Origin of the sequence: Janthinobacterium lividum (genome assembly GCF_011601275.1) — a bacterium.
GTDB lineage: Bacteria > Pseudomonadota > Gammaproteobacteria > Burkholderiales > Burkholderiaceae_D > Janthinobacterium > Janthinobacterium lividum_E.
The window spans coordinates 1-113,321 of the sequence record NZ_JAAOLY010000013.1; the positions used below are offsets into that span (position 1 = coordinate 1).

Below are 113,321 nucleotides of genomic sequence, written 5' to 3' on the forward strand. Positions count from 1 at the left end.
CCCCTGCGCCAGCCACCGGCACGGCCGTTGCGTCTGCGCGCCAAACTCGACCATGACAATTGTCACGAAAAAAACAAGCAGTTCCTCCTTGCAATAAAAGGATGTTCTTCTGATGTAGATCAAGGTGCCAACTTCTATAGTGGATTTACCGGAGTGCAAATCACCGCACGGCCCACCACGACACGGAGCACAGCATGCGCCTTGACAAGTTTCTTCCGACCGCCCTGATCACCTATTTGCAGGGCAAGGAAAAGGCTGCGTTCTACCGCTATGCCCTGGTGGCGGCCCTCATGGCGGTGGTGTGCATCATCGGACTGCTGGCACTGGGCGAAAGCCCATGAGCACGCCAGGTCGTAGCAGCAGGAAGCAACACTGTCATGCCGTTTTACCCACCGCCGTACCTTAACCACACCAGGAGTTGTCATGAACCTCATCAAAAACTTTATCCGCGAAGAAGATGGCGTCACCGCAATCGAGTACGGCCTGATCGCTGCCCTGATTGCCGTCGTGATCATCGCCGCCATCACCATCGTCGGCACGCAGCTGAAAAAAACCTTCAGCACCATCGGCACCAAGCTGACCACCGCCAATGCCTGACGCGGTGCTGTCCGGGCCGGCCCAGCGCCAGCCCGGACTACGCTTCCCCCCATTCCCGGCACGCCCACCTTGACGAACGCATAGCGAGGCCCATCGTGAAATCTCTCTTCAGCCGTTTATCCGACGAGTCCGCCGTCACAGCGATCGAATACGCGCTGCTGGCGGGCCTGATCGCGGCAGTGCTGGTGGTCACGATCACCTTGCTTGGCGACCAGGTCAAGCTGCTGTTTGTCTACGTCAAGGACCAAGTGGTCCTGGCCCTGTCATGAACACCCTGCTCGCCTCGCTGCGCACCCACCGCGCCCTGCTGCTGATCGTGCTGGCGTACGCCGCCGTGGCGACCTTGCTGGCCGGCGGCCTGCCCAGCGCATCGGACACCCTCAACGTGCTGGCCGGCTTCCTCGTGGCCATCCTCACGGGTCCCGTCTTCATCCTGTGCGGCTACACCATCCACGTCATGGTGATGAAACGCCCGCACCGCCTGTGCCATTATCTGTACCACGATCTGCGCCGCTACCTGAGCAACGAGCGCCTGCTGCACGCGCTGCCGGCCATGCTGCTGATCCCCGTCTTCGCCTCCAGCTTCACCGTTATCAAGGGCGCCATCCCGCGCCTGCATCCCTACACTTGGGATGCCACCCTGTCCGCCTGGGATATCGCGCTGCATGGCGGCAAGGCCCCATGGGAAAGGCTGCAGCCGCTGCTGGGCCACCCGCTCGTCACGGGCTTGCTCAACTTCAGCTACCACTTCTGGTTCTTCCTGTTCTACGCCATCCTGTACTGGCTCATCCTCGACACGCGCCGCCCGCTGCTGCGCATGCAGTTCCTGCTCAGCTTTGCGCTGACCTGGATCGCCCTGGGCAGCATCCTGGCCGTGCTGTTTGCCTCGGTCGGTCCCTGCTACTACGGCCACCTGCATGCCAGCGACCCGTATGCGCCGCTGATGGCCTACCTGCATGAGGCCAACCAGCACGTTCCCGTCTGGGCCCTGCAGGTGCAGGAAATGCTGTGGCAAGGCTATCAAAGCAAGGGCGCGCACGGCGAACTGGGCATCTCCGCCATGCCCAGCATGCATGTGGCCACGGCCGTGCTGATGGCCATCGTGGGCTGGAACGTCAACCGCGCCGCCGGGATCGCCCTGTCCGCCTTCGCCGTACTGATACTGCTCGGCTCCATCCACCTGGGCTGGCACTATGCGCTCGACGGCTATGTGGGCGCGGCCGGCGCGGCGCTCGTATGGCGCCTGGTAGGACGGCTGCTGGGCAGCCAGGCCGCGGCACCGGCCATGCACGTGGCCACGGCGCCCTGCATGGGCAAGGAAGGATTGACGTCATGAACGCCCACCTGCCCATGCTGCTGTGCCTTGCCGTGCTGGCCGCCCTGCTCGCTGCCGCCCTTTGGCACGACCTGCGCACGCGCCGCATCCCGAACCGGCTGGTGCTGTGGGGCACCTTGGCAGGGCTGATCATCAACAGTTTCGTGGCATCCGGCGCCGGCCTGTTCGACGCTTCCTTCGGCGGCCTGGGACTACTGCAGGCGCTGGCCGGCGCCGCCACCGGACTGGCCCTGCTGCTGCCCATGTATCTGCTGCGCGCCCTGGGCGCCGGCGACGTCAAGCTGATGGCCATGTGCGGCGCCTTCCTGGGTCCCGACGCCGTGCTCGAAGCGGCCTTGCTGACCTTCCTGTGCGGCGGCGTGCTGGCCCTGGCCGCCGCGCTGGCCGGCCAGCGCCTGCGCCAGGTGCTCAAAAACACCTATCACATGATGCTGGGCGCGCTGCTGCACAGCCTGGCCGGCGGCGCCGCCACGATCGCCGAACCGCCGCCTGCCACCGGCAAGCTGGCCTACGCTTTCGCCATTGCCAGCGGCACCCTGCTGCAGGTCTTCCTGCACTACACCCACCTGTGGAGCCTGCGCTGAAACGCGCCGCGCCAACCACCAACCACGACAGGACCTGACCATGGATACCCTCGCCACCCTCTGCCACTCGCGCCACGCCAGCCTGTTCACCAGCATCGCCATGGCTTGCCTGTGGACGTTCTTCGCCAGCGCGCACGTGGTGGGCTATCTGCACAGCGGCGACTGGAGCTATCTGCTGTTCTGCGCCGCCGAAACCCTGGCCGCCCTGTTCTTCATCGTGCGCACGGCCCCCGTCAGCGTTTCCACCGATGCGGGCGACTGGCTGCTGGCCATCGGCGCCACCTTCGCGCCCTTCCTCCTCTCACCTGCCGACATGGCCATCTGGCCCGGCGCGCGCTACCTGCTGGCCGTCGGCAGCCTGCTGCAGATCGCCGGCCTGCTGTCGCTGAACCGCAGCTTCGGCCTGGTAGCGGCGCAGCGCGACATCAAGACGGGCGGCGTCTATCGCGTGATACGCCATCCGCTGTATGCCAGCTACCTGATTTCCCTGAGCGGCTACCTGCTGGCCAACACCTCGTTCGCCAACACCGTCATCTATGTTGCGACGATGACGATGATGGTGATGCGCCTGCTGCGCGAAGAGCGTTTCCTGTCCACCGACGTGCGCTATCGCGTCTACATGCGCCAGGTGAAGTACCGCCTGCTGCCCTTCATCTTCTGACATCCGGCCACCCGAGCAAGAGGAGCACCCATCATGCCTGACACCTATCCAGAACGCAGCGACGGCGGCGGCGTCGAACCGGCGGCCAAGCGCGCCCCCCGCACGGTCGAGGAAACGGGATTGCCCTTCCTGTTCCTGGTCGAACTGCTGGTCAAGATACTCTTCCTGCGCGGCCAGATCGGCCTGCCCGCCCTGTCGACGCACGTGAAACTGGGCGCTGGCGTGCTCGAACCGCTGCTCACCTTCATGCGCGCCGAAAAGCTGTGCGAAGCGCGCCGCAACGGCGGCAGCGGCACCGACGCCGACCTGTCTTACCTGCTGGGCGACCAGGGCCGCCTGCGCGCCGCCGAGTACATGCGCCGCAACGCCTACAGCGGCCCCGCCCCCGTCACCCTGTCCGACTACAGCAACCAGGTGCTGGCGCAAAGCGTGGCGGACATGCATGTCACCCGCGACGACGTGCAGCGCGAGTTCCGCGACGTGGTGGCCAGTTCGGCCGTGCTCGACCAGCTGGGCGCGGCCATGAATTCCGGACGCGCCCTGTTCTTCCACGGTCCCGCCGGCAGCGGCAAGAGCTACCTGGCCGAGCGCCTGAACGGCCTGCTCAGCGGCGCCATCGCCCTGCCCCATGCCGTGATGGTCGACGGCGAAGTGCTGCCCTTCCTCGACCCCATGCTGCACACCGTGTCAAGCAAAGGCCTCGTGCCGTCCGATCCCCGCTGGGTGCGCGCCGAGCGCCCCGCCGTGCTGACGGGCGGCGAGCTGACGCTCGACATGCTGGACCTGCAATTCGACCAGGGCACGCGTTTGTACCAGGCGCCGCCGCACCTGAAGGCCAACAACGGCATCTTCATCATCGACGACCTGGGCCGCCAGCGCTGCTCGCCCGTGGAACTGATGAACCGCTGGATCGTGCCGATGGCGCGCCACATCGATTACCTGTCGCTGCACACGGGCTACAAGTTCCCCGTGCCCTTCGACGTCATCGTCGTGTTCTCGTCGAACCTGGCGCCGCAGCACCTGGCCGACGACTCCTTCCTGCGCCGCATCGGCTACAAGATCCACGTCGGCCCCCTGAGCGCCTACCACTACCTGGCCGTGTTCCGCAGCACCTGCGCCCAGCTGGGCATCAATTTCGACGAAGCCTCCTACACCTACCTGCTGCACCTGCACAGCCAGTACGGACGGCCCCTGCTGGCCTGCTATCCGCGCGACATCCTGGCGCAGATCTGCGACCAGGCGCGCTATGAAGACCACGCGGCACAGCTGTCGCCGGAAGTGCTGTTCTGGGCATGGAAAAACTATTTCGGCAGCGATGACGACCTTGCAAGCACACATAACGGACCGGCAGCGGTCCAGCACAAAGGGGAAGCAAAATGAGAAACGCACGCGCTCTGACGATGATGGCCATTGCGGTCATCCTGGCGTTCGCCGCGGTCATCGTGGCCGCGCGCTGGATCAATGCCCAAGCCTCGGGCAACATCAACAAGGTGGCCGTGGCCCAGGTCGACATCAGCCTGGGGGCGCGCCTCACGCCCGACATGGTGCGCATGGTGGACTGGCCATCGAACGCGCTGCCGCCGGGCGCCATCAACGATCCGAAACTGCTGGAAACGCGCGTCACGCGCACCAGCATCCAGCACGGCGAACCGATCATGGAAGGCAAGCTGGCGCCTCCCGGCACGCAAGGCGGCCTGTCGGCCGTCGTCGCCGAAGGCAAGCGCGCCATGACCGTGCGCGTCAACGATGTGGTGGGCGTGGCCGGCTTCGCCCTGCCCGGCAACTTTGTCGACATCCTCGTCAACACCCAGGGCGAAGGGGCCCGCAAGACGCCGGACCGCGACCCGAACATTTCCAAGATCGTGCTCGAACGCATCCTCGTGCTGGCCATCGCCCAGGAATCGAGCCGCGACGACACCAAGCCCAAGGTGGTCAACGCCGTGACCCTGGAGCTGACGCCCGACCAGGCGGAAAAACTCGACCTGGCACGCAGCGTGGGCACCCTGTCGCTGGTGCTGCGCAACCAGATCGAGGACAAACCCGTCAACACGGAAGGCGCCACCAAGTCCAGCCTGCTCGATGAAAAGGTCGCCATGGCAGCCCCCGCCGCCATGGTGCAAGCCAAGCCGCTGCCACGCCGCCGTCCCGCCGCCGCACCCGCGCCACAGGCCGGCCCACGGGTCGATGTCATCAAGGGGCTGGAACGCAGCTCCCAACAATTCTAACCTGCACCAGAGGAGTCACGCCATGAGCACATATTGCACAGCAAGCGGAAGCCGGGTACTCAGCCTGGCGCTTGCCCTCGCCATGATCGGCGCCCTGGCGCCCCAGGCACGCAGCGAACCCGTTGCCGCCACCGCCACTGCCGCCGAAACGGGCGCCGCCAGGAGCAGCCGTGCCACGGCCCGCCCCAAGGCCACGCCGCCGCAAAGCGAATCGCGCGCCGGGCGCACCGAAATGGCGCCGCAAATGAGCCTGGCCGAAGGCAAGTCGACCCTGATGCGCCTGCCGTTCGCCGCCAGCCGCATGTCCGTCGGCGACCCGCGCATCGCCGACGTCATCCTGCTCAATCCCAACGAGGTCTACCTGCTGGGCCGCTCCGTCGGCACCACCAACCTGATCCTGTGGAACAAGAGCAATGACGCCACCATCATCGACCTGGCCGTCGGCATCGACAGCAGCAGCCTGCAGGCGCGCATGGCCGAACTGCTGCCGAACGAAAAGATCAACGTCACGGTGGCGGGCGACACCCTGATCCTGTCGGGCATGGTCAGCGATGTCGTCAAGGCCGACCAGGCCCTGTCGCTGGCCAACGCCTATGTGCAGCGCAGCAGCCGCAGCGGCAGCGCCGCCTCCGGTGCAGCGCCAGCAGCAGGCGCCGCCGCTGCCGCTCCCGCCGCCGCGCCCGATGCGAACATGCCGCGCGTGATCAACCTGCTGTCGATCGCCGCGCCGCAACAGGTGATGCTGGAAGTGAAGGTGGCCGAAGTGTCGAAGGTGCTGGTCGACCAGCTGGGCGCCAGCCTGGGCATCAACAAGACCATCGGCAGCTGGTCGTACTCACTGCTGTCCAGCCTGCTCAGCAACAATCCCAGCGGCTTGAGCGGCGCCAGCAAGAACAACTTCTTCAACCTCGACGCGCAAAAACGCGATGGTCTGATCAAGGTGCTGGCCGAACCGAACATCATGGCCATCAGCGGCCAGGAGGCCAGCTTCCTGGCCGGCGGCAAGATCTTCATCCCCGTCAGCCAGACCAACAATAACGGCGTGCCCACCATCACGCTGGAAGAGAAGGAGTTCGGCGTGGCCGTGAAATTCACGCCCACCGTGCTCGAAGGGGGGCGCATCAACCTGAAGGTGGCGCCGGAAGTGTCGGACCTGAACAAGGACGGCATCGGCATCACCGCCACCGGCATCTCGGCCACGGCCATCCTGCCTTCGTTTACGACGCGGCGCGCCACCACCACGGTGCAGCTGTTCGACGGCCAGAGCTTCGCCATCGGCGGCCTGATCAAGAACAATGTGACCAGCAATATCAAGGCCCTGCCGGGCCTGGGCGAAGTGCCCGTGCTGGGCGCCCTGTTCCGCAGCACGGACTTCCAGACGGACCGTTCGGAACTGGTCTTCATCATCACGCCGCACCTGGTCAAGCCGCTGCCGCCCGACTACAAGCTGCCCACCGACGGCTACATCCAGCCGACGCGCGGCGACATGTTCATGCAGGGAAAAATGGAAGGCAGCGCACCGGCGCCCACAGCGGCACCAGCGCCCATGCAGCCGCAAGCGGCCGCGCCACAGCCTGCCGCCGGCTTCGACCTCAAATAGGAGAACACCATGAAAACCGCACATAGCCTGCCTTGCGCCACCCTGCTGTCTCTGCTGGTCCTGCTGTCCGGTTGCGCCGCCACCACCACGCCCGTGCTCGATTCGCACTTCGGCGAATCGGTGGCCCTGCTCAAGGCGCAGCAGATCATGTATCCGGACGCCTACCGCAATGCCAACCCGGTCAGCGGCATCGACGGCAAGGCCGGCGTCAGCGCCTACCAGCGCTACCAGAAATCGTTTGCGGCGCCGGAACCGCAACCGAATGTCTTCACCATCGGCGTGGGCGGACGCCAGTAGGCGCCAATCCCGCGATGCCCCCACCCCAGGCCACCCAGGAGACAGCCATGAACACCGCATTTCGCAGGCACGACAAGCAGCAGGGCGCGATCGCCATCGTGCTGGGGCTGACCCTGGTGGTGCTGTTTGCCATGGGCGGCCTGGTGCTGGACCTGGGCCACCTGTACATCGCCAAGACGGAACTGCAGAACGGCGCCGACAGCGCCGCCCTGGCCGGCGCCGTGGAGCTCAATCAAAGCGCCACCGGCATCGACAATGCGCAGGCCAAGGCCATCGCCATCGCGCAAAAGAACCGCTACGATTTTTCCACCGCGCTGACCATCACTGCCGCCAACATCGAGTTCGGCCCCAGCCCGGACGGCCCCTGGTCGTCCGGCGCCAGCGCCCGCACCAGTCCCCAGGGCCAGACCTTCATCCGCGTCGACACGGGCAGCAAGACCTTCGCCACCTACCTGATGGGCATCGCCGGCATCGCCAGCACCAGCACCTCGGGCGTGGCCGTGGCGGGGCGCTTCGTCAACGACGTCACGCCGATCGGCGTGTGCGCCGTCGATCCGGCCAACAAGACGGCGCAATACACGTATCCGGCCGCGCCGGCCGGCACGGGCCTGACGGAACTGCTGGAATTCGGTTTCCGCCGCGGCGTCACCTACAACCTGTTCGGCCTCAATCCGCTGGGCGGCCCGTCCGATCCCTATCTGATCAACCCCGTCGACGCGCCGCCCGGCAGCTGCAGCGCCTCGCATTCGAGCGCCGCCTCGACCGCGCCATTCATGTGCACGGGCAGCAGCGCCGTCATCACCAGCGGCACGGGCCAGGTGTACACGAACACGGGGCTGACGGCGTCGCTGGCCGCCTCGCTCAATTCGCGCTTCGACGATTACGGCGGACCGTCCGTGTGCGACCCCGCGACGGCGCCGCCCGACACCAACATCAAGGAATATCCTTGCGTGGGCGCCGCGTCGCCCTGCGTCGCCGCTGCCGCCAACTCGCCGCCCACGGGCTGGATGCAGCCGGGCGCCAGCACCCTGCCCAGCCAGCAGCCGGTCAGCCTGGCCGGCAACAAGCCGAATTACCAGCTGCCGTCCGCCGGCAGCGTCCCGGCCCCCTCGGCCACATTCGCCCAATTCTCCGGCTATGGCGTGCTGTGGTCGTACGGCCCCGCCTATCAAAGCAATGGCGCCACCCCGGCCAAGGCCGGCACGGCATACAGCGTCGCGGACGGCAATGCCAACCCCATGTACAGCACGGCCAAGGCGAATTACTTCGACACGGCCAGCTACCCCGTCAGCCCCGGCGCAGGCTTTCCTGCCAGTACTCCGCCTTCGCCATACAACCAGACCAGCGGCCCCACGTTCCAGGCGCCATCGGCGGCCCATCCGGGCCAGCGCAACCGGCGCATCCTCAACGTGGTGCTGGTCGACTGCCGCACGGCGCCCGTGGGGCCGGCTTCGTGCGGCACCATGAACGCGGTCGGCATCGGCAAATTCTTCATGACGATGAAGGCCGATTTCAGCGGCGGCACCAAGCGCCTCGACGTCGAATTCGCGGGCCTGATCGAGCCCGTGCCGAATTCCGAAATCAAACTCTACAAGTGAGGCGGCCATGCGCATCCACCATTCCCCCCTCAGGCAGCGCGGCGGCGCCGCCGTCGAATTCGGCATCGTGCTGGCCCTGCTGATCACGCTGCTGGCCGGTATCTTCGGCTTCGGCCGCGCCTTCTGGTACTACGACGCGCTGACCAAGGCCACGCGCGACGCGGCGCGCAACATGTCCGTCAAGGCAAAAGCCGGCATCGCCTCGCAGGGCGTGCCGGCCGCCAAACAGACGGTGGTCGACGCGGCCATCAGCGCCGGCATCAGCGACTTTGCCACGGCCAACGTGACCGTGACCTGCCTGGACGCGGCGTTCAACGACAGCAACTGCACCGATGGCACGGCGCCGGGCGGCATCCGCGTCGAAGTCGTCAACTACACGCTGTCGGTGGGCCAGTACCTGCCGTTCGTGATCGGCGCGGCCAGCAGCTATGCCACGCCGCTCTCGCCGCGCACCACCATGCGCTACATGCTGTAAGGAGAACGCCATGCGCCACCGCCTTCCACTTGCCCTCCGAACCGACCGCCAGCGCGGCGCCGCCGCCGTCGAATTCGCCCTGGTGTCGCTGCTGTTTTTCACCCTGCTGTTCGGCATCCTCGAATTCGGCCGCATGCTGTACCTGTACAACACGGTGCAGGAAGTGAGCCGCCGCGCCGCGCGCGAAGCGGTGGTGCGCTGGATCGACCAGACCGACGCCATCAAGACCCTGGCCCTGTTCGGCGGCACGGCCCTGCCGGCCGCGCCGGAACTGACGGCCGCCAACATCACCATCCGCTACCTGAACAAGAGCGGCGCCGAAGTGACCTTGCCGCCTACGGACCCGGGCGACAACCTGTCGGCCTGCGGCGACATCACGCGCACGGCCAGCTGCATCGACAGCGTGCGCGTGTCGATCGACAACGTCAGCTACACGCCGATGGTCAGCCTGTTCGGTTTTCTCAATATTGCCGTGCCAGCCTCGGTGGTGGTCATGCACGCCGAAAGCCTGGGCTTCCAGATCAACTGAACGCCTTGCCGAACACCTTTACCGGGGAGTACCAAGTGAATATCGTCATCGTCTCGAAGAATGAAGTCCAGCTCAAGCGGCTTACCCGCTTGCTGCGCGAACGCAGCGCGACCGACCGCGTTACCCTGCTGGCGAGCATACCGGATGTATTCGACAACGGCGTCACGCCGGACTTGCTGCTGCTGGAGCAGGAGCTGACGGGCGAGGTGGAGCTGGAGCAGCTCGAGCTGCTGGGCGGGCGCCACCCGAACCTGGCCATCATCGTGCAATGTCCGCAGCAAAGTCCGCAATTCCTGCTGCGCTCGATGCGCGCCGGCGTGCGCGAAGTGCTGCAGCCGGACGACGACGCGGCCCTGTGCGCCGCCTTGCGCCGCATCGAGGAAAAACTGCAGAAGCAGGTCACGCGCAAGGGCCAGGTGCTGGCCTTCGTCTCGTGCAAGGGCGGCAGCGGCGCCACCTTCATCGCCGCCAACCTCGGCTACGCGCTGGCCGCCGGCGAGCAGCGCAAGGTGGCGCTGTTCGACCTGAACCTGCAGTTCGGCGACGCCGCGCTGTTCGTCTCGGACCACAAGCCGGCCACCACCCTGTCGCAGCTGTCGCAGCAGATCGTGCGCCTCGACGCTTCGCTGCTGGCCGCCAGCATGATCCAGATCACGCCCGCCTACAGCGTGCTGGCCGCCGCCGACGACCCGGCCCACGCGGCCGACGTCGAAGCCGACCATATCGACCGCCTGCTGACCCTGGCGCGCAGCCAGTACGACTACATCCTGCTCGACGTGGGGCGCGGACTCGACCCCGTCAGCGTGCGCGCGCTGGACCGGGCCGACCTGATCTTCCCCGTGCTGCAGGCAACCTTGCCGTATGTGCGCGACGGCAAGCGCCTGCTCGACGTGTTCCGCGGCCTCGGCTACCGCGAAGACAAGATCCGCCTGATCCTGAACCGCTATGCCAGCAGCGACAGCATCCGCGTGGCCGACCTGGAAGCGGCGTATGGCAAGCACGTCTACAAATCCATCCCCAACCACTACGAAGCGGTGGCGGCCTCCGTCAGCCAGGGCGTGCCCATCCTCAAGCTGACGCCGCACAACGCCGTCTCGCGCGCCCTGCAGGAACTGGCCGCCAGCCTGGCCGGCGAAACCCCGCCCGCCGCGCAAGGCTGGGTTTCGCGGCTGCTGGCGCGCGCTTGATTCCCTACAGCGCGCCTGATTCCCTACCTTTACCGGAGACCGACCATGACTGCCGAAAAACTCACCCTGCGGGACCGCCTGGGCTATGCCCAGGATGACGCCAGCCTGAATGACGATGCCGCGCACCAGGGCGCAGCCAGCCACAGCTACCAGCAGCTCAAGCACCGCACCCACCAGGCGCTGCTCGACCGCGTCGACCTGGAAGGCATGCAGCGCCTGTCGCGCGAACAGATCCGCGAAGAGCTGAAAATCCTCGTCAGCGACGTGCTCACGGAAGACAATGTGGTGATCAACGAGCTGGAACGGCGCTCGCTGATCCGCGACATCCAGGACGAGGTGCTCGGCTTCGGCCCGCTCGAACCGCTGCTGGCCGATCCCGGCGTATCCGATATCCTCGTCAACACCTACCGCCAGGTGTATGTCGAACGCCATGGCCGCCTGGAGCTGAGCGACGTCTGCTTCACCGACGATGCGCATTTGATGAAAATCATCGACAAGATCGTCTCGCGCGTGGGCCGGCGCATCGATGAGTCGAGCCCCATGGTCGATGCGCGCCTGCCCGACGGTTCGCGCGTGAACGCCATCATCCCGCCGCTGGCCATCGACGGCCCCGTGATGTCGATCCGCCGCTTCTCGGCCCAGCCCCTGCGCCTGGCCGACCTGCTGCTCAAGCACAGCCTGACGGAAGAAATGAGCACCACCCTGCAGGCGCTGGGCAAGGCCAAGGTCAACATCCTGATCTCGGGCGGTACGGGCAGCGGCAAGACCACCATGCTCAATGCGATTTCCGGTTTCATCAGCACGGCCGAGCGCATCGTCACCATTGAAGACGCGGCCGAACTGCAGATGCAGCAGCCGCACGTGGTACGCCTGGAAACGCGCCCGCCGAACATCGAGGGCAAGGGCGAAGTGACGCAGCGCGCGCTGGTGCGCAATGCGCTGCGCATGCGCCCCGACCGCATCATCCTGGGCGAGGTGCGCGGCGCCGAGGCGCTCGACATGCTGGGCGCCATGAACACGGGCCATGAAGGCTCGATGGCCACCATCCACGCGAATACCCCGCGCGACGCGCTGACGCGGCTGGAAAACATGATCAGCATGGCTTCCGCGGCCCTGCCCGTCAAAGCCATGCGCCAGCAGATCAGTTCGGCCATCAGCGTGGTGGTGCAGGTGTCGCGCCTGACGGACGGCAAGCGCAAGGTCACGTCGATCCAGGAAATCACGGGCATGGAAGGCGAGATGATCACCATGCAGGAAATCTTCACCTTCCGCCAGACGGGCATCGGCGAGGACGGCACGGTGCAGGGACATTTCCATGCCAGCGGCGTGCGGCCTCGTTTCCTGGAGCGCCTGCGCGCCTTCGGCATCAGCCTGCCGGAGACCCTGTTCGATCCCGCCCGCCAGTACCATTAAGGGGAGCATCATGGACTATCTCTATTACGTATTCGCCATCCTCACCTTCATCGCCGTGGTACTGCTGATCGAGGGCGTGTACCTGGCGTGGAACACCTCGCGCGGCCCGGAAGCGGAAAGGGTCGCGCGCCGCCTGCGCATCATGTCGGCCGGCGCGCATGGCGACACGGGCAGCTCGATGATCAAGAAACGCCTGCTGAGCGACACCCCGGCCCTGCAGCGCGTGCTGCTCAGCGTGCCCCGCGTGCATGCGCTCGACCGCCTGCTGGAGCAGTCGGGCCTGACCTGGAGCGTGGCCAGCTTCGCCGGCGTGATGCTGGCTTCGGCCGGCGCCGCGTTTTTGCTGCTCAGCTACTTCAGCGTGCCGTGGCTGCTGCTCCTGCCGCTGGTGGCTGGCGCGGCCCTGCTGCCGCTGCTGGTGGTCTTGCGCGCCAAGGCCAAGCGCCTGCAGCGCATCGAGCAGCAATTGCCCGATGCGCTGGACCTGATGGCGCGCGCCCTGCGTGCCGGCCACGCCTTCCCGACCGCCCTGAAAATGGTCGGCGATGAAATGAACGCGCCGCTGGCCGTGGAATTTCGCGCCACTTTCGACGAAGTCAATTTCGGCATCGCCATGCAGGACGCCCTGATGAACCTGGCCACGCGCGTGCCCAGCACGGACTTGCGCTACTTTGTCATCGCCGTGCTGATCCAGCGCGAAACGGGCGGCAACCTGGCCGAACTGCTCGACAGCATCAGCCGCATCATCCGCGAGCGCATCAAGCTGCTGGGACAGGTGCGCGTGCTGTCGGCCGAAGGCAAGCTGTCGGCCTGGATCCTGTCGCTGCTGCCTTTCGGCGCGGCGGCCATGATCCAGCTGACCAATCCGCAATTCCTGGAAATGCTGTTCGTCGATCCGGGCGGACGCAAGATGCTCGTCGGCGCCCTGGTGATGATGGTGTGCGGCATCCTGGTCATGCGCAATATCATCCGCATCCGTGTCTGAGCCCGCAAGGAGAATCCTCATGAATCCCGTCCATTTCGCCTTTCTCGCACTGCTCTTCATTGCCGTCTTCGGCACCGTGCTGGTGGCCATGCGCAGCTTTGCCCCCGATCCCTTGCGCCAGCGCATGGACAACGCCACCGGCAAGAGCGCGGCCGCGCCTGGCGCCTCCGCGCCCAGCCCCTGGCTGGCGCGCATGGTGCGCCTGAGCGGCCCGCTGGCCAAACTGTCGCTGCCCGACCAGGGCTGGGAAGGCTCCGTGATGCGCCGGCGCTTCATGAATGCCGGCCTGCGCCAGGCGTCGGCGCCCATCCTGTTCTTTTCCGCCAAGACCATGCTGGCTATCGGCCTGCCGCTGCTGCTGTTCCTGGGACTGAGCGCGTCGGGCAGCCAGATGGCAGGCAAAGCTCTCTTGTTCTGGCTGCTGATTGTGGCCGCCATCGGCTACTACCTGCCCAATATCGTGCTGGCGCAAATGATCAAGCGGCGCCAGCGCGACATCTTCGAAAGCTTTCCCGATGCGCTGGACTTGATGACGGTGTGCGTGGAAGCGGGCCTGGCCATGGATGCGGCGCTGGCCAGGGTGGCGGCCGAGATCGCCCTGAAAAGCGCCGTGCTGGCCGAGGAATTGCACCTGGTGATGCTGGAACTGCGCGCCGGCAATACCAAGGAGCGGGCGCTGCGCAACCTGGCCCTGCGCACGGGCGTCGAGGATGTCGACGCGCTGGTGGCCATGCTGATCCAGGCCGAACGCTTCGGCACCAGCATCGCTTCCTCGCTGCGCGTGCAGTCGGACCAGCTGCGCACCAAACGCCGCCAGCTTGCCGAGGAAGAAGCGGCGAAGATCGCCCTCAAGCTGCTGTTCCCGCTGATCTTTTTCATCTTCCCTTCGCTGCTGGTCGTCCTGATGGGACCAGCCTTCCTGCAAATCTACCGCGTGCTCCTGCCCAGCATGGGCAGCGGCAGCTGACCGGAGAACCGCCATGTCACAGCACACCACCCTGATGCTCATGCTCGCCTGCACCGGCCTACTGCCCGCCTGCGGCCATCTGCCCGGCCCGTCCAGCCAGGGCAACCATACTGCACCACCGCAGGCGCGCATCGATGACAGCCCCGCCACCCGCACGGCCGCTTTCTGCAAGCTGGGCAAGCGCATGCAGGAACTGGGCGACTCGCGCGCGGCGATGGCAGCGTACAGCGAAGCCCTGCTATTGACGCCCGACTCGGCCGATGCGCGCAATGGCGCCGCCGTGCTGCACGCGCAACTGGGCCAGCTGGAAACGGCGCGCGGCATGCTGCAGGCGCTGGCGCAAGAGGCGCCGACGGCGAGAACCTACAACAATCTCGGCTACGTGCTGTACCTGCAGGGCGATTACGCGCAGGCGGCCAGCGTGCTGCGCCAGTCGCTGCAGCTCGACAACGGCCAGCAGCCGGCGCGCGCCAACCTGGATCTCGCCATCGCGGCGCTGGCGCGCAGCGCAGGAACAGTCGATGCGGTCGGCACCGCGGCGGAAACCATCGCACCCGACCTGGCGCCGACGCCTGCGCCAGCGGCGCCTGCCAGCCGCCTGCAGCTGACGCAGTCGCAGCCGAATATCTTCACGCTGAGCTGGCGCGACGCTCCCGTAGTGGCGCAAGCCGCCTTGCCGGTCCCGGCAAAACCGGTGGCGCCAGCGAAGGCGGCAGCCCTGCCACGACTGGAAGTCATCAACGGCAATGGCGTAACGGGGATGGCGGCGCGCATGCGCGGCATGCTGGGCGGCATCGGCATCAGCGTGCTGCGGCTGGGCAACCAGCGGCCGTACGGCGTCCAGGCCAGCAGCATCGTCTACCGGCCCGGCCATGCGCAGGCGGCCGCCGCCCTGGCCCTGGCCTTGGGCGGCATGCCGCAGCTGCAGGCGGCGGACGACAGCGGCGTGGGCGCGGGCGCCGACCTGCGTTTATTGCTGGGCAAGGATGCGGCCGCCAGCCTGCGCGCGCCGGACGTGCGCCTGGCGTCGAACCTGGCGCGGTAACGGTGAAATCAGCGCGGCAGCAGGCGCCGGTCGGCGGGATTGATCAGGAAGCCTTGCAGGATATCCTGCAGCTGCGGCAGCTTGGCGACGTAGGCGGGAATGCCCAGCTGGCGCGCGCCGAAGTAGTGGGCGATGATGTCGCCCTGCTGCTCCATGTTGAAGTCGGACAGGACGCCGCCGCCCTGCGCATCGTAACGGTAGGCGCGCTGCCGGATATAGCCGCCGCGCAGCGCCAGCAGCACGCCATGCAGCAGCACGCTGTAGCCAAGCTGATACTGCCACACGTGCACCATCTCGTGGATGAAGAACAGCTTGCCGCTGTTGCCTTCGCGGGAAAAATCGTCGCGGTACTGGGTCGGCATGAAGTGCAGGCTGCCGCGCGGCGTCATCGCCGTGTTCTGATCCTGCAAGCCGAACGGTAGAAAGGAGCCGCGCACGACGCGCACGCGCGCGTAGTCGATGGCGCCCTGGAAGACGCTGCGGGCCATGGCGGTTTCGCCGATGGTGAGGGGGCGGCGCAAGACGCGCATAAAGAATCGGGAAGAAAGCGCGGCAAGCGGGAAGCCTGCCGCGCAAGTACCGCTTAAACCGAACGTAAACCGCTGGCAGCTTTCGCGATTTCCGTGATGCGGTCCCAGTTGCCGGCCGCGATCGCGTCTTTCGGCGTCAGCCACGAGCCGCCCACGCAGGCGACGTTTTTCAGCGCCAGGAACTGCGACGCCGTCTCTTGCGAGATGCCGCCTGTCGGGCAGAACGTCACGTCCGGCAGCGGGCCGTAGATCGCGTTGAGCATGCCGATGCCGCCCGCCGGCACGGCCGGGAACAATTTCAGCTGCTGGAAGCCGTTTTCACGCGCCGCCATCACTTCGCCTGGCGTCATCACGCCTGGCAGCAAGGGCAGGCCGCTGCTTTTCGCCGCCGCCACCAGGGCCGACGTCAAGCCTGGCGAGACGCCAAACACGGCGCCCGCATCGCGTGCCTGAGCAAACTCCTCGGGACGCGTCAAGGTACCCACGCCGACGATGGCGCCCGGTACTTCCGACATGGCGCGGATCGCTTCCAGGCCGTGCTTGGTGCGCAGGGTTACTTCCAGCACGCGGATGCCGCCCGCCACCAGCGCGCGCGCCAGCGGTACGGCGTGTTCAGGATCGTCGATTGCAATCACGGGGATCACGCTCGAGGTGCGCATAATTTCCAGTAGTGTCATGGTCATCTCTTATTTCCTAGCCAAAAAGTCTTCATCGGAACCCGGTACGGTATCACCGACATTGTCGGCGTCGTGCAAGGCGACGGTGGTGGGAATCGGCGACGGCAGGCCGAAGGTGGTGGCACCCTCTTCCGCCGCGCTGACGGTGGAACGGAACATGGAAAACAGCTCGCGGCCCATGCCGATGTGGTTCGGCGACAGGTCGGCCGTGACCAGCGAACGCGCATGCCAGACGTCGGCCGGCACCAGCGCTTCCAGCACGCCGGTGAAGGCGTCGAGACGGATGATGTCGCCGTCGCGCACGAGGCCCAGCGGGCCGCCGGCGAGAATTTCAGGCGATACGTGGATGGCGGCCGGCACCTTGCCCGACGCGCCCGACATGCGGCCATCGGTAACGAGCGCCACGTGGCGGCCCGCATCCTGCAGGTTGGCCAGCGCCGGCGTCAGCGCATGCAGTTCCGGCATGCCATTGGCGCGCGGGCCCTGGAAGCGCAGCACGGCAACGAAGTCGCGGTCCAGGGTGCCCGCCTTGTAGGCGGCCATGAATTCTTCCTGCGAATTGAACACCAGGGCCGGCGCTTCCACCGTGCGGTGCTGCGGCTTGACGGCCGAGACCTTCATCACGGCGCGGCCCAGGTTACCCGCGACCAGGACCATGCCGCCGTCCGGCGCGAACGGGTTCGAGGCGGGGCGCAGCACGCTGTCGTCGGCGCTGGCGGCCGGTGCATCTTTCCAGAAGACCTTGCCGTCTTCGCCGAGGAACGGTTCCATGCAGTGCGCGCGCAAGCCGTGGCCCAGGATGGTGTTGACGTCTTCGTGCAGCAAGCCCGCGTCCAGCAGTTCGCGGATCAGATAACCGGTGCCGCCGGCCGCGTGGAAATGGTTCACGTCGGCATCGCCGTTCGGGTAGATGCGCGTGAGCATCGGCACGATGGCCGACAGTTCATTGAAATCGTTCCAGTCGATGACGATGCCGGCCGCCTTGGCGATCGCCACCAGGTGCAGGGTGTGGTTGGTCGAACCGCCCGTGGCCAGCAAGCCCACGACGGCGTTGACGATACATTTCTCGTCGACGATATGGCCGACCGGCAAATAACTGCCGCTTTGCGCCGTGATCACGGCGGCGCGCTGGGCGGCGGCGGCGGTCAGGGCATCGCGCAGCGGCGTGTTCGGCGTGATGAAGGCGGCGCCCGGCAAGTGCAGGCCCATCACTTCCATCAGCATCTGGTTGCTGTTGGCGGTACCGTAGAAAGTACAGGTGCCGGCGCCGTGGTAGGCTTTCGATTCGCCTTCGAGCAAGTCTTCACGCGTGGCCTTGCCCTGCGCATACAGCTGGCGCACCTTGGCTTTTTCCTGGTTCGACAGGCCCGACGTCATCGGACCGGCCGGCACGAAGACGGCTGGCAAGTGGCCGAAGTGCAGCGCGCCGATCAACAGGCCCGGCACGATCTTGTCGCACACGCCCAGGTACAGGGCCGAGTCGAACATATTGTGCGACAGCGCCACGGCCGTCGACATGGCGATGGTGTCGCGCGAAAACAGCGACAGTTCCATGCCCGGCTGGCCTTGCGTCACGCCATCGCACATGGCTGGCACGCCGCCGGCGAACTGGGCGACTGCGCCCACTTCGCGCACGGCTTGCTTGATGATCTGCGGGAAGCCTTCGAAAGGCTGGTGCGCCGACAGCATGTCGTTGTACGAGGACACGATGGCCACTGACGGCTTCTTGTATTCCTTCAGCGACAGCTTGTCGTTGGCGGGAAAGGCGGCAAAGCCGTGCGCCAGGTTGGTGCACGACAGGGCGCCGCGCTGCACGCCCTGGATGCGGGCCGCATCCAGATGCGCCAGGTAGGCGCCGCGCGATGGCCGGCTGCGCGCGATGATGCGCGCTGTTACGGATTCGACTACTGGATGCAGCGCCATATGGATTTCCTTAAAAATGAGTATTTCGTGAAATTTTACTACAAAATGGTGAAGAAGAAGCACTCTTGCATGGGACAACAACACAAATAAGCGACGGATTGCGGCGCATCAAGGCAAATCCGGCCAATATCGCGTATCGACGCCTCCCAACATCGTCCTTATATGTCACTCGTGCAATCGCTAAAAAAAGCACGGAAAAATCAGCTTCGCGTCACAAACTGTAGTGAAATTACGTTTTTCTGATGTATTATTCTCATACCAATGCCGGAATTGCTGTTCGCCACGACGAACGCGCCGCGCTCCTTTCAACCGAGACAAGCACCCAAGCCGACCGCCATGCGCCAGCCAGCACCTACTCCCGCCATCACCGCCACCGCCAGTTTCCAGTCCCTGCAAGCGCATAGCGCCAGCCTGCGCGAAGTGCATCTGCGCCAGCTGTTCGCGGCCGACCCCGCCCGCTTTTCCAGCATGACCGTCGATGCGGCAGGCCTGCTGCTTGATTACTCGAAGAACCGTGTCGACGCCACCACCATGCGTCTGCTGATGGACCTGGCCCGCGAGCGCGGCGTGGAAGCGCAGCGCGAAGCCATGTTCACTGGCGAGAAAATCAATCTTACCGAACATCGGGCCGTTCTGCATACGGCTTTGCGCGCGCCACGCGGCACCAGGCTGGTCGTCGATGGCCAGGATATCGACGCCGACGTGCAAGACGTGCTGCAACGCGTCAAGGCGTTTACGGACAAGGTGCGCAATGGCAGCTGGCTCGGCTACACGGGCAAGCCGATTTGCGACATCGTCAACATCGGCATCGGCGGCTCGGACCTGGGCCCGAAAATGGCATGCCTGGCGCTGCGCTCGTACGCCAACCCGGGCCTGGAAATGCACTTTGTTTCCAACGTCGACGGCCACGACATGGAAGCGACCCTGTCCAAGGTCGATCCGGAAACGACCTTGTTCATCGTGGCATCGAAAACTTTCGTTACGGCGGAAACCATGCTCAACGCCAACACGGCGCGCGCCTGGTTCCTGCTCGAAGGCGAAGAAAAGGATCTGGCCCAGCATTTTGTGGCCGTTTCGACCAACACGCAAGCCATCGTCGACTTCGGCATTTCGCCGGACAATATGTTCCCGTTCTGGGACTGGGTCGGCGGCCGTTACTCCGTCTGGTCGTCGATCGGCCTGGCCGTGGCCCTGTCCGTCGGCTTTGAATACTTCAGCGATTTCCTCGCCGGCGCGCATGCGATGGACCAGCATTTCCGCCAGGCGCCGCTGGAACAGAACATGCCCGTCGTGCTGGCCATGGTCGGCTTCTGGAACCGCCAGTTCCTCGATTGCGGCTCCGTTTCCATCGCGCCGTATCACCAGGACTTGAGCCGCTTTGCCGCCTATTTGCAACAACTGGACATGGAAAGCAACGGCAAGCGCGTCACCAAGGATGGCGTGCCCGTCGACGTGCCCACCGGTCCCGTCATCTGGGGCGATTGCGGCACGAATGCGCAGCACGCGTATTTCCAGCTGCTGCACCAGGGCACGGATATCACGCCCATCGACTTCATCGCCGCCCTGCGCGCCACGCACGATTTGCCGGGCCACCACGACGCCCTGCTGGCCAACTGCTTCGCCCAGTCGGAAGCCTTCATGACGGGCAAGACGGGCGAGGAAGTGCGCGCAGACCTGCAGGCGCAAGGCTTGCCGGAAGGCGAGATCGAGGCGCTGGTGCCGCACAAGACTTTCCCAGGCAACCGCCCCAGCAACACCATCCTGATGGATCAGCTGACCCCGACCACCCTGGGCGCCCTGATCGCGCTGTACGAACACAAGACCTTTGTGCAGGGCGTCTTGTGGAACGTCAACAGTTTCGACCAGTGGGGCGTGGAACTGGGCAAGGTGCTGGCCAAGAAAATCCAGGCCGAACTGACGGGCGAAGCCCGTCCCGACCACCACGACAGCTCGACCAATGGCTTGATTGCCCTGGCGAAAGCCGCCAAGGCGGCGTACTAACTTAATTGAGGTTTATGAATATTTACGAAATCAAAGTAGTGAGCGACAAGCCCATGCAAGTGGGCGAATGCCCGCTATGGCATGGCAAGGAAGCGGCCCTGTACTGGGTCGACATCGATGGCCGCGCCGTGCACCGCTTGCACCCGGCCAGCGGCAAGCATGAGCAATGGAGCATGCCGACGGAACCGTCTGCGCTGGCGATCAACGCCGGCGGCGGCCTGATCGTCGCCTTGCGCAGCGGCTTTGCCCACCTGGACACGAAGACGGGCAGCCTGGCGCAAATCGCTCCGGCGCCGTTCGACATGAGCACCACGCGCTTCAACGATGGCAAGGTCGACCCGGCAGGCCGTTTCTGGGTCGGCACGATTTTCGAGCCGCGCAACGCTGACGCTGCAGAGATGTTCGTGCTGGAAAAAGGACAAGTACGCAAGGTCTGGTCGGGCGGCATGACCGTGTCGAACGGCCTGGGCTTCAGCCCGGACAAGCGCACCATGTACCACTCGGACACCACCACGCACCGCATCGACCGCTTCGATTTCGATGCGGCCACGGGTGCCATTTCCGCGCCGCAACCGTTCCAGCGCTTTTCCACGGACAAGAAAGCGTTTGATTACGGCGGGCGCCCCGATGGCGCGGCCGTCGACAGCGAAGGCAATTACTGGTCGGCCATGTTTGAAGGCGGCAAGATCTTGCGCTTCGCCCCCGACGGCCATTTGCTGGGCGAAATTACCGTGCCCGTGCGCTGCCCCACCATGGTGACGTTCGGCGGCCCCGACCTGCGCACCCTGTACATCACCAGCGCCAGCCACAACCGGTCAAACGCCGAGATCGCCGACTACCCGTTGACGGGCCACGTGCTGTCCGTGCGCGTGGACGTGGCGGGCCAGCCGGAAACAGCTTACCAGGCGTAATCGTTTGCCAGCATGAAAAAGCGCCGGTACCCGCGAGGGCCCGGCGCTTTTTCTTGCGCAACATTGTTGTCGGGTTACCGCGACAATACCTTGCGGATCGTCTCGGCCAATTCAGCCGCCACAAACTTGGCCACATACCCGTCGGCGCCCACGCCCTTGACGTGGTCTTCGTTGGTCGAGCCCGTCAGCGACGAGTGGATCACCACGGGGATGTTGGAGAAACGGCCATCGTTCTTGATGTTGCGCGTCAAGGTAAAGCCATCCATTTCCGGCATTTCCAGATCGGTCAGCACCAGCGCGACCTTGTCTTTCGCCGTCTTGCCTTCCGTCGCCGCCTGGGCCGAGATCGCCTGCAGGCGTTCCCACGCTTCCTTGCCCGTCTTGGTCATGATGAAAGGCACGCCCATCGCTTCGAGGCCTTTTTCGATCAGCGAGCGGGCCAGCGAGGAATCGTCGGCTGCGAGGATCACGGCGCCGGCCGGCAAGCGCACTTGCGGGCCGATGCTGTTCTCGTCCACGTCCGGATCGCCTGACGGCAACACGTTGCGCAGGATTTGCTCCACGTCCAGCACTTGCGCCAGGCGCGTCTTGTCCGTGTCGCCATCGAGGCGGGCGATGCTCGTGACGAGGCCGCCACCGACGCTCGATTCGGCCGACAGGACCTGATTCCATTCCAGGCGCACGATTTCATCTACCTCTTCCACGGCAAACGCCTGTGTCGAGCGGGCAAATTCGGTCACCATCAGGATCTTCAAGCCATTGCTCTTGCAGCCGACCGCCATCGGCAGGTCGATCACGGGCACGATCTGGCCACGGATATTGACCACGCCCAGCATGTGCGGGTGCGAACCGGCCACCGCCGTGATGGCCGGCATTTCCATGATTTCACGGACTTTGAACACATTGATGCCGAACAGTTCGCGGCTGGTCGAGTGATCACTGGTACCCAGCTTGAACAGGAACAGTTCGAATTTGTTATTGCCTGTCAGGCTAGTGCGTTCATCGACATCTTGCTGCATTGAATTCATTGTGTCCCCTTGAGCCGTCTTGTAAAGTTAAGTCGCCTGCCCCTGATGCTGCGGACAATGCGGACTGCACGTCGCATGGACGTCGGATGGCGGGTTCGGGGCATGGCCGGCGCTAGCGGTGCAGTGTGTATCGTACAATTTCTTACAACCAATAGTTGCTATCGATTCGAGCTTGAATTATACGGTTTTTTACTTTCTCCAAAGCTACTTTACGCTGCCAACGGCGATCCTGACAGCATTTCTTGATTTGCTTGTTGCTACAGCGCAAATGATGACGTAGAGAATCGAACATTTCCCTGGCAACCATGGTTGCTTTGAAAAGCCAAGTGAACATCACGATACTGCGCCGGCGCCGGCGAACGGCATATAATGGCCATGCCGGCATCGCTGGCAGGGATACAGGGCAAAATGGCGACGGCGGCCGTTGGAATGTAGTAAAATTTCTTGCAATTGCCTGTTCTACGTAGTAAATTTACACCATCGATTATAGTAGCGACAGACTGGCACTTCCGGTCGGCTTCCTCCCCGCTCCGGCCCTTTTACTTTTGCGACGACACTCACTTATGGCACTTACCGATTTTGACCTGGTCCTGTTTGGCGGCAGCGGCGATTTAGCAATGCGCAAGTTGTTGCCTGCAATGTATGCGCGCGACGTCGCGAACGATTTGCCGCCGACGGCGCGCATCATCTGTGTGGGCCGCCAGGACAGCGGCCAGGATGCATTCCTGAAAATGGTGGAAACCAACTCGCGCCCGCATATCAAGGCCAGCACCCTGAATGCCGCCACCTGGAGCAAATTCTGCGCGCGCATCGTGTATGTGTCGCTCAACGCCAGCGATGCGGCCACGTATGCCCCGCTGGTCGAAGCACTGCGCGGCGATGCCGACCTGACCCGCGTGTACTACCTGGCCACGCCGCCGCATTTGTTCGCCCTCATCTGCGACAACCTGGAAGACAACGGCCTGGTGACGCCGAACTCGCGCGTGGTCCTGGAAAAACCGCTGGGCCGCGACCTGGCCAGCGCCAAGCAGATCAATGCCGAAGTGGGCAAGGTCTTCCAGGAATCGCAGATCTACCGTATCGACCATTACCTGGGCAAGGAAACCGTGCAGAACTTGCTGGCACTGCGCTTCGGCAATATCCTGTTCGAACCGCTGTGGCGCCGTGAATGGATTTCCGACGTGCAGATCACCATCGCCGAAAAGCTGGGCGTGGGCAACCGCATGGGTTATTACGACACGTCGGGCGCGCTGCGCGACATGCTGCAAAACCACTTGCTGCAACTGCTGTGCATCGTCGCCATGGAACCGCCGACCTCGATCGCGCCGGACGCCGTGCGCGATGAAAAGCTGCAAGTGCTGCGCTCGCTGAAAAAATTCACGCCCACCACCCTGGCGCAAAACATCGTGCGCGGCCAGTACCGCGCCGGCCACGTGGACGGCGCCACCGTGCCGAGCTACCGCGACGAGCCGGATGCGCCGGAACATTCGCGCACCGAGACCTTCGTTGCCCTGAAGGCGGAAATCGACACCTGGCGCTGGGCCGGCGTGCCATTCTACCTGCGCACGGGCAAGCGCATGGCCGACAGCCTGGCCGAGATCGTCGTGCGCTTCAAGCAGATCCCGCACTCGATCTTCAACCAGCCCACGTCGAGCTTCCAGCCGAACTGCCTGGTGATCCGTTTGCAGCCGGACGAAGGCTTGCGCATGAACCTGATGGCAAAAACCCCGGGCGACGGCATGCGTTTGAAACCGGCGGAACTGGAACTCGATTTCCGCGAATCGTTCAAGACCCCGCGCATGGACGCCTACGAGCGTTTGCTGCTCGACGTGCTGCGCGGCCAGCTGACCCTGTTCATGCGCGGCGACGAACTGGAAGCGGCCTGGGAATGGGTCGAACCGATTCTCGACAGCTGGGAACAGAACGACAGCGCGCCGATTCCGTACACGGCCGGCACCTGGGGCCCGGCGGCGGCCAGCGCCCTGATCGGCCGCGATGGCTTGCAGTGGCGTGAAGAAGCATTACCCGAGGATTAACAGGCAATACAAGGGCCTGCCCGCAGATGGGCAGGCCTTTTACCTATCATCCCCACACTCCTGAACACCTACCAGAAGACTACCCTGATGCTGCTTGATTCCATCCGCACCCAGCTCGATTCGCTCTCCAAGTCGGAGAAGAAGGTCGCGCTGGCCGTGCTTGACCAGCCTAACCAGACGGTCAGCCAGAACATCACGGCGCTGGCGAAAAGCGCGCAGGTGTCGGAACCGACGGTGGTGCGCTTTTGCCGCACCCTGGGCTACGATGGCTGGCATGAATTCAAGCTGAAGCTGGCGCAGGGCCTGGCCCTGGCCATGCCGGGCGCGAACGAGCAGCCGGCGCAGGACGACCTGGCGGCCGACCTGGTAAATAAAATCTGCAGCCGCTCGATCAACACCCTGCTCGACCTGCGCAACAACCTGAACCCGGAAGCGATCCAGCGCGCGCTCGACATCCTGTCGCGCGCCAGCAAGATCGAATTCTATGGCCAGGGCACATCGGGCATCGTGGCGGCCGACGCGCAGCACAAGTTCTTCCGCTCGGGCGTGCCGACGGTGGCCTACAGCGACCCGAACATCCACAGCATCGCCGCTGCCCTGCTGCGCGGCGGCGACTGCCTGGTGGCCATCTCGCAGCGCGGCAACAGCCCCGCCCTGGTCCGCTCCGTGAAGCTGGCGCGCCGCGGCGGCGCCGACGTCGTCGTGCTGGCCCCATCGGGCACGCCGCTGGCCGACCTGGCGACCGTGCTGATCCCGATCGACCTGGTCTTCAACACCGACCCCTACACCCCGATTTCCGCGCGCCTGGCCTACCTGGTCGTGATCGACGTGCTGGCCGTGGGCCTGGCCCTGCAACGGGGACCTGAGTTCCGCAAGAAGATGCAGAATGCGCAGAAGGCGCTGCAGGAATTCGACATGCAGTTTGATTCTTTTATTGGCTAGGCAGCAGAAATCCGGGGCCAGGCCCGCCGGGTCTGGCCCCGGCTCTCAATTTTGGGTTCCTGCCACTGTATTTCTTCCGCACCAAAAGGACTGAAGCGCGCCCCGGATTATGTACAATACCCCGGCAAGCCCATTCACTCTTTCCCGTGCAGCCATGAACCAACTCGAACAACTGAAGCAATTTACTACCGTGGTGGCCGACACCGGCGACTTCCAATCGATCCAGGCCTACACGCCACGCGATGCGACGACGAACCCGTCGCTGATCCTGAAGGCCGTGCAGAAGGATGAGTACAAGCCGCTGCTGGAAAAGGCCGTGCGCGACCATCCGAACGCCTCGACCGCCGAAATCATCGACCGCCTGCTGATCGCCTTTGGCGTGGAAATCCTGCAAACCATTCCCGGCCGCGTCTCCACCGAAGTCGATGCGCGCCTGTCGTTTGACACGGAAGGGACCGTCGCCAAGGGCCGTGACCTGATCGCCCTGTATTCGAACGCGGGCATCCCGCGCGAGCGCGTGCTGATCAAGATCGCCTCCACCTGGGAAGGCATCCGCGCCGCCGCCATCCTGGAAAAGGAGGGCATCCGCTGCAACATGACCCTGCTGTTCTCGCTGGCCCAGGCGATTGCCTGCGCCGAAGCGGGCGCCCAGCTCATTTCGCCGTTCGTCGGCCGCATCTACGACTGGTACAAGAAATCGACGGGCATCGACTACATGGGCGCGGAAGACCCGGGCGTGCAATCGGTCCGCCGCATCTACAACTACTACCGCAAGTTCGGCTACAAGACCGAGGTGATGGGCGCGAGCTTCCGCAACACGTCGCAAATCCTCGAACTGGCCGGCTGCGACCTGCTCACCATCAGCCCCGACCTGCTGCAAAAACTGGCCGACAGCGATGCGCCGGTGGAACGCAAGCTGAGCGCCGAAGCGGCGCCATCGACCAACATCGTGCAAATGTCGCTGAATGAAGAAGCATTCCGCTTCATGATGAATGAAGACGCGATGGCGACGGAAAAACTGGCCGAAGGCATCCGCGCCTTCTGCGTCGATTCCGGCAAGCTGAAACAGATGATCGCGGCGCTGCGTTAATTCCGGCGCGCGAAAAAAAAGCGGCGTCCGTGCATTGCACGGCGCCGCTTTTTTCATGCCCGCGGGATCAGGAGCAACGGAACGTGGCCACGCCCTGGTAATTGGCGCCATTCGCCAGCTGCGCCTTGTAAGCGGCGATCAGCAGATAGCGGCCGGCGCCGCCGTCGCCCAGCATCAGCTGCGCGCCCGTGCCGCTCGACAGGTAGCCGCCGGTGATGCTGCTCGACGCAGGCGAAGCGATGGTCGTCGAAGCCGATACCTTGCCCGTGCTGCCGCCAGCGCTGGTGTCGATGGCCAGCGCTATTTTGGCGCCGGAGGCATCGAAGGACATGCTGGCCGTGCCGCTGGCAGTGCCGAAGTAGCCGCTCGACGAGACGTTCGTGCCGCCCGTATAGCTTGGCGCCGTGAACGTACCCGCATCGCAGGTGAACGTGCCGGTCGCCGGCAGCGCGGCGAGCACGTTATAGGCAACGTAATGCGCGCTGGCATTGTTGCCGGTCAACGTCGTGGCGCCAGAGATACTGCTGAACGAGCCCTTGAACCAGCGTCCTTGCGCAAAAGCCGCGTCGCCGCTGATTTCGCGCGTCACGGACGGGTTGCCCGTCAGGACGATGCTGCCGATATTGCTCACGGCGCCGGAGGTATCTTGCACCAGCAGGCTGGCCTTGCCACTGCTCTGCAAGCCGATAGCTGTGAAGATGAAGCGGCTGTTGTCGCCATTGACGAAACGCGCGCTGACGGCGCCCGTGTTTTCGCCGGTGGCGGTCGGCGTGACAGGTACCACTGGCGGCGTAACAGGCGTAACAGGCGTCACGGGCGTCACGGGTGGATTCACGGCAACCGCCGTGTCGGATGGGGAAGAAGAACCGCCGCCACCGCAAGCGGCGAGCGAAGCGGCGATCAGGGTCAGAACAACAGCGTGATTCAGTTGCATACGATTCCAATAAAAAAAGCAAGACATAAGGAATCCTTGGCACATGCCAAAAATTCAACGTCCAATATTATGCAACATTTCTCAAGAGAATGGTTGCTTTAAAGAAATTTATTAATACTAACAATGTGACTATAGCGAGCGCGACTGTGTCGTGGCGCCACGCTGGCGGTAAAATACCTGGCTACCGGCCGCCAACGACTACTCATGCAATCACCGATCACCATCCGCCTGGGCCGCCGCGCCCGGACGCGCATCGCCGAACACGGAGTGCGCGCCAGCGACATCGCCATCGTCCCTGCCGCCGCGGGCGGGCCGAAAGGCTTGATCCTGCACCAGCTCGATTGCTGGCTGTTCGGCGATTTTCTGGCGCAGGCGCCACGGCCGCGCCACTTCGTCGGCGCCTCGATCGGCGCCTGGCGCATGGCCGCCGGCATATTCCCCGACCCGGTGGCCGCACAGCGCCGCCTGGTGCGCGAATACGTGGGCCAGCGCTATCCCGACAAACCCGAGGCGGCGCACGTCAGCCGCACGTGCCGCGCCTTGCTCGACGCCGTCCTCGACGGCCAGGACGCGCAGCTGCTGCAGCACGAACGCCACAGCCTGTCGGTGCTGGCCGTGCGCGGCATCGGCGCGCTGGCGCAGCCAGGCAAATGGCGCGACCGGCGCGGCTTCCTGCTGGCGGCCGCCGGCAACGCCGTGGCGCGCGCGCGTCTGGCCGCCTCGCTGGAGCGCGCCGTGTTCCATGCCGGACCGGACGGCGCCAGCTGGCTGCGCTCGCGTTTCGACGCCTTTCATTCCCACTTCGTGCCGCTGGCGCAAGACAACCTGCGCGACGCGCTGCTGGCCTCCGGCTCCATTCCGCTGGTACTCGATGCGGTCACGGACATCGTGGGCGCGCCGCCCGGGCGCTACTGGGACGGCGGCCTGGTCGACTATCATTTGCACCTGCCCTACCAGCGCGAACCGGACCTGGTGCTATATCCGCATTTTGCCGACCATATCGTGCCGGGCTGGCTGGACAAGGCCATGCCCTGGCGTCGCGCGCGCAGCGGCGATAGCGCACTCGACAACATGATCCTAGTCTCGCCCTCGCCCGCCTTCGTGGCCAGCCTGCCCAATGGCAAACTGCCGGACCGGCGCGACTTCCCCCATTACGGCCAGGACCACGCGGCGCGCATGCGCGACTGGCGCCGCGCCATCGCGGAAAGCGAACGCATGGCGGCCGCCTTCGCCCGCTGGGCCGAGGAGCCGGACTTGCGCCAGGCGGGCGATCTGTAACACGGGCGTGGCTGCAACAGGCGCAAAAACAAGCGCGCGTTTCCCTCGCCTCTTGGTCACTTCTCAGTGCATACTATGTCGCACAGGCAATTTAAATCCCCTCTGCGACAGGAGTTCCGACCATGCACGCCCTCTCCCACCTTCGTATCGGCACGCGCCTGGCTGCAGGCTTTGCGCTGGTGCTGCTGCTGTCCGTGATTTCCACCTCGTACGCGCTGTACAGCGCCCACGTGAATGCCGACGCAACGCGGCAAATGATGGAAAAACCGCTGGCCAAGGAACGTCTCGTATCGGACTGGTACGTGCTGATTTACTCGGCCATCGCGCGCACCTCGATGATCGCCAAAAGCACGGATGAAACCCTGTCCAGTGTGTTTGCCGACACCATCGCCGACAGCACGAAACAGGGCAGCGAACTGCTGAAGAAAATCGAAGCGCTGCTCGACAGCGATGAAGAGAAAGCCATTTTCAAGGCGTCCATCGCCGAGCGCGTCAAGTACCAGGATGCCAAGACACTGGTGATGAATGCGCGCAAGGCCGGCAACGCGGCGCAGGCGGAAAGCGCCTACCGCGACAGCTTTGCCCCGGCCGCCGCCAAGTACCAGAACAACGTCAAGGCCCTGCTGTCGCAGCAGCGCCAGGCCATCGACGCCACGGCGCACGCCATCGAGGCGGCCAACGAGCGCAGCTTCACTCTGCTGCTGACCTTGTGCGCGCTGGTGGTGGCGCTGGGCAGCATCTGCGCCTGGCTGATCACGCGCTCGATCACGCAACCGCTGAAGGCCGCCGTGAAAGTGGCCGAAACGGTGGCCGACGGCGACTTGCGCACGCATTTCGGCAAAGCCGCCAGCGATGAAATCGGCGACCTGATGCGTGCGCTGCACGGCATGAACGAGGCACTGCGCAAGGTGGTGTCGGAAGTCCAGACGGGCACCAATGCGATTGCCACGGCGTCGGGCGAAATCGCCGCCGGCAACCAGGACCTGTCGGCGCGCACGGAGCAGCAAGCCAGCTCGCTGGAAGAGACGGCATCGTCGATGGAAGAACTGACCAGCACCGTCAAGCAGAACGCGGACAATGCGCGGCAAGCCAACCAGATGGCGGTGGCCGCCTCCGGCGTTGCCGAACGGGGCGGCAGCATCGTCAGCCAGGTGGTCGACACCATGGGCGCCATCGACACGGCGTCGACGAAAATCGTCGACATCATCGGCGTCATCGACGGCATCGCCTTCCAGACGAATATCCTGGCCTTGAACGCGGCCGTCGAAGCGGCGCGCGCCGGCGAGCAGGGACGCGGCTTTGCCGTCGTCGCCACGGAAGTGCGCAGCCTGGCGCAGCGCTCGGCCGCCGCGGCGCGCGAAATCAAGACCCTGATCGGCGACTCGGTGGAACAGGTCAACAACGGCACGCGGCTGGTGCATCAGGCCGGCAGCACCATGGGCGAAGTGGTCGACAGCGTGCGCAGGGTGACCGACATCATGGCCGAGATCACTGCCGCCAGCGCCGAGCAAAGCATGGGCATTGACCAGGTCAACCAGGCCATCGCGCAGATGGACCAGGTAACGCAGCAAAACGCGGCCCTGGTGGAAGAAGCAGCGGCCGCGGCCGAAAGCATGCAGGACCAGGCGGCGCGCCTGGCGCAAGTGGCGGCCGGCTTCCAGCTCGAACACATGACTGCTACTGCGCCGGTGCGCGCCGCACGGCCGGCCAAGACGGCCATTGCCACCACGCCAAGGCTCGCGCCACGCTCCCCTGAGGCCAAGGCAAGCAAACCGGCAGCGCCGAAGGCGGCCGGTGCTGCGGCGCACAAAACGCCATCGCACATCGCCGGCGACCAGGATTGGGAAGAATTTTAAGCCCGGCTTTCAAGCACAGTTTCAAGCGCCGCGCCGGCGGCGGCAAGGCGCTTGAAACTATTTGACAGCGGCGCCAGGCGCGCCGATACTGGTTTCAGGTGGGACTGGCGCGCCACCGCGACATGAGACAGCCGGCGCCTCCAGGGAGAGACCATGCGCCCCTATCTTGTTTCCGCCCGTTGTTTCAAGCATCTGGGCGCCGCCCTGCTCTGCGGCGCTTTGGCGGCTTGCAGCGTAGCACCGCCCGCCAGCCTGCCCCCCATCTTCAACGACAGCGATTTCGCGCCGTCCGCCGCCATCGACGCCAGCCAGGTCTTTGCCATCGACGAGACCATGCGCCAGTATGTGGGCACGCAAGTGCGGCGCGAGGCGCGCAACAAGAATAACCGCGCGGCGCTCTATGACGCCCTGTACGACAAGAGCAGGCTGAAACTCGAATACGATGCGGCCATGACCCGCAATGCGCGCGAAACATTTGCCGCGCGCCAGGGCAACTGCCTGTCGCTGGTGATCATGACGGCGGCGCTGGCGCATGAATTGGGTTTGCAGGTACGCTACCAGGAGGTGCTGGGCGAGGAAAGCTGGAGCCGCAGCGGCGACATGTATTTTGTCGCCGGCCACGTCAACCTGGTGCTGGGCCAGCGCCTGGGCGAAAACCGGAATAACTACGATACCAAGGGCATGCTGGTGATCGACTTCCTGCCGTCCGGCGACGTAGCGGGCTACCGTACGCGCGAAATCAGCGAAGCGACCGTGCTCGCCATGTACATGAACAACCGCGCCGCCGAAACCATGAGCGAGGGCCAGCTGGACCAGGCGTACTGGTGGGCCCGGGCCGCACTGCTGCAAGATCCCTCGTTCAGCGGCGCCTACAACACCCTGGGCGTGATCCAGTTCCGCCATGGCGACCTGGCCGCGGCGCGGCGCACGCTCGCCCATGCGCTGATACGCGCGCCGGACAACACGGTGCTGCTGTCGAACCTGGCACAGGCGCTGGAAGCGTCCGGCCTGCCCGATGAAGCGCTGCCGCTGCGCCGGCGCCTGCTGGCGCTGCAGCCGCAGCCGCCCTTCCATTACTTCAACCTGGGCAAGGCGGCCATGCAGCAAAACGATTACGTGCGGGCGATACAGCTGTTTTCACGTGAAATCGCGCGCGACCCGTACTACCACGAATTCCACTTCTGGCTGGCGCAAGCCTATGCGCGCCTGGGCCAGCTGGAGCAGGCCGGCAAGCAGCTGGAACTGGCGATGAGCAACAGCACCACGCGCGGCGACCACACGCTCTATGCGGCCAAGCTGCAGCGCCTGCGCGCCGTCACCACGCATTAATCTTCCAGGAACATCTGCTGCAAATCGTTCAGGAAGCACAATCCCCGTTCCGTCGGGCGGATGACCTGGTGGTCGCGGTACAGCAAGCCTTTCGCTTCGGCGGCATTCAGCGGCTGCTCGATGGCGTTGAGGGCCAGGCCCGTGCGCTCGGCGAACAGGTTCGGCGCAAAGCCCTGCGTCAGGCGCAGGGTATTGAGCATGAATTCAAAACCCATTTCCTCGCGCGCCAGTTCGCGCTCTTCCTGCACCGGGTTACCGGCCAGTACCGCGTCCATGTAGGCGCGCGGCTGCTTGTAGCGAGCCTGGCGCAGCACGCGGTGCGGGAACGAGATCTTCGAATGCGCGCCCGCGCCGATGCCCAGGTAGTCGCCGAATTCCCAGTAATTGCGGTTGTGCTTTGCCTGGCGGCCCGGCTGCGCATAAGCCGACACTTCGTAGCGGCCATAACCGGCCTGCGCGGCGCGCGCGGCCACCATGTCGGCGATGTCGGCGCTCTCGTCGTCGTCCGGCAGCACGGGCGGATACTTGGCGAACAGGGTGTTCGGCTCCAGGGTCAGGTGATACAGCGACAGGTGCGGCGGCGCGAACGCCAGCGCCGTTTCCAGGTCCTGCCGCGCCTCGGCCAGGGTTTGCGTGGGCAGCGCGTACATCAGGTCGAGATTGAAGTTGTCGAAGTTGGCGTGCGCGATCTCCACCGCGCGGCGCGCCTCGTTATCGTCGTGGATGCGCCCCAGCGCCTGCAAATGGCGGCCATTGAAGCTCTGGATGCCGATCGACAAACGGTTGATGCCGCTGGCCCGGTAGGACTTGAATTTTTCCGCTTCAAAGGTGCCCGGATTGGCTTCCATGGTGATTTCGCAATCGGGCTCCAGTGGCAGCAAGGTGCGCACGTCCGACATCAGGCGGTCCAGACCCGCCGCCGACATCAGGCTGGGCGTACCGCCGCCGATGAAAATCGTGTGGATCTTGCGGCCCCAGATCAGCGGCAGCGCCATTTCCAGGTCCAGCCGCAGGGCGGCCAGATATTCCGCTTCCGGCAAGTCGCCGCGCACCTCGTGCGAATTGAAGTCGCAATACGGGCATTTTTTCACGCACCACGGGAAATGGATGTACAGCGACAGCGGCGGCAGCGCCGTCAGGTTCAGCGCGCCCGGCTGCAGGTATTTCAGGGCCGCCCCGGCCGCGCCGGAAATGCCTTCCTGCGGCGCGGGAGCGGCACCGGGCCTGGCTGCCGACTTGGCAACGGCGCCCACCAGTTTGATCGGGATCATCGCAGCTTTTCCACCAGCGCGCGCAGGGCCTGGCCACGGTGCGACAGCGCGTTCTTTTCATCGGACGTCAGTTCGGCCGCGCACTTGCCCAGCGCGGGAATGAAGAAATGCGGATCGTAGCCGAAGCCGCCGTTGCCGCGCGGCGCCTGGACCATTTCGCCATTCCAGCGGCCGTCGGCGATCACCGGCTGCGGGTCGTCCGCATGGCGCACGTACACCAGCACGCAGTAGTAATACGCGGACTTGTCGGCATGCGCCTCGAGGTCGGCGATCAGCTTGGCGCTGTTGGCCGCATCCGATTTCGGCTCGCCCGCATAGCGGGCCGAGTACACGCCCGGCGCGCCGCCCAGCGCATTGACGCACACGCCCGAATCGTCGGCCAGCGCCGGCAAACCTGTCAGGCGCGACGCGTGGCGCGCCTTTTGCAGGGCGTTTTCAACGAAGGTGTGGAACGGCTCGTCGCTTTCCGGGACGTCATACTCGCCCTGGGCATGGACGGAAAAACCGATGGTCGAGAGCAGCTCGTTGAATTCCTTGAGCTTGCCGGCGTTATTGGAGGCGAGGATGAGGCGTTGGGTCATGTCAGTAGTCCGGTTGAAGTGCCGACATTGTAAACCTTTTGCGCTCCCCTCACCTTGCCACGCCGCTGCCGCAAGAAGCGGCAGGTGTGAGCTTTTTGCCCGGCGCGGCGGGCAATGACATGTAAATCTGTGTAAAGATTAAATGCCGAGGGCTTGCTTTTGCAGGGCGATCAGGTCGGCGATGCCGCCTTGCGCCAGGTCCAGCAAACGGTTCATTCCGGCGCGGTCGAACGCGGCGCCTTCGGCCGTGCCCTGCACTTCGATGAAGTGGCCCGCTTCCGTCATCACCACGTTCATGTCCGTGTCGCAGCCCGAGTCTTCCACGTAGTCCAGGTCCAGCACCGGCATGCCCTGGTAGACGCCCACCGAGATGGCGGCGACAAAGCTTTTCACGGGGATGGCGGCAATCGCACCGCGCGCCTGCAGCTGGGAAAACGCGTCATACGCGGCCACCATGGCGCCCGTGATCGAGGCCGTGCGCGTGCCGCCGTCGGCCTGGATGACGTCGCAATCGAGGTGCAGGGTGCGTTCGCCGAACGCCTGCAAATCGAAGGCGGCGCGCAGCGAGCGGCCGATCAGGCGCTGGATTTCCTGCGTGCGGCCCGACTGCTTGCCGCGCGCCGCTTCGCGGTCCATGCGCGTGTGCGTCGAGCGGGGCAGCATGCCGTACTCGGCCGTCAACCAGCCCTGGCCCTTGCCCTTCAGGAAACCAGGCACCTTGTCTTCGATACTGGCGGTGCAGATGACCTTGGTGTCGCCGCACTCGATCAGCACCGAGCCTTCGGCATGCTTGGTGTACTGGCGGGTGATGCGGATGGCGCGCAACGCGTCGACGGCGCGGCCGCTCGGGCGGGATTCGAATGTCATGGGGATGTCCTGTGTGATTGGGGTTGCGGCAGCGATTCTACCACCGCGCGCCCGTCCATTTGCAGTCATGCAACAGCGCAGGGCGCAATGGCGGGCGGCGCACACATGATCCCTACAATCCTGCCCCGCCAAACACAATTTTCTTTACAATGCCGTAAAACGCACACTATTCAGCAATTTTCAGGCCATCGTGCTCTTCGGTCTGTTTTGCGGCGCGGGCGGTATTGCCTGCGCTGGCTGATTAAGTGTATAAGTGACTGTATACAAGATCAAATCGGGGAATCCTTTGAGCATTTCAAGCATGACAGGCTACGCGGTTGCCACCAGCGAAGGTGCTGCAGGCACACTGACAATTGAAATCAAGAGCGTCAACTCGCGCTTTCTCGACCTGCAATTCCGGATCAACGACGATCTGCGGGCCCTGGAGCCCGACTTGCGCGCCGCCGTCATGTCCGCCATCACGCGCGGCAAAGTCGAGGTACGCCTGAGCTTTGGCCGCAAGGCCGCCACAAACGGCACGCAGGCGCTGAACCTGCCCCTGCTGACGGAACTGGCGCGCCTGCAAGCCGAAGTGGGCCAGCATTTTGTCTCCGCCCCCGTCATGACGGTGGCCGAACTGCTGCGCTGGCCTGGCGTCATCGAAGAAGCGCAAGTGGGACAAGAGTCCTTGCAGGCGGACGTGGGCGCGCTGACCAAGCGCACCGTGGCCGCCTTCGTCGACAGCCGCAAGCGCGAAGGCGCGGCGCTCGAAGCCGTGCTCGTATCGCGCATCGAAGCGATGGAAGCCATCGTCAAGCGCATCACGCCATTGATTCCGCAAGTGGTGGCGGCGTTCCAGCAAAAAGCCATCGAGCGCATGCAGGATGCGCTGGGCCTGGCCAGCCAGGGCTCGAATTCGGCACTGTCGCGCCAGGACGCCATGGAACGCATCCGCCAGGAAGTGATTTTGTACGGCATCCGCATCGACGTGTCGGAAGAACTGGCGCGCCTGTCGGCCCACCTGGGCGAAACGCGCCACATCCTCACCAAGGGCGGGCAAGTGGGCAAGCGCCTCGACTTCATGATGCAGGAACTGAACCGCGAAGCCAATACCTTGGGCGCCAAGGCGTCCGTCAAGGAACTGGCCGACGCCTCGATGGACTTGAAGCTGCTGATCGAGCAAATGCGCGAACAGGTGCAGAACCTGGAATAAGCGCTCCGCCTCAGGCCAGGCGCGCTCCGGCGCGCCCCCTGTCGCTGGCGGCGATGACGACGCAGGCGACAAACAGCACGATGCTGTATTCCACGCCGCCGGCGCCATGTTCGCCCACGAACCAGCCCTTGGCCGCATGCACGAGGGCGATGCCGCCGACGCAGATCACCATCAGCCCGGCCGCCGCCCAGCGCGTGTATTTGCCGGCGATGAGCAAACTGCCGCAAACGATCTCGACGACGGTAATCGCCCACACGACGGCCAGGCCACAGATAAACCCCTTGTCTTCCAGGAAACCGGCAAAGCGGGGAATGGTGCCGTTGGCGATGCGCGTGATGGCGTGCGCCATGAACATCACGGCGATGGCCACGCGCAGCAGCAACATGGCCTGGGCAACACTGAGAAACGGGAAATTTTTCATGCGCGCATCCTGTCGGCAAATAGTTATCAAGAAAAAAGCATTCCAAATTAGATAACCATTTCTTCAAGATAACAAGCAAAATATGCGCATGCCTGGCGGCAAGGCGCATCGCAGGGCTGGCTCGCCGCCTTGCCTCTTGGTAAAATACCGAATTGGGCGGCACCCATGCAGCGCACACGCCGCCATCACACGTATATGGAAAGATCCGCATGAGCCACCCTACCGCCTTCTCCGGCAGCCTGTTCGTGGTCGCCGCGCCATCGGGCGCCGGCAAATCGACACTGGTCAATGCATTGCTGGCGCAAGAGCCCGGCATCAAGCTGTCGATCTCGACCACCACGCGCGCCCCCCGTCCGGGCGAGCAGCACGGCCGCGAGTACTATTTCACGACGGCGGAAGACTTTGTCGCGCGTGCCGACCAGGGCGAGTTCTTGGAATGGGCGGAAGTGCATGGCAATTACTACGGCACCTCGCGCATCATGGTGGAACAGCAAATGGCCGCCGGCACCGACATCCTGCTGGAAATCGACTGGCAGGGCGCGCGACAAGTACGCAAGCAATTCCCCCGCGCGGCCGGTATTTTCATCCTGCCGCCGTCGATCGATGCACTGGAAGAACGCTTGAACAAGCGCGGCCAGGACGAGCCGCACGTGATCACGCGTCGCCTGCTGGCGGCCGGCGGCGAAATCGCACACGCTCCCGAGTTCGAGTATGTTATTATCAATGAAGAGTTTACGGTCGCTTTGTCCGAACTGAGCGCGATCGTGAGAGCGGCCCGTTGCCGGTTTGCGCAACAAGCGGCCCGCAACGCATCGCTATTCGCCCAGCTGGGCCTGCACGCAGAATAATCGTCTCTGCACGCCAGTTCACACAGCACCACGCACACAAATTTAGGAGTTACTATGGCCCGTATCACAATCGAAGATTGCCTGAAGCAGATCCCTAACCGTTTCCAGCTGACCCTGGCTGCGACTTATCGCGCACGTCAGTTGTTGCAAGGCCACACCCCTAAGGTGGAAGCCAAGGACAAGCCTACCGTTGTCGCACTGCGTGAAATCGCTGCCGGTAAAGTCGGCATCGAAATGCTGAAAAAGGTCCCGATGTAATTGGGAACCCGCGTGCCGGAACAGTGCTGACCCCTGGTTCTACCGTATCCTTTATTCACACTGTGAAGCAACGCGACGTTTTATGAGTCTGACCCCAGCCGACACGACTTCCGCAGCACTGCCGCCCCTGGCCCCGCGCCAGGCGGCAAAACCGCAGGGCGCTTCCGCGCCCGGCGCCGGCACGTCCGGCAGCAACACCCCCGCAGTACCGCCAGCGCCCGCCCTCGGCGTGGCCTCCGTCAGCCACCTGGCCGACAAGCTGGCCGAATACCTGTCTCCCGCCGACCTGAAAAAAGTCAAGGAAGCCTACCGCTTCTCCGACGAAATGCACCTGGGCCAGATGCGCCGCTCGGGCGAGCCGTATATCTCGCACCCGATCGCCGTCGCCGAAATCTGCGCCGACTGGAAGCTCGACGCGCAAGCCATCATGGCCGCCCTGCTGCATGACGTGATGGAAGACCAGGACGTCAAGAAGGATGAATTGATCGAGCGCTTCGGCGCGCCGGTGGCACACCTGGTCGACGGCCTGTCGAAGCTGGAAAAGATCGAATTCCAGAGCCAGATCGAAGCCCAAGCGGAAAACTTCCGCAAGATGCTGCTGGCCATGGCCTCCGACGTGCGCGTGATCCTGATCAAGCTGGCCGACCGCCTGCACAATATGCGTACGCTGGACTTCATGACGGCGGCAAAAAAGCGCCGCATCGCCAGCGAGACCATGGAAGTGTACGTGCCGATCGCGCACCGCCTCGGCCTGAACAACATCTACCACGAACTGCAGGACCTGTCGTTCTCGCACCTGTACCCGATGCGCTACCGCACGCTGGCGAAAGCCGTCAAGGCGGCGCGCGGCAACCGGCGCGAAGTGGTCAACAAGATCATGGAAGCGGTGAAAAGCACCTTGTCCATGGCCGAGCTTGAAGCCGACGTCACGGGCCGCGAAAAGACCCTGTACGACATCTATAAAAAGATGCGCAGCAAGCATTTGTCGTTCTCGCAAGTGCTGGACGTGTACGGTTTCCGCGTCGTGGTGAGCAGCTTTGCCGACTGTTACGTGACCCTGGGCACCCTGCACAGCCTGTACAAGCCGATGCCGGGCAAGTTCAAGGATTACATCGCGATCCGCAAGCTGAACGGCTACCAGTCGCTGCACACGACCGTCATCGGTCCCTACGGCACGCCCGTGGAATTCCAGATCCGCACGCAGGAAATGCACCGCACGGCCGAGTCCGGCGTGGCGGCGCACTGGCTCTACAAGAGCGGCGAATCGAACCCGTCCGACCTGCAGCAGCGCACCCATGCGTGGCTGCAATCCCTGCTCGACATCCAGCAGCAGACGGGCGACTCGGCCGAATTCCTCGAACACGTCAAGGTCGACCTGTTCCCCGATTCCGTCTACGTGTTTACGCCGAAGTCGAAGATCATCGCCCTGCCGCGCGGCGCCACGGCCATCGACTTCGCCTACTCGATCCACACGGGCATCGGCGACCAGACCGTGGCCGTCAAGATCAACAACGAAACCTCGCCCCTGCGCACCGAGCTACACAATGGCGACATCGTGGAAATCATTACGGATTCCTCGTCGCGCCCCAGCCCGACGTGGCTGTCGTTCGTGCGCACCGGCAAGGCCCGTTCGGCCATCCGCCACCATTTGCGCACGATCAACCTGCCCGAATCGATCGCCCTGGGCCAGCAGTTGCTGTCGCAGGCGCTGCACACCCTGAACATCGACGCCGGCCTGCAAGCGCCATTGGTCGAACGCCTGCTCAACGAATCGAGCGCCAATTCCATGGACGAGCTGTACGCGGACATCGGCATCGGCAAGCGCATGGCCACCCTGGTGGCGCGCCACATCTTCGGCCTGATCGGCGGCGAAGCGGCCAGCATGCCTGTGGAACACAACAGCGGCAGCGAGCTCGACCCTGTCACCATCTGCGGCAGCGAAGGCGTCTCCGTGCAACTGGCGCCATGCTGTTTGCCGATCCCAGGCGACCAGATCATCGGCCAACTGCGCCGCGACCAGGGCTTGCTCGTGCACACCAGCGACTGCTCGCAAGCGAAACGCCAGCGCGCCAAGGAACCGGACCGCTGGATCGCCGTGCGCTGGGGAACCGAACTGAACCGCCGTTTCGACTGCCGCATCAAGGTGCTGATCAACAGCGAACGGGGCATCCTGGCCAGAGTCGCCGCCGAAATCGGCGAATCCGACGCCAACATCATCTATGTGGGCATGGACGAAGACAAGGACAACGTCCTCGACCAGCTGCGCTTCACCGTGCAGGTCAAGGACCGCGTCCACCTTGCCGCCCTGCTGCGCAATGTGCGCCGCGTCGCGGGCGTCAACCGCATCCTGCGCGAACGCAATTAAAAAAACGGCTGGCCAGATTCTCTGCCCAGCCGTTTTTTCATGCCGATCACATCACGTCAAATGTCCGCCGGCGCCGGATATGTCACTTCCAGCAATTCCAGTTCCTGCTCGCCCAGCGGCGTATTGAGGGTGATCACATCGCCTTCACGCGCCTTGGTGATGGTGCGGGCCATGGGCGAGACCCAGCTGATCTTGCCGTTCAGGGGATCGAACTCGTCGATGCCGACGATGGTGATGGTGTGCGTTTCGCCATCTTCCGTGCGATATTTGACGGTGGCGCCGAAAAACACTTGGTCGTTGCCATGGTGCACGCTGGGGTCGACGATGGCGGCCAGGTCCATGCGCTTGGTGAGGAAGCGGATGCGGCGGTCGATTTCGCGCAGTCGGCGCTTGCCGTAGATGTAGTCACCATTTTCCGAACGGTCGCCATTCGACGCCGCCCAATGGACGATGCGCACCACTTCCGGACGGTCGACGTCGATCAGCTGCAGCAGCTCTTCCTTGATGCGCTGGTAACCGGCCGGCGTGATGTAGTTCTTGGCGCCGGCGGGAATGGCCAGCGCCAGCGCGGCCGCTTCTTCATCGTCGTCGTTGTCCGATTCTTTTACAAAGGCTTTATTCATCTGTCTATTGTAGCCCCGCCGGGGAGCCGCAGGCACACGGGATGCGGGGGCAGGCGGGCTTTTTTGACGTATCATCGTGGCAATCGCGGCAAACCTGCACCGCACACGGAGACGGATGAAAAAATTCTACAGAGTCAGGCGCTGGCTGTTCGCGCCGCTGGTCTACCTGGCCGCCATCTTCCTGCTGATCGAAGAATGGCTGTGGGCCACGGGCGCGCGCATCATGCAGGTGATCGCGCAATTTCCGCCCCTGCATGCGCTCGAAGCATGGATCAAGCGCCTGCCGCCGTACTGGGCGCTGGCCATCTTCGTGCTGCCGGCCGTGCTGCTGTTTCCCGTCAAGCTGCTGGCCCTGCTGGCGATCGCGCGCGGCCATGCGTTTTCCGGCATTGGCGTGATCGTCATCGCCAAGCTGGGCGGCGCGGCCGCCGTGGCGCGCCTGTACAGCCTGACGCGCCCTACCCTGTTGACCTTGCCGTGGTTTGCGCGCTGGCATGGCTTGTTCATGGAAACCAAGGACCGCTGGATCGCCCGCCTGCGCGCCACGCGGCCATGGCGGCGGGTCAGCCGCCTGTCGGCCGCGCTGGGCCGCGCCCGTCGTGCCTGGTGGCAACGCTTGCGCAAGGGCACGCCAGGGCGCCATAATTCGCGCCCGGCCAGGGTCCTGCGCCGCTTCGCCGCCTTCTGGCGCGCCCGCCGCTGATGAAGAAAGGCAACTCCATGCACGACACGCCCCGGCTGGCGCCCGCCCTGCGCGCGGCGGCGCCGGAAATCTACCTGTTTGATGCGGCCAGCTTGCAATTGCTGGACGCCAACGATGCCGCCTGCGACAACTTGCAGTATGCGCGCAAGCAATTGCTGGCGATGACGCCCTTCACCCTGGCGCCGCAGCTCGACGCGCAGCAACTGGCCGCCGTGCTGGCCACCCTGGACGACAGCATCGGCGCGCAAGCCCGGCTGCACGTGCAGCAGCGCCGCCGCGATGGCAGCCTGTATTCGCTCAGCCTGCAGTTGTCGCGCGCCAGCCGCCAAGGGCGCTCCCTGATCCTGGCCGAAGGCGAAGACTTGCGCACGCCGCAAGCGACTGCCGCCGCCCTGGCGCAGGTGCAGTCGCGCTTCAACGCCATCGTGTCGAACACGCCGGGCCTCGTGTACCAGTTCTGCCTGCATGCGGATGGACGGGCGTCCTTTGCCTACCTGAGCGACGGTTGCCAGGCCCTGCTGGGTCTGAGCCCGGCACAGCTGCACGCGCGCCCGGAACTGTTCTACCAGTTGATCCTGGCCGACGACCGCGCCTCGTATCTGGAGTCGATGCAAGCGTCAAAAACCGCCTTGTGGAGCTGGAACTGGGAAGGCCGCATCTGGATCGACGCCTGGAAGGACGTCAAATGGATCAACCTGCGCTCCACGCCGCGCGCGCTGGCCGACGGCACGGTGCAGTGGGAAGGCATCATGACGAATATCACGGAAAGCCGGCTCGAGCAGATCGAAGTGCGCCAGTCGCGCGCCCGCCTGGCCGAGCTGACGGCGCATATCGACAAGGTCAAGGAACACGAACGCACGCGCCTGGCGCGCGAATTGCACGATGACCTGGGCGGCAATTTGACGGCCATCAAGATGGCCTTGGCCATGCTGGCGCGCCGCCTGCCGCCGGACGACCCGCAACTGCAGGAAAAAGCCGACTATGTCGATGCCCTGGTCGACCGCAGCATCGACGCCGTGCACCGCATTTCGCTGGACTTGCGCCCCTCCATGCTGGACCTGGGCCTGGTCGCCGCGCTGGACTGGCAAGTCAAGGAATTCGCGCGCCAGGCCGGCATCGAATGCCAGTTCATTTCGAACCGCCAGCACATCGAACTGGAACTGGACCAGGCAACGAGCCTGTTCCGCATCGCCCAGGAGGCGCTGACGAATATCGCCAAGCATGCGCAGGCAAGCAAGGTCAGCGTGCGCCTGGCCCGGCAGCGCCAGCATATCAGCCTGTCGATCGCCGACAATGGCGTCGGCATGCGCCTGTCCGACCGCGCCAAGCCGCAATCGTTCGGCATCCGCGGCATGGCTGAAAGGGCCAGCGCGCTGGGCGGCACCCTGAGCCTGATGGATGGGCCCGATGGCGGCACCATCCTGAGCATAAAAATCCGGCTGACCACCCCGCGAGAGGCGATAATAGCGGCTGCAGCCAGTGCGCCAGCGCACAGCGGGCCGCCGCCAGACGCGGCCTAGTGGGTGAATTAGATAGGAAACAACGCAGTCATGAAAGAAAAAGCCACCATCCGGGTATTCATCGCCGACGATCACGCGATCGTGCGCGAAGGCTTGAAGCAAATCCTCGCCGACACGAAGGACATCATCGTGGCCGGCGAAGCCGAAAATGGCCACGACGCCATCAAACTGTTCCGCGGCTCGAAATGCCAGGTATTGCTGCTCGACATCTCCCTGCCCGACCGCAGCGGCATCGAGGTGCTCAAGCAGATCAAGAAGGAAAAACCGGAACTGGCCGTGCTGATGCTGTCCATGCACCGCGAAGACCAGTACGCCATCCGTTCGCTCAAGGCGGGCGCGGCCGGCTACCTGACGAAACAGAGCGCGCCGCGCGAGCTGGTCACGGCCATCCGCCAGGTGGCGCAGGGCTTGAAATACATCAGCGCCTCGCTGGCGCAGGAATTGGCCAACACGGTGGGCGAAGACCACGAAACGGCCTTGCACGACACCTTGTCGGACCGCGAGTACCAGACCCTGGTCATGATCGCCTCGGGCAAGGCCGTGGGCGCCATCGCCGAAGAACTGAAATTGTCCGTGAAAACCGTCAGCGAATACCGCGCCCGCTTGCTGGTCAAGATGAAACTCAAGAACAGCGCCGAACTGACGCACTACGCCATCCGCAACCAGCTGGTGGATTGACGGCAAAGCGGCATGCCCGCTGGCATCGGGCGAATTGACAGGACTTCTCCTTGCTTCTCGCACAATAAGTTCTTTGCCAACTCGCATATCATGGGGATAATGAGAAATATCTGAAAAGGCTGTGCCTACATGTCCAGTAAATTGCCATCTTCACCAGCAAGCGCTCCCGCTGGCGCCACGAATACCGCCGCCGCCGCGATGAACCCGGCCGATATCGCCCGCGAAGCGTTTCGCCGCCTGGCCACGCGCCGCATCGCCCCGACGCCGAGCGCCTACCGCGATATCTACAATGAAATCGCCGGCATCAGCGAACCGGCCGAGACGCCAGCTGCGCCGGGAGCGGTGCTGGCCGCCAGCGCACCGACGGAAAGTGGCGCGGAAAACGTGCTGACGCAATTCGCCGCCAAGATGAGCGAATCGGCGGGCGAACTGGGCGACTTTGGCAAGCGTTTCCAGCGCGCCTTGAAGGCGCGCGACTGGGACAGCTATGCGCGCACCCTGGCGCAACTGGCGGAGAAACAGGTCAAGAAAGGCGGCGGCATCGAATTGCCGCCCCTGCCGGACGGCGAACAGACGCGCACCCTGCGTGAATTGCTCAGCCGAACCCTGGGCTTTGCCGTCGCCACCTTGCTGACGGGCACACCCGCACTGGTGGAAGAAGCCGAATCGCTGGGCGCGGCCATCAAGCAGGCCCATACGGAAGAAGCGCTGAACGAAGCGGCCTTGCGCCTGAAGCAGCTGTGCTACCAGATCGAACTGAAAAGCGGCGACACGGCCGAGCAGCAGGAACTGCTGCTGCGCCTGTTCAAGCTGCTGCTCGACAACGTCAGCCAGTTGCTCGACGACGACAGCTGGCTGCGCGGCCAGGTCGATGCCGTGCAAAACCTGATCGCCGGCCCGCTCGACCAGCGCGCGCTGGAAGACGCCACGCGCAGCCTGAAGGAAGTCATCTACAAGCAAAGCCAGCTCAAGCACAGTCTGTCCGACGTCAAGCTGACGGTCAAGAACATGATGATGACCTTCATCGACCGCCTGGGGCAAGTGGCAGCCAGCACGGGCGACTTCCATGAAAAGATCGGCGGCTATTCGGAAAAGATCAGCCAGGCGGAAAATATCAGCGAACTGAACAGCGTTCTCGACGAAGTCCTGCGCGAAACGCGCATGGTGCAGAACGAAGCCTTGCGCGCACGCGACAAGATGGTGCTGGCGCGCCAGGAAGTGCAGGATGCGGAACAGCGCATCCACACGCTGGAAGCGAAACTCCAGCATATGAGCGAACTGGTGCGGGAAGACCAGCTGACGGGCAGCCTGAACCGCCGTGGCCTGGACGACGTGTTCGAGCGCGAAACGGCCCGTTCCGACCGCCGCGGCACGCCGCTGTGCATCGCCATGCTGGACCTGGACGACTTCAAGCGCCTGAACGACACCTACGGCCACCTGGCCGGCGATGCGGCGCTGAAACACCTGGTAAAAATCGTCAAGGAAACCCTGCGCTCGATGGACGTCATCGCCCGCTTCGGCGGCGAGGAATTCCTCATCCTGCTGCCGGAAACCACGGTCGAGGCGGCCTCGTCGACGATGACGCGATTGCAGCGCGAGCTGACCCGGCATTTCTTCCTGCACGACAACGAGAAAGTTCTGATCACCTTCTCCGCCGGCGTGGCCCTGCGCCTGCCCAACGAAGACCAGGCCGAACTCGTAAAACGCGCCGACCGCGCCATGTACCAGGCCAAGCAGACGGGCAAGAACCGCGTGGTGGTGGCGGACTGAACCCTGCCACCTCGCCGCATGCCGTCCCGCTGCCTGGCCGGACGGCATTTTTCATGGCAAAAACAATAACGCACATCCCCCTCCGGCAGCCCGCCAGCCTCCGCAGCATATAAAAATAAAACTATTTTTACCCTCAAGTTTCTTTAAATCATGTCGTCTAGCGCGCAGCCGGCGGCAAACTGAAGGGCTAAAAATTAAAATTTAAAGCACTTTTCGCCATAAATTTTCCCGCAGAGCAACCGTTACCCTAAACAACAGCGGCTTGATTGTCCCGGAACAACGGGGCAGGCCAAAGTGACTAGCACATAGCGCAATGTAGTACCTGTTTGGAGAAACATCATGGCTGCAGTAATTAATACCAACATCTCGTCCCTGAATTCGCAACGCAACCTGTCGACCTCGCAGTCGGCCCTGAGCACCTCGCTGCAACGCTTGTCGTCCGGTATGCGCATCAACAGCGCCAAGGATGACGCTGCCGGTCTGGCAATTTCCGACCGTATGACGTCGCAAATCCGCGGCATGACCCAAGCTACCCGTAATGCCAACGACGGCGTTTCGCTGGCTCAAACGGCTGAAGGCGCGTTGGCAAGCTCGGGCGACATCCTGCAACGTATCCGCGAACTGGCCGTGCAATCGTCGAACGCCACCAACTCGTCGAGCGACCGTCAGGCGCTGCAAACCGAGGTAGGCCAACTGGGTTCGGAATTGAACCGTATCGCCCAAACCACCTCGTTCAACGGCCAGGCTCTGCTGGACGGCACCATGGGTACGGCCAACTTCCAAGTCGGCGCCGATGCCAATCAGCTGATTTCCGCCAGCGGCGCGAACTTCCTGACCAATACCTACGGCAACAACCGTATCGCCAACGATGCTTCGGCTGTCAAGAAAGATGCACTGGGTAATGCAGCCGCCGGCAAGCTGACGATTTCGGGTTCCATCGGCACCGCTACCGTCGATACGACGGCTGCCGCCGCCGGCGTCAAAGGCAGCACGGCCAAATCCGTCGCCGCCGACATCAACAGCCAAACGGCGAAAACGGGCGTAACCGCCTCGGCACAAACGGACGTCAACCTGAGCTTAGGCGCAGAATCGTATTCGTTTGCCATCACGTCGGACAACCCAAGCACGGCGCCTGTCACCGTGTCGTTCGCCGTCAGCGGCACCGCGTCGACCGCAGCCGACTATGCTGCAGGCATCAACGCCATCAATGCCCAAACGGCAAAGACCGGCGTGACCGCCCAGTACGACAGCGTCAACAAGGGCATGAAGCTGACCAATGCATCGGGCGAGAATATCGGCCTGACGCAAGGCACGACGGCCAACACCAAGTTTGACGTCGATGGCTACAAAGCCAACGGCACGGTGCAGGGTGCTGTGCAGGACATCAAGACCGCAGCAGATGCAGCCACGGTCAACGGCCGCGTGACCTTCGACTCGCAAAACAGCTTCTCCGTGACGGAAACCACGACCACCGGTCTGGCGATCGGTAAAGCAACGGCGCAAGGTTCGACCCTGAACTCCGTGTCGACCCTGGACGTGACGACGTTTGACGGCGCGCAGCTGGCACTGAAAATTGCCGATGCAGCACTGGCAACGGTGAACGGCCAACGCGCTCAGTACGGTGCTTTGCAATCGCGCTTCTCGTCGGCGATTTCGAACCTGCAATCGACCACGGAAAACCTGTCCGCATCGCGCAGCCGCATCGTCGATACCGACTTTGCATCGGAAACGGCCAACATGACCCGCGGCCAGATCCTGCAACAAGCTGGTACGGCCATGCTGGCGCAAGCGAACTCGCTGCCGAACGGCGTCCTGAGCCTGCTGCGCGGTTAATCTCCGATTAGCCAGGCAACAGCGTAGGACTCTGATTCCCCTGCCGGATTTTTTCGGCAGGGGAATTTTCACTAGGAGAGCACCATGACTATCGACACGATAGCGGCCGCCTCCGCGGCCAGGATGGACAAGAGTTATGTGTCTGCGGACATGTCGGCGGCGCGCCCGGCAGCGCCACGCGCGATCACGGAAAACGACACGGTTGCACCACAGCAAGCCAGCAAGGAACCGAGCCGCGAACAGTTGAACAAGGCGGTATCGGAGCTGAACCAGTCGTCGCAAATGAAGACGCAAGGCCTGGAATTTTCCATCGACGAAGACAGTCAGCGCACCGTCGTCAAGGTCATCGACCAGGAAACCAAGGAAGTACTGCGCCAGATTCCCACCCGGGAAGCGCTGGAATTGGCCAAGACCTTTGACTCGGCCAAAGGCTCGCTGATCAGTCAAAGCGCATAGCGATGGCATGGCACACGGACATGCGGCATCGTGACAGTACGCATCAGCATGCCCACGGGGCTCGATAGCCTGGCTATCCGGCCCCGTTTTTATTGCAGCTCAAGCAACATCTGCCTGTCTCTTCCCCCATTTTTTGCGCCCGCTGAAAACAGCGCGGTAAATCCCCCTCTCAAGTCCTGATTGATTCTGCCGATAACAGCTTATATTAGCGTTTTCCTAGGAGTACTCAGTGGCCATCACCCCTACACTATCATCCATCGGCATCGGCGCCGGCGCCAGCGGCCTGGATGTGAATGCCATCATCGACAAGCTGATGACGGCCGAAGCGGCACCGCTGGGTACTTTTGACAAGAAAACAGCCTCTTACCAGGCCAAGCTCAGCGCCATGGGCACCTTGAGCGGCGCCGTCAGCACCTTCCAGAGTTCGCTGTCGGCACTCTCGAACACCAACAACTTCCGCGCCGTCAGTGCCACGCCCGCCGATCCCCTCGTGCTGACGGCCAGCGCCGGCGCCAAGGCCGTGGCCGGCAACTACAACATCAATGTCACGCAGCTGGCCCAGTCGCAAACCCTGATGTCGGGCGGCATGGCCAACAAGCTGTCGACCATCGGCTCGGGCAGCAAGACAACGATTTCCTTCCAGCTCGGTTCGCTAGCCGGCGGCACCTTCGGCTTGAAGGGTGCCGCCCTGGGCGCCACCACGGCGCAGACGGGCATCAGCAACGGCTCCCTGATCCTCAATGGCACGGCCATCCCCACGGACGCCAGCACCAAGAGCGCGCGCGCGCTGGCCGATGCCATCAACGCCAAGAGCAGCACCACGGGCGTGACCGCCACCGCCCAGCCGACTGAAAGCAGCGCGACCATGTTCAGCGGCTTCGGCAACATCGAAACGGGTGGGGACGGCACGTATTCGCTGTCGGTGGGCGGCATCGAAATCGTCACCCAGGGTAACGGCGTCGCCGCAGGCAGCGGCATCACGGCCGCCTCGCTCGACACGACGCTCGAAGGCCCGAATGCCGTCTCGAATGCGCTGGCCGCGGCCAACATCACCGTCACCGGCAAGGCCGCCGACGGCACGCTGAAATTTACGCGCGCCGACGGCTCCAACCTGAACATCGAAGAAGTGGTGACGGGCTCGGTCAAGGGCGGTATCGGCCATGCCTCGAACTCGGTCAATGACGGCTCGAACGTGACGCTCACCAGCACCATCAACCTGGCCTCGGGCAATGCCAGCCCGATCACCATCGCCGGCAGCAATCCGGCCGCCGCCGGACTGACGGCAGGCTCCGGTGGCGCCTACATGAACACCAGCTTTACCCAGGACGGCACGCAGGCGACGGGCACGGTGGTGATCGACGCCACCAACAACACTTTGCAAGGCATCCGCGACGCCATCAATAACGCGGGCCTGGGCGTGACGGCCAGCATCGTCTCGGACGGCACGGACAAGCCCTTCCACCTGGTCCTGAGTTCGTCGAAGACGGGCGCCAACTCGTCCATGAAAATCTCGCTGAGCGGCAGCGACGGCCTGCCCCCGGACAGTGCCCTGAACGACTTGCTGTCCTACGATGCGGGCGGCACGCAAAACCTGAAGCAGAACAGCGCGGCGCAAAACACGAACTTCAGCGTCAACGGCATCGCCATCACCAGCGCGTCGAACAGCGTCGATACGGCCATCGAAGGCGTGACCCTGGGCATCGCCAAGGTCGGCAGCACCAGCTTGTCGGTGCAGAAAGATACCTCTACCGTCAAGACCAGCATCAATGCCTTCGTCAAGGCCTATAACGACCTGAATACGGCAATGGCCAAGATGACGGCGTATGACCCGGAAACCAAGAAGGGCGGCGTGCTGCTGGGCGACTCGACCGCGCAATCGATCCAGAGCCAGCTGCGCAAGCAGATCGGCGCTCCGATTACCGGCTTGAACAGCAGCTTGAGCACCTTGAGCCAGGTTGGCATCTCCTTTCAAAAAGATGGCAGCCTGGCGCTGGATTCCAGCAAACTCGACAAAGCCATCAGCGCCAACTTCACCGACATCGCCGGCCTGTTTTCCGCGCTCGGCAAGGCCACCGACAGCAACGTGGCGTTTACCAGCTCGACGGCCGCGACCAAGCCCGGCAGCTATGAATTGACGATCACCACGATGGCCAGCCAGGGGGCACTTACCTCGGCCGCCGTCTTGCCGGCCAGCACGACGATTGCCAGCGACACCACCTGGAGCATCACGCTCAACGATACCGAGCCCAGCGCTGCCAAAAACACGGCCCAGGTCGTCATTCCTGCCGGCACCTACACCCCTGCGCAGATGGCCTCGATGATCCAGTCATCGATCAACGGCGTGAAGTCCTTTGCCGACAACGGCGCCACCGTGTCGGCCTCCATCGATGGAACGGGCAAACTGGTGCTGGCGTCAAGCCGCTATGGCTCCGTCTCGAATATCGCCGTCAGCACGGGCACGGGCACGGCGCCAAGCGCCCTGTTCGGTGCCGCTACGCCCGTCAAGGGCGCGGACGTGGCCGGCACGCTGGGCGGACAACCGGTGATCGGTTCCGGCCAGACCCTGACGGGCGCCGCCGGTTCGCCGGCCGAGGGCTTGAAGATTGAAGTGACGGGCGGCACCACGGGTGCGCGCGGCACCGTCAGCTTCTCGCAAGGCTATGCCTACCAGCTGAATAATCTGGCCACGTCTTTCCTCGGCACGGACGGCATGATCACCAACCGTTCCAAGGGCCTCAACGAAACAATCAAGAACATCGCGACGCAGCGCGACAAGTTCAGCGAGAAGCTGACCGACATCGAAACGCGCTACCGCGCCCAGTACTCTCGCCTCGACGTGACGCTGAGCAGATTGACGTCCACGCAAACTTACTTGACCCAGCAGCTGGCCGCCATCGCCGCCAACCGTTAAGCGCCATCATCAGGAGAATGACATGTTTGGAACCCAACAACGCGGCGTCAACGCCTATGCCAAGGTCGGCCTGGAAACGGGCATCGGCTCGGCCTCGCCGCACAAGCTGATCGTGATGCTGTACGACGGCGCCCTGGTGGCCGTGCTCAGCGCGCAGATGCACATGAAATCGGGCAATGTGCCGGAAAAAGGCAGGTCCATCTCGAAAGCCATCCAGATCATCGACAATGGCTTGCGCGCCAGCCTGGACAAGGAAGCGGGCGGCCAGATCGCCGAAGGCCTCGACGCCCTGTATGAATACATGAGCGCGCGCCTGCTCATGGCAAATCTGCACAACGATATCGCCCTGCTCGAAGAAGTGCAGCGCCTGCTGACCGACCTGCGCGAAACCTGGAACGCCATCGGCGCCACGCCCGCCGCTATTCCCGGCGCCGATTTGAAACGTATGCCCAGCCTTGCGAGCGCCTGACCCATGATGACCAATCAAGAAGTATTGAGCACCTACGAAGCCATGCAGACCCTGACGGGCCAGATGGTGACCGCCGCCACCAACGCCGACTGGGATGAGCTCGAAGCGCTGGAACAGCGCATCAGCGCGCATGTGGCCGCGCTGAAGGCGAATGAAGAAAAAGTCGTGCTGGAAAGCGCCGGCCGCCAGCGCAAGGTCGCCCTGATCAAGCAGATCCTGGAAGATGACCGCAAGATCCGCGATTTGACCATGCCGTGGATGGCGCAATTGTCCAAGCTGATCAACAGCACCGGCACCGAGCGGCGCCTGGCCAACGCCTACGGCGTCTAGACGTCCACGGGGCAAGGTCAGCTATCATGTTGCCGAAGATGGATGCGATCGGCATGACGCCCCTGACCCCGGTCAAGGCCACGCGGGTGGCCGATGCCGTCGCCGACCCGCGCCAGGCCGAGTTCCAGCGCTCGCTGCAGGGACTCATCGGCAAATCCATGCAGGGACAGGTGCTGGCCCGCATGGGCGACGGCAGCTTCCTCGTGCGCGTGGCCGGCACGCCGGCCCGCATGCAACTGCCCGCCGGCGCCCAGCCGGGCACGGAAATCCCGCTGACCCTGATCGGCATCAACCCCCGCCCCTCTTTTCAAATCGGCAATAACCGCGACCAGCCCGCCAGCCCCCTGCTGACGTATGCGGACGCGGAGGCAGAACCGGACGAGGCAGAAATGCGCGCGCCCCAGGCAGGCGCCGCACAGGCCGGCACGCGCGCCAGCAGCACGGCCGCCACCCTGCTCAGCCGCGCGCCCCTGACACCCGCCAACCTGCTGCCCGCCCTGGCAGGCGACACGTCCGCGCCCGAGCTGAGCACCACCGCGCGCGCCATCAGCACCGTGCTCAGCCAAGCCGAAAGCGTGCCCGGCGCGCCCCTGTCCCTGGTCGGCAAGACGCCGCTGATGGCCACGCCGGGCGCCGCTCCGGCGCAAGTGGCCCAGAATCTGCGCGACGCGGTCGGCAGCAGCGGCCTGTTCTATGAATCGCATGTGGCGGAATGGGCCGAAGGCAAGCGCCCGCTGGCGTCGCTGCTGCTGGAACCGCAAATGCAGAAGGCGGCGCAGGGCGACATGGCCAGGACGGGCACCGATTTGGCATCGGCGCAACTGATCAATTTGCAGCTGCATACGCACGAGCAGGCGCGCGTGCAGTGGCAGGGCGAAGCTTGGCCCGGCCAGAAGATGCAGTGGGATATCAGCCGCGATGCGCCGGAAGGACAGCAGCACGCTGGCACGGAGGCCGACGAGGAAGCGGCGGCCTGGCGCAGCAATGTGCGCTTCCAGTTCCCCCTGCTGGGCGACCTGGCCGCGCACGTGGTCTTGCAGGGCGGCAGAGTGTCCATCCAGATGCAAGCGGGCAGCGAAGGTAGCGCGGACACATTGCGCCAGCATGCGGCGCGGCTCGAAGCGTCGCTAGCCGCGGCGGGATGGCCGTTGTCGTCGTTGACGATCGCCGGCAAGCCGGACGCTGCCGCTGGAGAAGACGATGCTTGACGACACCAGGCGCAAGGTGCCGCAGACGGCCGTCGCGCTGGCCTACCAGAGCGGCACGCCGGCGCCCAAGGTGGTGGCCAAGGGCAGCGGCCTGATCGCGGACCAGATCATCAGCACGGCGCGCGAACACGGCGTGTTCGTGCATGAATCGAAGGAATTGGTGGCGCTGCTGATGGATGTCGACCTGGACCGCCAGATTCCGCCCGGCCTGTATCGGGCGATTGCGGAACTGCTGGCCTGGTTATATCATATTGAATCTGCGAATGGCGGGCCGATCCCGCCGCCGCCCGACACCAGCGTCAACCTCACCGATACATAGACAGGCATCAATGCAAGCACATATTATGGATTCCGGCCTCGAAAACTGGCATGATTTTGAAGTGGAATCGCGGCGGGAAATCATCGCCTTGCTGCGCGGCATCAGCGAAAAAAACCAGCTGATCCGCATGCTGATCCACGGAGAATCCGATGTGTGCGTCACGTCCATCCTGGAAGTCGATGCCGACCACAATACCGTCATCCTCGACCGTTCCGTGAACGCCGACCAGAACCGGCGCATGGTGGCCGCCACCGGCATTTCGTTTGAAACCTCGCTCGACAAGATCCGCATCCTGTTTGCCAGCGCCCTCGTGGAAGAATGCACTTACGGCGGCACGCCCGCCTTGAAAATTGCCATTCCAGAAACACTGATCCGCTTGCAGCGGCGCGAGTATTACCGCATGACGACGCCCGTGAGCAATCCCGTGCGCGTGGCGATTCCCCTGCCGCCCTCGCTGGGCGGCACCGACACCCTGTTCCCGCTGGCCGACATCAGCTGCGGCGGCATCGCCATCCTCGACAATAAACTGATGCTGGGCGAAACCATCGGCAGGGACTATCCGGGCTGCCGCATCGACTTGCCCGACGTCGGCATCGTCACCGCGACTTTGCAAATTCGCAATTCGCTGGACATGACCCTGCTGAACAACAAGCTGAACCGCCGCCTGGGCTGCCAGTTCGTCGACCTGCCGCGCAGCATGCTGGCGCACGTGCAGCGCTATATCACGCGGCTGGAACGTGAGAGAAACGCACGGATGGCGGGGTTGGGTTGATATTCAGTTAAGTTAACCCAAAGCGAAGACTGGGATCGGATCTTAAGGTCCGATCCCGGCCCTTGCGCTTGGGGTTGTCATAACTTACACCTGCATATTCATGATCTCGTGATACGCCGATACGAGCTTGTTACGCACCTGCACCGTCGCCTGGAATTCGATGCTCGACTTTTGCATCGATACCATCACGTCCGACAGGCTGACCTTTTCGTCGCCCATGGTAAAGCGCTGGCCCAGCGCCGACGAAGCCTGTTGCGCCCCGCTCACGGAGTCCAGCGCGCTCTTGAAGGCATCGGCAAAATTCACCTTCGCCGCTGGCATCTCGGTCTGGATCGCCGGTATTTTCGCCTCCGGCCGCGTGGCCGCCGACTTCAGTTGCGCGATCATCGCCTCGATCCTGCTGCTATCGATACCGCCTGTTTTCACTTTGCCTCCCGATTCTGGTCTGCTTCATATCTATTCCATGCCTGTTGCACCCAGAGAACAAAACCCTGGCTTGCAAGGCAACGACGGGTACAATAACTTCCGTCACATGTTGCCAGGGTTCCACAATACCAGCGCCAACGCCAGCCGCTCGGCCGAGCAGGCGGCAAAAGCGCCTTCTATTTGGACGATTGAAGCGCGTGACAGTGGCGGATAATTCTGCATATCGCCCCCTCCTCCAGTGGAAGCGGCCCCCACTCATTAGCAAACATACGCGCCCCGGAAGGCAATCATGGCTGTAGCCGAAGAAATCGATGTGAACCGCATACCGCCGGAACCGGCGCCTGCCCGCTCGCCCGTGGAGTCCGTGCAAGCGTTCGCCAAGACGCCGATGGGCAAGAATTTCCTGCGCGGCCTGGGCGTGGCGGCACTGATCGCCATCGGCGTGGCCCTGTACATGTGGAACCAGCCGCCTGAATACAAGGTGCTGTTCTCCAACTACACGGACCGCGACGGCGGCGCCATCACCGCTTCGCTGGACCAGCTGGGCATCAAGCACAAGTTTTCCGAAGGCGGCGGCGCCATACTCGTGCCATCCGAGCAAGTCCATGATGCCCGCCTGAAACTGGCCGCGCAAGGCTTGCCCAAGGGTGGCAATGTTGGCTTCGAGCTGATGGAAAACCAGAAGCTGGGCGTGTCGCAATTTCTGGAACAGGTCAATTTCCAGCGCGCGCTCGAGGGCGAACTGGCCAAATCGATCGAATCCGTCTCCGCCGTCGATACGGCCAGAGTCCACCTGGCCCTGCCGAAACCGTCCGTCTTCGTGCGCGACCAGCAGAAACCGACGGCGTCCGTGCTGCTGAACCTGCACCCGGGCCGCGGCCTGGACCAGCTGCAGGTGAGCGCCATCGTGCACCTGGTGGCGTCGAGCGTGCCGGAACTGTTGCCCGTCAATGTCACCGTGGTCGACCAGGCCGGCACCTTGCTGTCGAACCAGGAAAAAGACAAGGACCGCGCCAACGGCATCAAGAGCCTGGACCCGAACCAGCTGAAGTATGTGCAGCAATTGCAGCAAAGCGTGATCAAGCAGGTCGAATCGATCCTGCTGCCCATCGTCGGCGAAGGCAATGTGCGCGCCGAAGCGACGGCCGATGTGGATTTCTCGCAAAGCGAGCAGGCGGCCGAAACCTACAAGCCGAACTCGCCGCCGGAAGCATCGACCATCCGCAGCCAGCAAACGAGCGAATCGACGGGCGCAGGCAATGCCAACCCGTCCGGCGTGCCGGGCGCGCTGTCGAACCAGCCGCCAGGCGTGGCGACGGCGCCGTTGACGGCCGAGGCGCCAGGCGCCCCGGGCGGCGCGCCGACTCTGCCTTCGCAAAAGGAATCGACGACGAATTATGAAGTCGACAAGACCGTGCGCTACGAGCAGAAATCCATGGGCGGCCTGCGCCGCCTGTCGGTCGCTGTCGTCGTCAATTACCGCCGCAGCTTCGACAAGGATGGCAAGGTCACGGTCAAGCCGATTTCCCCTGCCGAGATGGTCCAGATCAATAATCTGGTCAAGGAAGCGATGGGCTACAACAAGGAACGCGGCGACAGCTTCAGCGTGGCCAACTCGCCTTTCGACGGCATCGACCGCGCGCCGGAAGGCAAGCTCGAGTGGTGGCGCGACCCGGCCAACTTGCCGCTGGCCAAGGAACTGGCGAAATTCCTCATCACGGCCCTGATCCTGCTGTATATCTTCATCAAGATCGTGCGCCCGATGCTGCGCCCCGTGATGCGCAAGATCGACGATTTCGGCGCCCCGCCGCCCGTCATCGAGCCGGAACTGGCCAAGGACGGCGAAGAAAACGAAGTCCTGCTCAGCGAAGCTGAGCTGGAAGAACTGGAAGAAGATACGGCCCGCGGTTATCGCGAAAACCTGGCGATGGCCCGGAAACTGGCGCAGGAAGACCCGCGCGTGGTGGCCAACGTAATCAAAGCATGGATAGGCAATAATGACTGAGACAACGGGACTGCAAAAAGCATCGATCCTGATGCTGGCACTGGGCGAGAGCGAAGCGGCCGAGGTCATGAAATTCCTCGGCCCGCGCGAAGTGCTGAAACTGGGCGCCGCCATGGCCACCATGAAGGGCATCGCGCACGAACAGGTGGTCGAGGTGCTCGACGACTTCCGCGCGCAGACGGAACTCAATTCCACCGTCGGCCTCGATTCGGACGAATACATCCGGCAAGTGCTGACCAAGGCGCTGGGCGACGACAAGGCGTCCGTGCTGCTGTCGCGCATCCTGGGCGGCAAGGACGCGTCCGGCATCGAATCACTGAAATGGATGGATTCGCAATCCGTGTCCGAACTGATCCGCAATGAGCACCCGCAGATCATCGCCACCATCCTCGTCCACCTGGAACGCGACCAGGCTTGCGAAATCCTCGGCCACTTCACGGACCGCCTGCGCAACGACGTGGTGCTGCGCATCGCCACCCTGGACGGCGTGCAGCCGGCCGCCTTGCGCGAACTCAACGACGTGCTGACGAAACTGCTGTCGGGTAACGAAAACATCAAGAAATCGTCGCTGGGCGGCGTGCGCGCGGCGGCCGAGATCCTGAACTTCATGAGCGGCGAGCAGGAAGGCTCCGTCATGGACAATATCAAGAACTACGACAACGACATGGCGCAAAAGATCATGGACGAAATGTTCGTGTTCGACAACGTGATCGATATCGACGACCGCGGCATCCAGTTGCTGCTGCGCGAAGTGCAATCGGAAATGCTGATCATCGCCCTGAAAGGCGCCTCGCAAGAGCTGCGCGACAAGATCTTCAAGAACATGTCGCAGCGCGCCGGCGAGATGATGCGCGAAGACCTCGAGTCGAAAGGCCCCGTGCGCCTGTCGGAAGTGGAATCGCAGCAGAAACAGATCCTGCAGATCGTGCGCCGCCTGGCGGACGAAGGGCAGATTGTCTTAGGCGGAAAAGGCGAGGATTCGTTTGTCTAATTTGATTCCCAAAGAGCAGCAAACCGCTTACCAGCGCTGGGAAATGACCTCGTTTGGCGACGAGCGTCCCAGCGTGGTGGCGGCGCGCAAGCTGCTGGAACCGGAACCGGAACCGGAACTTGACCCGTTTGCCGAACTGCACGAGGAAGAGCTGGCCCCGCCTCTCGAATACCCGACGCAGGAAGAACTCGACGCCATCCGCGAGGAAGCGCGCGCCACGGCCTTCGAGGCAGGCCGCGCCGCCGGCTATGCGGAAGGCCACGCGGCCGGACATGCCGATGGTCACGCCGAATCGTATGCGCAAGGCAAGGCTGCCTCAGCCATCGAGCTGGCGCACCTGCAAACCATCGCCGTCGACTTCGGCACGGCCGTGCACCAGGCCGACGAACTGATCGCCAATGACGTGATGGAACTGGCCCTGCAGCTGGCCAAGGGCATGCTGAAAACTGCCTTGCCCGTGCGCCCCGAACTGATGCTGCCCGTGGTGCGCGAAGCCATCGAATACTTGCCCGTGCTGCAACAACCGGCCTTGCTGATGCTGAATCCGGAAGACGCGCAAGTGGTGCGCGACGGCATCGGCGACGAGCTCGACAAGGGCGGCTGGCGTGTCATCGAAGACCCCAGCGTGGAACGCGGCGGTTGCAAGATCGACACGGCCAGCAACCAGATCGACGCGCAGACGTCCACCCGCTGGCAGCGCCTGACGCATGCGCTGGGCAAAGACCTGGACTGGCTGGCGCCGTGAGCGAGCCCGTCAAAGGCCCCACTGCCCATGCGGCGCGCTGGCGCGCCTACCTGAGCGACTGTTCGGCCGTGGTCGGCTTTGTCGAACCGATGCAAATTTCAGGCCGGGTCACGCGCGTGGCCGGTCTCGTGATGGAAGCCGTGGGCTTGCGCCTGGCCGTCGGCGCCGCCTGTACCGTGCCCTTGCCGAATGGCGGCCGGGTCGAGGCGGAAGTGGTGGGCTTTGAAGGCGAACGCCTGTTCTTGATGCCGCAAAGCGACGTCGAGGGCATCGTGCCCGGCACGCGCGTGTTTTCCGTCGAACCGGCCATCCCCCGCCCCGGCAGCGTGGCGCACCCGCGCCGCCGCCCCAGCGACCGCGCGCGCCACCTGCCCGTGGGGCCGCAACTGCTGGGCCGCGTGCTCGACGGCGCTGGTCGCCCGCTCGACCAGCTCGGCCCGCTGCACACGGTCGACAGCGCGCCCATCAATGTACGCCCCGCTAATCCCCTGGGCCGCGCGCCCATCGTCGACACGCTCGACGTGGGCGTGCGCTCGATCAACGCCATGCTGACCGTGGGCCGTGGCCAGCGCATGGGCCTGTTCGCCGGTTCCGGCGTCGGTAAAAGCGTGCTGCTGGGCATGATGGCCCGCTACACGGAAGCGGACGTGATCGTCGTCGGCCTGATCGGCGAACGGGGACGCGAGGTGAAGGAATTCATCGAGCAGATCCTCGGCGCCGAAGGCCTGGCCCGTTCCGTCGTCGTGGCCGCGCCGGCCGACACGCCGCCGCTGATGCGCCTGCAAGGGGCCGCGTATGCGACGGCGATTGCCGAATATTTCCGCGACCAGGGGCAAAACGTGCTGCTGATCATGGATTCGCTGACCCGCTACGCCATGGCGCAGCGGGAAATCGCCTTGGCCATCGGCGAGCCGCCCGCCACCAAGGGCTATCCGCCGTCCGTCTTCGCCAAGCTGCCCGTGCTGGTGGAACGGGCCGGCAATGGCGAGGAGGGCGGCGGCTCGATCACGGCCTTCTACACCGTGCTGACGGAGGGCGACGACCAGCAGGACCCGATCGCCGACTCGGCGCGCGCGATTCTCGATGGCCACATCGTGCTGAACCGCCGCCTGGCCGAAGCGGGCCACTACCCGGCCATCGACATCGAGCAATCGATTTCACGCGCCGCCCACTCGATCACCTCGCACGAGCACCAGCAGCAGGCGCGCAAGCTGAAACAGCTGTATTCGCGCTATGAACGCAGCCGCGACCTGATCAGCGTGGGCGCCTACAGCGCCGGCACCGACCCCGTGCTGGACCAGGCCATCGCCCTGCATGAAAAGATCGAGGCGTTTTTACAACAGCAAATCACGGAGCGGGTCAGCATGGACGAGAGCTTGGGGCAACTTACCGCTCTATTCGACTGATTAGGACTTGCATAGCGGGAATATAATCAGCCATGGCTTCTCCTTCCCAACTTGCAACCCTGATCGACCTCGCCCAGCGCGAAACGGACGACTGCGCCAAGCGCCTGGGCGCGGCCCTGAAAGCGCTCGACGATTGCCGCCAGAAGCTCGACATGCTGTCCGGCTACCGCGACGACTATGCCAAGCGCTTCGAAGCGAGCATGAGCAGCGGCATCACGCCCATGGCTTACCGCAACTTCCAGGCCTTCATGGTCAAGCTCGACAGCGCCATCATGGGCCAGCAGCAAGTGGTCGAACATGCGCAGGCGCGCAGCGACAATGAAAAGATGCGCTGGCAGCTGGCCGAACGCAAGCGCATGTCCTACACCACCCTGAACAACCGGGCGCAGGAACAGGCGCTGAAGCTGGAAAACAAGCGCGACCAGAAAGCAATGGATGAGCACGCGGCGCGACAAGCCTATTACAAACGCTAAGCAACACTGAGGCAGCATCATGCAAACCCAGCCAACCCCGATTTCCCAGATTATCTCGCCAAACGCCACGCCCGGTGCCGCCAACCGCAGCCAGCCGTCCACCAGCGGCGCGGCGGGCGACTTCCAGCGCACCCTGAACCGCCAGATCGAGCAACGCCAGGCCAGCCGCAATATGGCGCAAGCACAGGCGCCGGCCGCCCGTCCTGCCAGCCCCGCCGCCGCGCCAGCGTCCGCCCCGGCACCCACCAACGAAGCGAAGCCGGCGCAAGCGGGCACCGACCAGGCGGCCAGCAGCGAACAGCCGCCAGCACAGGCCAGCGAAGCGGCGGCACCCGCCGCCACCGACAGCAGCACGGCCGAGGCCAGCGCACCCGCCATCCCCGCCGAGACAGCGCCGCCAGCCGATCCGGCCGCCGCGATGCTGGCCCTCGTGGGCAGCATCCAGCTGGCCATCCAGCCGCCAGTGGCCAAGGCCGTGCCGGAACTGCCCGCGCGCACCGGCATCAAGGCCGACGGCAAGGGCCTGGCAACGGGTCCATTGGCCGCCGCCACCACCGCCGCCGCTGCGGCAGTACAAGCCGACAGCGGCGACTTTGCCGACAGCCTGGGCAAGGCCGCCGCCACGCGCGGCGCCAACGTGCCGGCAGGCAAGGCCGAACCGGGCAAGCTGGCCATCGACGCGCAGCTGGCGGCCACTGCCAAGGCGGGCAGCGCCATGGCCGAACCGACTCTCAAGGAAACACCAGCCGACCTGAGCCGCCTGGCGGCCCAGCTGCAGCCGGGTGCGCTGCAACAGGCCGCGGCCGCCGTGGCCGTGCCGGCCGACAAGCTGACGGGCCGGGTCGGCACGCCGGCCTGGGACCAGCAACTGGGGCAGAAAGTCGTGTGGATGGCGGCCGGCGGCGACCAGAGCGCCACCCTGACCCTGAATCCGCCCGACCTGGGCCCCGTCCAAGTGGTCTTGACGGTGACCAATGACCAGGCCGATGCCGCCTTCATGTCAGCCCAGCCGGAAGTACGCCAGGCGCTGGAAGCGGCCATGCCGCGCCTGCGCGAGATGATGAGCGAAGCGGGCATCGCCTTCGGCAGTGCCACCGTCTCGGCCGGCACGCAGGAACAGCAAAACAATGGCGAACGCGCCGCCTCGGGCGAACACCGTGGCAATGGCCAGAGCGGCGGCGTCTCCGGTGGCGAGATCGCCATCGCGCCGGCGACGGGCGGACGCAGCCGGCCCAGCCTGAGTGCCGTGGATACCTTTGCCTGAGGACAATTCGTCGTCCGCAGGCCACAGGCGCATCCCAGGGCATAACTTTTCGTCTAAAAACAGAGAGTTGAGGGCGCTTCCGCCCTCTTTTCACTGCATCCTTCTGCGCAGAATTTGCCGATAATGACATAATGGCGTCGTGATCCACTTCCATGCACCCGAGTACCATTGAAAGCAAATCCAAAAATGAAAGCAGATCCGAAAGCAGATGCAGGCCTGGCTCCCGCCGGCGCCTCGAAAAAGAAGCTTCTGATCATTGTGCTGGCCGCGGTGCTGGTGGCCGGCGGCATCGGTGGCGGTGCCGCCTGGTACTTCCTGCATGGCAAGGCCGATAAAGAAGAATCGGCGCCGAGCAAGAAAAAACATGCCGCTTCCAAGGCAGGTCCACCCGTATTCGTGCCCGTCGATGCCTTCACCGTCAACTTGCAGCCGGAAAATGGCGAGCAATATCTGCAGATCGCGTTTACCCTGCAGGTGAGCAGTCCGGAAGAAATGGATTCCATCAAGCTGAACATGCCGAAGGTGCGCAGCCGCTTGCTGTTGCTGCTGTCGGGCAAGAAGGCATCCGAACTTAATACCGTGGAAGGCAAGCAGCAACTGGCGGCCGAAATCATCAATCAGGTGAACCAGCCGTTCGAGGACAAAGGGCCGGAGCAGGACGTGACGGACGTATTATTTACCGCATTCATCATTCAATAAGCAGCCATGGCCGATAATTTCCTCTCCCAGGAAGAAGTCGACGCCCTTCTGAAGGGCGTCAACGGAGACCAGGACGACGCGCAGGCGCCGGAAGATGTCACGGGAGTTCGTACCTACAACCTGGCAACCCAGGAGCGCATCGTGCGCGGCCGGATGCCAACGTTGGAAATTATCAACGAGCGTTTCGCCCGGCTGCTGCGCGTGGGCCTGTTCAACTTCCTGCGCCGCAGCGCCGAAGTGTCGGTCGGTTCCGTGCGCGTCTCGAAATACAGCGAGTTCATCCGTAATCTGGTGGTGCCGACCAATCTGAACCTGGTGCACATGAAGCCGCTGCGCGGCACGGCCCTGATGGTCTTCGATCCGGGCCTCGTCTTCCTGCTGGTCGACAACCTGTTCGGCGGCGACGGGCGCTTCCATACGCGCGTCGAAGGGCGCGACTTTACGCAGACGGAGCAGCGCATCATCCTGCGCATCCTCGATATCGTCTTCGAAGCCTATACCAAGTCGTGGGAACCGGTCTTCCCCGTCGAGTTCGAATATATCCGTTCAGAAATGAACACGCAGTTCGCCAACATCGCCACGCCGAACGAGGTGGTGGTAGCATCCACGTTTACGGTGGAACTGGGCTCCGTTTCCGGACAAATTCACTTCTGCATGCCGTATTCGATGATCGAGCCGATCCGCGATTCGCTGACCTCGAGCCTGCAGGGCGAGGCGCTGGAAGTGGACAAGCGCTGGATCCGTTTGATGACGCAGCAGATCCAGATCGCCGAAGTCGAGCTGGTGGCCTCGCTGGGCACGGCGCGCGTGTCGTTCGATGAAATCCTGAACATGAAGGTGGGCGACATCATCCCCCTGAACATTCCCGAACTGATCGCCGCCACCGTCGACGGCGTGCCCGTGATGGATTGCACCTACGGCGTGTTGAACGGACAATATGCATTGAAGGTGGAGAAACTCCTCGCCAATGCCGATAACATGAATAACCATTAAAAATACCCGGGTCGCGCTGCGGCCCGTATCTGTACAACAGGAGAAACACATGTCTGACAACCAAGACGACCAAAGCGCGGAAGACGATTGGGGCGCGGCCATTGCCGAGCAGGCCAAGGCGGAAGCCGAAGCGCTGCAGAACCAGGCCGCCAATACGGCCAGCGCGGCCAGCGCCGCCGTGTTCAAGGACTTTTCCAAGCAGGCGTCGAAGTCGGAAACGCACAACGATATCGATTTCATCCTCGATATCCCCGTGCAGCTGACGGTCGAACTGGGCCGCACCAAGATCGCCATCAAGAACCTGCTGCAACTGGCGCAGGGTTCCGTGGTCGAGCTCGACGGCCTGGCCGGCGAACCGATGGACGTGCTGGTGAACGGCTGCCTGATCGCCCAGGGCGAAGTGGTGGTGGTCAATGACAAGTTCGGCATCCGCCTGACCGACATCATCACGCCTTCCGAACGCATCCGAAAATTGAATAAATGAAGCCTGGCCTGTTGATTTCCACTGTGCTGCCGCTCATGGCGGCATGCAGCATTGCCCTGGCTGAAGCGCCAGCGGCGTCCGCGCCAGCGGCGGCCAGCGCCGCCAGCGCTTCCGTCGCGGTGGCCAGCGAGACACCGCCAGCCGCCGCGGCAGAGGCGCCAGCAGCTTTGCCGGCTGCCTCGCCTGCCGCCGCCCTGCCCGCCATGCCACCCGGCGCACCGGCGACGATGGCGCCGGCAAGCTCGGCCGGCAGCCTGCTGCAAACCATTTTTGCGCTGATGTTCGTGCTGGCCCTGTTGATCGGCCTGGCCTGGTTCATGAAGCGCTATGGCCCCAAGGTCATGGGCGGCAACAACAAGATGCGCGTCGTCAGTTCGCTCAACCTGGGCGGACGCGAACGCATCGTTCTCGTCGAAGTGGCCGACCAGTGGATCGTCGTCGGCGCCTCGCCCGGCAGGATCAACGCGCTGGCCACCATGCCGCGCCAGGAAGGCGACCTGCCGCAACTGGCCACGGCGCAAAACGGCCCCGCGGCCGCCAATTTTTCCGAATGGCTGAAACAGACCATCGAAAAACGCAATGGGAAATAAGCAGCAGATGGCGTGGTCCACCTTGAAGACTCCCCTGACCTGGCTGCTGGCGGTCGCCGCCCTGGCCTTGCCGCTGTGGGCCATGGCCCAGCCTGGCATCCCGGCCTTCAACAGCACGCCGGCGCCGGGCGGCGGCCAGAATTACTCGTTGCCGGTGCAGACGCTCATCCTGATGACGTCGCTCACCTTTTTGCCGGCGGCCCTCTTGATGATGACCTGCTTTACGCGCATCATCATCGTGCTGTCCCTGCTGCGCCAGGCCATCGGCACGCAATCGGCGCCGCCGAACCAGGTGCTGGTGGGCCTGGCCCTGTTCCTGACCCTGTTCGTCATGGGCCCCGTGTTCGACAAGATTTATACGGATGCGTACCAGCCCTATCAGGAAAACAAGATCACCATGCAGCAGGCGATGGACAAGGGCGTCGATCCCCTGAAAACCTTCATGCTCAAGCAGACGCGCCAGGCCGACCTGGCCCTGTTCGCCAAGATGTCGCGCTCGGCGGCCCTGCAAGGTCCGGAAGACGTGCCGCTGCGCATCCTCGTGCCCGCCTTCGTCACGAGCGAACTGAAGACGGCGTTCCAGATCGGCTTTGCCATCTTCATCCCGTTTTTGATCATCGACATGGTGGTCGCCAGCGTGCTGATGTCGATGGGGATGATGATGATGTCGCCCGCGACGATCTCGCTGCCGTTCAAGCTGATGCTGTTCGTGCTGGTCGACGGCTGGCAATTGCTGCTGGGCTCGCTGTCACAGAGTTTTTACTAGGGGAAGCAGATGACACCCGAAAGCGTCATGACCCTGGGCCGCCATGCGATGGAAATCACGCTGATGGTGGCCGCGCCCATGCTGCTCGTCGCCCTCATCATCGGCTTGATCGTGAGTATTTTCCAGGCGGCCACGCAGATCAACGAGGCGACCCTGTCCTTCATCCCCAAGCTGGTGGGCATCTTTGTCGCCATCGTCGTGGCGGGTCCGTGGATGCTGTCCGTCATGCTCGACTACATGCGCCAGGTGTTTACCGGCATCCCGAACCTGGTGGGCTAGTGCCGCGATTGCCGCCATGCTGACCCTGTCCAGCATCGAACTGAACACGTGGATCGCAGCACTGCTGTGGCCGCTCAGCCGCATCCTCGGCCTGATCGCGGCCGCCCCCCTGTTCGGCAACGCGGCCCTGCCGGCCACCGTCAAGGTGACCCTAGGCGCGCTGCTGGCCATGATCATCGCTCCCACCGTGCCGGCCTTGCCTGCCGTCAACCCGATGTCCCTGCCCGGCTTGCTGATCCTCACGCAAGAGATGCTGGTGGGGCTGGCCATGGGCTTTTCCATCCGCATCGTGTTTTCCGCCATCGAAATGGCAGGCGAACTCAGCAGTCTCACCATGGGCCTGGGCTTCGCCTCGTTCTTCGACCCGCAAACCAAGGGCAGGTCGTCCGCCATCAGCCAGTTCCTCGTCATGCTGGCCACCTTGATGTTTTTGACCGTCAACGGCCACCTGGTCTTGCTGGCGGCGCTGGCGGAAAGCTTTGTCAGCCTGCCGATTTCATCGAGTCCCATCAGCGGCGGCGGTTTCCAGCAATTGGCGGCCTGGGGCGGGGAAATCTTCCGTTCCGGCCTGCAAATTTCGCTGCCCATCATTGCCGCCCTGCTGCTGACCAACGTGGCGCTGGGCATCTTGACGCGCGCCGCGCCGCAGCTGAACATTTTCGGTATCGGCTTCCCCGTTACCCTGGGCGTGGGCTTGCTGGTGATCGGCATGGTCCTGCCCTACCTGGCCACGCCATTCCAGAACATGTTCCTGCGCGGCATAGAAACGGCGCGTCTGCTGCCGCGCGGCTTTGCCACGCGCGACCGGCCGCCACCGCCCGCGCCGTCGAATCCCTTGCGCCCCGCACTGCCTGCGCCTGCGCCGCTGCCGTCCGCGCGCTGACCAAGGCTATCAGCCCAGCGCGTGGCGCAGCAGCAGCGCCGACAGCACGAACATGGTCACGCCGATCAAGCCATCAAGCACTTGCCAGGCCCGGGGCCGCGCAAACCACGGCGCCAGCCAGCGCGCGCCATAGCCCAACGATGCAAACCACAGCAGGCTGGCCGCGCTGGCGCCAACGATAAACCAGCCGCGCAGCGCGCCCGGCTGCTGGGCGCCGATGCTCCCCACCAGCAATACCGTATCCAGATAGACATGCGGATTGAGCAAGGTAAATGCGGCCGCCTGCGCCAGGATGGCAGTCAGGCCCAGTTGCGCCCCGCCCTCGGCCGCGCGCAACTGCTGCGGACGGCGCGCGCGCCGCAGCGCTTGCCAGCCGTAGACGGCCAGGAAAGCGGCGCCGCCCAGCGCCAGCGCGCTGGCCAGCATGGGACGCTGCCCTAATGCACTGGCCATGCCCAGGACACCGGCGGCAATCAGTGCCGCATCGGACAGGGCGCAAAACAGCACGATGGCGCCCACGTGTTCGCGGCGCAATCCTTGCCGCAAGACAAAGGCATTTTGCGAGCCGATGGCAACGATGAGTCCCAGGCCCAGGGTCAAGCCCTGGAGAAAGACGGAAAAAACGAGTGGTGTGGTGGCGGTCGAGAGTGTCATGCGGCGATCTTGCCAGCCGCATGAAATGAAGGCAAACTACCTTTTCTACAGCTAATTAAGGAAAACTTCATTCATGCTCGATTATGCCGCCCTCGCCGCCCTGGCCGCCGTCATCCGCGAAGGCAGTTTCGAGCGTGCGGCGCGCGCCTTGCACGTGACGCCATCGGCCATTTCGCAGCGCATCCGCTTGCTGGAAGAGCGCGTTGGCTGCGCGCTGGTCATCCGCGACCAGCCCTGCCGTGCCACGGAAACGGGCCGCCGCCTGTGCCAGCACGTGGACCAGGTGCAATTGCTCGAGCAGGATTTGCAGGGCACCTTGCCGGCACTGGCAGCGCAGGGCATGTCGCGCGCCAGCATGCCCATCGCCGTGAATGCCGACAGCCTGGCCACCTGGCTGGCGCCCGCCATCGCCACCTTCGCGGCCGGGCACCCGGTGCTGCTGCAAGTGGCCGTCGACGACCAGGACCATACGGCCGAGTGGCTGCGCAGCGGCGCCGTGCTGGCGGCAGTCAGCGCCACGGCCCGGCCCGCATCGGGCTGCAACAGCCGTCCGCTGGGCGCCATGCGCTACCTGGCGGTCGCCAGTCCCGCTTTCATGCAGCGGCATTTTGCCCACGGCGTGGGCGCCGCCAGCCTGGCGCTGGCGCCCAGCCTCGTCTTCAATGCCAAGGACGAGCTGCAGGCGCGCTGGGTGCGGCGCCTGTGCCACCGGCACGTGGAACTGCCGCGCCACACCCTGCCCTCGTCGCACGCCTTCGTCACGGCCGCCCTGGCCGGCATGGGCTGGGGCTTGCACCCGCAGGCGCTGATCCAGTCCCATCTCGACAGTGGCAGCCTGGTTGAACTGCTGCCCGATACGCCCCTGGACGTGCCCCTGCACTGGCATACAGCGCGCGCCGCCTCGAGCCTGCTCGACGGCTTGAGCGCCGCCATCCTGGCCGCCGCCCGCACGGGCCTGCTGCCGCCCTGATTGCCAGCGTCAGTGCTGGTCGCTGCTGAGCGCGAAGCGCCAGCGCCGCAGGTCGACATTCAAACGCAGCTGGTGATATTTGACCAGGTAGCGCACGCCGACGAGGGCCGCCGCCAGGCCCGACAAGGCGCCGATGCCCAGCGCCCAGCGCGGGCCGAAAGTGTCGGCCACCCAGCCCACGATGGGTGCGCCCAGCGGCGTGCCGCCCGCCGAGATGGCCAGCAGTATCGCCATCACACGGCCCCGCATGGCGGGCGCCGTCGACAGTTGCACGCTGCTGTTGACGCTGGTGGTAAAGGTTTGCGCGGCGATGCCGATGACCACCAGCATCATGCCGAACAGCAAGTAATTGGGCATCACGGCGGCCAGCGCGCAAGCCAGGCCGAACAGCGCGGCCGCGCCCAGCAACAGGGCCAGGGTGGGCTGGCCGCGTCCCGCCGCCAGCAAGGCGCCGGCAACGGAGCCGCAAGCCATCACGGAACTGAGTACGCCATACTGGCCGGCGCCCGCATGGAAAGCCGTGACGGACATGGTCGACAGGAAAATGGGGAAATTCAAGCCGAAGGTGCCGATCAGGAACAGCATCAGCAGGATGGCCATCAGGTCGGGCCGCTGGCGCACGTAGCGGAAACCCTCGCCCAGGCTGGCGCGGGTGGCTTTCAGGCGCGGCGCGCGGCGCAGCAATTCCACGCGCAGCAGCAACAGTGAACCGATCACGGCGGCAAACGAAATGGCATTGATGATGAAGACCCAGCCGCTGCCGACGCTGCTGATGAGCAAGCCGGCGACGGCCGGGCCCAGCATGCGCGCCGCATTGAACGAGGTGGAATTGAGCGCCACGGCATTGGTCAGGTCTTCCTCGCCGACGATTTCGGACACAAAAGTCTGGCGTACGGGCGAATCGAAGGCCGTCACGCAGCCGAGCAGGAAAGCAAACACATACACATGCCACAGTTGCACCAGCCCGCTGATGCACAGCAAGCCCAGGCCCAGCGCCAGCAATCCCATGGCCGCCTGTGTGAACAACAACAATTTCCTGCGGTCCAGCAAGTCGGCCGCCATGCCCGTCAAGGGCAGCAACAGCAGTTGCGGGCCGAATTGCAAGGCCATGACGATGCCGACGGCGCTGGCATTGTGCTGCGTCAATTCGCTGAGCACCAGCCAATCCTGCGCCGTGCGCTGCATCCAGGTGCCGATATTCGACACGAGGGCGCCGCCGGCCCAGATACGGTAATTGGGAATGCGTAGCGAACGGAATGTATTGTTCATCTGGGCGTGCGGGCTCCTTGCCGAGTGTTAAGGTCTAGCAGCGGATCATTCCGCCAAGCGTTTGAGTAATGCCACCGCATGGTTCAGTTCGGTGACTTCGTCCGGTGTGAGCCGGGTTTCGATGGTGCGCGCCAGCCAGTCTTCGCGCGCGGCGCGGCTGGCCGCGATCCAGACGCGGCAGCTGTCCGTCAGGGTCAATAGCGTTTGCCGGCCATCCGCCGGATCGGGCGAACCCGTTACCATCCGCGCCTCCGTCAAGGCTTGCACGGTGGCGGCCATCGACTGGGGCCGCATGCCTTCGGCGCGCGCCAGGCTGCTCGCCGTCGCGGGGCCGTCGCGCTCAAGGCGGCTGAGCACGGACGCCTGCGACATGCTGACGTCCCCCAGGTGCGCCTCTTCACGCAGGCGGCGGCGCAATTTGCCGACCAGGATGCGCAATTCGCCGGCCAGTTGCAGAACTTGTTCGTGGTCTTCTTGTGGGGTGCTCATGTTAGCGGGATGATGGATCAACGGACTCCACTATAACAGATATGTAGGTAGACTGCACAGTTTGCCTGTACATATTGCCTAAGTGACCAGAATGCGGACGTAAAAAAGCCGGGGCGGGAGATATCCTCCCTGCCCCGGCTTGCCGCTCATCGTGCCGATGCCGACGCTTAGCTGATGTAATTGAACAGCGACAGGCCCGAGATCGAGGTGAACGATTTCTGCGCCGCCTGCAGGGTAATCTGCTGCTGGCTGAAGGTGGAAATGGCTTTCACCATATCCAGATCCTGCAAGCCCGACAGGGTGCTTGCATATTGCAGGTCGAGGTCGTCGCCGGCGCTGTCGAGCGTGTCGAGTTCCTTCAGGCGCGAACCGACTTCCGCGCGCACCGACAGCACATTGTCGTAGGCCGTGTCGAGAATATCGTGCGCCGTGTTCAGGCTGGCCGTCAGGCGCGCCTGCCCGGCTTCGCCCGAGGCAGGTTCCCCCAGTGCGCCGATCAGGTTGGTAATCGTGGTAAAGATCGATTCCTTGCCGCTGGGCTCCAGGGTGAACTTGTCCAGGTCGGCCGGTTTGCCTGCAACATTGACTTGCTGGCCATCAAAATTGATGGCGTCGCCCGATTTATAGGCCACCGGCACGGCGGGATTCGGGATGGTCTGGCCCAGAGTCACGTCCGTCACGGTATAGGTCGTCTTGGCATCCGTGCCCGTGCCCGTCACTTGGAAATCGATCGAGTACTTGTGCCCCGTCAACTTGGTGGGATCTGTCACAGTGCCGCCGGAAATGATGCCGGCGCCGCCGCGCGCGAAGTTGCCCGGATCGGCGGCCGTGGTGAACTTGCCGTTGCCCGTCAAATTGTTCTCGAATACGGTCGCGCCCGAATCGCTGGTGGCCAGGTAGCGGGCCGAGCCCACTTGCAGTTCGCGCTGGCCCTGGTCGCCCACGTAGGTGGCGCCGCCCGGCGTCTGGCTGAACGGCTGGGTGGTCGACTTGTAGCCGCCGAACAGATAGCCGCCCGCGTTGTCGGACGTGTTGGCGATGCCCATCAGGTCGGTCAAGCGCCCCTTCAGCTCCGTGGCCAGGCTCTGGCGGTCGATGTCCTTCAATGACGGATTGCCGGCCTTCAGCACCAGGTCTTGCACGTCGGCGATCAGCGAGGTGGTGCTGGCCAGGGCCAGCTCTTCCTGCGAAAGGAAATTCTTGGCGTTTGAGCGGTTCGTCACGAATTGCGTGTTGATCGTTTGCGACTGCGTCACTTCCAGCGCGCGCGCCGAGGCGATCGGATCGTCGGCCGGCGTCAGGTTGCGGCGATTCGCCGACAGCTGCATCTGGGTGCGGTTCAACGCGCCCTGCAAATTGTTCAGCTGCGTGCTGCCCGCGTCATAGATCATTTTGGTACTGATGCGCATGATGCTGCCCTTCCTGATGGCGGCGGGGCGCTATGCGCCGCCGCTTGAATAATTAACGTCCGAGGCCGATGACCACGTCGAACAGGGTGCTGGCGATCTGCATGACCTTGCCGCAGGCCTGGTAGGCTTGCTGGTAGCGCAGCAGATTGGCCGCCTCTTCATCGAGGTTGACGCCGGAGACGGCTTGCTGCTGCGTGCTGGTTTGCTGCAACAACGCAAGACTGGCCAGGCCGCTGACCTGTACTTCGCGCGTCTTGTTGCCGACATAGCTGACGGTTTCCGCGTACGAACCCTGGAACGTGGCCTTGCCGCCATCAAGAATGTTCTTTGTCTGCAAGCCCGCCAGCAAAGAGGCATTGCGGTTGTCCCCTACGCCGCCCGAGTTCGGGGCGATGGTGAATTTATCGCCCTGCGCGGGCGCCCCCGTCATGTTGAAGTTGATGCCGCCAAAGCTGAAGCTGTCGCCTTCCGTGTACGGGATATTCGCCGTGCCTGCCGGATATGTGGTGGTCGCGCCGTTCAAGCCTTTCACCGTCACGGCCTGGCCCGCGGGGAAACCCGACAGCGAAGTAGTCGCCTTGTCGTACGTCAAGGTGACGGTGCCTGTCAAGGCATTGCCCGGCGTTAAATATGCTTTGTCCACGCTACCTGCGCCGAGCTTGCCGCTACCCGTGTTGCTGACGGGCGCGCCCGTGGCGATCGGCGCGCCGGCGGCCAGCTTGTTACGGTCGGTAATCGCCACGGCCAGGTCGGAAGCGCCGTGGGCAGTTGGCTTGACCATGAAGTTGTCGCCTTCGGCAGCGGCGCCCGTGATCGAGAAATCCACGCCGTCGATGGTTTGCGGCACCGTTTGCGGATACGGATTGATGGTTGTTTTCGCGCCGTCGCTCTGGCGCGTCACCACGTAATTGGCGCCGTCATACTTGACGGCATAATCGCTGGCCGTCAGCTTGGTCGGATCGCTGACCTTGGCCGACACCACGGTCGTGCTGGTCGCGTTGTTGCGGTAGTCGGCGCCGATGACGGGATCGGGCAACTTGAAGAAGTCGGTCCCCATCTCGCCATTCAAGTCCTGGCCCAGCTTGTGCTGTTCATTGAAGGTGGACGCCAGCGCGATGGCGACCTTGCCCAGCGAATTCTGGATACGGTCCAGGCTGCCACTGCGGAATTCCAGCAAGCCGCCCAGCGCACCGCCGCTCAGGGAACTTTCCGACAGCTTGGTAACGCTCGTACCCGTCACATAGCCCACGTCCAGGCGGTTCGGGTCCGTCGGCGACGGCGTGGTGGCCAGTTCAAAGTTCTTGTCGCCCACCACCAGTGGCTGGCCCGAGCCGATCGAGACGGTAATCGAGTTGCCGGCGCCAGGCTGAATCGTTGCCTTGACGTATTTGTTCAGCTCCGTGATCAACTGGTCGCGCTGGTCCAGCAAATCATTGGGCTGATTGCTTTCATTTACGGTCAGATTGGTAATCGCGGTATTGAGCTCCGCGATCTGCTTGGCGTAGGAGTTGATCACTTTCACGTTCGAGGTAATCTGCGAATTGACGCCGTCGCCGATTTCCGTCAAGCGCGCGCTGAGGCCCTGGAAGCGCGCCGTCAGCGAGTTTGCGCTCGACAGCAATGCCTGGCGCGACGACACGGACGAGGGATTCGAGCTGAAATCCTGCACGCCCTTGAAGAAATCGGCCATCGCCGGCGACAGCCCGGCCGTGGGATCGGCCAGCATATTGTCGATCTGGCTGATCTGCGTGTAGTAGGCGTCGAGCGAACTGGTGGCCGACTGCGCGCCATTCACCTGGGCCGCCATGAAACCGTCGTACTGGCGCTTGACTTGCGATACCTCGGTACCATTGCCAACAAAGCCATAGCCGGCATTGTTGAACTGCGCCGTCTGCTGCAGCACCACCTGGCGGTTGTAACCGTCCACGTTGGCATTGGTGATGTTATGCCCGGTCGTCGACAGGCCCACCTGCGCTGCAAGCAAACCGCTCTTACCGATGCTGAGTAGATTCGAAGTCATGGTGTCTTATTGGTTACTGTCATGAGTATTTACGGCAGCCGCGGCGAAAACTTGAAGCGCGCGGCCGGCACAGGGGTGCGGCGTGTTACTAGCCGACCAGCGAATTCTTGATTATTTTTGTCAATTTGGCAGCGTAATTCGGGTCCGTCGCGTAGCCGGCTTTCTGCAAGCCGTGGGCGAACGTGCTGGCGTCGCCCGCGCTGGCCAGGACTTTCTCGTAGCGCTTGTTGTTGGTAATCAACTGCGCATAATCCTTGAAGCTGTCCGCATAGCTGTCGTAGGCGCGGAATTTTTCCACCTTGCGCTGCGCCTTGCCATTCACGTATTCCGTGGTGACGGCTTCCGTAACCTTGCCCTTCCAGTCGCTGGACGCCTTGATGCCAAACAGGTTGTGGCTGCTGCTGCCGTCGCGGGCGATGATTTCGCGCTTGCCCCAGCCCGTTTCCAGCGCCGCCTGGCCCAGCATGAACTTGGCCGGGATGCCCGTGGCGCGGCTCGCTTCTTCCGCATGCACGCCCAGTTTTTCCTGGAAGGCGCGCACGTGCGGCGCCTGCGTGGCGTTGGCCTTGTCGCTCAGGGTCTTGCCGGTGGCGCTGGCGGAACCTTCGGTGAGAGCGCCCTGCTGCTGGCGGAACGCGGCCAGCGCCTGCGCCATGCTGGAAGAGCGGGGCGATGGCGCTTCGGCGCCATCGGCGGCCAGCGCCTGGTTCGACGACGACAACTGGCGGATCAGCACATCCGCCAGGCCCGTGCCCCGCTTGGCCAGGTTCTGGCTCGTCTGCTGGTCCAGCATCGAGGTGTACATCTTGCTTTGCTGGCTATCCATGATGCCGTCCTGCGGCGTGGCTTCGCGCATGCTTTTCATCATCATGTTGATGAACATGGCTTCGAATTGCGTGGCCGCCTCTTTCAGGGCGGCGGGGTCCTTCGCCTTGGCGGACTGGCGCAAGCCATCCATGCCCTTGACGTCATAGGCGGCGGTATTGCTGAGGTCGGTTTGGCTGATCATGGCGTGTCCATCAAATGATTTCAAGTTCGGCGCGCAGCGAACCGGCCGCCTTCATCGCCTGCAGGATGGCCAGCAAGTCTTGCGGCGAGGCGCCGATGGCGTTCAGGGCTTTCACCACCTCGGACAGCGAGGCGCCGCCCTTGACCAGCATGACCTTGCCCGGCTCTTTCTTGATATCGATCTGCGCCGTCTGCGTGACCACCGTGCGCCCGCCCGACAATGGCGGCGGCTGGCTCACCTGCGGCTCGACATTGATGGTGACGGACAGGTTGCCGTGCGAAATGGCACATGTTTCCAGGGTGACGGACTGGTTCATCACGACGGAACCGGTGCGCGCATTCATGATGACCTTGGCCGCCAGGCGGGCCGGATTGACTTCGATGCTTTCCAGCTGGCCCAGGAAGGACACGCGCTGGTCGCTGCCGCCCGGCGACTGCACCTGGATCACGCGGCCATCGAGCGCGGCGGCCGTGCCCGCGCCGTAGCGGCTGTTGATGGCGTCGACCACGCGGCTGGCGGTGGCGAAATCGGTGGCGTTCAATTCCAGGCGGATCGTGTTGTTGGCGCCCAGCGCCGAAGGCACGCTGCGCTCGACGGTCGCGCCGCCCGAGATGCGCCCAACGCTCAAGTGATTGATGACGACCGAGCTGCCGGCCGCCTGCGCGCCCACGCCGCCCACGAGCACGTTGCCCTGCGCCATGCCGTACACCTGGCCGTCGGCGCCCTTCAATGGCGTCATCAATAAAGTGCCGCCGCGCAAGCTTTTCGCATTGCCCATCGACGACACCGTCACATCGAGCAACTGGCCTGGCTGGGCAAACGCGGGCAAGGCCGTCGTCACCATCACGGCGGCCACGTTTTTCAGCTGCAAACTGGTGCCTTGCGGCAAATTGATGCCTTGCTGCTGCAGCATGGCCGCCACGCTCTGGATGGTAAACGGGGTTTGCGTGGTCTGGTCGCCGCTGCCATCGAGGCCGACGACGAGGCCATAGCCCATCAGTTGATTCTGGCGCACGCCGGCGATGCTGGCCAGGTCCTTGATGCGCTCGGCTTGCGCCGCAGGCGCCAGCAGGGAGAGAGCCAGGCCGCAGATGGCCAGCAAGCGGGGAAAGGTCACGGTCGCCATGATCAGAACGGCAGCAGGCTGAGGAAGAAGCGCGACGCCATCGAGGCCATTTCGGCGCGGTCGATCTGGCTGTTGGTGCGGTATTCGACGCGCGCATCGGCCACTTGGGTCGATGGCACGACGTTGCCCGTGCCGATAGTATCCGGATTGACCATGCCCGAGAAGCGGATGAATTCCGTGCCCTTGTTCATGGCGATCTGTTTCTCGCCGGCGACGATCAGGTTGCCGTTCGGCAGCACTTCAATCACCGTCACGCCGATCACGCCGGAAAAGGTATTGCTGGCGGACTGGTTGTCGCCATCGGCAAATTTCGTCGCGCCATTCGCCGCCACGGTGCCGCCCAGGCGGCCCTGCAGCATGCCTGGCGTGCTGAAGCCCACGCTGCCCGACTTGTTGCCGGAACTGGCGCCCGCCTTGACGGCGTTCGTGCGCTCGGTGATGGCGATCGTCATGGTGTCGCCCACGTGGCGCGCGCGGCGGTCTTCGAAGGCGGGACGGTAGGTCGACGGCTGGTAGATGGAGCCATTGTTGACGACCACGGGTTCCGGCATCGGCGCGCGCGTGGTGGTGGGATATTGCACGATGGACGTAGGCGTGATGGCGCAGCCGGACAGCAGGACTGCAGAGAGCAAAGCGATGATGGGGTATTGCATGGCGAACCTCCGCTGCCATCCGGCGGCGGATGGCATGACGACTATGAAAATTAAAGTTGCGACAATTTCTGCAGCATTTGATCGGATGTGGTGATGGCCTTGCTGTTGATCTCGTAGGCGCGCTGCGTCTGGATCATGTTGACCATTTCCTCGGCCACGTTGACGTTCGACGTTTCGATATAACCCTGCATCAGCACGCCGGCGCCGTTGGTGCCCGGGGTGTTGGTTTGCGCCACGCCCGAGGCGCCCGTTTCCATGTACAGGTTTTCGCCTTTCGATTCCAGGCCGGCCGGATTGACGAAGGTGGTCAGCTGCAGCGAGCCGATCTGCGATGGCGCAACCGTGTCGGGCAAGGTGACGGACACGGTGCCGTCGCGCGCCACGGTCAGGCTCAGCGCATTGGTCGGCACGGTGATGGCCGGCTGGATGACGAAACCTTCGGAAGTGACGAGCTGGCCGTTGGCATCCGTCTGGAACGAGCCGTCGCGCGTGTAGGCGGTAGCGCCGTCCGGCATCAGCACCTGGAAAAAGCCCGTGCCGTTGACCATCACGTCGCGCGAATTGCCCGATGCCTGGGGATTGCCCTGCGTATGGATGCGTTCGGTGGCCACGGTGCGTACGCCCGTGCCGATCTGCAAGCCCGATGGCAGCTGGGTCTGCTGCGACGATTGCGCGCCAGGCTGGCGCACATTTTGATACAGCAAGTCTTCAAACACGGCGCGCGACTTCTTGAAGCCCGTGGTGCTGACGTTGGCCAGGTTATTGGCGATCACGTCCATCTGCGTCTGCTGCGCTTCCAGGCCGGTCTTGGCAATCCAAAGGGAACGAATCATGATTTTTCTCCAATAACAGCGCTAACCAGCCCTGTAGACAATTTCTATGTGACCATTATGCGGGCGCCCCCATCAATTCAAAGCGAGGATCTGGGTGGCTTTCGCCGCGTTATTCTCGGCATTCTTCAACAGGCTCATTTGCGTTTCGAACTGGCGCGCCAGGGCGATCATGCTGACCATGGAGTCGACGGGGCTGACATTGCTGCCTTCCAGCGCACCGGTAGTCAGCTTGACGGCCTGGTCGGCCTGCGCCACCGTGCCGTCTTTCAGGCGGAACAGGCCGTCGTCGCCGCGCACCAGTTGCTGCTCGGGCGGATTGACCAGCTTGATGCGTCCCAGCACCGTCGATGGGCCTGGCGGCACGTCCGTGGAAATCGTGCCCACCGTGCCGTCGCTGGCGATGGCCACCGTCACGCCGGGCGGAATGGCCATGGGCCCCGTATCGCCCTGCACCATCAGGCCCGACTGCGTCTGCAGCATGCCGTTTTCATTGAGTTTCAAGGCGCCGTTGCGCGTGTAGGCTTCGGAACCGTCGGCCGACTGCACCGCGATCCAGCCCGCGTTTTCCACGGCCACGTCGAGCGCGCGGCCCGTGTGCTGCATCGGACCTTGCGTGAAATCGGAACCGACCGTCGAATCGACAACAAAGGCGCGCGTCGGCATCATGCCGTCGGCCACCACGGGCACGGCGCGGAACGAGTCGAGCTGGGCACGGAAACCCGTACTGGTGGCGTTCGCCAGGTTGTTCGCCGTGGTCGCCTGCTTGTCGAGGATGTGCTTGGCGCCCGAGCCGGCGGTGTAGATGAGACGGTCCATTTTTTATTTCTCCCAAACCAACAATAAAATCGGGGGCATACGCCCCCGGTCAACTTATTAGCGGAGGTTGACTAAGGTTTGCAAAACAGAATCCTGCGTCTTGATGGTCTGCGCATTCGCCTGGTAGGCGCGCTGGGCCGTAATCATGTTGACCAGTTCCGCCGTCAGATCGACGTTCGACACTTCCACCGACGAGGCGCGCAAGTTGCCCAGGTTGCCCGTCTTGGGCTCGGCCGTGACAGGCTTGCCCGAAGCCGAGCTTTCCACCCAGGCGTTATTGCCCAGCGGCTCCAGGCCGTTCGGGTTGACGAAGTTGCTCAACACCACCTGGCCCAGGCTGCGCGTCTTGCCATTGTTGTACTGGCCCTGGATGACACCGTCGTCGCCCACGATGAACTGGCTCAGCTGGCCCGCCTTGTAGCCGTCCGCTTCCGTTTTCTTTTCCGCCGTGGTGGTGCCCAGCTGGGAAGACTTGCTGAAATCGACTTGGACCGACAGGGTCGCATTCGCGCCCGTGGCCGGGAAGATCGGCAGGTTGACGGTGACGGGCAGGGTTTGCGGCGGCGTCAGGGCCAGCATGGCAGCCCGGTCCAGGCTGCCGACCGTGTTGAAGACCAGCGAACCGGTCTTGACGGCTGGCACATTGGTGACGGCGCGGACGGCGGCGTCGATCTGGTCGGGCGTGCGGCTCGAGTTGATACCATTGGGCACGGCGCTACCATAGGTAGCGGCGATGGCGGCCAGTTGCGCCGGCGTGGCGCCCGCGGCGGCGGCGGCGGCCGAGACAGCGGCACCGACGGCATTGCCATAGGCGACGGCGGCGGTCGTCACATTGGCCGGCACCAGCGGCACGGCCGTGGCGGCGGCCTGGTAGGCGGCGCGCGCGGCCAGCGAGGCAGGATCCGTCTGCAGGGCGGCCGCGGCCTTCATGCTGGTTACTTCCGTGCCGTCCATGGCCGAGTAGACATCCCAGGTGTTGGTGCCCGTCTTGACATAGAAATTCGACATGATGTGGGAATTGCCCAGCGAATCGAAGACTTCAACGGGAAACGATTTGTGGAACGAAGTTTCTTCCGTTGTCTTGAACGGCACCGTGGTCGGCATGGCCGTATTCGAATTCAGGTTGACTTCCGTGCTGATCTTGGTCGTTGCCTGCGGTTTCATGTCCGACTGGTCGATCTGCAGGGGCACGATGGCGCCGGCAACGATCTTGCCGTTGGCGTCGGCCGGATAGCCGGTCAGCTGCGCCAGCTGGGCGTTGACGATGAAGCCGCTCTTGTCGACCTGGAACTGGCCATTGCGCGAGTACTGGATGGCGCCGTTGACGCTGGTACGGAAAAAGCCGGCGCCATTGATGGCGATGTCGAGGGGATTCGACGACGATTCCAGGTTACCCTGGTTGAATTGCTGGGCGATTTGCGAGACCGACACGCCGATCCCCGCCTGGTTGCCGCCCACGCCATACAGCGAGTTGGCATAAATGTCGGCGAACTGGGCCTGCGACTGCTTGAAACCCACGGTCGACGAGTTGGCGATGTTGTTGCCGATGACGTCCAGCGATTTGGCGGCGCCATTCAAGCCGCTCAGGCCTTGTTGGAAAGACATTGTGTTCTCCTGGTAGAAATTAGGGGTAGAGGGTCACGCTAAGGGAAAGCGGCTTACAGAATCTGTTTCACGTCGGCCATGGTGATGCTGCCCACGCCCGGCACATTCAATTTCACGCCATTCGCGCCCGTCGACACGCTGGCGACCGAACCGAACATCAGCGCCGTTGCATCCTTGAGCTTGGTACCGCCGCGCGTGGCTTCCACCGCGAAGGTATAGGCGCCGTCAGCCAGCACGACGGGCTTGCCGTCCTTGTCGAGATCGGCGGTGGAACCGTTCCAGCCCAGCGGCAAGGTGCCCGCCGCCTGTGCGCCCAGGTCGATGGAATGGACTTCCTTGCCATCCTTGTAGATGATGACCTTGACCTTGTCGGCTGCCGTGGCCAGGTCCACGCCCAGCAGCGCGGCGCTCTTGCTCAGGTTGATGTCCTTGCCCGCCGTCAACACGCCATGGCCGATGATGTTGGCCGCTTGCATCGATTCGGCTTGCTGGTAGCTGGCCCTCAAGCTTTCCACGGTGGTATTGAGCTTGTTGACGCCCGTCACCGTGGACAGTTGCGCCAGCTGGCTGGTCAATTGCGCATTGTCCAGCGGATTCATCGGATCCTGGTTTTTCAGCTGGGTAACCAGCAGGGTGAGGAATTTGTTCGTTTCCGCTTCGACACTGCCTGGCTCGGCCGTCGTCTTCTTCGGATTCATCGTCGCCATCAGGTCGGTGATTTTGGAGGTACTGGTATCGATGGTTGCCATAATGATCAGTCAGCCTTATTGGCCGAGGGTGAGGGTTTTCAGGAGCAGCGACTTGGCCGCGTTCATGGTTTCCACATTGGTCTGGTACGAGCGCGAGGCCGACAGCATGTTGACCATTTCATCAACGGTATTGACGTTGGGCATGGTGACGTAGCCCTTCTCGTCGGCCAGCGGATTCTTCGGGTCGTAGACCAGTTTCATCGGCGAAGGATCTTCGATCACCTTCTGCACCTTGACGGCCGTGGCGCCGTTGGCCATGGGCACGGCTTCGAACACCACCTGCTTGGCGCGGTAGGCTTCGCCCGTGGCGCTGGTGGCGCTGTCGGCATTGGCCAGATTGCTGGCCACCGTGTTCAGGCGCTGCGCCTGGGCGCTCATGGCTGAACCGGAAACATTGAAGATATTAAATAGCGACATGATTATTGTCCTCCCTGGATGGCCGTCAGCATGCCCTTGATCTGCGAGTTGAGGAACGTCACGGCCGCCTCGTAGCGGATGGCGTTGTCGGCAAAGGCGTTGCGCTCAAGGTCCATGTCAACCGTATTGCCATCGACGGCGCCCTGGGCCGGCGCGCGGTACAGCAGTGGCGTGCCATCGGCCAGGGTCTCGACCTTGCCGCCGCCGGTGGCGCCCGCAGCCGCGGCCACGCCCTTGCCCGGCAGATGCTGCGGCGCCGTGCCATTCAGGGCCGGCGGCACGCCGTCCTTGCGCGCCATCGCCCCCTTCAGGGCGGCGGCGAAATCGACATCGCGCGCCTTGTAGTTGGGCGTGTCGGCATTGGCGATATTCGAGGCGAGCAATTCCTGGCGCGTCGAGCGCAGGCTCAGCGCCGTCTCGTTGAAGCGCATGTAATCGTCGAGTTTCCCTATCATGTCAGGCTCCGGAAAGATCTGCCACTGGCGCCCGAGATGGCGGAAGGATGGCGGTATAGTGATGACAGGAAACATAGTACGGTGCCCACCAGCAAGACCATCGCCGGATCAGACCGTACTTTTACCCCTTAATCGGCGCTTCGAACGGGGCCGCGCGCACTATCATGGCAGTATTCCAGAGGCCTATCACCATGAAAACACCGCTTGCTTTCCTCTTTGCTCTTGCTGCCCTGCCACTGCTGGCGCAGGCGCAAAACGCCGGCCGGCAAACGCCGGAAGCGCTGCGCAACAGCGTGGAACAATTTCTGCAAGTGCAAAGCAATGGCTTGCCCGGCAAGGTGACGATCACCGTCGGCGCCGTCGATCCGCGCCTGAACCTGGCCGCCTGCCCCGCGCCGCAAGCGTTCATGGCGCCGGGCGCGCGCGCCTGGGGCAAGACCACCGTGGGCGTGCGCTGCACGGCGCCCAGCAACTGGACTATTTATCTGCAGGCGAACGTGGCCGTCGTGGGCGACTACGTGGCCAGCGCCGTGCCGCTGGCGCAAGGGCAAGCCATCGACGCCAGCCAGCTGGTGACGATGCAGGGCGACCTGGCCGCATTGCCGGCAGGCATCGCTACGGACATGGCCCAGGTCGTGGGCGCCAGCACGAATATTTCCTTGCCACCCGGCACGCCCATGCGCCTCGACACCCTGCGCCGCAAGCCGGTGGTGATGCAGGGCCAGCTGGTGCGTGTCGTTTCCAGTGGCAACGGTTTCCAAGTGGCATCAGAAGGACGCGCCATCGGCAGCGCCGGCGATGGCCAGACGGTACAGGTACGCACGCAGAGCGGCCAGCAGATCAGCGGCGTGGCGCGCGCTGGGGGCTTGGTGGAGGTCGCCTTTTAAACACGGATGGACAGCGATATTGTGGTCTGGCGCACTAAAGTTTCGGGAGAAGGTGCCGATAATGACACATATCCCGGAGTTTTTTGACTTCGACCAGACGAGGATCACGCTGTGAAAATTACCGATAACACCATTAAAAGCAATCCCGGCCTGCCGGTGGCGCCCGCGAGTACCTCCGGCGCCCGGAATGCCGAGAAAGCCCAGGCAACACCGACAACGTCGGACAATGTACGCCTGTCGCCGCAAGGACAGGCATTAGCGGCCAGTGCAACTGCCGGCAGCGGCGCCGTGTTCGACACGAAAAAAGTCGAACGCATCAAGCTGGCGATCGCCGACGGCCAGTTCCAGGTCAACTCAGAAAAAGTGGCGGACGGTCTCCTCGACACAGTCAAGGACTTGCTGCACTCACGAAATAGATAGGTTCCCTCATGCAATCAGTGACTCCGTTTTCCAGCCTGCGCGACGAGCAACAGCTCATGACCACATTGCTGGCATTGATGAAAGAAGAACAGCGGCATCTGGTTGCGGCTGACATCGATGCAATCACGGAGATCACGGCGCGCAAGACGGCGCTCGTCGGACAATTGAGCCAGCTGGCGGCGCAACGCCACCAGGCGCTGGCGGCAGCCGGCTTCACGGCAGCCGAAGCGGGCATGGAAGACTGGCTGGTCAGCGCCAGGGAAGCGGAAGCGGCGCCCCTGTGGAAAGCCCTGCTCGAGACGACGCGCGAAGCGAAGGAACAGAACCGGTTGAACAGTCTGCTGGTCAACAAGCACATGCTGCACACGCAAGGCGCCCTGAACGCCATGCGCCCTACTGCCCAGAGCGGCAATTTCTACGGCCCCAGCGGCCAACCGACGACGAACACGGCCAGCCGGCGCGTCGTGATCGGCTAAGTTTTCCCTCGGCGTTCACTAGTCCAGACCCGGAAACAGCAGCGACAAGCACAGCAATAAGCCATTGCTGCACGCATGCGCCGTGGCCGCCGCTACATAGGCGGGCGCCACGCCCATGCTGCGCGCCGTCAGGTAGCTGGCCGCGAAGAAGCCGCCTGCAATCAAAGTCATGCTGGCGTGCAAAATGCCGGAGCCACCCATGACATGCAACAGGGAAAACAGTGCCGCGCTGGCCAGCAGGCTGTATCCGGTACGCACCCTGTAGCGGCGCAACACTTCAAGCGGCAGCCACTGTCCGATGATTGTCTCGAACAGCGGCGCCCAGACGACGACCGTCCAGAATATCGTCGCCATGCCGGCGCCCTTCAGGGATGCCGAAGCGGAGCCGCCCAGTTGCTCCGGCGAAAACAGTGCCAGCGCTGCCAGCAGCATCAATATGCAAACGAGACAATTCACGGCGCCTGCGCACAAGCCCAGGCACATGGCGCCCCGCATGGGGCGCGCTGCCATGCGCGCCCGCAGGGCAGCCAGGCTGACCGGCAGTTGCGGCATTGGCAAGTTCAGCGTTTTCAACATCCGTGTGTTGCTCCTCATGCGTATCTTGCCCGCACGGGCAAATGTACGGCCATCATAGCCCGGCGCGGCAGTCACAAACTACGCCAATTGTTGCAAGCCATGCACAGGCACGGGCACAGCAGCCATTCCCTCAAGAACGCCGCACCCGGAAACAACAGCGGCATCCCTTCCAAGCCGCACCTTTGAGCGCGCTCAAACTTGAGGCAGATGATAACTATATGCTAATCCCTAGCGTACGCCGCACATCTCCAGGTGGGACTTTCCTCACCGACACGAACATCGTTTCCGCAGGCATAGCTAATCCATTTCACGCGTCCAGCCTGCGCTTTTGCGCTGCGCCATGACGCACGCCACTTCAATCGCAAGTACACAGGAGCATGATATGAACTCTCTCTCAGTAACCAAGGCTGGCGCGGCGCTGCTGCTCGGCTGCACCCTGCTGGCGCCAGCCGCGCAGGCCGAGACGCAAGCCGTGTTCTACAACCATCTCGTCTCGACCGCCGTGGTGGCCACGCCGCTGCTGGCGCAAGACACCTTGTTCGTCGACACCTTCACGACGGAGCGCGGCTCGCTGCTGCAAACGACCACGTTTACGGTCGGCGCCGGCGTGCAGTCGTTCACGGGCAACGCGGCCTGGCTGGTCACGGGCGCCAACGAATTCGGTCCCCGCCTGACTGGCGTCAACATTGACTTGTTCGACTCCAGCAATAACTTGGTGCAATCGGATACTTTTACCGGCGTGCTGGGCGCATTTGCCCATTCCACTTTCAACGGTTTGCTGGGACCTGGCACCTACACCCTGGTGGCAAGCGGCACCGGCGTGCGTGATTCCGTGCTGGACATTTCCATCACCACGGCCGTGCCCGAACCGGAAACCTATGCCATGCTGCTGGCGGGAATGGGCCTGATCGGCTATAGCATACGGCGCCGCAAGACGACTGCCTGAGCGGCATCCGGGCGCCTGCAAGCACTGCCGTCGCTGGCATACATGGGGTCGGCGCGGCGGCTCATGCAAGGACTGGTTTATGCACGGGTTCGCTTATGCATGATTTGGTCTAGTCTATGTCCGCGCCGGCTCATGCACGGGCCAGCCTATGCAGAGCGGGCCAGCGCACTCAACCGTGCGCGGGCCGGCCCGTATGCTGGCGAAATTTCGCGGCGATGCCATTCGCCTTGATGAGGGCGGCGGCCTGCTGCTCGGGCGTCAATTCATTTTGCAGCCAATGCCAGTATTCATCCTGGTAAGGGTTTGTCGTCCCTGGCGTGAGGATATCGCTGTACACCATGCGCAGGGCCAGCAGGTAGCCATACGCTTGCGGCGCGTCTTTCTGCACCACGTCGCCATCGCGCAGATACGCCATCATCAGGGTCGATACGCTGGTCAGTTCCGCCTCGTCCGCCTGCGCCGTCAGCTGGGCGATGGCTTGCCGCTTCCAGGCCTGCACCAGCGGATCGTCGGGACGGTTGCGCAGCGCGCTGCGGTCGCCGAACGGGCCTTCCGACAGGAACAGGGTGGCCGCGCCCGGCACGCCGCCCTGCGCGGCGGTGGCCAGGTAGCCGAGGCGGTCCTCGCGCTGGCGCTGCGTCAGGCCCGCGCACAGCTGCTGCTGGGCGGTTTTTTCTTCCACCGTCATCTCGCGCCCCAGCTCGAATTCCAGCCCCGGCAAACGGCTTTCGCGCTGGAAGACGATGCAGTCGTCGATCAGGTTGTAGGCCGCATACGCGTCTCCCGGCTTGCCGCTGGCCGCCAGGCGCGCAAGCTGCTGGGCCAGGGTCACGGGAACGGGTGCGGCATCGGCGGCGGGGCTGGCGTCGATATTCAAATACGACGCCAGGCTGCGTCCCGGCGGCGCGCTGGCGACAGCGGTGGCGGCAGTGTCCGGCGCGCCGCCATCGGGCGCGGGCCAGTACACGAGCGCCAGCACTGCCGCGATGGCAGCGGCAATGGCGATGCCGGTCAGTTTGCTATTCATGATGAGGTGGCGCATAAAGGAAATGCACGTTACCACAGGCGCACGGAACAGTGCCGCACGTACGCGTCCCGCCTAGCCGCCAGCCTTTTTCGGCTGGTGGCCCAGTTTCACCAGCGCGGCCAGGATGGTGTCGACATGGTCGCCCTGCACTTCGATCACGCCATCCTTGACGGTGCCGCCCGAGCCGCACTGCGTGCGCAGCTGCTTGCCCAGCAGGGCCAGCGCAATGGCGTCCAGCGCCAAGCCCTTCACGACGGTGACGCTCTTGCCGCCGCGGCCCTTGGTCTGGCGCGAGACGCGCACCACACCGTCGCCCGCAGGTGCCACCTTGGCTTGCGCCTTGCACGCGCATTGCGCCAGCGGCTGGCGGCAGGCGGGACACATGCGGCCCGTTTCGGTGGAATAGACGAGACCGCCCTGGGAGCTGCTTTTCATGAGGAAGAGATAATAAGAGAGAAGGCCGCGATTGTACCAAGCGGCGGCGTTCAGTTGGCCGGTGCCGGCGCCACGGGCGCCGTCGGCACTTCCGTCACCGTTTCCGGGATGCCCGAGAGAATCGTCACGGCGACCCGGCGGTTGCGCGCGCGCCCTTCCGCCGTTTCATTGGGCGCCACGGGGATGTTGTCGGCGTGACCGACGGCCGTCAGGCGCGACGCCTTGACGCCGCTGGCGATGAACAAACGCACCACGGCGCTGGCGCGCGCGGCCGACAATTCCCAGTTCGAGGCAAAATTGGAATTGCTGATCGGCTGCACGTCCGTATGCCCTTCCACCTGCACGTCGTGCGCATCGTCCTTGAGCAGCACGGCGACGGCGCGCAGGGCCTGGTCCGACTCCGTCGTCAGGCGCGCCGCGCCCGGGTCGAACAGCACGCTGGCATTGATTTCCACGCTCACGCCGCGGCTCGTCTGCGTGACCCGCACCTTGCCTTCCTTGACCAGTGGCGCCAGGGTGGACGTGAGGTCCTGCGCCAGGCGCGTCATGTGTTCACGCTCGCGGCGGATGGCTTCCGTGCGGCGTTTCAGGGCGGGATTCGGCAGCGGAATCGCTTGCGGCGCTTCCATGATGATGGGCGGCGCGCCCTTTTCCAGGCTGAAGGCCTGGCCGATGGCATTCTGGAAGACGCGGTATTTGCCTTCGTTGACTTGCGAAATGGCATACATGACAACAAAGAAGGCGAACAGCAGGGTAATGAAGTCGGCGTACGAGATCAGCCAGCGGTCCTGGTTGTCCGGTTCCTCGTCATACTTCCTGCGCGCGCGCCGCATCATGGTCAATGCTCGTGCAAGAGGCTGGAAACGCGCTCTTCGATGATGCGCGTATGGTCGCCCGTGGCGATGTCGTACAGCACGGCGGCAGTGATTTCGTACTGCAGCACGCGGCGCGAGACGATGGCCTTGAGTTTATTCGCCACCGGCAGGAACAGCAGGTTGGCCAGGCCCACGCCGTAGATGGTCGAGACAAACGCCACGGCGATGCCGCTGCCCAACTTGCTCGGATCGGTGAGGTTTTCCATCACGTGTATCAGGCCCAGCACGGCGCCCAGGATGCCGATGGTGGGCGAATAGCCGGCCGCCGACTCCCATACCTTGACGGCCTGGCGCTCGGCCATTTCGTAGGCGGAGATTTCCACGTCGAGCAACTGGCGCAGCTTGTCCGGCGCGATGCCGTCGACGATCATGCGCAAGCCCTTGGCGTTGAAGCGATCAAACGTGTTTTCCATCAGGCGCTCGAGCGCCAGCGGGCCGTCGCGGCGCGCCGTCAGGCTCCACTGGCCAATGTCGCGCGCCAGCGCGGCCCGCGTGTCGGACGGCGGCAGGAAGACCCAGCGCAGCATTTCCAGGCCGCGCACGAAGGTGCGCAGCCGCGTTTGCAGCAGCACGGCGCCGAAAGTGCCGATGATGACGATGGCAAAGGCGGCCGGCTGCAGCAGGGAGGCCATCTTGCCGCCTTCCAGTGCCTGGCCGACCAGGAGGCCCGCCAGCGCCAGCGCCAGCCCGATTACGCTGGACCAGTCCACGCCTGCTCCCTCAAGGTTGCGCGCAGGCGCGCGACGGCCTGGGTATGCAGCTGCGAGACGCGCGATTCGGATACGCCCATCACCGCGCCGATCTCCTTCAGGTTCAGCTCTTCTTCGTAATACAGGCCCATGAGTATTTTCTCGCGTGGTGGCAGCGCGTCGATGGCATCGATCACGGATTGCCGGAAATCGGTATCGAGCAGGGAACGCAAGGGGTCGCTGTCCTCGTCCACGCAGTGGCGGTCGAGGAAGCTGTCATTGCCGTCCGGGTCATGAAAGTCTTCGTAGTACACGAGCTGGTGGCCGCCGCCGTCGCCCAGCATTTCCTGGTAGTCGGCCAGCGACATCTTGAGCAGTTTCGCCACTTCCGACTCCGTCGGCGGATGGCCCAGGCGCTGCTGCAAGGTGCTCATCGCCTCTTCGATCTTGCGCATGTTCTGGCGCATGCTGCGCGGCAGCCAGTCGCTGGTGCGCAATTCGTCGAGCATGGCGCCGCGGATGCGCAGCACGGCATACGTCTCGAACTGCGCACCATGCGTCTCTTCATAGCGGCTGATGGCATCGAGCAGGCCGATCATGCCGGCCTGGATCAGGTCATCGACCTCGACCGAAGGCGGCAATTTCGCCTTCATATGGTGCGCCAGACGCTTTACCAGCGGAATGTGCTCCGTCAGCAAATAGTCCTTGTTCGATTTCCCTTTGACCGTGTACATAGGCTGCTTATTGTTTTCTCATCTTATCTGGTGCTACGGTTGGCTTCAGGCGCTGAACTGGTGGGCGCTCCCCGTCTGGTACAAGGTGCCGCCAAGCACCGGCGCCGCCGAACGGGCCAGCCGCTCGGCCAGTCCGCGAAACGCCACCGAGGCGCCCGCCAGCGGAAACGCATCGACCACGCTGCGGCCCAGCCGCGCCGCGCGGTGCAGATACTCATCGGCAGGCACCGAACCCATCGACGTCAGCTTCACGGCCAGGTAACGGCTCGCCGCCTGCGCCATATTATCGTATACCACTTTTGCCTCGGATTCGGAAGCGCCGGTGACGAGAATGCCGAACGGACGGCGTCCCAGTTCCTGGCTCAGGCGCTTGATCAGGCAGTACGCCGCCTTGATCGAGGTGGCGCTGGTCGACACTTGCACGACGATATCGGACGACGCCATCAAGGGCACGGGGAAGCAGGCGCCCTCTTCTGCCACGACGCCGTCGACCAGCACGATGCCGCTCTGGCGCGCCAGCACGTCGAACGTCTTGCCCAGGCGGCGCAGTTCATCCTCGCCCGCATAGTCCATGCTGTCCATCAGGTGGTTGCGCACGCCCAGGCTGGCCACGCCGAAGCCTTGCGGCACCTGGTGGATGACCTGGTTCAAGCCGCACTGCTGGCGCGCCACGTCGCGCAGGCTGGCGCCGTGCGCCAGTCCCAGTCGCGCAGCCACGCCATCGCTGCCGCCGCTGGCGTCGAGCAGCAGCACGTCATTGCCGCCGTAGACGAGCGAAGCGCCCAGGTTGACCAGCATGGCGCCCTTGTCGTCCTGCGGCGTGGCCGACAGGAACGTCATGACGCGCGGCTGCGGACCGGCCAGCATGCGGCGCAAGCCTTCGGCCTGGTCGAAATCAAAATTAGCCAAGGTGCACCCCGCGCACTTCATTGTTGCGGGCGGCTGCCTGTGCCATCAGCAGCGGCAGTTCGGCATCGGAAAACTGCGTCGCCGCCGAGTCGCGCTTGAGCTTGAAGGCGCGGTCGATCAGGTAGCCACGGTCGGCCAGGTACAGGTCTTCCGGCACGCGCTGGCCGTTCGACACATAAAACAGGTTCAGTTTCTGGCGGATCACCACGTCGAGCACGTTGCCGATCGAGGCCGCTTCATCGAGCTTGGTCATGATGCAGCCGGCCAGGCCGCTGCCTTGATATGCGCGCACCACTTCGTTGAGGGTTTCCTGGGTCGCCGTGGAGTTCAGGCACAGCAGGCGTTTCACGTCGGCGCCAGCGCCCGACAGCATGGCCACCTGTTCCGTCACCATCTGGTCGCGCTGGCTCACGCCTACGGTATCAATCAGCACCGTGTGCTTGTTCTTCAATTCTTTCAGGGCGATGCGCAAGTCGGCCTCGTCCTTCACGGAATGCACCATCACGCCAAGGATCTTGCCGTAGATGCGCAGCTGTTCATGCGCGCCGATACGATAGGCGTCCGTGGTGATCAGGGCCAGCTTTTCCGGGCCGTGGCGCATCACGCAGCGGGCCGCCAGCTTGGCCGTGCTGGTGGTCTTGCCGACGCCGGTCGGGCCGACCAGGGCAAACACGCCGCCCTGCTCCAGCATGGCGTCTTCATTGGCCACGGTATTGAGGTTGCGGCTCAGGACAGTCTTGATCCAGCGCATGCTTTGCGCGCCGTCGAGGCCGGCGGGCAGCTTGTCGATCAGGTAGCGCGCCAGGCTGGCCGAAAAACCGGCGGCCAGCATTTCGCGCAGCACGACGGCTTTTTGCGGCTCGCGCTGCTGCGTCGAACCCCACGAAATTTCCGCCAGCTGGGTTTCCATCATGCCGCGCATGGCGCGGATTTCATTCATCATGCCGCTCATCTCGGCGGCGGCGTTCTCTTTGACGTGCGCCAGCGCGCTGGCCATCATCTGCTGCATGCGGGCCATGTCCACTGGCTCGGAGGCAGCCTGGCGCGGCGCGGCAGGACGTGGCGCAGCCGGGCGCTGGGCCGGGGCGGCCGGACGCTGCGGCGTGGCGAACTGGGTCTGCAACTGGGGACGGGGCTGGGCCATTTCGGACGCGGCCGGCGGCGAAGCGAGCGAAGCGGCATCGTCATTGGCCAGCGCGAGGATTTCCACTACGCCGTCGGCCTGGCGGTTCGACAGGATCACGGCGTCGGGGCCCAGCGCTTCGCGCACCTTGCGCAGCGCATCGCGCGACGAGGCGCCCGTAAATTTCTTCACATTCATGACCGGCCTCCCAAGGCGGGGGTGGCGCAATATTGGCTGAACTGTGTGACCATCATCGACTCCTGTTGCTTGAGTGCTGTCTTCCACATGGACACAGATCACTCGGACAGTTTCCATTATTAGCGATGCTTGCAGGAAACGATCGAAGGAACAGGACGGGAAAGTACCCGTTATTCAGTTTGCCGGGAGGAAATTGATGCTTTTATTGACCCAAACGAAGGCCGGGGTCAGACCCGGCGGGTCTGACCCCGGCATTAACCATGTCAACTACTGCGCGCCCACCAGTGCCGTGACGCGGATCGTCTTGGTTTCCGGCACTTCCGCATGCGACAGCACCTTGAGTTGCGGCAAGGCGCGGCGCAGGAAGCGCGACAGCAGCGCGCGCAGCGGCGCCGGCACCAGCAGCACCGGCGTCAAGCCCAGCGCTTCCTGCTGCTGCGCGGCCAGCCCTGCCTGGTGCGCGATGGTGTCGGCCAGGCCAGGCTCGATGCCGGCGCCGTCGCCGCCATTGCCCATCGCTTGCATCAGCAAACGCTCGAGGCGGCTGTCGAGCGTCATCACGGACAGTTCGGCCGCGCCGGGGAACAGTTGCTGCACGATGGCGCGGCCCAGGGCCACGCGTACCAGCGCCGTCAGCTCGTTCGGGTCTTGCGTGTTAACCGTGTGCTCGGCCAGGGTTTCGATGATGGTGCGCATGTCGCGGATGTGCACGCCCTCGGCCAGCAGGTTCTGCAGCACTTTTTGCAGGGTCGACAGCGACAGCATCTTCGGCACCAGGTCTTCCACCAGGCGCGGCGCATCCTTGCCCAGGTGGTCGAGCAGCGACTGCACTTCCGCGCGGCCCAGCAGCTCCGACGCATGCGAAGTGATCAGGTGGTTCAAGTGCGTGGCCACCACGGTGCCCGCATCGACGACCGTATAGCCCATCGATTGCGCCTGGTCGCGCAAGCTGGCGTCGATCCACGTGGCGGGCAAGCCGAAGGCGGGGTCGTTCGTGGCCAGGCCCGGCAAGGTGCCGCTGGCCATGCCGGGATTGATCGCCAGGAACTGGCCGTTGAACGCTTCGCCCACGCCCACTTCCACGCCCTTCAAGGTGATGCGGTAGGCGGACGGCTTGAGTTCCAGGTTGTCGCGGATATGTACGGGCGGCGCCAGGAAACCCACTTCCTGGGCGAACTTCTTGCGGATGCCCTTGATACGCTTGAGCAATTCGCCGCCTTGCGTCTTGTCGACCAGGGGGATCAAGCGGTAGCCCACTTCCAGGCCCAGGGTATCGACGGGCATGATGTCTTGCCAGCTGGCTTCTTCCTGCTCGGGCGCCACGGTTGCTTGCGGCGCTTCAGCCGGCTTTTCGGCCGCCTCTTTTTCCTGCGTGCGTTTCTTGCTGATCAAATAGGCGGAACCGGCCAGCAGCGAGGCCAGCAGGATGAAGACCATGTTCGGCATGCCGGGGATCAGGCCCATGCCGCCGATGATGCCGGCAGTAATATAGAGTACTTGCGGTTTCGCAAACAATTGGCCCACCAGCTGGGTGCCGATGTCCTGTTCGCTGGCCACGCGCGAGACAACGATACCGGCCGCCGTGGAAATGATCAGCGAAGGAATCTGCGCCACCAGACCGTCACCGATGGCCAGCAAGGTGTAGTTCTTCAGTGCGTCGGCAAAGCCCATGTCGTGCTGCAGCAAGCCCACCAGCAAGCCGCCGACGATATTGATGACGGTGACCATGATGCCGGCGATGGCGTCGCCGCGCACGTATTTGCTGGCGCCGTCCATGGCGCCATAGAATTCCGCTTCCTGCGCCACTTCCGTGCGGCGGCGGCGCGCTTCGTCTTCGCCGATCAGGCCGGCGTTCAGGTCGGCATCGATGGCCATCTGTTTACCGGGCATGGCGTCCAGCGCGAAGCGGGCGCCCACCTCGGCGATACGGCCCGCACCCTTCGTCACGACGGTAAAGTTGATGATCGTCAAAATGATAAACACGACGATACCGACAGTGTAGTTGCCGCCGATCAGGAAGTGACCGAACGCTTCAATCACTTTACCGGCCGCATCGGCGCCCGTATGGCCTTCCGTCAGCACCACGCGCGTGGACGCCACGTTCAGCGACAGGCGCAGCATGGTCGACACGAGCAGGATGGTCGGGAACGCCATGAAGTCGAGCGGCTTGACCGTGTACAGCGCCGTCAGCAGCACGATGATCGATAGCGCGATATTGAAGCTGAAGAAGATGTCGAGGATGAAGGCGGGCAGCGGCAGCACCATCATCGCCAGCAGCATGATGATGATGATCGGCGCGGCGATACCCTTGCTGGCGTTGCCTTTCAATCCGCTGAGCCAGGCTGGCATGGTCAGGCCGTTCATGGTGTGCTTCCTTTATTCTTGTCTGCCGCGTCTGCCGCGGGTTTGGTCTGCGATGCGGGGTCGAGCGGGTCGAGCTCCGGCGGCACGTCGAGTTTTTTCGGCTTGTCGGGGCGCTGGCCTTGGCCGCTGCCATAGCTGCGCAGCTGGAAGACGTAGGCCAGCACTTCGGCCACGGCGCCATACAGCGCCTCGGGAATCTCGTCGCCGATGTCCGTATGCTTGTACAGCGCGCGCGCCAGGGCCGGCGCTTCCAGGATGGCAACCTTGTGTTCACCGGCCAGTTCGCGGATCTTCGCCGCCACCTCGTCGATGCCCTTGGCCACCACCTGCGGCGCGCCGCGCGAATTCTCGCCATACTTCAAGGCCACGGCGTAGTGGGTAGGATTGGTCACTACCACGTCGGCCGTCGGCACGTCGGCCATCATGCGGCGGCGCGACATTTCATGCTGCATCTGGCGTATCTTCGCCTTGATCTGCGGATTGCCGTCCGATTCCTTCGACTCCTGCTTGACTTCCTGCAGGGACATTTTCATCTTGTTGGCGTAATGCCACATCTGGTAGGGACCATCGATGGCGGCGATCAGGCCCAGCGCGCCGACGATGAGCAAAAAGGCCGTGATCAGCAGGCTGATCAGATGAGCCGAACCGGCGCGCAGCGATTCCACCGACAGGCCCAGCACGGCATCTTTCTGATGCTGCATCACCATCCAGGCGACGACGCCGACGACGAGGGTCTTGGCGATGGCCTTGAGCAATTCCACCAGCGCATTCTTTGAAAACATATTGCCCAGGCCGCGAATCGGGTTGAGCTTGCCAAAATTGGGGGTGAACGCCTTGGAACTGAACAGCCAGCCGCCCACCAGCACGGGCGAAGCCAGGGCGACGAGCATGATGGCCGCGGCGTACGGCAAACAGGTCAGCAAGACCGAACCGACGTCGTAGCCTATGCGCAACATCATCGCGTCGGGATTGAGTATCTGCTCCCGGTCCAGGGTCAGCCCGGAAACCATGACAGCCGTCAGCCGGCGCACGATGGCGTCGCCGGCAAACCACAGGCAGCAGCCGGACGCCATCAACACCGTAAACGTGGCCACTTCACGCGATCGCGGAACGTCGCCTTCCTCACGCGCCTGCTCGAGGCGCTTCGGTGACGCGGCTTCGGTCTTTTCTGCGTCGCTGTCTTCCGACATCAATCAACTCCGGTGAAGTCCTGCAGCCTGGCTAGGCGCAATACGGACTGGGCATGGAGCATTATCGATTCCAGCGAGCGAAAACCATCGGGGGAACAGGGGGGCAATTCCCCTGCTTTTCCAGTTTGCCTTTAGGAAACTTAGCGCGACTTCCTGGCTTCCGCCTGCTTCACCGTCTGTTCGATGGCGCCAAACAGCGATTTGCCGTCGTCACCCAACATTTCCAATCGAACAACATCGCCAAACAACAGGAATGGCGTGCTGGCGACACCATCGGCGATCATCTCCTGGTTACGTCGCTCAACAATACTGGAAAAGCCCTTCTTGACTTCCTTGTTGGCGACGCCGCCCGCACTGACCACGCTGCCGGCGCGCGCGTTACGCGTCTGGCACAGATGGGCGAGCAATTGGGGGTAATTGAAGGCCATGTCGGCGCCCGCGTGGGGCTGGCCCGTCAACTTGCCGTTCAGGCTGCAGCGCAGCGCGTAATGCACCTTGCCGCCGCGCCAGGCGTCGCCCAGCTCGTCGGGCGTGATGGCCACGGGAGAACAGGCCATGACCGGTTTCGCTTGCAGGAAGCCGCAGCCGTTGGCCTGCTCGTCGGGCGTCAGGTTGCGCAGGGTGATGTCGTTGACCAGCATCAGCAGCTTGATGTTCAGGTGCGCCTGGTCCGGCGTCGACCCCATGGCCACGTCGTCCGTGATGGCGGCGATGCCTGCCTCGTAATCGATGCCCCACTGCTCGTGCGCCAGGGCGATGTCATCGTGGGCGCCAAGGAAATCATCGCTGGCCCCCTGGTACATCCTTGGCGCATCGCGCAGATTGCCCGGCGCTTCAACGCCTGCGGCCTTGCAGGCCCGCTCGATCTGTTGCAGATAAGAAGCGCCGGCCACGCGCAGGCTGCTGCGCGGCAGGGGCGCCATGCAGTTGGCCGGGTCGAACTCGAAGGCGCGATGGCCGCGGCCGCTGTTGATGGTCTGGTACAGTAAATCGAGCTGGGGCGCGATGAAGCTCCAGTCGTCGAGCGCCTTTTGCAGGGTCGAGGCGATGCCATCGGCCAGGTGGGCCGTTTTCAGGTCGCGCGAGACGACAGCCAGCTGGCCGTCGCGCGTGCCATCGTTCAGGGTAGCTAATTTCATGTGCGGGAAACTTCGTCAAATGCAGGCAATAGGAGGCTAAAGACGTCAAAAAGCCGGGAAATCCCGGCTTTGGCGATCAGAAGGGCTTTACGCCAGCAGCGCGATCTGCTCGGGAGTCAGATAGCACCACTCGCCTTCGGCGATGCTCAGCGATTCCAGGGTCAGGCTGCCGATGGCGGAACGGTGCAGCGCGCTGCAATGGTTGCCGGCGGCGGCCAGCATGCGCTTGACCTGGTGGTACTTGCCTTGCTCGAGCACGATTTCCAGCTGGTGCTCGCCGCGCTTGACGCAGACGAGGGCCGCCAGCGGGGCCGGCTCGTCGTGCAATTGCACGCCGGCCAATAGCTGCGCCACCAGCTCATCCGTCACGGGCTCTTGCGTGGTGGCCTGGTAAATCTTGGGAACGTGGCGCTTCGGCGACGATTGTGCATGGATAAACGGCCCATCGTCGGACATCAGCAGCATACCGGTCGTATCGTGGTCGAGCCGGCCAACGGGCTGGACTTCGCGCCAGGTGAACTGTTCCGGCAGCAGGGTCAGCACGCCAGGATGGTGGCTGGGCTTGCGCGAGCATTCGAAGTTGGCAGGCTTGTTCAGCGCCAGGTACAGCTGCGCGCGGAACACCCATTCTTCGTCGAACACGTGCAGCACCAGGCCTTCGGTCTCGACGATGGTGCGGTAATTGGTCTGGGTGACGCCATCGATGACGACATCGCCATCTTCAATAAGGGAACGACAATATTTACGGGTGCCAAAACCCTGCGATTGCAGGATGCGGTCTAGGGATAATTTACTCATGGGCGTGACTTTACCAGAAGCGGCTGGCAGCGTGAAGCGGCCCTGCGCCAGGCCTTCGAAGACGGCAGGCACAGATGAGCTAAAGTACAAGGTGAGATTTCGATATAAATGGCCAATTCCTTTGAGAAATATCAAGCGCTCGGAATATCGCATTGATAGACTGAAACTTCGTTAGGAATCCGCCTAACGAGCTTTAGGAATAATAACCAGACAACGAATCACAAGGACATTGTATGAAGCATACCGATACCATCGCCTTACAAGGCAGCATCGCCGACATGCGCCAGCGCATCGCTGCGGAACAGGCGGCCATGCACAAGGTCAGACTCGGCGTGGCGCGCTGGAGCAACACCCCTGCGCAGCAAGATGCGGAAGCGCCCCCATCGCCAGCATGCCAGACGCACTGGCATGCCGAAGCGCAATGCCATTTCATGTGCTGGCTGGAACTGGGCGGTTTTGCCCACGCGGATACGGACGCGGAAACCGACAAGGTGACGACGCCCGCCATGGCGGACACGCCGCCCGACATCAGTTCCGGCGTCAACACCATTGCGACGCCGGCCCGGCAGGCAACTACGCTGCCCGCGCACTGCAACGGCTGCGCCGTCTGAACCCGGCCCACCTGCCAGCCATGCCCTGCCCTCGCATGCCTGCCTTGCCAGCACGCCCAACTACGACATCCAGCAACATGTGCCCGTCCGGCACGGACGACGCACAAAAGGAAACGGCGGCATTGCGCCGCCGTTCCCAAGCCCCATCGGGACTTTAGTGAGGAATGTAAATTCACTCAAAACCACATCTGCGATGCGGCGAGTAGTTCCAAGACCTGCCAATCAAGTTAGTACTGACAACATAGTTGATATATCGCCCCTCCTTGAAAAGAACTACGCTTTCACTATAGCCCAAGCAGCCCCTTTTTCAAGCCAATTTACCACCTTATTGAAAATCATTCTCGATTGGCTTGCCTGCCAGCCAAGAGTGATGTCCTCAGCGCAACGCCGGTTGTGACTGCTGCACGGCCGCCTTCATGGCGCCCGCGCCCATGGCGGCGCCAAACTTTTTCAGCACCCGTTCCGGCAAGCCTTCATGCTGCGTGTAGTCGACGATGTCTTCCGCCTTGACGACGTCGCGCGCCACGCTGTCGACCGTGCCGAAATCGTCGGCCAGGCCCATTTCCACGGCTTTCGCGCCCGTCCAGTACAAGCCGGAGAAGGTATCGGCCGTTTCCTTCAGGCGCTTGCCCCGTCCCGCCCGCACCACCTCGATGAATTGCTGGTGGATTTCATTGAGCATGCTCTGCGCATACGCCTTGTGCTTTTCCGTCAGGGGGCTGAACGGGTCCATGAAACCCTTGTTCTCGCCCGCCGTCAGCAAACGGCGCTCGACGCCGACCTTTTCCATCACGCCCGTAAAGCCGAAGCCATCCATCAGCACGCCGATGGAGCCGACCACGCTGGCCTTGTTGACGTAGATGCGGTCGGCGGCGGCGGCGATGTAATAGCCGCCCGAGGCGCACATTTCATCGACCACCACATATAAAGGCTTGTCCGGATAGCCCTTGCGCAGGCGCTGCATCTCGTCGACGATCATGCCGGCCTGCACGGGACTGCCGCCCGGACTATTAATATGCAGCACCACGGCCACGGAGCCGCTATCGGAAAACGCCTTGTCCAGCGCAGGGATGACGACGGCGGCCGAGCCGCTGCCTTCGGATTCGATGGCGCCGCTGATGTCGATCAGGGCCGTATGGCGACCCAGGGTTTCGCTGTCGTCGGCCGTGTTGTAGTCATAAAACACCCACAGGGCGAACAGCACGATGAGCAGGCCGAAGACCTTGAAAAAGATGCTCCAGCGGCGGTGCGCGCGTTGTTCTTGCAAAGTGGCAAATACCAGCTTTTCCAGCACGTCGCGCTCCCAGTTCCCTGCGGGGACGCCGTGGCCGGCCGCTGGTGCGCTGCTGTCCAGCTTGTCATTCGTGTTATCGCTCATGATTCACTTTGTTTAAATTACAGAAGTTCTGCCCCGGCCTCAGGCCGGCAGCGGCTGGACATATTCGTCGGGTTGCCAGTACAGCTGGCCATCGCGCTCGGCCACGGCGATCGGACGCAAGCGCCCGCCCTTGCAGGGACCGCCCGCGCACAGGCCGCTTTCCGGCACATAGATGGCGCCATGCGTCGAACACATCAGGTACAAGCCGCTGGACTCGAAAAACTCGCCCTCCGCCCAATCCAGTTCGATCGGCACATGGGCACAGCGGTTCAGGTAGCCATATGCCTTGCCGCCATGGCGCACGACAAAGCCCGTGGTCGCTTCGCCGCCGGCAGAGACGGGAAAGCGCACGCCCTTGCCGCCATCGGCCACGGCATCGGCCGCACAAATCAACACTTCCGCAACGTCGGTCATCATGCGTGCTCGCTCAGCCATTGATGCAGGTCGGCCACCGTGGCGGCCGAATACAGGGGATTGCAAGCTTGCAGCTGCGCCACCGGATGCGCTCCATACTCTACGGCAATACCGGCCGCGCCCGCATTGCTTGCCATCAATAAATCATGGCTGGTGTCGCCGATCATCACGGTACGGCGCATATCTTGCCCCAATTCGCGCGTCAGCTCCTGCAGCATGGCCGGATGGGGCTTGGAAAACGTTTCGTCGGCGCAGCGCGTCGCATCGAACAGGGACAGCAGCTTGACGGCATTCAGCGAACGGTTCAGGCCGACACGGCTCTTGCCCGTGGCCACCGCCAGGAAATACGCCTGCTGCGACAGTTCCTGCAGCATCTCGTGTACGCCGGGAAACAAGGTCAGCTCATGGTCGCGCGACAGGTAGTGATAGCGGTAGCGCTCGGCCATGCGCGCATGGAATTTCGGCTCCACGTCGGGCATCACCAGCTGCATGGCTTCCTGCAAGCCCAGGCCGATCACATGCGAGGCCAGCAACTCGGTGGGAATGGGCAAGCCGAGGTCTTTGGCCGATGCCTGGATGCACTTGACGATGGTCGAAGTACTGTCTATCAAGGTACCGTCCCAATCGAAGACGATCAGATCAAATTGCTTTCTTGCCATGTTTCCCGACGACATAGCCGCCGGCTCCTTGAGAATGAATGATGGCGACTGACTACCTTATGAGTAGTGTCGCGCGCACGCAATGGTTACTTATCGTGCGGCAACGGCCAATGGTTTGCCCAAGCTTACCAAGAAACGCTCGCATTCGGCAGCCAGCGGCGCATTCAGGGTCATCGTCTTGCCCGTTTCCGGATGCGTAAACGTGATCTGGTGCGCGTGCAGGAACATGCGCTTCAGGGCGCCGCGCGTGCTGTCGGCTTTCAACAGAGCACGGTTGAGAGCAAAGTCGCCATATTTATCGTCGCCGGCGATGGGGAAACCGGACGAAGACAGGTGCACGCGGATCTGGTGCGTGCGTCCCGTCTTCAATTCCGCTTCCAGCAAGGCGAAGTTGTGATATTTATGCAACAGTGAAAACACCGTGTGCGACGCCAGGCCATCGGCCTGCACGGCCACCCTGCGCTCGCCTTCGGCCGTCGTATATTTGTGCAGTGGCAACTTGATATGCTGACGCGCATTCTTCCAGTCGCCAGCCACCAGCACCAGGTAGCGCTTGTCCGTGACGCCGTCGCGCATCTGCTCGTGCAAATTCGTCAACGCCGTGCGTTTCTTTGCCAGCAACAGCAGGCCGGACGTGTCGCGGTCCAGGCGGTGCACCAGTTCCAGGAACTTGGCGTCGGGGCGCGAGGCGCGCAATTGCTCGATCACGCCAAACGACACGCCCGAGCCGCCATGCACGGCCACGCCGGCCGGCTTGTCGATGACGAGCAGCTGCGCATCTTCGAAGATGATCTTGAATTCGGCGGCCGGCGCGCCCGTGGGGGCCTTTTCGGCCACGCGCACGGGTGGAATGCGCACCACGTCGCCGGCGGCGAGACGGTACAACTGGTCGATACGGCCTTTATTAACCCGCACTTCTCCCGATCGCAAGATCCGGTAGATGTGGCTTTTAGGCACTCCCTTGCACACTCTTAATAAGTAGTTGTCGATGCGCTGGCCTGCTTCTTCCTCGGCGATCGTTACGAATTGGGCTTGCGGCTGAACCGGGGGTGTTGAAGGGGGAACAACATCATTTTGACTCTTCATTTACTATGTCTTCCCAGAAATCTCTCTAAGTCCTTCATTTTGAATATATAATTGTTTTTGCTGCGGCCCTGGCTGCTGCGAGTGTAAGAATAAAAGCACATTTTACACAGGGGCGTCTCCACCGGCCTCGCCAAATTGCAAATTCGGTGGAAAAAAATGTATATGCACCATCCCTGCGCGAATCAAGGTTGCACCGTAGTTGTAATCGGATAACGCGTGGAGATGCTGAAGTGAGTGTGGGATTATAAGGATAAGTACCCGTTAGCGCGACTTATCGAGTCGGGCTCGCGGGTTGATGAAGTTGATAACGCTTGCCGTTTTCGCCAAACCCCGTATGTGGCCAAATACTGAGGGTTGTCGATGATAGGCTGAGGCCAAGCCTCGCCATCGCGATCCCTGTAATGAGCCGGCTAACGATTTTGGCTCTGAATTTGCTGACCACTTGCATTCTCTGTCCCCGATGCAGTTCATTCTCATCCGGGCTGTTTCAGATGAGTTGCAAGTGTCCTGTGCACTCGGCATGACGATCGACCTCACCGCGCCTGTTGCGGCCGTAACGTATACCTCGTACGCGTTGTTGCTCCGCACGCCTGGGCATTTCCCCCGCCAGCACTCCCGTTCTCGCATATATCCCTGTACTTCGCCGCTTCCCCGGAAGCGGCTTTGAGATGGCCTACGGGTCGCGGAGTTATAAAAATGAAACGCATGTTGTTTAATGCCACGCAGCAAGAAGAACTGCGCGTAGCGATTGTCGACGGACAAAAACTGATCGACATCGATATCGAGACAGCCGGGCGCGAACAGCGCAAATCCAACATCTACAAGGGCGTGATCACGCGCATCGAGCCATCGCTCGAAGCGTGCTTCGTCAGCTATGGCGAAGACCGCCACGGCTTCCTGCCTTTCAAGGAAGTTGCCCGCACGTATTTCCGCGAAGGCGTCGACGTGCGTAACGCTTCCGTCAAGGAAGCGCTGCGCGAAGGCCAGGAAATCATGGTCCAGGTTGAAAAGGAAGAGCGCGGCAACAAGGGCGCCGCCCTGACCTCGTTTGTTTCTTTGGCCGGCCGTTACCTGGTATTGATGCCGAACAACCCGCGTGGCGGTGGCGTATCGCGCCGCGTGGAAGGTGAAGAGCGCCAGGAATTGCGCGAAACCATGGATAAACTGGACTTGCCAGCTGGCATGTCCGTGATTGCCCGCACGGCAGGCATCGGCCGCAACGTCGATGAACTGCAATGGGACTTGAATTACCTGATGCAACTGTGGCGCGCCATCGAAGGCGCCGGCAAGTCGGCCAACGGCGCTTTCCTGATCTACCAGGAATCGTCGCTCGTCATCCGCGCCATCCGCGACTACTTCCAGCCCGACATCGGCGAGATCCTGATCGACACCGACGAGATCTACGACCAGGCGCACCAGTTCATGAGCCACGTGATGCCCGACATGGTGCACCGCGTAAAACGCTACAGTGACGACGTGCCGCTGTTCTCGCGCTTCCAGATCGAACACCAGATCGAAACGGCGTACAGCCGCACCGTGCCGCTGCCATCGGGCGGCGCCATCGTGATCGACCATACCGAAGCGCTGGTCTCCGTCGACGTCAACTCGGCCCGCGCCACGCGCGGCTCGGACATCGAGACGACAGCCTTCAACACCAACTGCGAAGCGGCCGAAGAAGTGGCGCGCCAGCTGCGCTTGCGCGACTTGGGCGGCTTGATCGTCATCGACTTCATCGACATGGAAGTGGCGAAGAACCAGCGCGAAGTGGAACAGCGCCTGAAAGACGCGCTGCACCATGACCGTGCCCGCGTACAAATGGGCAAGATTTCGCGCTTCGGCCTGATGGAACTGTCGCGCCAGCGCCTGCGCCCTTCGCTGTCCGAAGGTTCGCACGTGACGTGCCCGCGCTGCTCCGGCACCGGCCACATCCGCGATACGGAATCGTCCGCCCTGCAGGTGCTGCGCATCATCCAGGAAGAGGCGATGAAGGAAAACTCGGCCACCATCCACGTGCAAGTGCCCGTGGACGTGGGCGCCTTCCTGCTCAACGAAAAGCGCGGCGAAGTACTGAAGATCGAGAACCGCCACCGCATCGCCGTGATCCTGATCCCGAACAAGCATCTGGAAACGCCGCACTACAAGCTGGAACGCATCAAGCACGACGATCCGCGTCTGGAAGATAGCCAGGCCAGCTACAACCTGGCTGAAAGCGCTGAAACCGACATGGCTTACAGCAAGCGCCAGAAGGAAGAAGCCAAGCCGCGCCAGGAAGCCGTCGTCAAGACGATCACCCCTGACCAGCCTGCACCGCTGGTCGAGCGCAAGCCCGTCGAAGCGAAACCGGCTCCAGTGGCCGCGCCTGCCGCACCACAGGGCCTGATCGCCAAGATCATCAGCTTCTTCACCGGCGCTCCGGCACCGGTGGCGCCAGCACCTGCCCCTGTCGCCCCAGCCAAGCCGGCCGGCGCCGACCGTGGCGACCGCAACAGCCGTGGCCCGCGTGGCCGTGGCCGCAACGGCAAGCCAGGCCGCGAAGAACGCGAACCGGGCCAGGGCCGTCCAGCCCAGGACGATGCAGCGAAAGAAGCGGAAGCACTGGAAAAAGCGGCCCGTCCGCCACGTCCACCGCGTCCGCCACGCGAACCGCGTGAAGCGCGCGAGAACGGCGATACGGCAGCAGCACCACGCGAACGCGGTGAACGCCCTGAACGCGCCGAGCGTCCGGAGCGCGCGGAACGTCCAGAGCGCGCCGAACGTCCGCCACGCCAGCCACGCGAAGGCCGCGAACCACGCGCCGACAAGGCTGTTGTTGCTGAAGTGAAAGCTGAAGAGCTGGCACTGGTTGGCGCCACCGCCAGCGCAGTCAACGTCGTCGTGCCGTCAAACGGCCCTGAATCCGACGCCGCACCGGCAAACCTGCTGAAAGCGCCGGCAAATGCCGGCCCTGAAGGCGAAGAGACGGAAAACGACGTGGAAGGCGAAGAACCGCGCCGCCGCCGTCGTCGTGGCGGCCGCAACCGCAACCGCCGCGACCGCGAAACGGGCGAGCTGATCGAATCGGCAAACGGTGACAACGAAGGCCAGGACGCGCCGGTAATCAGCTTTACGGTCGCTCCGGCGCCGGAAGCTGCAACGGATGCGGCTCCAGTCGCCGTCGTGGCTGCCGCCGCTGTCGTCGCCGTCGCCGCGCCAGTGGAAGCTGCTGCCGAAGCTACCCCAGCCGTCGTGGCTGAAGTCGTGGAAGTGGTGGAAGTAGCCAAGGTTGAGGAAGCTGCACCAGCGGCTGAAGTGATCGTGCCACCAGCCCCTGTCGAAGCCGTCGTTGCTGCGGCGCAAGCTGAACCAGCCGCTGCCGAACCGGCACCAGCTGCCGAGTACAGCTTTGCCGAGAAAGCGGAAGCTGCGCCTGCGCCTGCTCCAGCGGAAGTCATCGTCGAAGCGGCGCCAGTCGTGGAAGCGGTTGCTGTCGTGGAAACCGTGGCCGTGGCTGAAGAAGCGCCAGCAGCAGCGCCAGTCATCGAAGCGGCGCCTGCCGTGGTGGAAGCTGCCCCGGTGGTTGCCGAAATGGCTCCTGCACCTGCCGCTGCCCCGGCACCGGCACCTGTCGTTGCTCCTGCTCCGGCGCCAGCCCCTGTGGCAGCGCCGCTGGACTTGAGCGCGGTGCTCGGCTCGGCCGGCCTGACCCTGGCTGCCACCGATCCGGAAAAGCTGCGCCTGGCGCAGGAAGCGGCCGCCAAAGCAGTCGCTCCGGTACGCAAGCCGCGCGAACGCAAGCCATTGCCGCCGCAATCGGATGAGCCGTTGATCCAGGTCAACACGCAACGTCCATAAGCGCGCCGGGTTCGCCCAGCCGCCAATGATGAAAGGGGAAGCTCAGGCTTCCCCTTTTTTATGTCCATTTTTTTGCTGCCATCCACCCGCCATGCACGAGAACGCCAATCTGCCTCCCGCCCCCGTCAGCCTGCGCAGCGCCTTCTGGTACTGGCTCAAGCTGGGCTGCGTCAGCTTTGGCGGCCCGGCCGGGCAAATCGCCATGATGCATGCGGAACTGGTGGAAAAGCGGCGCTGGATTTCCGAGCAGCGTTTCCTGCACGCCCTGAACTACTGCATGCTGCTGCCGGGGCCGGAAGCGACCCAACTGGCCATCTACATCGGCTGGCTGATGCACCGCACGCGCGGCGCGCTGGTGGCGGGCCTGCTGTTTTTGCTGCCCTCGCTGCTGGTGCTGATCGTCCTGTCCTGGCTCTACATGGCGTATGGCCACGTGGGCGCCATCGCCGGCGTCCTGTACGGTATCAAGCCGGCCGTCGTCGCCATCGTGCTGGCGGCCGCCTGGCGCCTGGGCCGGCGCACCTTGCGCAGCCCTGCCCTGATCGCCATCGCGGCGGCCGCATTTGTCGCCATCGCCGCGCTACAGCTGCCATTTCCGCTGATCGTGCTCGCCGCCGCGCTGCTCGGCATGGCGGGCGGGCGCTGGCTGCCGGGCCACTTCCATGCCAACGGCGCGTCGCACGGCGGCGCGGCCCGCTACGGCGCCGCCCTGATCGATGACGAGACGCCCACGCCGGACCACGCGCGCTTCCGCTGGCTGCGCCTGCTTGGCACGGCTGCCGTGGGCCTGGCGCTGGCCTTCCTCGCCTGGCTGGGCCTGGCGCTGGCGGGCGGGGCGGACCAGCCGCTGGCGCAGATGGGCGTGTTCTTCAGCAAGGCGGCCCTGCTGACTTTTGGCGGCGCGTATGCCGTGCTGCCCTACCTGGTGCAGGGCGCCGCCGACCACTACCACTGGATCACGAGCGCGCAAATGATGGATGGCCTGGCGCTGGGCGAAACGACGCCCGGCCCCCTGATCATGATCGTCGCCTTCATCGGTTTTGTCGGCGGCTGGAGCCATGCCGTGACGGGCGGGCAGCTGTGGCTGGCGGGCGTGTGCGGCGCGCTCGTCGCCAGCTGGTTTACTTTTCTGCCCTCGTTCATCTTCATCCTGGCCGGCGCGCCGCTCGTGGAAGCGTCGCGCGGCAATTTGCGCCTGAGTGCGCCGTTGACGGCCATCTCGGCGGCCGTGGTCGGCGTCATCGCCAGCCTGGCCCTGTTCTTTGGCCGCCACGTCTTCTGGCAAGAAAACCCGCTGCCGCAGTGGGATTGGATAGCGGTCATCATCGCGCTGGCAGCCGGCGTGGCGCTGATCAAGTTTCAAGTAGGCACCATCAAATTGCTGCTCGCCTGTGCCATCTTCGGCCTCGTGCTATCGTATCTGCCTTGACCGATTTTACGTAAGTGGCATTACCTTTCATGGCTGACAAGATTATCTACCTCGCCGAAGCCCGCAATGGGGCACCGGCGATCCCCGCCCGGCTGGAAAGTCCCACCGGCAACGTGGCCGACAGCCTGGGCCGGCCCCTGCACGACTTGCGCATCTCGATTACCGACCGCTGCAATTTCCGTTGCGTGTACTGCATGCCGAAAGACGTGTTCGACAAGAACCACGTCTACCTGCCGCACACGGACTTGCTGTCGTTCGAGGAGATCACGCGCGTGGCGCGCCTGTTCGTTGAACACGGCGTGGAAAAAATCCGCCTGACGGGGGGCGAGCCGCTGCTGCGCAAGAATATCGAAAAGCTCATCGCCATGCTGGCCGAACTGCGCACGCCGTCGGGCCAGCCGCTGGACCTGACCCTGACCACCAACGGTTCCTTGCTGGCCAGAAAAGCGCAGGCGCTCAAGGATGCGGGCCTGAACCGGGTCACCGTGTCGCTCGACTCGCTCGACGACACCACCTTCAAGCGCATGAACGACGTCGATTTCGCCGTCGCCGACGTGCTGCACGGCATCGATGCGGCACACGCGGCGGGCTTGGGCCCCATCAAGATCAACATGGTCGTCAAGGCCGGCATGAACGAGCAGGAAATCGTGCCCATGGCGCGCCACTTCAAGGATACGCCCTACATCCTGCGCTTCATCGAATACATGGACGTGGGCGCCTCGAACGGCTGGAACTTGCAGGAAGTCATCCCTTCGGCCGAAGTCGTGCGCCGCATAGCCTCACACATGCCCTTGCTGCCGATTAACCCGAACTACACGGGCGAGACGGCGGCGCGCTGGCGCTATGCGGATGGCGGCGGCGAAATCGGCCTCATTTCCAGCGTCACGCAAGCATTCTGCGCCGACTGCAGCCGCGCCCGCCTCTCGACCGAGGGCAAGCTGTACACGTGTCTGTTCGCCAGCAGCGGCCACGACTTGCGCAGCCTGCTGCGCGGCGGCCGCAGCGATGCGGAAATTTCCTCGGCCGTGGCGCAGCTGTGGCGCGGCCGCGGCGACCGCTATTCGCAATTGCGCACCAGCCAGACGGACTTGACGGGCGGCGCACTTGAGCACGGTAAAAAGAAAGTGGAAATGTCGTACATCGGCGGCTGAATCCGGGGCGGCGCAGGCCCCGCGCTGCTACCATGGCGCATGCACCAATTTTCCTACCTGACATGATCAACAAACACGACATTACCGGCCTGATCCTGGCCGGCGGCCTCGGCACGCGCATGGGCCAGCGCGACAAGGGCATGCTGCCCCTGCATGGCCAGCCCCTGGCCCGCCACGTGCTGCAACGCCTGGCGCCGCAAGTGGGCCAGCTGGCCATCAGTGTCCACGCGGATGCCGGCGATTACGCGCGCTTCGGCCTGCCGGTGTGGCCCGATGCGCTGCCGGGCCAGCTGGGGCCCCTGGCCGGCCTGCACAGCGGCATGCGGCACGCCGGCACGCCGTATCTGCTCACCGTGCCGTGCGATTCGCCCCTGCTGCCGCCCAATCTGGCAACGCGCCTGGCGGCCGGTTTGATCGACAACGATGCCGATCTGGCCATCGCCGTCACCGAGGAAATCGACCCAGCGACGGGCTCGGCCGTGCGCCGCCCGCACCCCGTCTTTTGCCTGGTGAAAACCTCGGCCCTGCCCCAGTTAGACTCTTATCTGCGCGGCGGCGAGCGCCGCATGCGCACCTGGCATGGTCCATTGAGACTGGCCGAGGTACTGTTCGAGGACGGCGCCGCGTTCGGCAACATCAATACCCCGGACGAGCTGGCCGCCCTGCAGGCGCAGGGATTGAGCGTACCGATGGCGCAAGCCATCCTGGCCGACACCGTGCCCGTCGCCGAGATCGAGGAACTGCCCCTGCCGCAAGCGTTCGAGCGCATCCTGGCGGCCGACATCATCTCGCCCATCAGCGTGCCCGCGCACGACAACTCCGCCATGGATGGCTATGCGCTGCACGGGGCCGACCTCGGTGGCAGCGTGCCGTTGACCCTGGCCATGGTCGACACCATCCTGGCCGGCCGGCCGGGTACGGTCACCGTGCAGCGCGGGCAATGCGCGCGCATCATGACGGGCGCCGTCATGCCGGACGGCTGCGACAGCGTGGTGCCGCAGGAACTGGTACAGCAAACCAGCGAGCACAGCATCACCGTCGCGCCGGACTGCATCCGCCCTGGCGACAACCGCCGCTTCAAGGGCGAAGACTTGATGCAGGGCCAGCCGGCCCTGCTGCAGGGCAAGCTACTCGGACCGGCCGAACTGGGACTGCTGGCCTCGCTTGGCATCGCCACGGTGCCCGTGCGCCGACGGCTGCGCGTGGCCTTCTTTTCCACCGGCGACGAATTGCGCTCGATCGGCGAAGCGCTCGACGCGGGCTGCATCTACGACAGCAACCGCTATACCCTGCTGGGCATGCTGAGCCGTTTGGGCTGCGAAGTGCTCGACATGGGCATCGTCAAGGACAATCCGCCAGCACTGGAAGCGGCCTTGCGCGGCGCCTGCGCCAAGGCTGACGTCATCATCACCTCGGGCGGCGTGTCCAGCGGCGCGGCCGATTTTACGCGCGAGATCCTCGCGCGCCTCGGTGAAGTGGCCTTCTGGCACATCAACATGCGCCCGGGCCGCCCCATGGCCTTCGGCCGGATTGCCAGCGAGGGCGACACAGCATTGCTGCTGGGCCTGCCCGGCAATCCCGTGGCCGTGATGGCGGCGTTTTATTTCCTCGCCCGCCCCACCCTGCTGCGCCTGATGGGCGCCGATGCGGACACGGCCGCCCTGCCCCTGCTGCAGGTGGAGGCGCAAGCGCCTATCCGCAAGAAACGGGGCCGCACGGAATACCAGCGCGGCATCGTCGAACGTGGCGCGGACGGGCGCCAGCACGTGCGCGTGACGGGCGCGCAAGGTTCGGGCATCCTGCGCTCGATGACGCAAGCCAATTGCATGATCGTGCTGCATGAAGCGCAAGGCCACGTGGCCGCCGGCGACCTCGTCGACGTCGTGCTGTTCCATGGGCTGATGTAAGCAGCCACTCCCTCCTCCTTTCTTCGTCCTCAACGGCCCGCCCTGCGCGGGCCGTTTGCATTTCCCCATTGCAATCAATTCCCCTGCACGGCCGACGTTCCCCTGTCGAGATAAAAATATTAATCATTTCTAGTTAAAACAAATCAATAAACACAACACTAATTGTAATAATTTTATTTATTAGTTGATATTGAAGTTTCTTCGGTGATAACATTCGAACTCACACAAAAAGTTCAATTTTGATATTGTTTTCACGAGGAACAACAATGAGACACAGCTCTTGGATCGCGGGAGCCAGCTTGCTGGGTGCGGCATGCCTGCTTGCTACCTTGTCCCTGGTGCCCTTGACCGCCTACGCGAAAGGCACCGTGCGCGCCAATGTGCTGGATAACTGCAACTGGAATCGTCCCGGTGTCGATCCGTTCATGGGTGACGTGGTCGCAGCCGTGGACCGCTATACGGATATCGCGCCGCCCGTGCGCGAACAATTGAAGGAGCGCATGCGCGCGCGCCAGTACGATGAAATCGTGGTGATCAGCCGCGACGCCATCCGCGGCAAGGGCAATTACAACGCGCGCATCAGCGACATGCATTTCGGCCCGGGCCGCGTCTGCCGCAATGTCACGCGTGCGGGCTGGAGCGCACAGATGCAGGAACGGGGACTCGTGTATTGCGTGCAGGGCCAGTGCATCCTCGTGCCGACGATTTGCCGCAATGTCAGCCGCATCACGCAGGCGCCCGCATCGGCGCCGCCGGCGGCAGGCGCCGCACCCGGCGGCGCAGCGCCCGTTGCCGCCGCACCGGCCGCACCGGAAGCGGCAGGCGTACCCCTGATCGACAATCCCGACGCCTTGCGCGGCGGCTCCTTCACGGGCGGCGCCATGCCGCCCGAGGTGGCTAGCATTCCTTTCCTGCCCTTCGATTTTGTGCGTACCGTCGGCGGCATCACGCCGCCGGCCGGCATCGGCGGTGGAAGTGGCGGAGGTGGTGGCCTGCCGCCGGACCAGGGCAGCAGCATCATCGTGCCGCCCACCGTGATCCTGCCAACCTTGCCGCCCATCGGCCCGACAGTCTTGCCAGCCGTACCGGAACCGCAAACCTGGGCCATGCTGCTGGCGGGACTGGCGCTGATGGCCTACGGCGCGAGAAAACGCCGTACCGGCAAGCCTGCCGTCTGAGGCGTAGCCAGCCGGGTGGGGACTTGTTACTATGGTGCATTCCAGACAAGGATCGCCATGCCCGACATCGATAGCCGTTCGACACGCCTCATTGCACTGCGCAACGAGGGCCGGCACGCGGAAGCGCTACAACTGCTGCAAGAGCTGTTCGCCGACGCCGGCCAAACCCTGAATCCGGCAAGGTCGAGCTATTTCATGATCATGCTGGAGTGGAAGTTTTTGGCCGAGGCTTACGCGCCTGCGTACGCCGCCCTCCAGGCGGAGCGTGATGCGCAAATCCAGCTGCTGCTGTCAGACAACACGTTTGGCGGCAGGTTGCGCTTCTCTCTCATCGCCGAGATGAACGACACGCTGGGCGATGCCCGTTCCACCGCCGACCTGTTCGCCCGGCTGGACACATGCGCCCCCGAACTGGCGCGCCAGTACGCCTGGCAGGCCCTGCCAGCCGTCGTCGAGTCAGGCAATTTCGCGCTGGCGGAGCGCTATCACCGCGCCCCGCTGGAGCACCTCGATATGGTCAATGAGCTGGCCGCCAGCCTGCCCCTGTTTCCTGCGCCGCGCACGCCGCCGCGGCTGGCGGCGGAACTGATGAATCTGGTAAAAGACGTGCGGATCGCCGCTGCCATACTGCGCGGCCAGGGACAAGCCGCCGAGGCGGACGCACTGTGCGCCGCCTTGCTGGCCGGCCTGGCGAATGACGCCATGCGCGCGCTGGCGCAGCGCGAACTCAATGCGCCAGGCAGTATCACCGCTGACATCGTCAACCGCCAGATGGCGCAGGAACAGCAAGACCAGCAGACTTAGCCGGCCGTTGCGGCGAGCAAGGCGGCGCTATTCGCCGTCCGTCTTACCCAGCAGCAAGGCGGCCGCCTCGCCCGGCAAGGCTTCCACGGATTTCAGCTTGCGCGCCATCTGCCGGCTGCGCACTTCCGCGCTTTCGATATTCTTCGCCGCTTTTTCCAGGGTCAGCCGGGTTTGCGACAGCACCTCGCCGAACTTGCCGAACTCCGTCTTGACGGCGCCCAGCACCTGCCACACTTCGGACGAGCGTTTTTCCAGCGCCAGGGTGCGGAAACCCATCTGCAGGCTGTTGAGCAAGGCCGTCAAAGTGGATGGCCCCGCAATGCTGACCCGGTGCACGCGCTGCAATTCGTCCGCCAGTCCCGGGCGGCGCAGCACTTCCGCATACAGGCCCTCGGTGGGCAGGAACAGGATGGCAAAGTCGGTCGTTAGCGGCGGTGCCAGGTATTTCTCGGCGATGGTTTTCGCTTCACCGCGCACGGCCCGCTCCAGTTCGCGGCCGGCCAGGGCCACACCGTCCGCATCGGCCCGCTCTGCAGCTTCGACCAGGCGCTCGTATTGTTCCTTGGGGAATTTTGCATCGATGGGCATCCACACGGGCGGTCCGCCCTCGACCATGCCCGGCAGTTTCAAGGCGAATTCCACGCGCGCGCCGCTGCCCGGCACCGTTTCCACGTTTTTCGCGTACTGGTCGACAGTAAGTACCTGCTCCAGCAGCATTTCCAGCTGCACTTCGCCCCAAGTGCCACGCGTCTTGACGTTGGTGAGCACCCGCTTCAAATCGCCCACGCCCAGCGCCAGCTGCTGCATTTCACCGAGGCCCTGGTGGACTTTTTCCAGCCGCTCCGACACTTGCTGGAACGACGCACTGAGGCGCGTTTCCAGGGTGGCGTGCAGTTTCTCGTCGACCGTCTTGCGCATCTCTTCCAGGCGCGCACCATTGTCGGCCTGCAAGTCACGGATCTTGTTCTCGAGCGTGGCGCGCACTTCCAGCATGCGCTGCGCATTCGATTCCGTCAGCTGCGCCAAAGTTTGATTGGTGCTGTCGGCAAAGCGCGCCAGGCTTTGCGCCTGTTCTTCGCGCCCGACCTTGCCCTGCGCCTGCATCTGCGTGCGCAGGCTATCGAGCTGCTGCAGGGTGGCCGCCTGGAATTGCGCCAGGCCGGCCGCCAGGTCCTGGCGCGTGGCCTGCGCCGAGGCCTGCAGCTGCAGCCGCACTTCGCGCTCGACCCGGTCGATGCGTTCCAGGCTTTGCTGCTGGTGCTGCTGCACCAGGGCCAGGGTGGTGGCGCCATCGCCGGCCGCGCCACGCGGGCGCAGCAAGATCAATAGCAACAGGACGATGGCGACGATGGCGGCGCCCAGCAGGCTGTAAAACTCGATTGGGCTCATGGGATCAGTCAGGTTTGTTGCGCATCCAGTCGGCCGTCTGATAGAACGATTCCATCAGGCGCACGCGCAAGGACTCTTCGATGCCCGTGTCTTCCATGGCCCACGCCATGGCGCGCAGCCACTGGTCGCGCTCGCTGGTGCCAATCGCATAGGGCAAGTGACGGGCGCGCAGGCGCGGGTGGCCGAATTTCTCGATATACAAGTCCGGTCCGCCCATCCAGCCCGTCAGGAAGAAATACAGCTTGTCGCGCGAGCCGTCCGTCGATGGCGGATGCATGACGCGGATGCCGGCGAACTCGTGCTCGAGCTCCATCAAGTCATAAAAACGGTCGACCATTTCGCGCAGCACAGGGGCGCCGCCGATGGTCTCGTACAGGGTGGGGGCAGTGGTATCAGTCATGGCCGCCATGATAGCGCAAGCGCTGGTGCCTCATGCGGCGCCAGCACCCTTTGCCACAATAAATGGCAATATACTTGACTAATCAAGCTTTTATCAAATACTATGCAATTTTTAACCAAAGACAAAAACAGCATGTCAACCACCGTACAACCTCCTTTGCTACGCAATACCAACTTCCGCTGGCTGCTCGGTGGCGGCCTCGTGTCCATGCTGGGCGACCAGTTCAGCATGCTGGCCCTGCCCTGGCTCGTGCTGAGCCTGACAAACGATAGCCTCAGCCTGGGCATCGCCGTGGCCCTGATGGGCGCGCCGCGCGCCGTGCTCATCTTGTTGGGCGGCACCATCGCCGACCGTTACTCGCCCCGGCGCGTGCTGCTGCTGAGCAAATATGCGAACGCCGCCATCCTGCTCGCGCTGGCCGGCCTGCTGATGCTGGACCACGCCAGTGTGACGCTCGCGTATGCGGCCGCGCTGGCGCTGGGCATCGCGTCCGCCTTCGCCATCCCCGCCGGCACGGCCATCCTGCCGCAAGCCGTGCCACAGCAAACACTGCAAACGGCCAACAGCCTGCAGATGGGCGCGCGCCAGCTGTCCTTGCTGGCCGGCCCCCTACTGGCGGCGCTCGTGCTCGGCGCCCACGATGGCGGGCAGAAAACCGGCATGGCGGCGCTGGCCGCCGCCTTTGCCATCGATGCGCTGACGTTCCTGTTCTCGGCCTGGACCTTGCGGCAAGTCAGCCTTCGGCCACTGGCGGCCGCCACGGCGCAGGGCATGTGGCGCGACATGGCGGCGGGCCTGGCCATGGTGTGGCGCGACATGGCCTTGCGCAGCTGCTATGCCTACTGGGCCGTGGTGGCGTTCTTCGTCATGGGTCCGCTGCAAGTGGCCTTGCCCGTACTGGCCAGCGAGCGCCTGCACGGCGCTCCGGCGCTCGGTTTGCTGATGGGCGCGCATGGCGCCGGCACCCTGGCCGGCATGCTGGCGTCCAGCCTGGGCGGCGCCTGTCTGCGCCGCCGCTTCGGCGCCACCCTGCTGGCCGTCGACGCCATCGTCGCCATGCTGTTAATGGCGCTGGGGCAAATCGATACCGCCTGGCAGGGCGCGGCCTTGCTGGCCGTCACGGGAATGCTGGGCGGCTATGTGCAGGTGGCCATCTTTACCTGGATACAGCGGCGCGTGGCGCTCGCCATGCTGGGCCGGGCGATGGCGCTGTTCATGGGCATCTTCCTGGGTTTGGCGCCCCTGTCGGCGGCGGCCACGGGCGCGCTGCTGCGCCATCTGAGCGTGGGCGAGCTGTTCTGCGCCTGCGGCGCCCTGCTGCTGGCCGCCGCCATCGCCGCCGCCCTGTTCACGGATATTGCGCGCATCGCAAGCACCGATTACGTCACCCAACCTTGAGGAAGTCTCACCATGGATAAAACACAGCAAGCCGCCTTGAAAGCAGCTTACCGGCAACAAGCGCCCGCGCTGGGCATCATCGCGCTGCGCCATCTTCCCAGCGGGTGCACCCTGCTCGAGCGCAGCCGCAACGCCCCCGGCGCGCTGAACCGCCACCGCTTCGAACTCACGCTGGGCATGCACCGCAATGCACGCCTGCAGGCGGACTGGCGGCGCGACGGCGAAGCGGCTTTTCGCTTCGACATCATCGACACCGTCAATCCATCGGCCGATCCCGATTTCAATGCGGACGCAGAACTGGACGCCCTGCTGGCGCTGCACCAGGCGCAACTGCTGGAGCAGGGGCAATCACGCTACTGAGCGGCCATGCTTTACACTTGCGCACTCACGCAATCACGCACTCGGCAGCAAATCAAAAGGACGCCATGACCGATCTCACTCCCCCGCCGCCGGACGGCGGCAGCGCGCTGGACTTTTGCCTGCGCCTGGCGCGCGCCCAAGCCATGCTGGTGCGCCGCTTCGACAGCACCCTGGGCAATCTGCATGGCTTGAGCTTTGGCGATTATCAATTGCTGTACCACTTGCAGCGCGCTCCGGGCGGACGCCTGCGCCGCATCGACCTGGCCGAGCGCCTGGCGCTGACGGCATCCGGCATCACGCGCTCGCTGATGCCGCTGGAAAAAATCGGCCTGGTGGCGCGCCAGGCCGATGCGCGCGATGCCCGCGTCGGCTACGCCGCCATCACGGCCGCGGGACTGGAATTGCTGGCGCACGCGAATACGACGGCGCAGGCGCTGGGCCAAGAATTGCTGGGCAATGCCAGCGCGGAACAGCTGGCGCCCCTGTCCCTGCTATTGAGCGGCATTGCCGGCAACCAGCCCGGCCAAGCCTGAGATTTATACCAGCGCCAGCTTGCGCAGGCGCCGCGTCGATGGCCAGCGCGCCATACCCGTCTCGTCGCGGATGGCGGCGCAGGCAGCCAGCACCCGCGCG

The 113,321-nt window shown here is 63.8% G+C and carries 115 protein-coding genes (1 of these 115 running past the window's edge); 71 read left to right on the forward strand and 44 right to left on the reverse strand.

What is annotated here, in order from left to right; all coding sequences use genetic code 11:
- Positions 1-194 precede the first annotated feature (194 nt).
- The 18 genes from GYK42_RS19155 (at position 195) to GYK42_RS19240 (ending at position 15,499) form a co-directional block, all read left to right on the forward strand.
- Positions 195-341, forward strand: coding sequence for a hypothetical protein (locus tag GYK42_RS19155; protein ID WP_157814672.1), 147 nt, complete (start codon positions 195-197; stop codon positions 339-341).
- Positions 342-423: 82 nt separating this feature from the next.
- A complete protein-coding gene (locus GYK42_RS19160; RefSeq protein ID WP_070222439.1) occupies positions 424-597 on the forward strand; it encodes a Flp family type IVb pilin in 174 nt (57 codons plus the stop codon).
- A 95-nt stretch (positions 598-692) separates the two neighbouring features.
- A complete protein-coding gene (locus GYK42_RS29680; RefSeq protein ID WP_082127904.1) occupies positions 693-866 on the forward strand; it encodes a Flp family type IVb pilin in 174 nt (57 codons plus the stop codon).
- Positions 863-1,933, forward strand: coding sequence for a phosphatase PAP2 family protein (locus tag GYK42_RS19170; protein ID WP_166448810.1), 1,071 nt, complete (start codon positions 863-865; stop codon positions 1,931-1,933). The genes GYK42_RS29680 and GYK42_RS19170 overlap by 4 nt, the downstream gene beginning before the upstream one ends.
- The gene (locus GYK42_RS19175; protein ID WP_205711468.1) at positions 1,930-2,517 is read left to right on the forward strand and encodes an A24 family peptidase; all 588 of its coding nucleotides are present in this window, start codon (positions 1,930-1,932) and stop codon (positions 2,515-2,517) included. The genes GYK42_RS19170 and GYK42_RS19175 overlap by 4 nt, the downstream gene beginning before the upstream one ends.
- A 40-nt stretch (positions 2,518-2,557) precedes the next feature.
- Entirely contained in the window at positions 2,558-3,178 is a 621-nt protein-coding gene (locus GYK42_RS19180; RefSeq protein ID WP_046685882.1) for a methyltransferase family protein, read from the forward strand.
- A 33-nt stretch (positions 3,179-3,211) separates the two neighbouring features.
- A complete protein-coding gene (locus GYK42_RS19185) occupies positions 3,212-4,558 on the forward strand; it encodes an ATP-binding protein (RefSeq protein WP_205711469.1) in 1,347 nt (448 codons plus the stop codon).
- The gene (gene cpaB / locus GYK42_RS19190; protein WP_058049598.1) at positions 4,555-5,403 is read left to right on the forward strand and encodes a Flp pilus assembly protein CpaB; all 849 of its coding nucleotides are present in this window, start codon (positions 4,555-4,557) and stop codon (positions 5,401-5,403) included. The genes GYK42_RS19185 and cpaB overlap by 4 nt, the downstream gene beginning before the upstream one ends.
- 22 nt (positions 5,404-5,425) lie before the next feature.
- Entirely contained in the window at positions 5,426-7,003 is a 1,578-nt protein-coding gene (locus GYK42_RS19195; RefSeq protein WP_166448811.1) for a type II and III secretion system protein family protein, read from the forward strand.
- A gap of 9 nt (positions 7,004-7,012) precedes the next feature.
- Entirely contained in the window at positions 7,013-7,300 is a 288-nt protein-coding gene (locus GYK42_RS19200; RefSeq protein WP_166448812.1) for a hypothetical protein, read from the forward strand.
- A gap of 47 nt (positions 7,301-7,347) precedes the next feature.
- Positions 7,348-8,898 carry a Tad domain-containing protein gene (locus GYK42_RS19205; RefSeq protein WP_166448813.1) on the forward strand — a complete coding sequence of 517 codons (1,551 nt, stop codon included), beginning with the start codon at positions 7,348-7,350 and terminating at the stop codon, positions 8,896-8,898.
- 7 nt (positions 8,899-8,905) lie between these two features.
- Positions 8,906-9,373, forward strand: a complete 468-nt coding sequence (locus tag GYK42_RS19210) for a TadE/TadG family type IV pilus assembly protein (protein WP_166448814.1) — start codon at positions 8,906-8,908, stop codon at positions 9,371-9,373.
- A 10-nt stretch (positions 9,374-9,383) separates the two neighbouring features.
- On the forward strand, positions 9,384-9,902 hold the full coding sequence (locus tag GYK42_RS19215; RefSeq protein WP_166448815.1) for a TadE/TadG family type IV pilus assembly protein: 519 nt from the start codon (positions 9,384-9,386) through the stop codon (positions 9,900-9,902).
- A 35-nt stretch (positions 9,903-9,937) separates the two neighbouring features.
- Positions 9,938-11,089 carry an AAA family ATPase gene (locus GYK42_RS19220; protein WP_166448816.1) on the forward strand — a complete coding sequence of 384 codons (1,152 nt, stop codon included), beginning with the start codon at positions 9,938-9,940 and terminating at the stop codon, positions 11,087-11,089.
- A gap of 45 nt (positions 11,090-11,134) precedes the next feature.
- The gene (locus GYK42_RS19225; protein WP_046685889.1) at positions 11,135-12,502 is read left to right on the forward strand and encodes a CpaF family protein; all 1,368 of its coding nucleotides are present in this window, start codon (positions 11,135-11,137) and stop codon (positions 12,500-12,502) included.
- Positions 12,503-12,512: 10 nt separating this feature from the next.
- Complete coding sequence (locus GYK42_RS19230; RefSeq protein ID WP_046685890.1) at positions 12,513-13,487, forward strand: type II secretion system F family protein; 975 nt, start codon at positions 12,513-12,515, stop codon at positions 13,485-13,487.
- Between the two features lie 19 nt (positions 13,488-13,506).
- Complete coding sequence (locus GYK42_RS19235; protein WP_046685891.1) at positions 13,507-14,454, forward strand: type II secretion system F family protein; 948 nt, start codon at positions 13,507-13,509, stop codon at positions 14,452-14,454.
- 13 nt (positions 14,455-14,467) lie between these two features.
- Positions 14,468-15,499, forward strand: a complete 1,032-nt coding sequence (locus tag GYK42_RS19240) for a LytR C-terminal domain-containing protein (RefSeq protein WP_166448817.1) — start codon at positions 14,468-14,470, stop codon at positions 15,497-15,499.
- 8 nt (positions 15,500-15,507) lie between these two features.
- On the opposite strand, the gene GYK42_RS19245 is transcribed toward GYK42_RS19240, so the two are convergent.
- Genes GYK42_RS19245 through edd form a run of 3 tightly spaced genes read right to left on the reverse strand, consistent with a single transcriptional unit; the run spans position 15,508 to position 18,629 of the window.
- The gene (locus GYK42_RS19245; protein WP_166448818.1) at positions 15,508-16,029 is read right to left on the reverse strand and encodes a type IV secretion protein Rhs; all 522 of its coding nucleotides are present in this window, start codon (positions 16,027-16,029) and stop codon (positions 15,508-15,510) included.
- A 53-nt stretch (positions 16,030-16,082) separates the two neighbouring features.
- Entirely contained in the window at positions 16,083-16,712 is a 630-nt protein-coding gene (locus GYK42_RS19250; protein ID WP_092710928.1) for a bifunctional 4-hydroxy-2-oxoglutarate aldolase/2-dehydro-3-deoxy-phosphogluconate aldolase, read from the reverse strand.
- Between the two features lie 3 nt (positions 16,713-16,715).
- Positions 16,716-18,629, reverse strand: coding sequence for a phosphogluconate dehydratase (gene edd / locus GYK42_RS19255; RefSeq protein ID WP_166448819.1), 1,914 nt, complete (start codon positions 18,627-18,629; stop codon positions 16,716-16,718).
- 336 nt (positions 18,630-18,965) lie between these two features.
- Between edd and pgi the strand changes: the two genes are divergently transcribed.
- Complete coding sequence (gene pgi / locus GYK42_RS19260; protein ID WP_166448820.1) at positions 18,966-20,630, forward strand: glucose-6-phosphate isomerase; 1,665 nt, start codon at positions 18,966-18,968, stop codon at positions 20,628-20,630.
- A gap of 14 nt (positions 20,631-20,644) precedes the next feature.
- Complete coding sequence (locus GYK42_RS19265; protein WP_166448821.1) at positions 20,645-21,541, forward strand: SMP-30/gluconolactonase/LRE family protein; 897 nt, start codon at positions 20,645-20,647, stop codon at positions 21,539-21,541.
- Between the two features lie 74 nt (positions 21,542-21,615).
- On the opposite strand, the gene GYK42_RS19270 is transcribed toward GYK42_RS19265, so the two are convergent.
- Positions 21,616-22,569 (reverse strand): chemotaxis protein, encoded by a 954-nt coding sequence (locus tag GYK42_RS19270; RefSeq protein ID WP_035821285.1) that lies wholly within the window; start codon positions 22,567-22,569, stop codon positions 21,616-21,618.
- Between the two features lie 563 nt (positions 22,570-23,132).
- Here GYK42_RS19270 and zwf point away from each other — a divergent pair.
- The 3 genes from zwf to tal all read left to right on the forward strand — a co-directional run bounded on the left by zwf (position 23,133) and on the right by tal (position 26,637).
- The gene (gene zwf, locus GYK42_RS19275) at positions 23,133-24,605 is read left to right on the forward strand and encodes a glucose-6-phosphate dehydrogenase (protein ID WP_046685898.1); all 1,473 of its coding nucleotides are present in this window, start codon (positions 23,133-23,135) and stop codon (positions 24,603-24,605) included.
- Positions 24,606-24,692: 87 nt separating this feature from the next.
- Positions 24,693-25,547 carry an SIS domain-containing protein gene (locus tag GYK42_RS19280; protein ID WP_034750862.1) on the forward strand — a complete coding sequence of 285 codons (855 nt, stop codon included), beginning with the start codon at positions 24,693-24,695 and terminating at the stop codon, positions 25,545-25,547.
- 154 nt (positions 25,548-25,701) lie between these two features.
- Positions 25,702-26,637, forward strand: a complete 936-nt coding sequence (gene tal, locus GYK42_RS19285) for a transaldolase (protein ID WP_034753971.1) — start codon at positions 25,702-25,704, stop codon at positions 26,635-26,637.
- Between the two features lie 67 nt (positions 26,638-26,704).
- Here the strand turns inward: tal and GYK42_RS19290 are convergent, their stop codons facing one another.
- Entirely contained in the window at positions 26,705-27,571 is an 867-nt protein-coding gene (locus tag GYK42_RS19290) for a hypothetical protein (RefSeq protein ID WP_166448822.1), read from the reverse strand.
- A 204-nt stretch (positions 27,572-27,775) separates the two neighbouring features.
- Between GYK42_RS19290 and GYK42_RS19295 the strand changes: the two genes are divergently transcribed.
- From GYK42_RS19295 to GYK42_RS19305, 3 genes are all read left to right on the forward strand, one after another.
- Positions 27,776-28,849, forward strand: coding sequence for a patatin-like phospholipase family protein (locus tag GYK42_RS19295; protein ID WP_166448823.1), 1,074 nt, complete (start codon positions 27,776-27,778; stop codon positions 28,847-28,849).
- Between the two features lie 122 nt (positions 28,850-28,971).
- Positions 28,972-30,705, forward strand: coding sequence for a methyl-accepting chemotaxis protein (locus tag GYK42_RS19300; protein ID WP_166448824.1), 1,734 nt, complete (start codon positions 28,972-28,974; stop codon positions 30,703-30,705).
- Between the two features lie 153 nt (positions 30,706-30,858).
- Positions 30,859-32,034, forward strand: coding sequence for a tetratricopeptide repeat protein (locus GYK42_RS19305; protein WP_166448825.1), 1,176 nt, complete (start codon positions 30,859-30,861; stop codon positions 32,032-32,034).
- Here the strand turns inward: GYK42_RS19305 and hemW are convergent.
- The 3 genes from hemW to rph all read right to left on the reverse strand — a co-directional run bounded on the left by hemW (position 32,031) and on the right by rph (position 34,753).
- Positions 32,031-33,305, reverse strand: a complete 1,275-nt coding sequence (hemW, locus tag GYK42_RS19310; RefSeq protein WP_166448826.1) for a radical SAM family heme chaperone HemW — start codon at positions 33,303-33,305, stop codon at positions 32,031-32,033. The genes GYK42_RS19305 and hemW overlap by 4 nt on opposite strands.
- Entirely contained in the window at positions 33,302-33,886 is a 585-nt protein-coding gene (gene rdgB / locus GYK42_RS19315) for an RdgB/HAM1 family non-canonical purine NTP pyrophosphatase (RefSeq protein ID WP_166448827.1), read from the reverse strand. The genes hemW and rdgB overlap by 4 nt, the downstream gene beginning before the upstream one ends.
- A 138-nt stretch (positions 33,887-34,024) precedes the next feature.
- Entirely contained in the window at positions 34,025-34,753 is a 729-nt protein-coding gene (gene rph, locus GYK42_RS19320; RefSeq protein ID WP_034787067.1) for a ribonuclease PH, read from the reverse strand.
- A 301-nt stretch (positions 34,754-35,054) separates the two neighbouring features.
- Between rph and GYK42_RS19325 the strand changes: the two genes are divergently transcribed.
- Positions 35,055-35,945, forward strand: coding sequence for a YicC/YloC family endoribonuclease (locus GYK42_RS19325; protein ID WP_046685906.1), 891 nt, complete (start codon positions 35,055-35,057; stop codon positions 35,943-35,945).
- Between the two features lie 10 nt (positions 35,946-35,955).
- Here GYK42_RS19325 and GYK42_RS19330 read toward each other — a convergent pair whose 3' ends face one another.
- A complete protein-coding gene (locus tag GYK42_RS19330; RefSeq protein WP_046685907.1) occupies positions 35,956-36,366 on the reverse strand; it encodes a DoxX family protein in 411 nt (136 codons plus the stop codon).
- A gap of 209 nt (positions 36,367-36,575) precedes the next feature.
- On the opposite strand from GYK42_RS19330, the gene gmk reads away from it, so the two are divergent.
- The 3 genes from gmk to GYK42_RS19345 all read left to right on the forward strand — a co-directional run bounded on the left by gmk (position 36,576) and on the right by GYK42_RS19345 (position 39,837).
- A complete protein-coding gene (gene gmk, locus GYK42_RS19335; protein WP_080753685.1) occupies positions 36,576-37,214 on the forward strand; it encodes a guanylate kinase in 639 nt (212 codons plus the stop codon).
- A gap of 54 nt (positions 37,215-37,268) precedes the next feature.
- The gene (gene rpoZ / locus GYK42_RS19340; RefSeq protein WP_010400723.1) at positions 37,269-37,472 is read left to right on the forward strand and encodes a DNA-directed RNA polymerase subunit omega; all 204 of its coding nucleotides are present in this window, start codon (positions 37,269-37,271) and stop codon (positions 37,470-37,472) included.
- A gap of 82 nt (positions 37,473-37,554) precedes the next feature.
- On the forward strand, positions 37,555-39,837 hold the full coding sequence (locus tag GYK42_RS19345; RefSeq protein WP_166448828.1) for a RelA/SpoT family protein: 2,283 nt from the start codon (positions 37,555-37,557) through the stop codon (positions 39,835-39,837).
- A gap of 56 nt (positions 39,838-39,893) precedes the next feature.
- Here GYK42_RS19345 and greB read toward each other — a convergent pair whose 3' ends face one another.
- Entirely contained in the window at positions 39,894-40,460 is a 567-nt protein-coding gene (gene greB / locus GYK42_RS19350; protein WP_166448829.1) for a transcription elongation factor GreB, read from the reverse strand.
- A gap of 115 nt (positions 40,461-40,575) precedes the next feature.
- Between greB and GYK42_RS19355 the strand changes: the two genes are divergently transcribed.
- From GYK42_RS19355 to GYK42_RS19410, 12 genes are all read left to right on the forward strand, one after another.
- Positions 40,576-41,163 (forward strand): hypothetical protein, encoded by a 588-nt coding sequence (locus tag GYK42_RS19355; protein ID WP_058049029.1) that lies wholly within the window; start codon positions 40,576-40,578, stop codon positions 41,161-41,163.
- A gap of 17 nt (positions 41,164-41,180) precedes the next feature.
- Positions 41,181-42,683 (forward strand): sensor histidine kinase, encoded by a 1,503-nt coding sequence (locus tag GYK42_RS19360; RefSeq protein ID WP_240943671.1) that lies wholly within the window; start codon positions 41,181-41,183, stop codon positions 42,681-42,683.
- Positions 42,684-42,713: 30 nt separating this feature from the next.
- Positions 42,714-43,361, forward strand: a complete 648-nt coding sequence (locus GYK42_RS19365; protein WP_034753998.1) for a response regulator — start codon at positions 42,714-42,716, stop codon at positions 43,359-43,361.
- Between the two features lie 198 nt (positions 43,362-43,559).
- Positions 43,560-45,131: a diguanylate cyclase gene (locus GYK42_RS19370; protein ID WP_046685911.1), complete on the forward strand. Its 1,572-nt coding sequence runs from the start codon at positions 43,560-43,562 to the stop codon at positions 45,129-45,131.
- 339 nt (positions 45,132-45,470) lie between these two features.
- A complete protein-coding gene (locus tag GYK42_RS19375; RefSeq protein ID WP_166448830.1) occupies positions 45,471-46,964 on the forward strand; it encodes a flagellin in 1,494 nt (497 codons plus the stop codon).
- An 84-nt stretch (positions 46,965-47,048) separates the two neighbouring features.
- The gene (locus GYK42_RS19380; RefSeq protein WP_166448831.1) at positions 47,049-47,420 is read left to right on the forward strand and encodes a flagellar protein FlaG; all 372 of its coding nucleotides are present in this window, start codon (positions 47,049-47,051) and stop codon (positions 47,418-47,420) included.
- A 229-nt stretch (positions 47,421-47,649) separates the two neighbouring features.
- Complete coding sequence (fliD, locus tag GYK42_RS19385) at positions 47,650-50,331, forward strand: flagellar filament capping protein FliD (RefSeq protein ID WP_346768125.1); 2,682 nt, start codon at positions 47,650-47,652, stop codon at positions 50,329-50,331.
- A 22-nt stretch (positions 50,332-50,353) separates the two neighbouring features.
- Positions 50,354-50,800: a flagellar export chaperone FliS gene (gene fliS / locus GYK42_RS19390; protein WP_166448832.1), complete on the forward strand. Its 447-nt coding sequence runs from the start codon at positions 50,354-50,356 to the stop codon at positions 50,798-50,800.
- Between the two features lie 3 nt (positions 50,801-50,803).
- Positions 50,804-51,130 carry a flagellar protein FliT gene (locus GYK42_RS19395; RefSeq protein WP_166448833.1) on the forward strand — a complete coding sequence of 109 codons (327 nt, stop codon included), beginning with the start codon at positions 50,804-50,806 and terminating at the stop codon, positions 51,128-51,130.
- 26 nt (positions 51,131-51,156) lie between these two features.
- On the forward strand, positions 51,157-52,338 hold the full coding sequence (locus GYK42_RS19400) for a flagellar hook-length control protein FliK (RefSeq protein ID WP_166448834.1): 1,182 nt from the start codon (positions 51,157-51,159) through the stop codon (positions 52,336-52,338).
- Positions 52,331-52,657 (forward strand): EscU/YscU/HrcU family type III secretion system export apparatus switch protein, encoded by a 327-nt coding sequence (locus tag GYK42_RS19405; protein WP_034787205.1) that lies wholly within the window; start codon positions 52,331-52,333, stop codon positions 52,655-52,657. Before GYK42_RS19400 ends, GYK42_RS19405 begins: the two co-directional genes overlap by 8 nt.
- A 25-nt stretch (positions 52,658-52,682) precedes the next feature.
- The gene (locus GYK42_RS19410; RefSeq protein ID WP_166448835.1) at positions 52,683-53,429 is read left to right on the forward strand and encodes a flagellar brake protein; all 747 of its coding nucleotides are present in this window, start codon (positions 52,683-52,685) and stop codon (positions 53,427-53,429) included.
- An 84-nt stretch (positions 53,430-53,513) separates the two neighbouring features.
- Here the strand turns inward: GYK42_RS19410 and fliE are convergent, their stop codons facing one another.
- Complete coding sequence (gene fliE, locus GYK42_RS19415; RefSeq protein WP_205711475.1) at positions 53,514-53,816, reverse strand: flagellar hook-basal body complex protein FliE; 303 nt, start codon at positions 53,814-53,816, stop codon at positions 53,514-53,516.
- Between fliE and GYK42_RS29095 the strand changes: the two genes are divergently transcribed.
- The 14 genes from GYK42_RS29095 to fliR all read left to right on the forward strand — a co-directional run bounded on the left by GYK42_RS29095 (position 53,713) and on the right by fliR (position 65,433).
- Positions 53,713-54,069, forward strand: a complete 357-nt coding sequence (locus GYK42_RS29095) for a hypothetical protein (RefSeq protein ID WP_205711481.1) — start codon at positions 53,713-53,715, stop codon at positions 54,067-54,069. The two genes, fliE and GYK42_RS29095, sit on opposite strands and share 104 nt — an antisense overlap.
- 75 nt (positions 54,070-54,144) lie before the next feature.
- Positions 54,145-55,860, forward strand: coding sequence for a flagellar basal-body MS-ring/collar protein FliF (gene fliF, locus GYK42_RS19420; protein WP_166448837.1), 1,716 nt, complete (start codon positions 54,145-54,147; stop codon positions 55,858-55,860).
- Positions 55,853-56,851, forward strand: coding sequence for a flagellar motor switch protein FliG (gene fliG, locus GYK42_RS19425; protein ID WP_034787109.1), 999 nt, complete (start codon positions 55,853-55,855; stop codon positions 56,849-56,851). Before fliF ends, fliG begins: the two co-directional genes overlap by 8 nt.
- A 43-nt stretch (positions 56,852-56,894) precedes the next feature.
- The gene (locus GYK42_RS19430) at positions 56,895-57,596 is read left to right on the forward strand and encodes a flagellar assembly protein FliH (RefSeq protein WP_166448942.1); all 702 of its coding nucleotides are present in this window, start codon (positions 56,895-56,897) and stop codon (positions 57,594-57,596) included.
- Positions 57,597-57,685: 89 nt separating this feature from the next.
- On the forward strand, positions 57,686-59,002 hold the full coding sequence (fliI, locus tag GYK42_RS19435) for a flagellar protein export ATPase FliI (protein WP_240943679.1): 1,317 nt from the start codon (positions 57,686-57,688) through the stop codon (positions 59,000-59,002).
- A gap of 32 nt (positions 59,003-59,034) precedes the next feature.
- Entirely contained in the window at positions 59,035-59,475 is a 441-nt protein-coding gene (gene fliJ / locus GYK42_RS19440; protein WP_046685922.1) for a flagellar export protein FliJ, read from the forward strand.
- 19 nt (positions 59,476-59,494) lie between these two features.
- Positions 59,495-60,739: a flagellar hook-length control protein FliK gene (locus GYK42_RS19445; protein ID WP_166448839.1), complete on the forward strand. Its 1,245-nt coding sequence runs from the start codon at positions 59,495-59,497 to the stop codon at positions 60,737-60,739.
- A gap of 186 nt (positions 60,740-60,925) precedes the next feature.
- The gene (gene fliL, locus GYK42_RS19450; protein ID WP_058049017.1) at positions 60,926-61,438 is read left to right on the forward strand and encodes a flagellar basal body-associated protein FliL; all 513 of its coding nucleotides are present in this window, start codon (positions 60,926-60,928) and stop codon (positions 61,436-61,438) included.
- Between the two features lie 6 nt (positions 61,439-61,444).
- Positions 61,445-62,431, forward strand: a complete 987-nt coding sequence (gene fliM, locus GYK42_RS19455; protein ID WP_034754035.1) for a flagellar motor switch protein FliM — start codon at positions 61,445-61,447, stop codon at positions 62,429-62,431.
- Positions 62,432-62,480: 49 nt separating this feature from the next.
- Positions 62,481-62,915, forward strand: a complete 435-nt coding sequence (gene fliN, locus GYK42_RS19460; RefSeq protein WP_034754038.1) for a flagellar motor switch protein FliN — start codon at positions 62,481-62,483, stop codon at positions 62,913-62,915.
- Complete coding sequence (fliO, locus tag GYK42_RS19465) at positions 62,912-63,505, forward strand: flagellar biosynthetic protein FliO (protein ID WP_166448840.1); 594 nt, start codon at positions 62,912-62,914, stop codon at positions 63,503-63,505. The genes fliN and fliO overlap by 4 nt, the downstream gene beginning before the upstream one ends.
- Positions 63,506-63,512: 7 nt before the next feature.
- On the forward strand, positions 63,513-64,271 hold the full coding sequence (gene fliP, locus GYK42_RS19470) for a flagellar type III secretion system pore protein FliP (protein WP_409929630.1): 759 nt from the start codon (positions 63,513-63,515) through the stop codon (positions 64,269-64,271).
- Between the two features lie 9 nt (positions 64,272-64,280).
- Entirely contained in the window at positions 64,281-64,550 is a 270-nt protein-coding gene (gene fliQ / locus GYK42_RS19475; protein WP_034754044.1) for a flagellar biosynthesis protein FliQ, read from the forward strand.
- A gap of 16 nt (positions 64,551-64,566) precedes the next feature.
- Positions 64,567-65,433: a flagellar biosynthetic protein FliR gene (fliR, locus tag GYK42_RS19480; RefSeq protein WP_166448841.1), complete on the forward strand. Its 867-nt coding sequence runs from the start codon at positions 64,567-64,569 to the stop codon at positions 65,431-65,433.
- Positions 65,434-65,442: 9 nt separating this feature from the next.
- Here fliR and GYK42_RS19485 read toward each other — a convergent pair whose 3' ends face one another.
- Positions 65,443-66,087 carry a LysE/ArgO family amino acid transporter gene (locus GYK42_RS19485; protein ID WP_166448842.1) on the reverse strand — a complete coding sequence of 215 codons (645 nt, stop codon included), beginning with the start codon at positions 66,085-66,087 and terminating at the stop codon, positions 65,443-65,445.
- 73 nt (positions 66,088-66,160) lie between these two features.
- On the opposite strand from GYK42_RS19485, the gene GYK42_RS19490 reads away from it, so the two are divergent.
- Positions 66,161-67,057 (forward strand): LysR family transcriptional regulator ArgP, encoded by an 897-nt coding sequence (locus GYK42_RS19490; RefSeq protein ID WP_166448843.1) that lies wholly within the window; start codon positions 66,161-66,163, stop codon positions 67,055-67,057.
- Between the two features lie 9 nt (positions 67,058-67,066).
- Here the strand turns inward: GYK42_RS19490 and GYK42_RS19495 are convergent, their stop codons facing one another.
- From GYK42_RS19495 to flgB, 13 genes are all read right to left on the reverse strand, one after another.
- Complete coding sequence (locus GYK42_RS19495; protein WP_166448844.1) at positions 67,067-68,326, reverse strand: MFS transporter; 1,260 nt, start codon at positions 68,324-68,326, stop codon at positions 67,067-67,069.
- 45 nt (positions 68,327-68,371) lie between these two features.
- Positions 68,372-68,815 carry a MarR family winged helix-turn-helix transcriptional regulator gene (locus GYK42_RS19500; protein WP_166448845.1) on the reverse strand — a complete coding sequence of 148 codons (444 nt, stop codon included), beginning with the start codon at positions 68,813-68,815 and terminating at the stop codon, positions 68,372-68,374.
- A gap of 167 nt (positions 68,816-68,982) precedes the next feature.
- The gene (gene flgL, locus GYK42_RS19505; protein ID WP_166448846.1) at positions 68,983-70,224 is read right to left on the reverse strand and encodes a flagellar hook-associated protein FlgL; all 1,242 of its coding nucleotides are present in this window, start codon (positions 70,222-70,224) and stop codon (positions 68,983-68,985) included.
- Between the two features lie 52 nt (positions 70,225-70,276).
- Positions 70,277-72,244, reverse strand: a complete 1,968-nt coding sequence (flgK, locus tag GYK42_RS19510; protein ID WP_166448847.1) for a flagellar hook-associated protein FlgK — start codon at positions 72,242-72,244, stop codon at positions 70,277-70,279.
- A gap of 88 nt (positions 72,245-72,332) precedes the next feature.
- Positions 72,333-73,253, reverse strand: coding sequence for a flagellar assembly peptidoglycan hydrolase FlgJ (flgJ, locus tag GYK42_RS19515; protein WP_046685933.1), 921 nt, complete (start codon positions 73,251-73,253; stop codon positions 72,333-72,335).
- 10 nt (positions 73,254-73,263) lie between these two features.
- The gene (locus tag GYK42_RS19520) at positions 73,264-74,379 is read right to left on the reverse strand and encodes a flagellar basal body P-ring protein FlgI (RefSeq protein ID WP_166448848.1); all 1,116 of its coding nucleotides are present in this window, start codon (positions 74,377-74,379) and stop codon (positions 73,264-73,266) included.
- 2 nt (positions 74,380-74,381) lie between these two features.
- Positions 74,382-75,032, reverse strand: coding sequence for a flagellar basal body L-ring protein FlgH (locus tag GYK42_RS19525; protein WP_166448849.1), 651 nt, complete (start codon positions 75,030-75,032; stop codon positions 74,382-74,384).
- Between the two features lie 50 nt (positions 75,033-75,082).
- Entirely contained in the window at positions 75,083-75,865 is a 783-nt protein-coding gene (gene flgG / locus GYK42_RS19530; protein ID WP_034754070.1) for a flagellar basal-body rod protein FlgG, read from the reverse strand.
- Between the two features lie 72 nt (positions 75,866-75,937).
- Entirely contained in the window at positions 75,938-76,681 is a 744-nt protein-coding gene (locus GYK42_RS19535) for a flagellar basal body rod protein FlgF (RefSeq protein WP_046685936.1), read from the reverse strand.
- A gap of 57 nt (positions 76,682-76,738) precedes the next feature.
- Positions 76,739-78,286 carry a flagellar hook protein FlgE gene (locus tag GYK42_RS19540; RefSeq protein ID WP_166448850.1) on the reverse strand — a complete coding sequence of 516 codons (1,548 nt, stop codon included), beginning with the start codon at positions 78,284-78,286 and terminating at the stop codon, positions 76,739-76,741.
- Positions 78,287-78,339: 53 nt separating this feature from the next.
- Positions 78,340-79,035: a flagellar hook assembly protein FlgD gene (locus GYK42_RS19545; protein WP_166448851.1), complete on the reverse strand. Its 696-nt coding sequence runs from the start codon at positions 79,033-79,035 to the stop codon at positions 78,340-78,342.
- A gap of 15 nt (positions 79,036-79,050) precedes the next feature.
- Complete coding sequence (gene flgC / locus GYK42_RS19550; RefSeq protein WP_071075845.1) at positions 79,051-79,452, reverse strand: flagellar basal body rod protein FlgC; 402 nt, start codon at positions 79,450-79,452, stop codon at positions 79,051-79,053.
- A gap of 2 nt (positions 79,453-79,454) precedes the next feature.
- A complete protein-coding gene (gene flgB, locus GYK42_RS19555) occupies positions 79,455-79,907 on the reverse strand; it encodes a flagellar basal body rod protein FlgB (RefSeq protein WP_166448852.1) in 453 nt (150 codons plus the stop codon).
- Between the two features lie 191 nt (positions 79,908-80,098).
- On the opposite strand from flgB, the gene flgA reads away from it, so the two are divergent.
- From flgA to GYK42_RS19570, 3 genes are all read left to right on the forward strand, one after another.
- Positions 80,099-80,794 (forward strand): flagellar basal body P-ring formation chaperone FlgA, encoded by a 696-nt coding sequence (flgA, locus tag GYK42_RS19560; protein ID WP_046685940.1) that lies wholly within the window; start codon positions 80,099-80,101, stop codon positions 80,792-80,794.
- 111 nt (positions 80,795-80,905) lie between these two features.
- Entirely contained in the window at positions 80,906-81,214 is a 309-nt protein-coding gene (flgM, locus tag GYK42_RS19565) for a flagellar biosynthesis anti-sigma factor FlgM (protein ID WP_034787161.1), read from the forward strand.
- Between the two features lie 8 nt (positions 81,215-81,222).
- Positions 81,223-81,690 carry a flagella synthesis protein FlgN gene (locus tag GYK42_RS19570; RefSeq protein ID WP_166448853.1) on the forward strand — a complete coding sequence of 156 codons (468 nt, stop codon included), beginning with the start codon at positions 81,223-81,225 and terminating at the stop codon, positions 81,688-81,690.
- A gap of 18 nt (positions 81,691-81,708) precedes the next feature.
- Here the strand turns inward: GYK42_RS19570 and GYK42_RS19575 are convergent, their stop codons facing one another.
- Complete coding sequence (locus GYK42_RS19575; RefSeq protein WP_166448854.1) at positions 81,709-82,266, reverse strand: CPBP family glutamic-type intramembrane protease; 558 nt, start codon at positions 82,264-82,266, stop codon at positions 81,709-81,711.
- 382 nt (positions 82,267-82,648) lie between these two features.
- Between GYK42_RS19575 and GYK42_RS19580 the strand changes: the two genes are divergently transcribed.
- Complete coding sequence (locus GYK42_RS19580) at positions 82,649-83,212, forward strand: FxDxF family PEP-CTERM protein (RefSeq protein ID WP_052755940.1); 564 nt, start codon at positions 82,649-82,651, stop codon at positions 83,210-83,212.
- A 169-nt stretch (positions 83,213-83,381) separates the two neighbouring features.
- Here GYK42_RS19580 and GYK42_RS19585 read toward each other — a convergent pair whose 3' ends face one another.
- From GYK42_RS19585 to GYK42_RS19635, 11 genes are all read right to left on the reverse strand, one after another.
- Positions 83,382-84,239, reverse strand: coding sequence for a hypothetical protein (locus GYK42_RS19585; protein ID WP_166448855.1), 858 nt, complete (start codon positions 84,237-84,239; stop codon positions 83,382-83,384).
- 72 nt (positions 84,240-84,311) lie between these two features.
- Entirely contained in the window at positions 84,312-84,674 is a 363-nt protein-coding gene (locus GYK42_RS19590) for a translation initiation factor Sui1 (RefSeq protein WP_166448856.1), read from the reverse strand.
- A 50-nt stretch (positions 84,675-84,724) separates the two neighbouring features.
- On the reverse strand, positions 84,725-85,507 hold the full coding sequence (gene motD / locus GYK42_RS19595; protein WP_166448943.1) for a flagellar motor protein MotD: 783 nt from the start codon (positions 85,505-85,507) through the stop codon (positions 84,725-84,727).
- 5 nt (positions 85,508-85,512) lie between these two features.
- Positions 85,513-86,259: a flagellar motor protein gene (locus GYK42_RS19600; RefSeq protein WP_166448857.1), complete on the reverse strand. Its 747-nt coding sequence runs from the start codon at positions 86,257-86,259 to the stop codon at positions 85,513-85,515.
- Positions 86,241-86,972 carry an RNA polymerase sigma factor FliA gene (locus GYK42_RS19605; protein WP_010400804.1) on the reverse strand — a complete coding sequence of 244 codons (732 nt, stop codon included), beginning with the start codon at positions 86,970-86,972 and terminating at the stop codon, positions 86,241-86,243. The genes GYK42_RS19600 and GYK42_RS19605 overlap by 19 nt, the downstream gene beginning before the upstream one ends.
- Before the next feature lie 45 nt (positions 86,973-87,017).
- Positions 87,018-87,881, reverse strand: a complete 864-nt coding sequence (locus GYK42_RS19610) for a MinD/ParA family ATP-binding protein (RefSeq protein ID WP_166448858.1) — start codon at positions 87,879-87,881, stop codon at positions 87,018-87,020.
- Complete coding sequence (gene flhF / locus GYK42_RS19615; protein WP_166448859.1) at positions 87,874-89,202, reverse strand: flagellar biosynthesis protein FlhF; 1,329 nt, start codon at positions 89,200-89,202, stop codon at positions 87,874-87,876. The genes GYK42_RS19610 and flhF overlap by 8 nt, the downstream gene beginning before the upstream one ends.
- Before the next feature lie 267 nt (positions 89,203-89,469).
- Positions 89,470-91,566, reverse strand: a complete 2,097-nt coding sequence (gene flhA, locus GYK42_RS19620; RefSeq protein ID WP_058049002.1) for a flagellar biosynthesis protein FlhA — start codon at positions 91,564-91,566, stop codon at positions 89,470-89,472.
- Positions 91,563-92,756, reverse strand: a complete 1,194-nt coding sequence (gene flhB, locus GYK42_RS19625) for a flagellar biosynthesis protein FlhB (protein WP_166448860.1) — start codon at positions 92,754-92,756, stop codon at positions 91,563-91,565. Before flhB ends, flhA begins: the two co-directional genes overlap by 4 nt.
- A gap of 140 nt (positions 92,757-92,896) precedes the next feature.
- Positions 92,897-93,895, reverse strand: a complete 999-nt coding sequence (locus tag GYK42_RS19630; RefSeq protein WP_166448861.1) for a fumarylacetoacetate hydrolase family protein — start codon at positions 93,893-93,895, stop codon at positions 92,897-92,899.
- A gap of 87 nt (positions 93,896-93,982) precedes the next feature.
- On the reverse strand, positions 93,983-94,693 hold the full coding sequence (locus tag GYK42_RS19635) for a pseudouridine synthase (RefSeq protein ID WP_166448862.1): 711 nt from the start codon (positions 94,691-94,693) through the stop codon (positions 93,983-93,985).
- Between the two features lie 233 nt (positions 94,694-94,926).
- Between GYK42_RS19635 and GYK42_RS19640 the strand changes: the two genes are divergently transcribed.
- Positions 94,927-95,304, forward strand: coding sequence for a hypothetical protein (locus GYK42_RS19640; RefSeq protein WP_166448863.1), 378 nt, complete (start codon positions 94,927-94,929; stop codon positions 95,302-95,304).
- Between the two features lie 376 nt (positions 95,305-95,680).
- Here the strand turns inward: GYK42_RS19640 and GYK42_RS19645 are convergent, their stop codons facing one another.
- The 4 genes from GYK42_RS19645 to GYK42_RS19660 all read right to left on the reverse strand — a co-directional run bounded on the left by GYK42_RS19645 (position 95,681) and on the right by GYK42_RS19660 (position 98,841).
- Entirely contained in the window at positions 95,681-96,682 is a 1,002-nt protein-coding gene (locus tag GYK42_RS19645; RefSeq protein WP_046685950.1) for a S49 family peptidase, read from the reverse strand.
- A 39-nt stretch (positions 96,683-96,721) separates the two neighbouring features.
- Positions 96,722-97,099, reverse strand: a complete 378-nt coding sequence (locus tag GYK42_RS19650) for a Rieske (2Fe-2S) protein (RefSeq protein ID WP_181878030.1) — start codon at positions 97,097-97,099, stop codon at positions 96,722-96,724.
- A complete protein-coding gene (locus GYK42_RS19655; protein WP_046685951.1) occupies positions 97,096-97,755 on the reverse strand; it encodes an HAD-IIIA family hydrolase in 660 nt (219 codons plus the stop codon). Before GYK42_RS19655 ends, GYK42_RS19650 begins: the two co-directional genes overlap by 4 nt.
- A gap of 90 nt (positions 97,756-97,845) precedes the next feature.
- Positions 97,846-98,841 (reverse strand): RluA family pseudouridine synthase, encoded by a 996-nt coding sequence (locus GYK42_RS19660; protein WP_034754116.1) that lies wholly within the window; start codon positions 98,839-98,841, stop codon positions 97,846-97,848.
- Positions 98,842-99,537: 696 nt separating this feature from the next.
- On the opposite strand from GYK42_RS19660, the gene GYK42_RS19665 reads away from it, so the two are divergent.
- The 6 genes from GYK42_RS19665 (at position 99,538) to GYK42_RS19690 (ending at position 109,141) form a co-directional block, all read left to right on the forward strand.
- Positions 99,538-102,672: an Rne/Rng family ribonuclease gene (locus tag GYK42_RS19665; protein WP_166448864.1), complete on the forward strand. Its 3,135-nt coding sequence runs from the start codon at positions 99,538-99,540 to the stop codon at positions 102,670-102,672.
- A 91-nt stretch (positions 102,673-102,763) separates the two neighbouring features.
- The gene (gene chrA / locus GYK42_RS19670) at positions 102,764-104,101 is read left to right on the forward strand and encodes a chromate efflux transporter (RefSeq protein ID WP_166448865.1); all 1,338 of its coding nucleotides are present in this window, start codon (positions 102,764-102,766) and stop codon (positions 104,099-104,101) included.
- A 29-nt stretch (positions 104,102-104,130) separates the two neighbouring features.
- Positions 104,131-105,252, forward strand: a complete 1,122-nt coding sequence (gene moaA / locus GYK42_RS19675) for a GTP 3',8-cyclase MoaA (RefSeq protein WP_166448866.1) — start codon at positions 104,131-104,133, stop codon at positions 105,250-105,252.
- 62 nt (positions 105,253-105,314) lie between these two features.
- Positions 105,315-107,159 carry a molybdopterin molybdotransferase MoeA gene (gene moeA / locus GYK42_RS19680; protein WP_240943672.1) on the forward strand — a complete coding sequence of 615 codons (1,845 nt, stop codon included), beginning with the start codon at positions 105,315-105,317 and terminating at the stop codon, positions 107,157-107,159.
- Positions 107,160-107,425: 266 nt separating this feature from the next.
- A complete protein-coding gene (locus GYK42_RS19685) occupies positions 107,426-108,337 on the forward strand; it encodes an MHFG family PEP-CTERM protein (RefSeq protein ID WP_166448868.1) in 912 nt (303 codons plus the stop codon).
- A gap of 57 nt (positions 108,338-108,394) precedes the next feature.
- A complete protein-coding gene (locus GYK42_RS19690) occupies positions 108,395-109,141 on the forward strand; it encodes a hypothetical protein (protein WP_166448869.1) in 747 nt (248 codons plus the stop codon).
- Positions 109,142-109,168: 27 nt separating this feature from the next.
- Here the strand turns inward: GYK42_RS19690 and rmuC are convergent, their stop codons facing one another.
- Complete coding sequence (gene rmuC / locus GYK42_RS19695) at positions 109,169-110,530, reverse strand: DNA recombination protein RmuC (protein ID WP_166448870.1); 1,362 nt, start codon at positions 110,528-110,530, stop codon at positions 109,169-109,171.
- A gap of 4 nt (positions 110,531-110,534) precedes the next feature.
- Positions 110,535-110,930: a group II truncated hemoglobin gene (locus tag GYK42_RS19700; RefSeq protein ID WP_046686268.1), complete on the reverse strand. Its 396-nt coding sequence runs from the start codon at positions 110,928-110,930 to the stop codon at positions 110,535-110,537.
- A 132-nt stretch (positions 110,931-111,062) separates the two neighbouring features.
- Between GYK42_RS19700 and GYK42_RS19705 the strand changes: the two genes are divergently transcribed.
- From GYK42_RS19705 to GYK42_RS19715, 3 genes are all read left to right on the forward strand, one after another.
- Positions 111,063-112,328 carry an MFS transporter gene (locus GYK42_RS19705; protein ID WP_166448871.1) on the forward strand — a complete coding sequence of 422 codons (1,266 nt, stop codon included), beginning with the start codon at positions 111,063-111,065 and terminating at the stop codon, positions 112,326-112,328.
- Positions 112,329-112,340: 12 nt separating this feature from the next.
- Complete coding sequence (locus tag GYK42_RS19710; RefSeq protein WP_166448872.1) at positions 112,341-112,688, forward strand: GIY-YIG nuclease family protein; 348 nt, start codon at positions 112,341-112,343, stop codon at positions 112,686-112,688.
- A 65-nt stretch (positions 112,689-112,753) separates the two neighbouring features.
- Complete coding sequence (locus tag GYK42_RS19715; protein WP_166448873.1) at positions 112,754-113,221, forward strand: MarR family winged helix-turn-helix transcriptional regulator; 468 nt, start codon at positions 112,754-112,756, stop codon at positions 113,219-113,221.
- 3 nt (positions 113,222-113,224) lie between these two features.
- Here the strand turns inward: GYK42_RS19715 and cqsA are convergent, their stop codons facing one another.
- Positions 113,225-113,321, reverse strand: the 3' end of a protein-coding gene (gene cqsA, locus GYK42_RS19720; protein WP_166448874.1) for an alpha-hydroxyketone-type quorum-sensing autoinducer synthase. 1,148 nt of this gene lie beyond the right edge of the window; only the last 97 of its 1,245 coding nucleotides appear in the window; its start codon lies off the right edge, out of view — the gene reads right to left on this strand; the stop codon is at positions 113,225-113,227.

Coding starts and splice junctions, on each gene's coding strand:
- GYK42_RS19155 (WP_157814672.1), top strand. CDS start 195: ATGCGCCTTGACAAGTTTCTTCCGACCGCCCTGATCACCTATTTGCAG.
- GYK42_RS19160 (WP_070222439.1), top strand. CDS start 424: ATGAACCTCATCAAAAACTTTATCCGCGAAGAAGATGGCGTCACCGCA.
- GYK42_RS19170 (WP_166448810.1), top strand. CDS start 863: ATGAACACCCTGCTCGCCTCGCTGCGCACCCACCGCGCCCTGCTGCTG.
- GYK42_RS19175 (WP_205711468.1), top strand. CDS start 1,930: ATGAACGCCCACCTGCCCATGCTGCTGTGCCTTGCCGTGCTGGCCGCC.
- GYK42_RS19180 (WP_046685882.1), top strand. CDS start 2,558: ATGGATACCCTCGCCACCCTCTGCCACTCGCGCCACGCCAGCCTGTTC.
- GYK42_RS19185 (WP_205711469.1), top strand. CDS start 3,212: ATGCCTGACACCTATCCAGAACGCAGCGACGGCGGCGGCGTCGAACCG.
- cpaB (WP_058049598.1), top strand. CDS start 4,555: ATGAGAAACGCACGCGCTCTGACGATGATGGCCATTGCGGTCATCCTG.
- GYK42_RS19195 (WP_166448811.1), top strand. CDS start 5,426: ATGAGCACATATTGCACAGCAAGCGGAAGCCGGGTACTCAGCCTGGCG.
- GYK42_RS19200 (WP_166448812.1), top strand. CDS start 7,013: ATGAAAACCGCACATAGCCTGCCTTGCGCCACCCTGCTGTCTCTGCTG.
- GYK42_RS19205 (WP_166448813.1), top strand. CDS start 7,348: ATGAACACCGCATTTCGCAGGCACGACAAGCAGCAGGGCGCGATCGCC.
- GYK42_RS19210 (WP_166448814.1), top strand. CDS start 8,906: ATGCGCATCCACCATTCCCCCCTCAGGCAGCGCGGCGGCGCCGCCGTC.
- GYK42_RS19215 (WP_166448815.1), top strand. CDS start 9,384: ATGCGCCACCGCCTTCCACTTGCCCTCCGAACCGACCGCCAGCGCGGC.
- GYK42_RS19225 (WP_046685889.1), top strand. CDS start 11,135: ATGACTGCCGAAAAACTCACCCTGCGGGACCGCCTGGGCTATGCCCAG.
- GYK42_RS19230 (WP_046685890.1), top strand. CDS start 12,513: ATGGACTATCTCTATTACGTATTCGCCATCCTCACCTTCATCGCCGTG.
- GYK42_RS19235 (WP_046685891.1), top strand. CDS start 13,507: ATGAATCCCGTCCATTTCGCCTTTCTCGCACTGCTCTTCATTGCCGTC.
- GYK42_RS19240 (WP_166448817.1), top strand. CDS start 14,468: ATGTCACAGCACACCACCCTGATGCTCATGCTCGCCTGCACCGGCCTA.
- GYK42_RS19245 (WP_166448818.1), bottom strand. CDS start 16,029: ATGCGCGTCTTGCGCCGCCCCCTCACCATCGGCGAAACCGCCATGGCC.
- GYK42_RS19250 (WP_092710928.1), bottom strand. CDS start 16,712: ATGACCATGACACTACTGGAAATTATGCGCACCTCGAGCGTGATCCCC.
- edd (WP_166448819.1), bottom strand. CDS start 18,629: ATGGCGCTGCATCCAGTAGTCGAATCCGTAACAGCGCGCATCATCGCG.
- pgi (WP_166448820.1), top strand. CDS start 18,966: ATGCGCCAGCCAGCACCTACTCCCGCCATCACCGCCACCGCCAGTTTC.
- GYK42_RS19265 (WP_166448821.1), top strand. CDS start 20,645: ATGAATATTTACGAAATCAAAGTAGTGAGCGACAAGCCCATGCAAGTG.
- GYK42_RS19270 (WP_035821285.1), bottom strand. CDS start 22,569: ATGAATTCAATGCAGCAAGATGTCGATGAACGCACTAGCCTGACAGGC.
- zwf (WP_046685898.1), top strand. CDS start 23,133: ATGGCACTTACCGATTTTGACCTGGTCCTGTTTGGCGGCAGCGGCGAT.
- GYK42_RS19280 (WP_034750862.1), top strand. CDS start 24,693: ATGCTGCTTGATTCCATCCGCACCCAGCTCGATTCGCTCTCCAAGTCG.
- tal (WP_034753971.1), top strand. CDS start 25,702: ATGAACCAACTCGAACAACTGAAGCAATTTACTACCGTGGTGGCCGAC.
- GYK42_RS19290 (WP_166448822.1), bottom strand. CDS start 27,571: ATGCAACTGAATCACGCTGTTGTTCTGACCCTGATCGCCGCTTCGCTC.
- GYK42_RS19295 (WP_166448823.1), top strand. CDS start 27,776: ATGCAATCACCGATCACCATCCGCCTGGGCCGCCGCGCCCGGACGCGC.
- GYK42_RS19300 (WP_166448824.1), top strand. CDS start 28,972: ATGCACGCCCTCTCCCACCTTCGTATCGGCACGCGCCTGGCTGCAGGC.
- GYK42_RS19305 (WP_166448825.1), top strand. CDS start 30,859: ATGCGCCCCTATCTTGTTTCCGCCCGTTGTTTCAAGCATCTGGGCGCC.
- hemW (WP_166448826.1), bottom strand. CDS start 33,305: ATGATCCCGATCAAACTGGTGGGCGCCGTTGCCAAGTCGGCAGCCAGG.
- rdgB (WP_166448827.1), bottom strand. CDS start 33,886: ATGACCCAACGCCTCATCCTCGCCTCCAATAACGCCGGCAAGCTCAAG.
- rph (WP_034787067.1), bottom strand. CDS start 34,753: ATGACATTCGAATCCCGCCCGAGCGGCCGCGCCGTCGACGCGTTGCGC.
- GYK42_RS19325 (WP_046685906.1), top strand. CDS start 35,055: ATGACAGGCTACGCGGTTGCCACCAGCGAAGGTGCTGCAGGCACACTG.
- GYK42_RS19330 (WP_046685907.1), bottom strand. CDS start 36,366: ATGAAAAATTTCCCGTTTCTCAGTGTTGCCCAGGCCATGTTGCTGCTG.
- gmk (WP_080753685.1), top strand. CDS start 36,576: ATGAGCCACCCTACCGCCTTCTCCGGCAGCCTGTTCGTGGTCGCCGCG.
- rpoZ (WP_010400723.1), top strand. CDS start 37,269: ATGGCCCGTATCACAATCGAAGATTGCCTGAAGCAGATCCCTAACCGT.
- GYK42_RS19345 (WP_166448828.1), top strand. CDS start 37,555: ATGAGTCTGACCCCAGCCGACACGACTTCCGCAGCACTGCCGCCCCTG.
- greB (WP_166448829.1), bottom strand. CDS start 40,460: ATGAATAAAGCCTTTGTAAAAGAATCGGACAACGACGACGATGAAGAA.
- GYK42_RS19355 (WP_058049029.1), top strand. CDS start 40,576: ATGAAAAAATTCTACAGAGTCAGGCGCTGGCTGTTCGCGCCGCTGGTC.
- GYK42_RS19360 (WP_240943671.1), top strand. CDS start 41,181: ATGCACGACACGCCCCGGCTGGCGCCCGCCCTGCGCGCGGCGGCGCCG.
- GYK42_RS19365 (WP_034753998.1), top strand. CDS start 42,714: ATGAAAGAAAAAGCCACCATCCGGGTATTCATCGCCGACGATCACGCG.
- GYK42_RS19370 (WP_046685911.1), top strand. CDS start 43,560: ATGAACCCGGCCGATATCGCCCGCGAAGCGTTTCGCCGCCTGGCCACG.
- GYK42_RS19375 (WP_166448830.1), top strand. CDS start 45,471: ATGGCTGCAGTAATTAATACCAACATCTCGTCCCTGAATTCGCAACGC.
- GYK42_RS19380 (WP_166448831.1), top strand. CDS start 47,049: ATGACTATCGACACGATAGCGGCCGCCTCCGCGGCCAGGATGGACAAG.
- fliS (WP_166448832.1), top strand. CDS start 50,354: ATGTTTGGAACCCAACAACGCGGCGTCAACGCCTATGCCAAGGTCGGC.
- GYK42_RS19395 (WP_166448833.1), top strand. CDS start 50,804: ATGATGACCAATCAAGAAGTATTGAGCACCTACGAAGCCATGCAGACC.
- GYK42_RS19400 (WP_166448834.1), top strand. CDS start 51,157: ATGTTGCCGAAGATGGATGCGATCGGCATGACGCCCCTGACCCCGGTC.
- GYK42_RS19405 (WP_034787205.1), top strand. CDS start 52,331: ATGCTTGACGACACCAGGCGCAAGGTGCCGCAGACGGCCGTCGCGCTG.
- GYK42_RS19410 (WP_166448835.1), top strand. CDS start 52,683: ATGGATTCCGGCCTCGAAAACTGGCATGATTTTGAAGTGGAATCGCGG.
- fliE (WP_205711475.1), bottom strand. CDS start 53,816: ATGATCGCGCAACTGAAGTCGGCGGCCACGCGGCCGGAGGCGAAAATA.
- fliF (WP_166448837.1), top strand. CDS start 54,145: ATGGCTGTAGCCGAAGAAATCGATGTGAACCGCATACCGCCGGAACCG.
- fliG (WP_034787109.1), top strand. CDS start 55,853: ATGACTGAGACAACGGGACTGCAAAAAGCATCGATCCTGATGCTGGCA.
- GYK42_RS19430 (WP_166448942.1), top strand. CDS start 56,895: ATGACCTCGTTTGGCGACGAGCGTCCCAGCGTGGTGGCGGCGCGCAAG.
- fliI (WP_240943679.1), top strand. CDS start 57,686: ATGCAAATTTCAGGCCGGGTCACGCGCGTGGCCGGTCTCGTGATGGAA.
- fliJ (WP_046685922.1), top strand. CDS start 59,035: ATGGCTTCTCCTTCCCAACTTGCAACCCTGATCGACCTCGCCCAGCGC.
- GYK42_RS19445 (WP_166448839.1), top strand. CDS start 59,495: ATGCAAACCCAGCCAACCCCGATTTCCCAGATTATCTCGCCAAACGCC.
- fliL (WP_058049017.1), top strand. CDS start 60,926: ATGAAAGCAGATCCGAAAGCAGATGCAGGCCTGGCTCCCGCCGGCGCC.
- fliM (WP_034754035.1), top strand. CDS start 61,445: ATGGCCGATAATTTCCTCTCCCAGGAAGAAGTCGACGCCCTTCTGAAG.
- fliN (WP_034754038.1), top strand. CDS start 62,481: ATGTCTGACAACCAAGACGACCAAAGCGCGGAAGACGATTGGGGCGCG.
- fliO (WP_166448840.1), top strand. CDS start 62,912: ATGAAGCCTGGCCTGTTGATTTCCACTGTGCTGCCGCTCATGGCGGCA.
- fliP (WP_409929630.1), top strand. CDS start 63,513: ATGGCGTGGTCCACCTTGAAGACTCCCCTGACCTGGCTGCTGGCGGTC.
- fliQ (WP_034754044.1), top strand. CDS start 64,281: ATGACACCCGAAAGCGTCATGACCCTGGGCCGCCATGCGATGGAAATC.
- fliR (WP_166448841.1), top strand. CDS start 64,567: ATGCTGACCCTGTCCAGCATCGAACTGAACACGTGGATCGCAGCACTG.
- GYK42_RS19485 (WP_166448842.1), bottom strand. CDS start 66,087: ATGACACTCTCGACCGCCACCACACCACTCGTTTTTTCCGTCTTTCTC.
- GYK42_RS19490 (WP_166448843.1), top strand. CDS start 66,161: ATGCTCGATTATGCCGCCCTCGCCGCCCTGGCCGCCGTCATCCGCGAA.
- GYK42_RS19495 (WP_166448844.1), bottom strand. CDS start 68,326: ATGAACAATACATTCCGTTCGCTACGCATTCCCAATTACCGTATCTGG.
- GYK42_RS19500 (WP_166448845.1), bottom strand. CDS start 68,815: ATGAGCACCCCACAAGAAGACCACGAACAAGTTCTGCAACTGGCCGGC.
- flgL (WP_166448846.1), bottom strand. CDS start 70,224: ATGCGCATCAGTACCAAAATGATCTATGACGCGGGCAGCACGCAGCTG.
- flgK (WP_166448847.1), bottom strand. CDS start 72,244: ATGACTTCGAATCTACTCAGCATCGGTAAGAGCGGTTTGCTTGCAGCG.
- flgJ (WP_046685933.1), bottom strand. CDS start 73,253: ATGATCAGCCAAACCGACCTCAGCAATACCGCCGCCTATGACGTCAAG.
- GYK42_RS19520 (WP_166448848.1), bottom strand. CDS start 74,379: ATGGCGACCGTGACCTTTCCCCGCTTGCTGGCCATCTGCGGCCTGGCT.
- GYK42_RS19525 (WP_166448849.1), bottom strand. CDS start 75,032: ATGCAATACCCCATCATCGCTTTGCTCTCTGCAGTCCTGCTGTCCGGC.
- flgG (WP_034754070.1), bottom strand. CDS start 75,865: ATGATTCGTTCCCTTTGGATTGCCAAGACCGGCCTGGAAGCGCAGCAG.
- GYK42_RS19535 (WP_046685936.1), bottom strand. CDS start 76,681: ATGGACCGTCTCATCTACACCGCCGGCTCGGGCGCCAAGCACATCCTC.
- GYK42_RS19540 (WP_166448850.1), bottom strand. CDS start 78,286: ATGTCTTTCCAACAAGGCCTGAGCGGCTTGAATGGCGCCGCCAAATCG.
- GYK42_RS19545 (WP_166448851.1), bottom strand. CDS start 79,035: ATGGCAACCATCGATACCAGTACCTCCAAAATCACCGACCTGATGGCG.
- flgC (WP_071075845.1), bottom strand. CDS start 79,452: ATGTCGCTATTTAATATCTTCAATGTTTCCGGTTCAGCCATGAGCGCC.
- flgB (WP_166448852.1), bottom strand. CDS start 79,907: ATGATAGGGAAACTCGACGATTACATGCGCTTCAACGAGACGGCGCTG.
- flgA (WP_046685940.1), top strand. CDS start 80,099: ATGAAAACACCGCTTGCTTTCCTCTTTGCTCTTGCTGCCCTGCCACTG.
- GYK42_RS19570 (WP_166448853.1), top strand. CDS start 81,223: ATGCAATCAGTGACTCCGTTTTCCAGCCTGCGCGACGAGCAACAGCTC.
- GYK42_RS19575 (WP_166448854.1), bottom strand. CDS start 82,266: ATGTTGAAAACGCTGAACTTGCCAATGCCGCAACTGCCGGTCAGCCTG.
- GYK42_RS19580 (WP_052755940.1), top strand. CDS start 82,649: ATGAACTCTCTCTCAGTAACCAAGGCTGGCGCGGCGCTGCTGCTCGGC.
- GYK42_RS19585 (WP_166448855.1), bottom strand. CDS start 84,239: ATGAATAGCAAACTGACCGGCATCGCCATTGCCGCTGCCATCGCGGCA.
- GYK42_RS19590 (WP_166448856.1), bottom strand. CDS start 84,674: ATGAAAAGCAGCTCCCAGGGCGGTCTCGTCTATTCCACCGAAACGGGC.
- motD (WP_166448943.1), bottom strand. CDS start 85,507: ATGCGGCGCGCGCGCAGGAAGTATGACGAGGAACCGGACAACCAGGAC.
- GYK42_RS19605 (WP_010400804.1), bottom strand. CDS start 86,972: ATGTACACGGTCAAAGGGAAATCGAACAAGGACTATTTGCTGACGGAG.
- flhF (WP_166448859.1), bottom strand. CDS start 89,202: ATGAATGTGAAGAAATTTACGGGCGCCTCGTCGCGCGATGCGCTGCGC.
- flhA (WP_058049002.1), bottom strand. CDS start 91,566: ATGAACGGCCTGACCATGCCAGCCTGGCTCAGCGGATTGAAAGGCAAC.
- flhB (WP_166448860.1), bottom strand. CDS start 92,756: ATGTCGGAAGACAGCGACGCAGAAAAGACCGAAGCCGCGTCACCGAAG.
- GYK42_RS19630 (WP_166448861.1), bottom strand. CDS start 93,895: ATGAAATTAGCTACCCTGAACGATGGCACGCGCGACGGCCAGCTGGCT.
- GYK42_RS19635 (WP_166448862.1), bottom strand. CDS start 94,693: ATGAGTAAATTATCCCTAGACCGCATCCTGCAATCGCAGGGTTTTGGC.
- GYK42_RS19640 (WP_166448863.1), top strand. CDS start 94,927: ATGAAGCATACCGATACCATCGCCTTACAAGGCAGCATCGCCGACATG.
- GYK42_RS19645 (WP_046685950.1), bottom strand. CDS start 96,682: ATGAGCGATAACACGAATGACAAGCTGGACAGCAGCGCACCAGCGGCC.
- GYK42_RS19650 (WP_181878030.1), bottom strand. CDS start 97,099: ATGATGACCGACGTTGCGGAAGTGTTGATTTGTGCGGCCGATGCCGTG.
- GYK42_RS19655 (WP_046685951.1), bottom strand. CDS start 97,755: ATGGCAAGAAAGCAATTTGATCTGATCGTCTTCGATTGGGACGGTACC.
- GYK42_RS19660 (WP_034754116.1), bottom strand. CDS start 98,841: ATGAAGAGTCAAAATGATGTTGTTCCCCCTTCAACACCCCCGGTTCAG.
- GYK42_RS19665 (WP_166448864.1), top strand. CDS start 99,538: ATGAAACGCATGTTGTTTAATGCCACGCAGCAAGAAGAACTGCGCGTA.
- chrA (WP_166448865.1), top strand. CDS start 102,764: ATGCACGAGAACGCCAATCTGCCTCCCGCCCCCGTCAGCCTGCGCAGC.
- moaA (WP_166448866.1), top strand. CDS start 104,131: ATGGCTGACAAGATTATCTACCTCGCCGAAGCCCGCAATGGGGCACCG.
- moeA (WP_240943672.1), top strand. CDS start 105,315: ATGATCAACAAACACGACATTACCGGCCTGATCCTGGCCGGCGGCCTC.
- GYK42_RS19685 (WP_166448868.1), top strand. CDS start 107,426: ATGAGACACAGCTCTTGGATCGCGGGAGCCAGCTTGCTGGGTGCGGCA.
- GYK42_RS19690 (WP_166448869.1), top strand. CDS start 108,395: ATGCCCGACATCGATAGCCGTTCGACACGCCTCATTGCACTGCGCAAC.
- rmuC (WP_166448870.1), bottom strand. CDS start 110,530: ATGAGCCCAATCGAGTTTTACAGCCTGCTGGGCGCCGCCATCGTCGCC.
- GYK42_RS19700 (WP_046686268.1), bottom strand. CDS start 110,930: ATGACTGATACCACTGCCCCCACCCTGTACGAGACCATCGGCGGCGCC.
- GYK42_RS19705 (WP_166448871.1), top strand. CDS start 111,063: ATGTCAACCACCGTACAACCTCCTTTGCTACGCAATACCAACTTCCGC.
- GYK42_RS19710 (WP_166448872.1), top strand. CDS start 112,341: ATGGATAAAACACAGCAAGCCGCCTTGAAAGCAGCTTACCGGCAACAA.
- GYK42_RS19715 (WP_166448873.1), top strand. CDS start 112,754: ATGACCGATCTCACTCCCCCGCCGCCGGACGGCGGCAGCGCGCTGGAC.